At 64.9% G+C, this 114,157-nt stretch carries 103 protein-coding genes, 1 tRNA gene and 1 pseudogene (2 of these 105 only partly in view); 36 read left to right on the top strand and 69 right to left on the bottom strand.

The window, feature by feature from the left end:
• The 6 genes from IVA79_RS20960 to IVA79_RS20935 all read left to right on the top strand — a co-directional run.
• Window positions 1-654 carry the 3' portion of an LptA/OstA family protein gene (locus IVA79_RS20960; protein WP_247556182.1) on the top strand. Its footprint begins 57 nt before the window's first position, so the window shows 654 of its 711 coding nt (coding positions 58-711); its start codon lies beyond the left edge, outside the window; it ends in the stop codon at window positions 652-654.
• Between the two features lie 222 nt (window positions 655-876).
• The gene (gene lptB, locus IVA79_RS20955) at window positions 877-1,896 is read left to right on the top strand and encodes an LPS export ABC transporter ATP-binding protein (RefSeq protein WP_247556181.1); all 1,020 of its coding nucleotides are present in this window, start codon (window positions 877-879) and stop codon (window positions 1,894-1,896) included.
• 91 nt (window positions 1,897-1,987) lie between these two features.
• Complete coding sequence (gene rpoN / locus IVA79_RS20950) at window positions 1,988-3,607, top strand: RNA polymerase factor sigma-54 (RefSeq protein ID WP_247556180.1); 1,620 nt, start codon at window positions 1,988-1,990, stop codon at window positions 3,605-3,607.
• 197 nt (window positions 3,608-3,804) lie between these two features.
• Complete coding sequence (gene raiA / locus IVA79_RS20945; protein ID WP_247556179.1) at window positions 3,805-4,422, top strand: ribosome-associated translation inhibitor RaiA; 618 nt, start codon at window positions 3,805-3,807, stop codon at window positions 4,420-4,422.
• 219 nt (window positions 4,423-4,641) lie between these two features.
• Window positions 4,642-5,103, top strand: a complete 462-nt coding sequence (ptsN, locus tag IVA79_RS20940) for a PTS IIA-like nitrogen regulatory protein PtsN (protein WP_008141251.1) — start codon at window positions 4,642-4,644, stop codon at window positions 5,101-5,103.
• A 195-nt stretch (window positions 5,104-5,298) separates the two neighbouring features.
• Window positions 5,299-6,132, top strand: coding sequence for an outer membrane beta-barrel protein (locus IVA79_RS20935; RefSeq protein WP_247556178.1), 834 nt, complete (start codon window positions 5,299-5,301; stop codon window positions 6,130-6,132).
• Window positions 6,133-6,150: 18 nt separating this feature from the next.
• Here the strand turns inward: IVA79_RS20935 and IVA79_RS20930 are convergent, their stop codons facing one another.
• The 12 genes from IVA79_RS20930 to IVA79_RS20875 all read right to left on the bottom strand — a co-directional run bounded on the left by IVA79_RS20930 (window position 6,151) and on the right by IVA79_RS20875 (window position 18,748).
• Window positions 6,151-6,777, bottom strand: coding sequence for a GNAT family N-acetyltransferase (locus IVA79_RS20930; RefSeq protein ID WP_247556177.1), 627 nt, complete (start codon window positions 6,775-6,777; stop codon window positions 6,151-6,153).
• A 194-nt stretch (window positions 6,778-6,971) separates the two neighbouring features.
• A complete protein-coding gene (locus tag IVA79_RS20925) occupies window positions 6,972-7,922 on the bottom strand; it encodes an FAD binding domain-containing protein (protein WP_247556175.1) in 951 nt (316 codons plus the stop codon).
• A complete protein-coding gene (locus IVA79_RS20920; RefSeq protein ID WP_247556174.1) occupies window positions 7,919-10,606 on the bottom strand; it encodes a molybdopterin-dependent oxidoreductase in 2,688 nt (895 codons plus the stop codon). Before IVA79_RS20920 ends, IVA79_RS20925 begins: the two co-directional genes overlap by 4 nt.
• Entirely contained in the window at window positions 10,603-11,244 is a 642-nt protein-coding gene (locus IVA79_RS20915) for a TetR/AcrR family transcriptional regulator (protein WP_247556173.1), read from the bottom strand. Before IVA79_RS20915 ends, IVA79_RS20920 begins: the two co-directional genes overlap by 4 nt.
• Before the next feature lie 220 nt (window positions 11,245-11,464).
• Complete coding sequence (locus tag IVA79_RS20910; RefSeq protein WP_007598581.1) at window positions 11,465-11,737, bottom strand: DUF1150 domain-containing protein; 273 nt, start codon at window positions 11,735-11,737, stop codon at window positions 11,465-11,467.
• Window positions 11,738-11,787: 50 nt separating this feature from the next.
• A complete protein-coding gene (locus IVA79_RS20905; protein ID WP_011083554.1) occupies window positions 11,788-12,213 on the bottom strand; it encodes an Hsp20 family protein in 426 nt (141 codons plus the stop codon).
• Window positions 12,214-12,539: 326 nt separating this feature from the next.
• A complete protein-coding gene (locus IVA79_RS20900) occupies window positions 12,540-13,625 on the bottom strand; it encodes a sn-glycerol-3-phosphate import ATP-binding protein UgpC (protein ID WP_247556172.1) in 1,086 nt (361 codons plus the stop codon).
• Window positions 13,626-13,631: 6 nt separating this feature from the next.
• Complete coding sequence (ugpE, locus tag IVA79_RS20895; protein ID WP_247556171.1) at window positions 13,632-14,480, bottom strand: sn-glycerol-3-phosphate ABC transporter permease UgpE; 849 nt, start codon at window positions 14,478-14,480, stop codon at window positions 13,632-13,634.
• Window positions 14,480-15,361, bottom strand: a complete 882-nt coding sequence (gene ugpA, locus IVA79_RS20890; RefSeq protein WP_247556169.1) for a sn-glycerol-3-phosphate ABC transporter permease UgpA — start codon at window positions 15,359-15,361, stop codon at window positions 14,480-14,482. The genes ugpE and ugpA overlap by 1 nt, the downstream gene beginning before the upstream one ends.
• Before the next feature lie 48 nt (window positions 15,362-15,409).
• Window positions 15,410-16,726: a sn-glycerol-3-phosphate ABC transporter substrate-binding protein UgpB gene (gene ugpB, locus IVA79_RS20885; protein WP_247556545.1), complete on the bottom strand. Its 1,317-nt coding sequence runs from the start codon at window positions 16,724-16,726 to the stop codon at window positions 15,410-15,412.
• Window positions 16,727-16,948: 222 nt separating this feature from the next.
• On the bottom strand, window positions 16,949-18,154 hold the full coding sequence (locus IVA79_RS20880; RefSeq protein WP_247556167.1) for a CaiB/BaiF CoA-transferase family protein: 1,206 nt from the start codon (window positions 18,152-18,154) through the stop codon (window positions 16,949-16,951).
• A gap of 168 nt (window positions 18,155-18,322) precedes the next feature.
• Window positions 18,323-18,748: an organic hydroperoxide resistance protein gene (locus IVA79_RS20875; protein WP_061023501.1), complete on the bottom strand. Its 426-nt coding sequence runs from the start codon at window positions 18,746-18,748 to the stop codon at window positions 18,323-18,325.
• A gap of 147 nt (window positions 18,749-18,895) precedes the next feature.
• On the opposite strand from IVA79_RS20875, the gene IVA79_RS20870 reads away from it, so the two are divergent.
• Entirely contained in the window at window positions 18,896-19,357 is a 462-nt protein-coding gene (locus tag IVA79_RS20870; RefSeq protein WP_247314548.1) for a MarR family transcriptional regulator, read from the top strand.
• A 29-nt stretch (window positions 19,358-19,386) separates the two neighbouring features.
• Here the strand turns inward: IVA79_RS20870 and IVA79_RS20865 are convergent.
• The 3 genes and pseudogenes from IVA79_RS20865 to IVA79_RS20855 all read right to left on the bottom strand — a co-directional run.
• Window positions 19,387-19,599 (bottom strand): annotated as a pseudogene (locus IVA79_RS20865) (GIY-YIG nuclease family protein); the annotation flags it as partial.
• Window positions 19,600-19,803: 204 nt separating this feature from the next.
• Window positions 19,804-19,879 (bottom strand) — tRNA-Ala (locus IVA79_RS20860).
• A 94-nt stretch (window positions 19,880-19,973) separates the two neighbouring features.
• Complete coding sequence (locus tag IVA79_RS20855; protein WP_126256965.1) at window positions 19,974-20,381, bottom strand: TIGR02300 family protein; 408 nt, start codon at window positions 20,379-20,381, stop codon at window positions 19,974-19,976.
• Between the two features lie 160 nt (window positions 20,382-20,541).
• On the opposite strand from IVA79_RS20855, the gene aroA reads away from it, so the two are divergent.
• The 14 genes from aroA (at window position 20,542) to IVA79_RS20785 (ending at window position 33,678) form a co-directional block, all read left to right on the top strand.
• Window positions 20,542-21,879 (top strand): 3-phosphoshikimate 1-carboxyvinyltransferase, encoded by a 1,338-nt coding sequence (gene aroA / locus IVA79_RS20850; RefSeq protein ID WP_247556165.1) that lies wholly within the window; start codon window positions 20,542-20,544, stop codon window positions 21,877-21,879.
• Window positions 21,880-21,889: 10 nt separating this feature from the next.
• A complete protein-coding gene (locus IVA79_RS20845) occupies window positions 21,890-22,495 on the top strand; it encodes a hypothetical protein (protein ID WP_247556164.1) in 606 nt (201 codons plus the stop codon).
• A complete protein-coding gene (locus IVA79_RS20840) occupies window positions 22,473-22,880 on the top strand; it encodes a hypothetical protein (protein WP_247556161.1) in 408 nt (135 codons plus the stop codon). The genes IVA79_RS20845 and IVA79_RS20840 overlap by 23 nt, the downstream gene beginning before the upstream one ends.
• A 5-nt stretch (window positions 22,881-22,885) precedes the next feature.
• The gene (gene cmk, locus IVA79_RS20835; protein ID WP_247556159.1) at window positions 22,886-23,524 is read left to right on the top strand and encodes a (d)CMP kinase; all 639 of its coding nucleotides are present in this window, start codon (window positions 22,886-22,888) and stop codon (window positions 23,522-23,524) included.
• A 265-nt stretch (window positions 23,525-23,789) separates the two neighbouring features.
• Window positions 23,790-25,496: a 30S ribosomal protein S1 gene (gene rpsA, locus IVA79_RS20830; RefSeq protein ID WP_100178633.1), complete on the top strand. Its 1,707-nt coding sequence runs from the start codon at window positions 23,790-23,792 to the stop codon at window positions 25,494-25,496.
• 205 nt (window positions 25,497-25,701) lie between these two features.
• Window positions 25,702-26,682 carry a signal peptide peptidase SppA gene (gene sppA / locus IVA79_RS20825; RefSeq protein WP_247556157.1) on the top strand — a complete coding sequence of 327 codons (981 nt, stop codon included), beginning with the start codon at window positions 25,702-25,704 and terminating at the stop codon, window positions 26,680-26,682.
• Window positions 26,683-26,853: 171 nt separating this feature from the next.
• Window positions 26,854-27,159 (top strand): integration host factor subunit beta, encoded by a 306-nt coding sequence (locus IVA79_RS20820; RefSeq protein WP_007598410.1) that lies wholly within the window; start codon window positions 26,854-26,856, stop codon window positions 27,157-27,159.
• A gap of 71 nt (window positions 27,160-27,230) precedes the next feature.
• On the top strand, window positions 27,231-27,623 hold the full coding sequence (locus IVA79_RS20815; RefSeq protein ID WP_247556154.1) for a lipopolysaccharide assembly protein LapA domain-containing protein: 393 nt from the start codon (window positions 27,231-27,233) through the stop codon (window positions 27,621-27,623).
• Between the two features lie 65 nt (window positions 27,624-27,688).
• Window positions 27,689-28,360, top strand: coding sequence for a phosphoribosylanthranilate isomerase (locus tag IVA79_RS20810; protein WP_247556151.1), 672 nt, complete (start codon window positions 27,689-27,691; stop codon window positions 28,358-28,360).
• Complete coding sequence (gene trpB / locus IVA79_RS20805) at window positions 28,357-29,574, top strand: tryptophan synthase subunit beta (protein WP_247556148.1); 1,218 nt, start codon at window positions 28,357-28,359, stop codon at window positions 29,572-29,574. The genes IVA79_RS20810 and trpB overlap by 4 nt, the downstream gene beginning before the upstream one ends.
• Complete coding sequence (gene trpA / locus IVA79_RS20800; protein ID WP_247556145.1) at window positions 29,571-30,407, top strand: tryptophan synthase subunit alpha; 837 nt, start codon at window positions 29,571-29,573, stop codon at window positions 30,405-30,407. Before trpB ends, trpA begins: the two co-directional genes overlap by 4 nt.
• A gap of 111 nt (window positions 30,408-30,518) precedes the next feature.
• The gene (gene accD, locus IVA79_RS20795) at window positions 30,519-31,460 is read left to right on the top strand and encodes an acetyl-CoA carboxylase, carboxyltransferase subunit beta (RefSeq protein WP_247556142.1); all 942 of its coding nucleotides are present in this window, start codon (window positions 30,519-30,521) and stop codon (window positions 31,458-31,460) included.
• Window positions 31,457-32,800 carry a folylpolyglutamate synthase/dihydrofolate synthase family protein gene (locus tag IVA79_RS20790; protein WP_247556140.1) on the top strand — a complete coding sequence of 448 codons (1,344 nt, stop codon included), beginning with the start codon at window positions 31,457-31,459 and terminating at the stop codon, window positions 32,798-32,800. Before accD ends, IVA79_RS20790 begins: the two co-directional genes overlap by 4 nt.
• Window positions 32,801-32,937: 137 nt before the next feature.
• The gene (locus tag IVA79_RS20785; protein ID WP_247556138.1) at window positions 32,938-33,678 is read left to right on the top strand and encodes a metallophosphoesterase family protein; all 741 of its coding nucleotides are present in this window, start codon (window positions 32,938-32,940) and stop codon (window positions 33,676-33,678) included.
• A gap of 51 nt (window positions 33,679-33,729) precedes the next feature.
• On the opposite strand, the gene IVA79_RS20780 is transcribed toward IVA79_RS20785, so the two are convergent.
• The 12 genes from IVA79_RS20780 to ubiE form a co-directional block, all read right to left on the bottom strand.
• A complete protein-coding gene (locus tag IVA79_RS20780; RefSeq protein WP_247556543.1) occupies window positions 33,730-34,737 on the bottom strand; it encodes an ATP-dependent DNA ligase in 1,008 nt (335 codons plus the stop codon).
• Between the two features lie 144 nt (window positions 34,738-34,881).
• Window positions 34,882-35,202, bottom strand: a complete 321-nt coding sequence (gene trxA, locus IVA79_RS20775; protein ID WP_008540017.1) for a thioredoxin — start codon at window positions 35,200-35,202, stop codon at window positions 34,882-34,884.
• A gap of 66 nt (window positions 35,203-35,268) precedes the next feature.
• Window positions 35,269-38,778 carry a double-strand break repair helicase AddA gene (addA, locus tag IVA79_RS20770; RefSeq protein ID WP_247556136.1) on the bottom strand — a complete coding sequence of 1,170 codons (3,510 nt, stop codon included), beginning with the start codon at window positions 38,776-38,778 and terminating at the stop codon, window positions 35,269-35,271.
• Window positions 38,772-41,918 (bottom strand): double-strand break repair protein AddB, encoded by a 3,147-nt coding sequence (gene addB, locus IVA79_RS20765; protein ID WP_247556134.1) that lies wholly within the window; start codon window positions 41,916-41,918, stop codon window positions 38,772-38,774. Before addB ends, addA begins: the two co-directional genes overlap by 7 nt.
• A 217-nt stretch (window positions 41,919-42,135) precedes the next feature.
• Window positions 42,136-42,858 carry a nucleotidyltransferase family protein gene (locus IVA79_RS20760; RefSeq protein WP_247556132.1) on the bottom strand — a complete coding sequence of 241 codons (723 nt, stop codon included), beginning with the start codon at window positions 42,856-42,858 and terminating at the stop codon, window positions 42,136-42,138.
• A 124-nt stretch (window positions 42,859-42,982) separates the two neighbouring features.
• The gene (locus tag IVA79_RS20755; RefSeq protein WP_247556130.1) at window positions 42,983-43,300 is read right to left on the bottom strand and encodes a PilZ domain-containing protein; all 318 of its coding nucleotides are present in this window, start codon (window positions 43,298-43,300) and stop codon (window positions 42,983-42,985) included.
• 86 nt (window positions 43,301-43,386) lie between these two features.
• Window positions 43,387-44,907 (bottom strand): tRNA (adenosine(37)-N6)-threonylcarbamoyltransferase complex ATPase subunit type 1 TsaE, encoded by a 1,521-nt coding sequence (tsaE, locus tag IVA79_RS20750; RefSeq protein ID WP_247556128.1) that lies wholly within the window; start codon window positions 44,905-44,907, stop codon window positions 43,387-43,389.
• Window positions 44,904-47,408 (bottom strand): PAS domain-containing sensor histidine kinase, encoded by a 2,505-nt coding sequence (locus IVA79_RS20745; RefSeq protein WP_247556126.1) that lies wholly within the window; start codon window positions 47,406-47,408, stop codon window positions 44,904-44,906. Before IVA79_RS20745 ends, tsaE begins: the two co-directional genes overlap by 4 nt.
• 191 nt (window positions 47,409-47,599) lie before the next feature.
• On the bottom strand, window positions 47,600-48,058 hold the full coding sequence (dut, locus tag IVA79_RS20740) for a dUTP diphosphatase (RefSeq protein WP_247556124.1): 459 nt from the start codon (window positions 48,056-48,058) through the stop codon (window positions 47,600-47,602).
• A complete protein-coding gene (gene coaBC / locus IVA79_RS20735) occupies window positions 48,055-49,506 on the bottom strand; it encodes a bifunctional phosphopantothenoylcysteine decarboxylase/phosphopantothenate--cysteine ligase CoaBC (RefSeq protein ID WP_247556122.1) in 1,452 nt (483 codons plus the stop codon). Before coaBC ends, dut begins: the two co-directional genes overlap by 4 nt.
• Before the next feature lie 56 nt (window positions 49,507-49,562).
• Window positions 49,563-51,137, bottom strand: a complete 1,575-nt coding sequence (gene ubiB, locus IVA79_RS20730) for a 2-polyprenylphenol 6-hydroxylase (RefSeq protein WP_247556119.1) — start codon at window positions 51,135-51,137, stop codon at window positions 49,563-49,565.
• Window positions 51,134-51,895 (bottom strand): bifunctional demethylmenaquinone methyltransferase/2-methoxy-6-polyprenyl-1,4-benzoquinol methylase UbiE, encoded by a 762-nt coding sequence (gene ubiE, locus IVA79_RS20725; protein WP_247556116.1) that lies wholly within the window; start codon window positions 51,893-51,895, stop codon window positions 51,134-51,136. The genes ubiB and ubiE overlap by 4 nt, the downstream gene beginning before the upstream one ends.
• 81 nt (window positions 51,896-51,976) lie before the next feature.
• Between ubiE and mutM the strand changes: the two genes are divergently transcribed.
• Window positions 51,977-52,882: a bifunctional DNA-formamidopyrimidine glycosylase/DNA-(apurinic or apyrimidinic site) lyase gene (mutM, locus tag IVA79_RS20720; protein ID WP_247556113.1), complete on the top strand. Its 906-nt coding sequence runs from the start codon at window positions 51,977-51,979 to the stop codon at window positions 52,880-52,882.
• Window positions 52,883-53,145: 263 nt separating this feature from the next.
• Here mutM and IVA79_RS20715 read toward each other — a convergent pair whose 3' ends face one another.
• Both IVA79_RS20715 and IVA79_RS20710 read right to left on the bottom strand, forming a co-directional pair.
• Window positions 53,146-53,889 (bottom strand): ParA family protein, encoded by a 744-nt coding sequence (locus IVA79_RS20715; protein ID WP_247556111.1) that lies wholly within the window; start codon window positions 53,887-53,889, stop codon window positions 53,146-53,148.
• A 305-nt stretch (window positions 53,890-54,194) separates the two neighbouring features.
• Window positions 54,195-55,553 (bottom strand): peptidoglycan-binding protein, encoded by a 1,359-nt coding sequence (locus IVA79_RS20710; RefSeq protein WP_247556109.1) that lies wholly within the window; start codon window positions 55,551-55,553, stop codon window positions 54,195-54,197.
• A 247-nt stretch (window positions 55,554-55,800) separates the two neighbouring features.
• Here IVA79_RS20710 and moeB point away from each other — a divergent pair, with 247 nt between their 5' ends.
• Entirely contained in the window at window positions 55,801-56,604 is an 804-nt protein-coding gene (gene moeB / locus IVA79_RS20705; protein WP_247556107.1) for a molybdopterin-synthase adenylyltransferase MoeB, read from the top strand.
• A gap of 9 nt (window positions 56,605-56,613) precedes the next feature.
• On the opposite strand, the gene IVA79_RS20700 is transcribed toward moeB, so the two are convergent.
• Entirely contained in the window at window positions 56,614-57,621 is a 1,008-nt protein-coding gene (locus IVA79_RS20700; protein ID WP_247556105.1) for an aldo/keto reductase, read from the bottom strand.
• A gap of 115 nt (window positions 57,622-57,736) precedes the next feature.
• Between IVA79_RS20700 and IVA79_RS20695 the strand changes: the two genes are divergently transcribed.
• Window positions 57,737-58,648, top strand: a complete 912-nt coding sequence (locus IVA79_RS20695) for a LysR family transcriptional regulator (protein WP_247556103.1) — start codon at window positions 57,737-57,739, stop codon at window positions 58,646-58,648.
• Here IVA79_RS20695 and IVA79_RS20690 read toward each other — a convergent pair.
• Complete coding sequence (locus IVA79_RS20690) at window positions 58,645-59,646, bottom strand: D-glycerate dehydrogenase (RefSeq protein ID WP_247314488.1); 1,002 nt, start codon at window positions 59,644-59,646, stop codon at window positions 58,645-58,647. The genes IVA79_RS20695 and IVA79_RS20690 overlap by 4 nt on opposite strands.
• Window positions 59,647-59,969: 323 nt before the next feature.
• On the opposite strand from IVA79_RS20690, the gene IVA79_RS20685 reads away from it, so the two are divergent.
• Complete coding sequence (locus IVA79_RS20685; RefSeq protein WP_247556100.1) at window positions 59,970-60,500, top strand: SH3 domain-containing protein; 531 nt, start codon at window positions 59,970-59,972, stop codon at window positions 60,498-60,500.
• Between the two features lie 94 nt (window positions 60,501-60,594).
• Here the strand turns inward: IVA79_RS20685 and irrA are convergent, their stop codons facing one another.
• Complete coding sequence (gene irrA / locus IVA79_RS20680; protein ID WP_008131763.1) at window positions 60,595-61,086, bottom strand: iron response transcriptional regulator IrrA; 492 nt, start codon at window positions 61,084-61,086, stop codon at window positions 60,595-60,597.
• Between the two features lie 352 nt (window positions 61,087-61,438).
• On the opposite strand from irrA, the gene fabA reads away from it, so the two are divergent.
• The 3 genes from fabA to fabI all read left to right on the top strand — a co-directional run bounded on the left by fabA (window position 61,439) and on the right by fabI (window position 64,195).
• The gene (gene fabA / locus IVA79_RS20675) at window positions 61,439-61,960 is read left to right on the top strand and encodes a bifunctional 3-hydroxydecanoyl-ACP dehydratase/trans-2-decenoyl-ACP isomerase (RefSeq protein ID WP_247556098.1); all 522 of its coding nucleotides are present in this window, start codon (window positions 61,439-61,441) and stop codon (window positions 61,958-61,960) included.
• 54 nt (window positions 61,961-62,014) lie between these two features.
• On the top strand, window positions 62,015-63,238 hold the full coding sequence (gene fabB / locus IVA79_RS20670) for a beta-ketoacyl-ACP synthase I (protein ID WP_247556096.1): 1,224 nt from the start codon (window positions 62,015-62,017) through the stop codon (window positions 63,236-63,238).
• A 159-nt stretch (window positions 63,239-63,397) separates the two neighbouring features.
• Window positions 63,398-64,195 (top strand): enoyl-ACP reductase FabI, encoded by a 798-nt coding sequence (gene fabI, locus IVA79_RS20665; RefSeq protein WP_247556541.1) that lies wholly within the window; start codon window positions 63,398-63,400, stop codon window positions 64,193-64,195.
• Window positions 64,196-64,303: 108 nt separating this feature from the next.
• On the opposite strand, the gene IVA79_RS20660 is transcribed toward fabI, so the two are convergent.
• The 4 genes from IVA79_RS20660 to IVA79_RS20645 all read right to left on the bottom strand — a co-directional run bounded on the left by IVA79_RS20660 (window position 64,304) and on the right by IVA79_RS20645 (window position 67,233).
• The gene (locus IVA79_RS20660; protein WP_247556094.1) at window positions 64,304-64,900 is read right to left on the bottom strand and encodes a glutathione S-transferase family protein; all 597 of its coding nucleotides are present in this window, start codon (window positions 64,898-64,900) and stop codon (window positions 64,304-64,306) included.
• A gap of 10 nt (window positions 64,901-64,910) precedes the next feature.
• Window positions 64,911-65,750 carry a hypothetical protein gene (locus IVA79_RS20655; protein WP_247556092.1) on the bottom strand — a complete coding sequence of 280 codons (840 nt, stop codon included), beginning with the start codon at window positions 65,748-65,750 and terminating at the stop codon, window positions 64,911-64,913.
• An 84-nt stretch (window positions 65,751-65,834) separates the two neighbouring features.
• Window positions 65,835-66,299, bottom strand: a complete 465-nt coding sequence (locus IVA79_RS20650) for a GNAT family N-acetyltransferase (RefSeq protein WP_247556090.1) — start codon at window positions 66,297-66,299, stop codon at window positions 65,835-65,837.
• Window positions 66,300-66,306: 7 nt separating this feature from the next.
• Window positions 66,307-67,233: a hydrogen peroxide-inducible genes activator gene (locus tag IVA79_RS20645; RefSeq protein WP_247556088.1), complete on the bottom strand. Its 927-nt coding sequence runs from the start codon at window positions 67,231-67,233 to the stop codon at window positions 66,307-66,309.
• A 114-nt stretch (window positions 67,234-67,347) separates the two neighbouring features.
• Here IVA79_RS20645 and katG point away from each other — a divergent pair, with 114 nt between their 5' ends.
• Window positions 67,348-69,513, top strand: coding sequence for a catalase/peroxidase HPI (gene katG / locus IVA79_RS20640; protein WP_247556086.1), 2,166 nt, complete (start codon window positions 67,348-67,350; stop codon window positions 69,511-69,513).
• A gap of 76 nt (window positions 69,514-69,589) precedes the next feature.
• On the opposite strand, the gene pnp is transcribed toward katG, so the two are convergent.
• The 8 genes from pnp to rimP all read right to left on the bottom strand — a co-directional run bounded on the left by pnp (window position 69,590) and on the right by rimP (window position 80,013).
• Window positions 69,590-71,752 (bottom strand): polyribonucleotide nucleotidyltransferase, encoded by a 2,163-nt coding sequence (pnp, locus tag IVA79_RS20635; RefSeq protein WP_247556085.1) that lies wholly within the window; start codon window positions 71,750-71,752, stop codon window positions 69,590-69,592.
• A 377-nt stretch (window positions 71,753-72,129) separates the two neighbouring features.
• Entirely contained in the window at window positions 72,130-72,399 is a 270-nt protein-coding gene (rpsO, locus tag IVA79_RS20630) for a 30S ribosomal protein S15 (protein ID WP_008131787.1), read from the bottom strand.
• A gap of 2 nt (window positions 72,400-72,401) precedes the next feature.
• Window positions 72,402-73,517 carry a tRNA pseudouridine(55) synthase TruB gene (truB, locus tag IVA79_RS20625; protein ID WP_247556082.1) on the bottom strand — a complete coding sequence of 372 codons (1,116 nt, stop codon included), beginning with the start codon at window positions 73,515-73,517 and terminating at the stop codon, window positions 72,402-72,404.
• A complete protein-coding gene (gene rbfA, locus IVA79_RS20620) occupies window positions 73,514-73,960 on the bottom strand; it encodes a 30S ribosome-binding factor RbfA (RefSeq protein ID WP_247556079.1) in 447 nt (148 codons plus the stop codon). Before rbfA ends, truB begins: the two co-directional genes overlap by 4 nt.
• Window positions 73,961-74,113: 153 nt before the next feature.
• A complete protein-coding gene (gene infB / locus IVA79_RS20615; RefSeq protein ID WP_247556076.1) occupies window positions 74,114-76,813 on the bottom strand; it encodes a translation initiation factor IF-2 in 2,700 nt (899 codons plus the stop codon).
• Window positions 76,814-76,883: 70 nt separating this feature from the next.
• A complete protein-coding gene (locus tag IVA79_RS20610; RefSeq protein ID WP_247556073.1) occupies window positions 76,884-77,567 on the bottom strand; it encodes an RNA-binding protein in 684 nt (227 codons plus the stop codon).
• Window positions 77,568-77,644: 77 nt separating this feature from the next.
• The gene (gene nusA / locus IVA79_RS20605) at window positions 77,645-79,255 is read right to left on the bottom strand and encodes a transcription termination factor NusA (RefSeq protein ID WP_247556070.1); all 1,611 of its coding nucleotides are present in this window, start codon (window positions 79,253-79,255) and stop codon (window positions 77,645-77,647) included.
• 2 nt (window positions 79,256-79,257) lie between these two features.
• Entirely contained in the window at window positions 79,258-80,013 is a 756-nt protein-coding gene (rimP, locus tag IVA79_RS20600; protein WP_247556068.1) for a ribosome maturation factor RimP, read from the bottom strand.
• Between the two features lie 371 nt (window positions 80,014-80,384).
• Here rimP and IVA79_RS20595 point away from each other — a divergent pair, with 371 nt between their 5' ends.
• Window positions 80,385-81,467, top strand: a complete 1,083-nt coding sequence (locus IVA79_RS20595) for a DUF2336 domain-containing protein (protein WP_247556066.1) — start codon at window positions 80,385-80,387, stop codon at window positions 81,465-81,467.
• A 127-nt stretch (window positions 81,468-81,594) separates the two neighbouring features.
• On the opposite strand, the gene trmB is transcribed toward IVA79_RS20595, so the two are convergent.
• From trmB to murJ, 17 genes are all read right to left on the bottom strand, one after another.
• Window positions 81,595-82,305, bottom strand: a complete 711-nt coding sequence (gene trmB / locus IVA79_RS20590; protein ID WP_247556064.1) for a tRNA (guanosine(46)-N7)-methyltransferase TrmB — start codon at window positions 82,303-82,305, stop codon at window positions 81,595-81,597.
• Window positions 82,302-83,429 (bottom strand): M20 family metallopeptidase, encoded by a 1,128-nt coding sequence (locus IVA79_RS20585; RefSeq protein ID WP_247556062.1) that lies wholly within the window; start codon window positions 83,427-83,429, stop codon window positions 82,302-82,304. Before IVA79_RS20585 ends, trmB begins: the two co-directional genes overlap by 4 nt.
• A 116-nt stretch (window positions 83,430-83,545) precedes the next feature.
• Window positions 83,546-83,959 carry a helix-turn-helix transcriptional regulator gene (locus IVA79_RS20580; protein ID WP_028139513.1) on the bottom strand — a complete coding sequence of 138 codons (414 nt, stop codon included), beginning with the start codon at window positions 83,957-83,959 and terminating at the stop codon, window positions 83,546-83,548.
• A 220-nt stretch (window positions 83,960-84,179) separates the two neighbouring features.
• Window positions 84,180-85,793 (bottom strand): apolipoprotein N-acyltransferase, encoded by a 1,614-nt coding sequence (gene lnt / locus IVA79_RS20575; RefSeq protein ID WP_247556060.1) that lies wholly within the window; start codon window positions 85,791-85,793, stop codon window positions 84,180-84,182.
• Complete coding sequence (locus IVA79_RS20570; protein ID WP_247556058.1) at window positions 85,790-86,935, bottom strand: hemolysin family protein; 1,146 nt, start codon at window positions 86,933-86,935, stop codon at window positions 85,790-85,792. Before IVA79_RS20570 ends, lnt begins: the two co-directional genes overlap by 4 nt.
• Window positions 86,910-87,419, bottom strand: a complete 510-nt coding sequence (gene ybeY, locus IVA79_RS20565) for an rRNA maturation RNase YbeY (RefSeq protein WP_247556056.1) — start codon at window positions 87,417-87,419, stop codon at window positions 86,910-86,912. Before ybeY ends, IVA79_RS20570 begins: the two co-directional genes overlap by 26 nt.
• 61 nt (window positions 87,420-87,480) lie before the next feature.
• Complete coding sequence (locus IVA79_RS20560; RefSeq protein WP_247556054.1) at window positions 87,481-88,476, bottom strand: PhoH family protein; 996 nt, start codon at window positions 88,474-88,476, stop codon at window positions 87,481-87,483.
• 64 nt (window positions 88,477-88,540) lie between these two features.
• Entirely contained in the window at window positions 88,541-89,935 is a 1,395-nt protein-coding gene (miaB, locus tag IVA79_RS20555) for a tRNA (N6-isopentenyl adenosine(37)-C2)-methylthiotransferase MiaB (RefSeq protein ID WP_247556051.1), read from the bottom strand.
• A 164-nt stretch (window positions 89,936-90,099) separates the two neighbouring features.
• Complete coding sequence (locus IVA79_RS20550; RefSeq protein WP_247556049.1) at window positions 90,100-90,504, bottom strand: hypothetical protein; 405 nt, start codon at window positions 90,502-90,504, stop codon at window positions 90,100-90,102.
• 15 nt (window positions 90,505-90,519) lie between these two features.
• Complete coding sequence (locus tag IVA79_RS20545; protein WP_247556048.1) at window positions 90,520-91,203, bottom strand: HAD family hydrolase; 684 nt, start codon at window positions 91,201-91,203, stop codon at window positions 90,520-90,522.
• Window positions 91,204-91,659: a Fur family transcriptional regulator gene (locus IVA79_RS20540; protein WP_247556046.1), complete on the bottom strand. Its 456-nt coding sequence runs from the start codon at window positions 91,657-91,659 to the stop codon at window positions 91,204-91,206.
• 38 nt (window positions 91,660-91,697) lie between these two features.
• The gene (gene rimI / locus IVA79_RS20535; protein WP_247556044.1) at window positions 91,698-92,183 is read right to left on the bottom strand and encodes a ribosomal protein S18-alanine N-acetyltransferase; all 486 of its coding nucleotides are present in this window, start codon (window positions 92,181-92,183) and stop codon (window positions 91,698-91,700) included.
• A complete protein-coding gene (tsaB, locus tag IVA79_RS20530) occupies window positions 92,180-92,875 on the bottom strand; it encodes a tRNA (adenosine(37)-N6)-threonylcarbamoyltransferase complex dimerization subunit type 1 TsaB (RefSeq protein ID WP_247556042.1) in 696 nt (231 codons plus the stop codon). Before tsaB ends, rimI begins: the two co-directional genes overlap by 4 nt.
• A gap of 199 nt (window positions 92,876-93,074) precedes the next feature.
• Window positions 93,075-93,644, bottom strand: a complete 570-nt coding sequence (locus tag IVA79_RS20525; protein ID WP_247556039.1) for a NifU family protein — start codon at window positions 93,642-93,644, stop codon at window positions 93,075-93,077.
• Window positions 93,645-93,806: 162 nt separating this feature from the next.
• Window positions 93,807-94,301, bottom strand: a complete 495-nt coding sequence (locus IVA79_RS20520; RefSeq protein WP_247556037.1) for a universal stress protein — start codon at window positions 94,299-94,301, stop codon at window positions 93,807-93,809.
• 82 nt (window positions 94,302-94,383) lie between these two features.
• Window positions 94,384-95,436, bottom strand: coding sequence for a tryptophan--tRNA ligase (gene trpS, locus IVA79_RS20515; RefSeq protein ID WP_247556035.1), 1,053 nt, complete (start codon window positions 95,434-95,436; stop codon window positions 94,384-94,386).
• Between the two features lie 110 nt (window positions 95,437-95,546).
• Window positions 95,547-97,082 (bottom strand): murein biosynthesis integral membrane protein MurJ, encoded by a 1,536-nt coding sequence (gene murJ, locus IVA79_RS20510; RefSeq protein WP_247556031.1) that lies wholly within the window; start codon window positions 97,080-97,082, stop codon window positions 95,547-95,549.
• Between the two features lie 125 nt (window positions 97,083-97,207).
• Between murJ and IVA79_RS20505 the strand changes: the two genes are divergently transcribed.
• Window positions 97,208-98,209, top strand: a complete 1,002-nt coding sequence (locus tag IVA79_RS20505; protein ID WP_247556028.1) for an adenosine kinase — start codon at window positions 97,208-97,210, stop codon at window positions 98,207-98,209.
• Window positions 98,210-98,279: 70 nt separating this feature from the next.
• On the opposite strand, the gene IVA79_RS20500 is transcribed toward IVA79_RS20505, so the two are convergent.
• A complete protein-coding gene (locus IVA79_RS20500; RefSeq protein ID WP_247556539.1) occupies window positions 98,280-99,974 on the bottom strand; it encodes an AMP-binding protein in 1,695 nt (564 codons plus the stop codon).
• 118 nt (window positions 99,975-100,092) lie between these two features.
• A complete protein-coding gene (locus IVA79_RS20495; RefSeq protein WP_247556026.1) occupies window positions 100,093-101,286 on the bottom strand; it encodes a serine hydrolase domain-containing protein in 1,194 nt (397 codons plus the stop codon).
• 348 nt (window positions 101,287-101,634) lie between these two features.
• Here IVA79_RS20495 and IVA79_RS20490 point away from each other — a divergent pair, with 348 nt between their 5' ends.
• Together IVA79_RS20490 and IVA79_RS20485 are read left to right on the top strand one after the other, a co-directional pair.
• Window positions 101,635-101,955 carry a hypothetical protein gene (locus tag IVA79_RS20490; RefSeq protein ID WP_094894365.1) on the top strand — a complete coding sequence of 107 codons (321 nt, stop codon included), beginning with the start codon at window positions 101,635-101,637 and terminating at the stop codon, window positions 101,953-101,955.
• A 272-nt stretch (window positions 101,956-102,227) separates the two neighbouring features.
• Window positions 102,228-103,721, top strand: a complete 1,494-nt coding sequence (locus IVA79_RS20485) for an NAD-dependent succinate-semialdehyde dehydrogenase (protein WP_247556024.1) — start codon at window positions 102,228-102,230, stop codon at window positions 103,719-103,721.
• A 180-nt stretch (window positions 103,722-103,901) separates the two neighbouring features.
• Here the strand turns inward: IVA79_RS20485 and IVA79_RS20480 are convergent, their stop codons facing one another.
• Complete coding sequence (locus tag IVA79_RS20480; protein ID WP_247556022.1) at window positions 103,902-104,816, bottom strand: phosphoribosylaminoimidazolesuccinocarboxamide synthase; 915 nt, start codon at window positions 104,814-104,816, stop codon at window positions 103,902-103,904.
• A gap of 78 nt (window positions 104,817-104,894) precedes the next feature.
• Window positions 104,895-105,812, bottom strand: a complete 918-nt coding sequence (locus IVA79_RS20475) for a pirin family protein (protein ID WP_247556020.1) — start codon at window positions 105,810-105,812, stop codon at window positions 104,895-104,897.
• A gap of 150 nt (window positions 105,813-105,962) precedes the next feature.
• Between IVA79_RS20475 and IVA79_RS20470 the strand changes: the two genes are divergently transcribed.
• Complete coding sequence (locus IVA79_RS20470) at window positions 105,963-107,021, top strand: helix-turn-helix domain-containing protein (RefSeq protein WP_247556017.1); 1,059 nt, start codon at window positions 105,963-105,965, stop codon at window positions 107,019-107,021.
• Window positions 107,022-107,164: 143 nt separating this feature from the next.
• The gene (locus IVA79_RS20465; RefSeq protein ID WP_247556016.1) at window positions 107,165-108,589 is read left to right on the top strand and encodes a serine hydrolase; all 1,425 of its coding nucleotides are present in this window, start codon (window positions 107,165-107,167) and stop codon (window positions 108,587-108,589) included.
• Window positions 108,590-108,634: 45 nt separating this feature from the next.
• Here IVA79_RS20465 and IVA79_RS20460 read toward each other — a convergent pair whose 3' ends face one another.
• Window positions 108,635-110,002, bottom strand: a complete 1,368-nt coding sequence (locus IVA79_RS20460) for an MmgE/PrpD family protein (RefSeq protein WP_247556014.1) — start codon at window positions 110,000-110,002, stop codon at window positions 108,635-108,637.
• A 117-nt stretch (window positions 110,003-110,119) separates the two neighbouring features.
• Here IVA79_RS20460 and IVA79_RS20455 point away from each other — a divergent pair, with 117 nt between their 5' ends.
• Entirely contained in the window at window positions 110,120-111,235 is a 1,116-nt protein-coding gene (locus IVA79_RS20455; protein ID WP_247556012.1) for an FUSC family protein, read from the top strand.
• Between the two features lies 1 nt (window position 111,236).
• On the opposite strand, the gene IVA79_RS20450 is transcribed toward IVA79_RS20455, so the two are convergent.
• The 3 genes from IVA79_RS20450 to murA all read right to left on the bottom strand — a co-directional run.
• Window positions 111,237-111,725, bottom strand: a complete 489-nt coding sequence (locus tag IVA79_RS20450; RefSeq protein ID WP_247556010.1) for a DUF2867 domain-containing protein — start codon at window positions 111,723-111,725, stop codon at window positions 111,237-111,239.
• A complete protein-coding gene (locus IVA79_RS20445) occupies window positions 111,722-113,116 on the bottom strand; it encodes an MATE family efflux transporter (RefSeq protein ID WP_247556008.1) in 1,395 nt (464 codons plus the stop codon). Before IVA79_RS20445 ends, IVA79_RS20450 begins: the two co-directional genes overlap by 4 nt.
• Window positions 113,117-113,315: 199 nt before the next feature.
• A protein-coding gene (gene murA / locus IVA79_RS20440) for a UDP-N-acetylglucosamine 1-carboxyvinyltransferase (RefSeq protein ID WP_247556006.1) crosses the window boundary here: on the bottom strand, window positions 113,316-114,157 show its 3' portion. Its footprint extends 454 nt past the window's final position; 842 of the gene's 1,296 nt are visible here — the last part of the coding sequence; its start codon lies off the right edge, out of view; it ends in the stop codon at window positions 113,316-113,318.

Genomic DNA, 114,157 nt, shown 5'->3' with positions numbered 1-114,157 from the left:
CTCTTGCTGCTCGCGTCCGGCTCGGCGCGCGCGCAAGGCTCCATGCAGGCCCCGCCCAACGCGCTGCAGGGCTTCTCGCAGAACCGCGACCAGCCGATCCAGATCGAGGCCGCCTCGCTCGAGATGCGCGACAAGAAGAAGGAGGCGACCTTCGCCGGCAATGTGAAGGTCGTGCAGGGCGACACCACCATGACCTCGAAGACGCTGGTGGTGTTTTACGAATCGGGCGGCGACAAGCCCGCGACGCCGCAGCCGGCAGCGAAGGGTGCGAAGGCGGCGCCGATGCAATCGGCGCAGCCGGGCCCGGGCGGCAGCTCCTCGATCAAGCGGCTGGAGGCGCGCGGCAATGTCGTGGTCACCCAGAAGGACCAAGTGGTGACAGGCGAGACCGCCGTGTTCGATACCAGGACCAATCTCATCACCATGCTCGGCGGTGGCGGCCAGGTGGTTCTGACGCAATGCAAGAACGTGCTGCGCGGCGACCGTTTGATGGTCGACATGACGACGGGCGTGTCGCGGGTGGAATCCGACAACGGGCGGGTTCAGGCCCTGCTGCCGCAGGGGGGCGGCAACGATTGCGGCCAGGGGGGGCAGGGTGGCAAGCCCGGCGGAGCGCCGCCTCTACAATTGCCCGGCGCAAGTAAACCGAAATGAACTCAACGGCTTGGTTCGGATATGGCCGAACCGAGGTTGAAGCTTGGACGGCGAGACTGTATCTAGCGCGCAGGGCTTTCGAAGCGGGGTTCGCCGCTTTTCGGGCGTGTTTCACTGGGCATGAGACATCCCTTCACTCATGCTGCATCGGCGAATCAAAAGGCCGGTGCGGCAGATCGCGCGAATTCGCGCAGGATCGTCGCGAAAGGCTGGAAGGCGGGGATGGTCGATCTCTTCAGCATGTTCCGTCGGCGCCCCGCCAAGCGCGGCCGGCCAGGATTTGCGCGACAGGACATCACCGCGCTCGGTGACGACGTCGGCGGGCTCGTGACCAGCCCGATCCGGGATGCGCCGCCGATGGCCCGTGACCAGGCGATCCATGCGCCCGACCAGTACCAGGGTGACTACCAGGACGACTATCGAGCCGACTATCAAGCCGAGCCGCCTCCGCAGGCGGTTCACCCCGTCAGGGCGGCTGGCAGGTCCAATGGCGCGGGCGGACCGCAGCTCCTGAAGCGGCCGGGTTTCCTGGCTGTGCATAGCGTGGAAAAGGCCTTCGGTAGCCGTCAGGTGGTGCGCGGCGTCAGCATCTATGTGCGCCGCGGTGAGGCGGTCGGCCTGCTCGGTCCCAACGGCGCCGGCAAGACCACCGTGTTCTACATGATCACCGGCCTGATCAAGGCCGATCGCGGCGCGATCGAGCTCGACGGCCACGATGTCACGAATCTCCCGATGTATCAGCGCGCGCGGCTCGGGATCGGCTATCTGCCGCAGGAAGCCTCGATCTTCCGCGGCCTCACCGTCGAGCAGAACATCCGTGCCGTGCTCGAAGTGGTCGAGCCCTCGCGCAAGAAGCGCGAGCAGCAGCTCGACTCGCTGCTCGACGAATTCAACATCACGCGGCTGCGCAAATCGCCGTCGATCGCGCTGTCCGGCGGCGAGCGGCGCCGCGTCGAGATCGCGCGTGCGCTGGCGACGCGTCCAAACTACATGCTGCTCGACGAGCCCTTCGCCGGCATCGACCCGATCGCGGTCGGCGACATCCAGGACCTCGTCCGCCATCTCACCAACCGCGGCATCGGCGTGCTCATCACCGACCACAATGTCCGCGAGACGCTCGGCCTCACCGATCGCGCCTACATCGTCTATGCCGGGGAAATCCTGACCGAGGGGAGCCCGGATGAGATCGTCGCCGATCCGGACGTGCGCCGCCTTTACCTTGGCGAGGAATTCCGCCTCTAGCCCGTTTTTGCGTTTCGTCAAGACGTGTACATCGGGCCCGGACTAGGATAAGCAAAAATCGGACCAATTTTTTGGGAACGGTTCTTGCTTCATGGCGCTTACGCAGAGACTAGAGTTCCGGCAATCGCAGTCGCTGGTCATGACGCCGCAGTTGATGCAGGCGATCAAGCTGCTGCAATTGTCCAATCTCGATCTCACGACGTTTGTGGAAGAGGAGCTCGAGCGTAACCCCTTGCTGGAACGGGCCAATGACGAGGCCCCCGCCGGCGAGACCCCCACTGATGCCGGCCAATACGGCGATGGCGACGAGGCCGGCGGCCAAGGTGACGACGGCTTCGGCGGCAGTGCGGAAGGCTTCGAGCCGGGCCAGGAAGAATGGATGAGCAAGGATCTCGGCACCCGCGCCGAGATCGAGCAGACCCTGGACACGGGCCTGGACAACGTCTTCTCCGAGGAGCCGGCCGAGGCCGCGGCGCGCAACGCCCAGGACGCTGCGCCGACCACCTATACCGAATGGGGCGGCGGCGCCTCCGGCGAGGAGGACTACAATCTCGAAGCCTTCGTCGCCGCTGAGCTGACGCTGTCGGACCATCTCGCCGAGCAGCTCTCGGTGGCGTTCACCGCCCCTGCGCAGCGCATGATCGGTCAGTATCTGATCGACCTCGTCGACGAGGCCGGCTATCTGCCGGGTGATCTCGGCCAGGCCGCCGAGCGTCTTGGCGCATCGCAAGCCGACGTCGAAGGCGTCCTTGCCGTGCTGCAAAAATTCGATCCGCCCGGCGTCTGCGCGCGATCCCTCAGCGAATGCCTGGCGATCCAGCTCCGCGAGCTCGACCGCTATGACCCCGCAATGCAGGCCCTGGTCGAGCATCTCGATCTCCTCGCCAAGCGCGACATCGTGGCCTTGCGCAAGATCTGCGGCGTCGACGACGAGGACATCGCCGACATGATCGGCGAGATCCGCCGCCTCAATCCCAAGCCCGGCATGAAGTTCGGCTCGGCGCGGCTGCAGACCATGGTGCCTGACGTCTATGTCCGCCCGGGCCCCGACGGCGGCTGGCATGTCGAGCTCAACAGCGACACCCTGCCGCGTGTGCTGGTCAACCAGACCTACTATTCCGAGCTGTCGAAGAAGATCGGCAAGGACGGCGACAAGTCCTATTTCACCGACGCGCTCCAGAACGCGACCTGGCTGGTGCGCGCGCTCGACCAGCGCGCCCGCACCATCCTGAAGGTTGCAACCGAGATCGTGCGCCAGCAGGATGGCTTCTTCACCTACGGCGTGGCGCATTTGCGGCCGCTCAATCTGAAGGCCGTCGCCGACGCCATCCAGATGCATGAATCCACGGTGTCGCGCGTCACCGCCAACAAATATATGGCGACCAATCGCGGCACGTTCGAGCTGAAATATTTCTTCACGGCCTCGATCGCCTCGGCCGACGGCGGCGAGGCTCATTCCGCCGAAGCCGTGCGCCACCACATCAAGCAGCTGATCGATTCGGAAGCGCCCGCGGCGATCCTGTCGGACGACACCATCGTGGAACGCTTGCGCGCCTCGGGCATTGATATTGCCCGCCGCACGGTCGCGAAGTACCGCGAAGCCATGCGCATTCCTTCTTCGGTGCAACGCCGCCGCGACAAGCAGAGCGCTCTTGGAAACGTCCTCTCCACCGCCTTGTCCGATCGTTCCCGCAACCCCGAACCGGCGTGATTGCGCTGGCGCGAAATCGCGCTACTCTCGGCCCCCCTTTGCAACCGATCCAGGCATGCGCATGATCCGGACAAGTGCACAGCGGTCCTCTCGCCCGACAAACGCGGAAAGGGTTCGTGGGGAGATCATGCGCAGGGAACGACTTCAGCCGCGATGATTCGTCGTCGCAGCTGAGGAGCAAACCAAGCGAGGCATCCATGACTCTTCGGATTTCGGGCAAGAGCATCAGCGTCGGTGAGGCCCTGCGCGGCCGCGTTGCCGACCGCACCGACGAGGTGCTGCGCAAATATTTCGACGGCAATTATTCCGGCCACATCACGCTCAGCAAGGACGGCTTCGGCTTCCGCACCGATTGCGCCCTGCACCTCGATTCGGGAATCACGCTGGAGGCCGATTCGAACGCGCCGGATGCCTATGCCAGCGCCGACCAGGCGCTGCTGATGATCGAGAAGCGGCTGCGCCGCTACAAGAACCGGCTCAAGGACCGCTCCGCCCGCAAGGCCCACGTCGCCTCCGAGGCGATGGCTGCGCTCGATGCGACGGCTTACGTGCTGGAGGGGCCCGGAGAGGGCGAAGAGGAAGTCACCGGCTACAGCCCCGTGATCATCGCGGAGCAAACCACCTCGTTGAGGCAGCTCTCGGTCAGCGAGGCGGTCATGGAACTCGATCTCAGCGGCGCCCCTTGCCTGGTATTCCAGCATGGCTCTTCGGGCCGGGTGAACATCATTTACCGCCGGCCGGATGGCAATGTGGGCTGGATCGATCCGCCGGGGGCCAAGGTGAACGGCAAGGTCGATGACAAGGCGGGCGGATAGGCCGAGGCGGGGTCCGTACGATCCCGGGCCTTAACAATGACCGTGGCAAAGCCGCACGCGGGAGTTGGCACCGGGATTGCGTTGGAGTAGAAGCGCCCCACATCAGGACCGGGGCTAAGTCCGCCTCGTGCTTCACCTTCTTGACGCCGGCCCGGCGTGGTTTCTCTCCAAGCTGGCCAATTCGGAACCTGACGGTCTAATTCACCTCGGAAACCCTCCATGCCGATTACCGATCTGGTCGCACCCGAGGCGATTCTCCCGGCATTGAAGGTCAACAGCAAGAAGCAGGCCCTGCAGGAGCTCGCGGCCAAGGCCGCCGAGCTGACCGGCCAGAACGAGCGCTCCGTATTCGAGGTGCTGCTGCAGCGTGAGAAGCTCGGCACCACCGCGGTCGGCTACGGCGTCGCCATTCCGCACGGCAAGCTGCCCAAGCTCGAAAAGATTTTTGGCCTGTTCGCGCGGCTCGATCGTCCGATCGATTTCGAGGCCATGGACGGCCAGCCGGTCGATCTCGTCTTCCTGTTGCTGGCCCCCGAAGGCGCCGGCGCCGATCACCTCAAGGCGCTCGCCCGCATCGCCCGCCTCCTCCGCGACCAGGACATCGCCAAGAAACTCCGCGCCTCGCGCGATGCCCAGGCGATCTATTCGGTGCTGGCCCTGCCGCCGGCGACGGCGGCGTAGCAAGCCGGCTCTCCAATTGTTCAGATGAATCTCCAGCCGGCCTTGCTCAGTGCAAGCGCCAGCTTGATAACCCCCGCTTCTGCACGGAAGACGGGCATTTCGAATGTGTCGGAGTGTTGCAGGCCGAATACAGCGCGTGACGGCTGACCGGTGTACCCTAAGAGATATTTCTATTTTCGATTGTAGGGGATGGTCATGGAACGATTGCTGCTGGCGATGTCGGCCCTGATTGTCGCGGGCTCTGCTCAAGCTGCAGATTTGGCAGCCCGACCCTACACGAAGGCCCCGGTCGCGGCGGCCGTGCCCTTCAGCTGGACCGGCTGCTATGTCGGGGGCCATATCGGCGGTGGCGCGAGCAAGACGGGCTTCACAGATCCAGGCATTACGACGGGGGCACCGGGCCTTGGGTTTATGACGACCGGCCTGGTGCCCGGTGACCGGATCGGCGTGAATAGCGACGTCGGCGTCGTCGGTGGCGCGCAGGCGGGCTGCGACTACCAGTTTTCCAGCAATTGGCTGATCGGTGTCGCAGGCGATTTCACGGCGACGGATATTCGTGGCATCGCGAACGATCCGTTCTTCGGGGGCAAGGCCGGAAATCCGGCAACGCTCTCGACCCGAACGGATTGGGTTGCGAGCGTCACGGGCCGCGTCGGCTACACATGGGATCGGTTTCTTGTTTACGGCAAAGGCGGCGTCGGCTTTGCGCATGATCGCTACAGCCTGGACAATTTTGCCTTCATTGGCGGCGTCCCTTGTGGAGTATTTCCGGCCTTCACCGCCTGTAGCGCAAGCACCAGCACCGACAGGATTGGATGGACTGCAGGCGTCGGCTTCGAGTGGGCGTTTGCTCCGAACTGGTCGGCCCTGGTTGAGTACGATCACTATGGCTTCGACAGCAAGCGCGTGGGTTTCTTCAATCCGAGCGGCCCAACGACCGCTTTTATCGATATCCGTCAGGACATCGACATCGTGAAGGTCGGGATCAACTATCGCTTTGGTGGATCGCCGGTGGTCGCGAAATACTGATCTGGACAGGACACCGCATCAGCCCTGAGCCGCCTCCAGACGCTTCATGATGCGCTGCCCGATCCGGGTGTTCTGATACGCTTGGAAACCTGGCCGGTCCCACGTCATCCGGCGCAGGACCAGCAGGGATCCGTCGGTATGTGATCGCACCGGCTTTTCAAGTCCAGGATCGAGCGTCCAGCCGAGCTTCAATAAATACCCAATCGTCGTTTGATTCCGCTCCAGCACGAAGGCGTGGATGCGGCTCAGCTCGAGACCGTCGAACACGAACCGGAGCAACGGCACGAAAGCGTTCGCCGTTGCTCCGCGGTTACGGTGCTCCTTTTCGCCGATGACGGCGCTGACGAGTGCCTCGCCGGCTGAGGTATTGATGTCGACGCGAATGAAGCCGACGTGCATGCGGCTGCCGCGTTCGAATATCCCGAGCAGCAGCCGTTCGCGCTGATCGAAGGATTTGATGTAGTCGCCGATGTCAGCCTTGGTCATCACGCGCGGTGACGTGTTGAGGACATGCACTGTCCAGGGGTCGGACAACCAGTCCGCCCAGCGCTGCGAGGCGTCATCGCGCTTGATGGTGCGCAGGAAATAGCGCCCGGCCGGAAACCACAATTGCTGCTTGGGCAGACGTTCGACTTTCGGCGACATGGCGCATCTAAGCAGCTTCGGGTCGGACGATCAATTTGGATACGGCGCCAACCGATCGAAGCTGGAAAGCGCTACCCTTATCAAATGAAAACGGGCACACCTTCCTGCGAAGTCATGCCCGATTGAAATGCTTCCTGCGAAGCGCGTGTGCTCAGTGCACGCTTACCGCTTGCAGCTCGTTGTCCAGGCGTTGGCTACAGCGGCTTCGTGGCGTGCGCTACCAGCTCATCCGAAAGCCGCTCCAGCACGTCGCGCATCAGCCCTTGCAGAAGATCGAGCTTGTAGGCCGTCATCGGCAATGGTTGGGCGCCCGAGGTCGCCGCTTTCGCCGCTTCTGCGATCGATGCCGCATTGGCAATCTTGCCACTGAGCGCGACTTCCGCGGCGGTGAGGCGAAGCGGCACGGGCGCGACGCCGCCTGCAGCGAGACGCACGAGCTGGAACTTGCCGCCGGCGATCACGACGCGGGCGCAGAGTTCCACCAGCGGCCATTCCGCATAGGTCCGGCTGATCGCGCGCTTGTAGGAAGCGCGCTCGCCCTCAAGCGGAGCAGGAAGCGCAATGCTCTTGATCATCTCGCCTGCTGCGAGTGTATGATCGGCGTGCGAGACCGAGCCGTCGCCGAGCAGGCCGGCAATCGTCAATCCGCTGCGCCGGTCCGTGGTGATGGTCGCATCATAAGCGAGCAGAGCTGCGGCCATGGTCGAGGGATGCGGCGCGACGCAGTCGCCGAGATCGAAGGCAACGCCATAGAGATGATTGCCTGACCGGGCAGGGCAGGTGCTACCGCTTTTCTTCAGGCAATCGATGTCGGCCCGGCGGAAATACCAGCAGCGCGAACGTTGCGCGAGATTGCCGCCGAGCGTTGCAACCTGGCGCACCTGTGGTGTCGCGAGGCCATGCGCGCTCGCCGCAATACCGGGATAGGCAGCGGCGATGCGAGCGTCCGTCGCGATCGTGGCGATGGTGGTAAGCGCGCCGATCTGGGCTGCTCCGTCGGCGTCCCAGGTGATCGTCTTGTCGCCGGTGGCCGAGATATCGATCAGCATTCCCTGCGACACGCCGCTGCGGCGGCGTTCGCTGAAGTCGGTGCCTCCGGCGCGGAATTCAGGCGTGGGTTTGGCGGTCACGACGGCGACACTCATGCTGCATCCCTCCCTTTCAGCGCGGCCACCAGACGATCGGGCCGGAACGGAATTTCGGTCAGTCTCACGCCGATCGCATCGCGGATGGCGTTGGCGATCGCGGGCGAGGTAGGCACGGTGGCGACTTCGCCGATGCCGACGCTGCCGCCCGGTACATGCTCGAAACCGGCCTCGTCGAAATGCACTTCCAGTTTCGGCATGTCGCCAATCCCCGGAATGCGGTAATCCTCCATGCTGCCGCTCAGGACGTGGCCGCTTAAAGGATCGGTCTCCCGCGACTCATAGAGTGCGTAGCCGATGCCCTGGATCACCGCGCCCGCGGCCTGGCTTCGCGCCAGCGTCGGCGCGGCGAGCTTGCCGACCGCGAGGCCCGTATAGGCGTTGAGCACGCGCACATGGCCGAGCCAGGTATCGACCTCGACTTCCATCACCTGCACCGAGCTCGGCACGCCGGCGCCGACCACCATGTGGTTCATCAGACGCAGCACCCAACCGAACACCCGGCCCATGATGCCCGCCTCGTGCAGCGCGGGCCTGACGCCGGGCGGCGGCTTGCCGTCCTCCTGACGTCTCGCCGACACGGCGATGTCGGGAGAAGCCGCGATCATCTCGCGCCACGGCGCGTTCGAGCCCGGAGCAGGTGTGCGTGACGCGGTGCGCTTGATTTCCGCTTTCAGCTTATCAATGGCGAGCAAGGTCGGCGGCACCACCGAGGCGGTGACGCGGCTGCCGCCGGAGCCCGGTCCGGGGGGCAGGTTGGAGCGGCCGATGCGAACCTCCACATCCTGCGGCTCGAGATCGAACGCCTTCGCGACGGTGTTGGCGATCACGCTCCGCGTGCCCGTGCCGATATCCTGTACCGCGCAGCTTGCGACGATGCGGCCGCCCTTGGTGGCGAGTTCGATCGAGGAGCCGGTCTGCCAGAGATAGAGCCAGTAGCCGGTGGCGACGCCGACGCCGCGCCGGTAGCGGCCAGTTTGCGAGGCGGCCGGCTTGCGGTTCTTCCAGACGTCGAGGCCGGCAGCCCAGTCGTACAATCGCTGGCGGTTGGGATCTGGGTCCCAGAGCCTGCGCAGGTGAATCGGATCGACCTTCATGCGCAGCGCCGCTTCATCGACCGCCTGCTCCAGCGCAAACGACATCGGCGGACCGCCGGGGCCGCGGAACGGCGCGCCGGGCGGCAAATTGCTGAGCACGTCGAAGTCGACGAGCTCTTTTGCTTCGGCCGGATAGATCAGCCGCGCCAGGCCCGCGATCAGCGAGTTCACGGCGGCGCCGGTGTCGGCATGTGCGGTGAGCGACAGCGCCTTGAGGCGGCCTTCCGTCGAAGGCAGCAAGGATAGCTTCAGCTCGGCGGCCGGACGATAGCCGGTGACGGAAAGCTCCTCTTCACGATCGAAGGCGACGCGGACCGGCGCCTTCGCGGCGCGCGCAAGCTCGATCGCGGCGATGGTCTCCAGCCCAAGGCTGCCCTTGGAGCCGAAGCCGCCGCCGACGTGATCGGCGATCACACGTACCTTGTCGTGCGGAAGGCCATAACGCTTGGCGATCTTCTCCATGCTCTCGTGGATGGCCTGGGTCGAGATGTGCACTGTGAGCTGATCGCCATCGAACCTGGCCACGGCGGCATGTGGTTCGAGGCTTGCGTGCTGTTGCGTCGAGACGCGGAAGGTTTCCTCGACCAGCAGCGGATTGCCTTGCTGGCGCGCCTCGTCAAGCCAGCTCTTGGCCTGCCTGGCTTTTTGCGAGAACGGCGCCGAAGGCCCGCGCACATTGCCCTTCCACGACACCGGAGCGCCGCCGGCGCCCTCGGACACGTTGCCGGCACGCTTGCGGTCCTTCTTCTCGAACACGACGGGCGCATCGTCGCGCCGCGCTGCATCGAGCCCGATCACTGCGGGTAAAGGCTCGGGCTTGAAGCTGATCGCGGCGATTGCCTTCAGTGCGGTGCGGCGATCCTTGGCCGCGACGGCTGCAATCGGCGCGCCGACGAAGCGGACCATGTTGTCATCGTCGAGCAGCGGAACGACAGCGGTAACACCGGCAATGGCGCGCGCCGGCGCCAGATCGAGCCCGGTGATCCTCGCATGCGCGACGTGCGCGCGCAGGATGACGCCTTCGAGTTGGCCGTCATGGTGGATGTCGACGGTGTAGCGGGCCAGTCCCGTCACCTTGTCGCGGGCTTCCAGCCGCGGCGCGATGGGATCGTTGCCGTCGAAGCGGCCCGAGCATGCCTCGGCGACGGCGCGATAGATGCCTTCATAGGCGCCGCAGCGGCAGAGATGTCCCGATAGCGCGGCGGCGATCTCCTCGCGCGAAGGTGTCGCCGCGCCCTTGGTCGCACGCCAGCTGTCATGGAAGGCGGCGGCTTCGACCACGAAGCCGGGCGTGCAGAAGCCGCATTGCAGGGCGTCGTGCGCCATGAACGCCTTCTGCACCGGATGCAATCCGGCTGCTCCGACGCCCTCGATGGTCGTCAGCGATTTGTCGGCGGCCGCCTGCGCCGGCAACAGGCAGCTCACGACGGGCGTGCCGTCGAGCAGCACGGTGCAGGCGCCGCAGACGCCGGAGCCGCAGACGAGCTTGGTGCCGGTGAGGCCGCCATCGCGGATCACGTCGATCAAGAGCGCATCCGGATCGTCGGGTAGCACCAGAGGCCGTCCATTGATGGTCGTGGTGGTCATTTTCGAACTCCCGTTTTGCGGTGGGACTTCTTTGCGGACGGCGCCATCGCGCCGGCGATCAGCATGCGCAGCATGGTCTCGAGCTGTTTCAGGAACGCGTCGACCGGCTGCATGGAAGGGAAAGCGGATTTGGTGCCGTGGATCGCCATCTCGACGCAGCGCGCGAGCTCGCGCACGCTGACGCCGCTTTCGAGGTTAAGCTTTCGCTTGCGGCACACCCGCGCGATCGTGGTTGCGATCTCGTCGGCGAAACGATTGGAATAGCTCTGGTAGAGGTCGCGCGCCTGCGCGAGGTGCTCGGAAAACAGCTCCTCGGTATGGGGCGAGTCCTTGAGCGAAGCGAGCAGCGACTGCATTCGCGCGCCGATCTCGGCGACCAGGATGTCGGCAAGCTCGAGGCCCGCTTCTTCCGCCGCTTTCGCGGCCGCGATTTCGGCAGCGAGCCCCTGCTCGTAGATCCGCTCGAGCACGGCGCGGAACAGCGCCTCCTTGGAGGCGAAGTGATGATAGAGCGCCTGCCGTGTCAGTCCGGCTTCTTCCGCCGCCTGCTCGATCGAGGAGCGGCGGAAGCCGTGGCGCCGGAACACGCGCAAGGCGGCGTCGAGGATTCGGTCCTGGGGAGGGGCCTTGGCCTGCATTTTGTCAGATTTGACAAACGCGAACGAAATGTCAAATCACGGATTGATGACGGTCTCCTGCGCAAGAGCCAAGGCCGCCCCCGCACGCGGGCGGGGACATCGCCGAATTCCCGTTGGCTGGCGATGGCGACGCGAAAACATCACCCCAAACGAAAACGGGCACGCCTTCGCGTGAAGGCATGCCCGCTTGAAACTCTATTCGTTCGGAAAGTGCGCGTGCTCAGTGCACGCTCACCGCTTGCAGCTCGTTGCTCCAGGCATTGGCGATCGCGGCCTCGCGGCTGTCGGTCAGCATGATCGGCGTGCCGTCGGCGGCGTGGAGCGCGAAGAGCTTGAGGCCCGGTGCGATTTTCGGCGCTTCGGGAAACAGGCCCGGCACGTCCTCGGAACGGATCTGCTTCACATAGGCGATATGACCTTCGCCAAGGGTTGCCAGCGTCTCGGGCGAGACATTTTTGGCTTCGTATTCGAACGCAACGTGACCTTCACTCATGGTCTCGACTCCTCTGGAACACTAAGCGGTCGAGTCCGCTACTCGTTCCATTATTCGTGCTCATTGATAGCGATTGTCTTAACGATCCTCTCCGGTTCAGGCCGGGCAAGATCAATCGACAACAGCCCGTTCTTCAGATCCGCACCCAGCACCAGCATCCCCTCCGCCAGCACGAAGGTGCGCTGGAAGTGGCGCGCGGCGATGCCGCGATGGATGTATTGCCGGGTCTTGTCGTCCTGCTGCCGCCCGCGGATCACGAGCTGGTTTTCCTCAATGGTTACATCGAGTTGGTCGCGGGTGAATCCGGCGACCGCCAGCGTGATGCGCAAACGCTCGGGCTGGCCGTCCGATCGGTCGCACCTCTCGATATTGTAGGGAGGGTAACCGTCGGCGCCTTTGACGACCCGATCGAGCACACGCTCGATCTCGTCGAAGCCCAGAAGGAACGGACTGGAGAGCGTTGGAACACGAGACATAGTTTACAAAGTCCTCGCAGAAGCGACTTTGGTGCATCAGGGCCCGCACGCGGCGCCCCTTGATCAGCAATATGGGCATGTTCCCATGTCGGTTCAAGCAGGTAGCCGGGAGGCTGTGGATGGGCCCGTGCCGGCCGCACGCGTCCATTTTGCCATGGCATGTGTCAGCCATGTCTCCGAACGCCCGTCAGCAATTTGGTCCGGGCCGGGCCGGCAGCGTTCGGCACGAGGATCTTCTGCGACAAATTTTCTCAACGAAAACAAAGCCCCTTCTACTGTGCATGGGGTTGTTTTCGCGGTTTTGAAGCGGGGGCGGTTCGGGACCCTCAGGCTTCGAGCCGCTTGCGGCCATCGGCGCTGAACAGATGCAGCTTGTTGCGCACCGCCGCGACCCGGATTTTTGCGCCGATGGCGGGGGCCTCGGTGCCGGGAATGCGGACGATGATCTCGCCGGGCGGCAGCTCGCCGGGCGTGGCGGCGACGCGCTGCTCTTCCTGCTCGCGCGAGCCATAGACGAAGGTTTCTGCGCCGACACGCTCGATCGCCTCGACCGTCAGCGGCAGTGCGACGCCGCCGGCCGGGGTCTGGTCGGTGATGACGAAATCCTCAGGGCGGATGCCGAGGATGCCGACGTCGGACGCACTGCCCCCGAGCTGCGATTTGATCTCCTCGGGGCGCGTCGACATCAAATTCATCGGCGGTGCGCCGATGAAGGACGCGACGAAGGTGGTCGCCGGCTTCTCGTAGATCGCAAGGGGATTGCCGACCTGCTCGACCTGGCCGCCGTTCATCACGACGAGAATGTCGGCGAGCGTCATCGCCTCCAGCTGATCGTGGGTGACGTAGATCGACGTGGTGTTGAGCCGGCGCTGCAATTTGCGGATCTCGACCCGCATCGCGATGCGCAGCTTGGCGTCGAGGTTGGAGAGCGGCTCGTCGAACAGGAACACCTTCGGCTGACGCACGATGGCACGGCCCATCGCGACGCGCTGGCGCTGGCCGCCGGAGAGCTGGCGCGGCTTGCGCTCCAGCATCGGCGACAATTCGAGCACGCGCGCGGCTTCTTCGACGCGGGACTTGATCTCGGCCTCCGCCATGCCGCGATTGCGCAGGCCGTAGGCCATGTTGTTGTAGACGCTCATATGCGGATAGAGCGCGTAGTTCTGGAACACCATCGCGATGTCGCGATCGGCGGGCTCGACCTGGTTGACGATGCGGCCGCCGATGTCGATCTCGCCGCCGGTGACCGTTTCGAGCCCCGCGACCATGCGCAGCAGCGTGGACTTGCCGCAGCCGGAGGGGCCGACCAGCACGCAGAACTGTCCGTCGCCGACATCGACGTCGACGCCCTTGATGGCCTCGAAGCCGCCGGGATAGGTCTTGCGGACGCTGCGCAGGGTGACGTTGGCCATAACTCTCTACTTCTCCGTCTCGACCAGACCGCGCACGAACAATTTCTGCATGACGACGACGACAAAGACTGGCGGCAGCATCGCGAGCACGGCGGTTGCCATCACGGTTGGCCATTCGGTGAGCGCGTCGCTGGTGGTGATCATCTTGCGGATGCCGATCTGGATGGTCTGCATGTCGTCGCGTGTGGTGATCAGAAGCGGCCAGAGATATTGATTCCAGCCGAGGATGAACAGGATCACGAACAGCGCGGCCATGTTGGTGCGTGACAGCGGCAACAGCGTATCCCAGAAGAAGCGGAAGGGACCGGCGCCGTCGATGCGCGAGGCCTCCAGCAATTCGTCCGGCACGGTCATGAAGAACTGGCGGAACAAGAGCGTCGCGGTGGCCGAGGCGATCAGCGGCAGCGACAGGCCGGCATAGCTGTCGAGCATGTGCAGATCGGCGACGATCTTGTAGGTCGGATAGATGCGGACCTCGACCGGCAGCATCAGGGTGATGAAGATGATCCAGAAGATCGGCATCCGGAACGGAAAGCGGAAATACACGATCGCATAGGCCGAGATGATCGAGATCGCGATCTTGCCGACCGCGATCAGCAGCGCCGTGATCAGCGAGTTCAGCATCATGTTGCCGACCGGCTCGCGGGTCGAGCCGGTCGTGCCGACGAAGATGGTCTGGTAGTAGGTTTGGAAGAAATGCCCGCCGGGCAGCAGCGACATCTGCCCGTTCGCGATCAGCGCGTTGTCCTGGGTCGAGGCGACGATCGCGATGTAGACGGGGAAGGCGACGATCGCGATCCCGATCCAGAGGATGATGTGGGCGACGTAGCGCCGGAAGCCCTCTTCCTCGACCATCAGTAGGTCACCTTGCGTTCGACGAAGCGGAACTGGATTCCCGTCAGCACGATGACCATGATCATCAGGATCACCGATTGCGCCGCCGAGCTGCCGAGATTGCCGCCGAGCAGGCCGTCGGAATAGACCTTGTAGACCAGCGTCTCCGTCGACTTGCCGGGACCGCCGCGGGTCATGGTGTCGATGATGCCGAAGGTGTCGAAGAAGGCGTAGACGATGTTGACGACGAGCAGGAAGAAGATGGTCGGCGACAGCAGCGGGAAGGTCACGGTCCAGAACCGGCGCATCGGGCGGGCGCCGTCGATCGCGGCGGCTTCGAGCACGCTTCGCGGAATGCTCTGCAGGCCGGCGAGGAAGAACAGGAAATTGTAGGAGATCTGCTTCCAGGCGGCGGCGAGGATGATCAGCGCGGCGGCCTGGTCACCGTCGAGCAGCGGATTCCAGTCGACGCCGAGGCCGCGCAAGTAGCGCGAGAGCACGCCCAGCGAGGGATGCAGCATGAAGATCCAGAGCACGCCGACGACCGGCGGCGCCACCGCATAGGGCCAGATCAGCAGCGTCCGGTAGAGCATCACACCGCGTAGCGGCTTGTCCGCCATCACGGCAAGCAGCAGCGCAAACGACAGCGACGACACGGCGATGGCGAACGAGAAGAAGAAGGTCCGCACGATCGCCTCGAAATAGGCGCGGTCCTTCATGAGCTCGAGATAATTCTCGAACCAGACGAAGCTGGTCGAAAGGCCAAACGCATCCTGGAGCAGGAAGGACTGGATCACCGCCTGCAGGGCCGGCCAGTAGAAGAAAATCAGGACGATCGCGAGCTGCGGCGCAACCAGCGCGTAAGGCAACAGCTTCGATTGGAAAATGGCTTGCTTTTGCATGATGCCCCAGAGCGGCAGGCCGGGGTCACCGGCCTGCCGCTGATCGTCTCACTTGACGGCGGTCTTTTCGAACTGGCGCAGCATGGTGTTGCCGCGCTCGACGGCAGCATCGAGCGCCTGCTTGGCGGTCTTCTTGCCGGCGAGTGCCTGCTCGATCTCTTCGGCCCAGACGTCGCGGAGCTGAACCATGTTGCCGAGGCGCAAGCCCCGGGAGTTCTCGGTCGGCTCCTTGTTGGTCAGCTCGAGCAGCGGGGTCTCCAGATAGGGCTGATCCTTGTAGAAGCCTTCCGCCTTGGCCTTCTCATAGGCGGCCTTGGTGATCGGCAGGTAGCCCGAGGCCTTGTGGATGTAGACCTGGCGATCGGTATCCGAGAGGAAGCTCAGGAATTTTGCGACGCCCTTGTATTCCGCGTCCGGCTTGCCGCCCATGACCCAGAGCGATGCGCCGCCGATGATCGAGTTCTGCGGCGCGCCCTTTGCGTCGGGATAATAGGGCATCGGCACGGCGGTGAAGCTGAACTTGGCCTGCGCCTTGACGTTGCCGAAGAAGGCCGACGAGGTCAGGTAGAGCGGGCATTCGCCCGACGTGAAGCGGCCTTCGCCGGTGTTGGTGCGGCCGGCATAATCGTAGGTCTTGTCCTTCTGGAGCTCGACCAGCTTCTCGAGGTGCTTGACCTGGAGCGGTCCATTGAACTCCAGCGCAGTGTCGAACCCGTCGAGGCCGTTGGCCTTGCTGGCGAGCGGCACGTTGTGCCAGGCGGAGAGCTGCTCGAGATTGACCCAGGTTACCCAGGAGTTGGAGAAGCCGCAGGTCGCATGACCGTTGTCATGGAGCTTCTTGGCCGCCTCGAACGTTTCGGGCCAGGTCTTCGGGATCGCGACATTGGCTTTCTTCAGCTCGTCGAGATTGACCCACATGACGGTGGACGACGAGTTGAAGGGGAACGACAGCATCTCGCCCTTGGAGGTCGAGTAGTAGCCGGTGATGGCGGGGAGGTAGATCTTGGGATCGAACTTTTCGCCCGCATCGGCCATGAGCTTGTAAACGGGCTTCACGGCGCCGGTCGCAGCCATCATGGTGGCGGTGCCGACTTCGAACACCTGCATGATGTGCGGCGCGTTGCCGGCACGGAACGCAGCGATGCCCGCGTTCATCGTGTCGGCATAATTGCCCTTGTAGGTCGGGATCACCTTGTAGTCGCTCTGCGACGCGTTGAAGTCGTTGGCAAGCTTGACGATGACGTCGTTGTTTGCCCCGGTCATCGCATGCCACCACTGGATTTCCGTCACAGCGAGGGCCGGCGAGGCCGTCAGGCCAAGCGTGACCGCAACAGCGGCAGCCGCACCAAAATGTCGAAGAACCATCAAGAAAACCTCCCTTGCCCGTCACTAAAGAAGCGCTTGCGCTAGCAGTGCCATATGACGTTCACATGACTGTGTAAGCGGCCGAAACGAAAGCGGCAAGCGCTGGAAAAGGGAAGCCGGAAAATAGGCGAAGACCGACGGGCGACCTCCTCCGTTCGCAGTGCACCTACACGCACGCGCCGCAGTGCGGTATTGGATGTCGGATGGAGAAGGCCGGCGATCCTAGCGCTTGCGCTCGGGGCCGCAGACCGTGCCCTGTTCGACCATCGCGTCGATCTCGGACTTGGAGTAGCCGAACTCGCCCAGCACCTCCGCCGAATGCTCGCTGAATTTCGGCGGTAGCCGGCGCAGGCTCGGCTTGCTGCGGTCGAGCCGGATCGGCGAAGCGACGCCCTTGTACCAGTCCTTCTCGATGATATCCCCGCGCGCGATCGTGTGCGGGTTGGTCAATGCCTGATCGATCTTCTGCACGGGCCCTGCGGGCAGGCCCGCGGCCAGCAGGCGGTTGCACAGCGGCTCGGCCTCGTGCTGGCTGAAGACAGCGGCGAGCTCGGCGCGCAGCGCCTCGCGATTGGCGATGCGGTCCTTGTTGCGGGCAAAGCGCGGATCGGTGCCGAGCTCGGGCTTGCCGATCTCCTTGGCGAGCTTGCGGAAGGTGCCGTCATTGCCGACGCCGATGAAGATGTCGTCGGTCTTGGTCGGGAAGATCGCGTAAGGCACGAGGTTCGGGTGCTCGTTGCCCGTGAGCGAGGGCGGCTTGCCATGCATGAAATAATTCGCGGTGTGCGGATGCATGATGGCAAGGCCGGTTTCGTACAGCGTCGTCTCCAGGAACTGGCCCTTGCCGGAGCGCTGCCGCTCCGACAGCGCCATCAGGATGCCGATCGCCGCGTAAAGCCCGGTGGTGATGTCGACCAGCGGCACGCCGATCCGCATCGGCCCGCTCTCGGGCGAGCCGGTCGCGGCGATCATGCCGGTCATGGCCTGGATGATGGCGTCATAGCCTGGATTGCCGCCGCGCGGACCGTCGGCGCCGAAGCCGCAGATCCGGCAATGCACGAGGCGCGGGAATTTCCCGCGCAGCACCTCGTTGCCGATGCCCCATTTCTCCAGCGTGCCCGGCTTGAAATTCTCGATCAGGACGTCGGCGCTCTCCAACATCTTGAGCAGCACGGCCCGGCCACCTTCGGAGGCGAGGTCGAGGCCGATCGAGCGCTTGTTGCGGTTGATGCCGATGAAATAGGCCGCGTCCTCCTCGTGGAAGGGAGGGCCCCATTCGCGCACCTCGTCGCCGGCGGGCGGCTCGACCTTGATCACGTCGGCGCCGTGGTCGGCGAGGATCTGCGTGCAGTAGGGTCCGCCGAGCACGCGCGTGAGATCGATGACGCGCAGTCCGCTCATGGCACCTGTAGCGGCTTCCGAACTCATGCTTTCGCTTCCCTGTGTCGACGTTTGATCACAGGCCTAGCGAGGTTCGTGCACGCCAGCAATGGCCCCGCGCGTAGGGGCGTATGCGCCGCCGCTCAATCCCGCGGCGTGGCAAACGGAAGCGGCCGACCCGAGGGGGATCCCGGGCCAGCCAATCCGCACTTTCGATCAGACGACCGTCAGGCGAACGTCGACATTGCCGCGCGTGGCGTTGGAATAGGGACACACCTGGTGCGCCTTCTCGACCAGCGCCTCGGCCTCCGCGCGGGCAAGGCCCGGCAGCGAGACGGCGAGGTCGATGTCGAGACCGAAGCCGCCCTCGGAGCGCGGGCCGATGCCGACGGTCGAGGTGACGGAGGCATCAGCGGGAACCTTGGGGCCGCCCTGCGAGGCCACGAACTTCATGGCGCCGATGAAGCAGGCGGCGTAGCCTGCCGCGAACAGCTGCTCGGGATTGTTGCCGGCGCCGCCGCCGCCGCCGAGCTCCTTCGGCGTGGTCAGCTTGACGTCGAGCGCGCCGTCGAGGGTTGCAGCATGGCCGTCGCGGCCGCCGGTGGCCTTGGCGCTGGTCTTGTAAAGGACGTTCACGGACATTGTCGTCTCCCTGTGTTTCGGTGGGCGTCTGTATCGCAGACAATTAGATTGTGCGCAATTGAAATTGCGCAGCCTCACATTTAATTGTTCGCAATTGAATATGGCGGCGAGCGGCGCCACAATGAGACAAATCCTAAGAGATTCTCCATGCCTCGAAAATCATCGGCAGCGGACGCGCCGCTGCGGCTCGACAACCAGATCTGCTTTGCGGTCTATTCGGCCGCGCATGCCTTCAACCGCGTCTACAAGCCGCTTCTGGACCGGCTCGGCCTGACCTACCCGCAATATCTCGTCATGCTGGTGCTGTGGGAGCGCGACGACGTCCCGGTCAAGGACATCGGCGAAAGATTGTTTCTGGATTCAGGCACGCTGACGCCGCTGCTCAAGCGGCTGGAGGCCGCCCATCTCGTGAGGCGCACCCGCTCCAGCGAGGACGAGCGTCAGGTCCTGATCGCGCTGACGGCGCAGGGACACGCTCTGAAGGAAAAGGCCCGCAATGTGCCGCAGTCGATCCTGGCGGCCTCGGACTGCTCGGTGCCGGAACTGGTTGCGATGAAGGACGAGATCGTCGCGCTGAGGGACAGGCTGAATGCGGTGATCGGGGAGTAGGGGACGGTTAGAGGCGCTTCTTGGCAAACGCGGCCGGACGCTGACTTCAGGTATCTCTCAAACGCGACCGCTTGCTTCGCATTGCTGAACGCGACGTAAGTCTTGAGGCGCCAAGGCCCGAATTTTGAAGTGTGAGGTACCTCTCCGGCATTGTGCTTCGCCAATCGGGCGCGCAGGTCGTCGGTAATCCCCACATAAAAGTGGAGGGCATCGAGGCTTTCAAGAATGTAGACATACCTCACGGCACGCTCCCCAGTTGTCGAGGAGAGCTTATACCCGCTTCCGTCTGCTGAAGTCCGGCTTCGCTACGAAGGGCTTGCCGAGCCGAAACTGGCGGCGAACTGGAGGTTTGCGGATGAAGCCCGGCTTCGCCCTGCGGGCTACGCCGCGGCGGCCTTCGCTACGAGAGGGCTTGCCCAGCCGAAGCTCGCGAAGCGAGCGAAGGCTGGTGGAGCCAGGCGGGATCGAACCGCCGACCTCTTGCATGCCATGCAAGCGCTCTCCCAGCTGAGCTATGGCCCCTTAACCTTGGACGGAGTGAATCTCGTGGATCACCCCAACCGGCGAGCCCTGGTGACTCGCGCGGTGCACCCTTTTTCACAGATCAGGGCTGATCTCAAGTCTCTTCATCACCTCCGACATCACCAATGATGTCGGTCACGTCCTCATCGCCCTCTTCTTCGTCGGCAATGAAGGTCGAATCATCGTCATCGTCGTCATCGAGGGTCTCGTCGACCTCGATATCGTCCTCCGATTCGGGCACGACAGCCTTGACCTTGCCGGTGTTCTCCTCGGCATCGGCCTCCTCGAGCGAGACCTCTTCGACCTCGGCCGGCTCGGGCGTGGCATCCGCTGTCGCCGCGTGCCGGGCTTCGGCGCCGCGGGGCATGCGCGCGGGCGCCACCGGGGCGATCGGCACGACTTCGCCGGTATAGGGCGAGATCACCGGATTCTTGTTGAGGTCATAGAACTTCTTGCCCGTGGTCGGGCAAATACGTTTGGTTCCGAGTTCGGACTTGGCCACGGCAGGAATCCTGGGAATGTCTGAAAAGCGGTGCTTCACTTGGCTAGTTGGCGGCCCGCTGTCAATAGCGCATTACGAGAGAACGACATGCCCGTGACGGGGCGCGGACCATGTGGTACCTGCGCCGCAGTCCCCTCAGGGCTCATCCAAGGACACAATCTTGACCCATTCCGACCAACCGAGGCCGCTTCAGTCTCGCGCCAGCGGTCCCCTGACCGGGAAAGTACGGGTGCCCGGGGACAAGTCGATCTCCCACCGGGCCCTCATTCTGGGTGCGCTCGCGGTCGGCGAGACCAGGATTTCGGGCCTGCTGGAGGGCGAGGACGTCCTCAACACCGCCAAATCCATGCAGGCGCTGGGTGCCAGGGTCGAGCGCACCGGTGATTTCGCCTGGAAGGTCAACGGCGTCGGCGTCGCCGGATTCGCCCAGCCCAAGGCCGCGTTGGATTTCGGTAACTCCGGCACCGGCTGCCGGCTGGTCATGGGTGCCGTCGCGGGCTGCCCGATCTCGGCGGTGTTCGACGGCGACGCCTCGCTGCGCAGCCGCCCGATGCGCCGGATCCTCGATCCCTTGGAAAGGATGGGCGCGAAGGTCGTTTCTGGTGGTGAGGGCGGTCGTCTGCCGCTGACCCTTCAGGGCGCGCGCGATCCGTTGCCGATCACCTACACGACCCCGGTCGCCTCGGCCCAGATCAAGTCGGCGGTGCTGCTGGCGGGCCTCGCCGCACCCGGCACCACGACCGTCATCGAGACCGAAGCCAGCCGCGACCACACCGAACTGATGCTGAAGCATTTTGGGGCCGACATTTCCTCGGCGCGAGAGGGCGCGCATGGCCGCCGCATCACGCTCAAGGGCCAGCCCGAGCTGCACGGCGCCACCGTGGTGGTGCCTGCCGATCCTTCCTCGGCCGCGTTCCCAGTGGTCGCAGCGCTGATCGTCGAGGGCTCCGATGTCGTCCTGTCCGACGTCATGACCAATCCGCTGCGCACCGGCCTGTTCAGCACGCTGCGCGAAATGGGCGCCTCGATCGAGGAAAGCGAGGTCCGCGGCGACGCCGGCGAGCCGATGGCGCAATTGCGCGTGCGCGCGTCGAAACTGCGCGGGGTCGAGGTGCCGGTGGAGCGCGCGCCCTCGATGATCGACGAATATCTGGTGCTGGCGGTGGCCGCCGCCTTCGCCGAGGGCACGACGATCATGCGCGGCCTGCACGAGCTGCGCGTCAAGGAATCCGACCGGCTCGAAGCCACAGCCGACATGCTGCGCGTCAACGGTGTCAAGGTCGAGGTCTCCGGCGACGATCTGATCGTCGAAGGCCGGGGTCATGTTCCCGGCGGCGGCCTCGTCGCCACCCACATGGACCATCGCATCGCGATGTCCGCGCTGGTGATGGGATGCGCGTCCGACCAGCCCGTGAGCGTCGACGACACCGCCTTCATCGCCACCAGCTTTCCGGACTTCATTCCGATGATGCGTTCGCTAGGGGCCGAGTTTTCATGAGGCCGCGGCCATGAGTGCAGCCTTCGACCGCGATGCCTTGCTGGATGCTTTCGATTCGATCGGCCGTGCCGCGGCCGATGCTGGAACCAAGCTTCAGATCGCGGTCTATGGCGGCTCAGCGCTCATGCTCGCCAGCAACTTCCGCTTTGCAACGGAAGATGTCGACGTGTCGAAGCTTGAGCATCCACTGCCAGGCTGGCTGGAAAGAGTGACGGCCGAAATCGCCGCTAAGAATGGATGGGACGCTGACTGGTTCAATGACCAGGTCGCATTCCATCTCAGCCCGCTGGCGGATCTCGCCGCTGATCATCTCGAATTTGGTACTTTTCCGCGCGATGGCTCACCGCCCGGGCTTGAGGTCTCGGTGCCCTCCGCGGCATATCTTCTGGCGCTGAAATTGAAGGCGTTCCGGGTCACGGATCCCGTTCGTGGAGAGACCGAGCGGCTGGACATCTTGAATTTGATGAAAGTGGTTGGAATCTCGACCGCGGAGGAGGCTATGGCGCTGCTTGGCCGGTACTTTCCGGTGAGCGCGGCATCCTCGGAGAAGCAGCGTTTCCTGCTGAAGCATATGGACCTCGGGGGAGGAGCGGATGCGCCCAAATACCCTCGCTGAAGCCGTCGAGCGCATCCGCAACGGCGCGCCTCAGGACGCTACGCTCGCCGAATTCCTCGACACGTTCGATTTGGCCGAGACGAGCCGGGCCCAGTACGAGACGATCGAGGACGAGCCCGCCTTGACGCGAAACGACCGGCTCGATGCCTTGGTCGGTGCGATCGCCGAATATCTGGCAAAGCAACGTCGTCTTGGCCGCGTACCTGCGTGGGTTTGCGACCCGGCGCGGCGACTTGCCGAGCCATGGTTCACCACGTCCTCGCCATCCGACGCGATGCGTGAATATCTCACCTTTGCGAGTCCCGCTGAATTCGCGTCTCGCAATATTTTTACCGAAGAGCGGCCATTGCGACGCGCCCGCGGGCCGCAGACAGTCAAGGTTTGAGTGACATGATCATCGCCATCGACGGGCCCGCGGCCTCGGGCAAGGGGACGCTCGGCAAGCGTCTTGCGCACCATTACGGCTATCGTCACCTCGATACCGGCGTGATCTATCGGGCGGTGGCCTACGCCCTGATGCAGTCGGGCCATGATCTCCGGGACGAGGCGGCCGCGGTGCAGGCCGCGCTGGAGCTCGATCCCGAAAAATTCGGCAATCCCGCCCTGAAGACCCAGAAGGCCGGTGAGGGGGCCTCGATCGTCTCGGCGATCCCCCGGGTTCGCGAGGTCCTGGTCAATTTCCAGCGGCAATTCGCCGCCGATCCACCCGGCGCCGTGCTGGATGGCCGGGATATTGGAACCGTGATCTGCCCGGACGCCGACGTGAAGATCTTCGTCGTCGCCGACCCCAAGGTCCGTGCCCGCCGCCGGACCATGGAGGCCAGGGCAAGGGGGGAAGAGGCGGACGAGGCCGCCGTGCTCGCCGACATCATCCAGCGCGACGAGCGCGACAAGAACCGCCCGATTGCGCCCTTGAAACCGGCCCCGGATGCTTACTTGCTAGATAACTCCCAACTGGATATAGAAGGCGGCGTCCGGGCCGCCATCGACATTATCGAGGCCGTCCGAGCGGGCCGGTCGCGGGGTTAAGCCGCAGCCGTCATTGGAGGAAGCGCCCGCTCCCGCTCTTTGAGGTCGATACGTCAGGTCCCTGTTTGGGGTCGGCGCGATCCAGGCTCCGGACATTAGATTTCCACGTATCGAATGCGCGGGCCTCAGCCGGCCCGCTTCCGCTATTTCGGCGCCAGCCGGAGCAGCGAGCGGTCGCTCGAAGGTTTTGCGGACCTTCCGACACTGCGTGTGCGATGCGCCCATGAACCCAACGGCCGGCACGACATCCGCAACTGGAGAACAAATGGCTTCGACTTCTGCTGATACCTACAGCCCGTCGCGCGACGATTTCGCCGCGATGCTCGACGAGTCCTTCGCAGGCGGCAACCTGCAGGAAAGCTCCGTCGTCAAGGGCAAGGTGGTTGCAATTGAAAAGGACATGGCCGTCATCGACGTCGGCCTGAAGACCGAGGGCCGCGTCGCCCTGCGCGAATTTTCCGGCCCCGGCCGTGACAGTGAACTGAAGGTCGGCGACGAGGTTGAAGTGTTCCTCGATCGCATCGAGAACGCGCTCGGCGAAGCCGTGCTGTCGCGCGACAAGGCGCGCCGCGAAGAGAGCTGGGGCAAGCTCGAGAAGGCGTTCCAGAACAACGAGAAGGTCAACGGCGTCATCTTCAACCAGGTCAAGGGCGGCTTCACTGTCGATCTCGACGGTGCCGTGGCCTTCCTGCCGCGCTCGCAGGTCGACATCCGTCCGATCCGCGACGTTGCGCCGCTGATGAACAACTCGCAGCCGTTCCAGATCCTCAAGATGGACCGCCGCCGCGGCAACATCGTGGTGTCGCGCCGCACCGTGCTGGAAGAGACCCGCGCCGAGCAGCGTCAGGAGCTGGTGCAGAACCTCGAAGAGGGTCAGGTCATCGACGGCGTGGTCAAGAACATCACCGATTACGGTGCGTTCGTTGATCTCGGCGGCATCGACGGTCTGCTCCACGTCACCGATATCGCGTGGCGCCGCGTCAACCATCCGACCGAGGTGCTCTCGATCGGCCAGACCGTGAAGGTCAAGATCATCAAGATCAACCACGAGACGCACCGCATCTCGCTGGGCATGAAGCAGCTGCTGGACGATCCGTGGCAGGGCATCGAAGCCAAGTACCCGCTGGGTGCCCGCTTCACCGGCCGCGTCACCAACATCACCGACTACGGTGCGTTCGTCGAGCTCGAGCCGGGCATCGAAGGCCTGATCCACGTCTCCGAGATGTCGTGGACCAAGAAGAACATGCACCCCGGCAAGATCGTCTCGACCTCGCAGGAAGTCGACGTGCAGGTGCTGGAAGTCGATTCCGTCAAGCGCCGCATCTCGCTCGGCCTCAAGCAGACCATGCGCAATCCCTGGGAGGTCTTCGTCGAAGGTCACCCGACTGGTTCGGTGGTCGAGGGCGAGGTCAAGAACAAGACCGAGTTCGGCCTGTTCCTGGGCCTCGAGGGCGACGTCGACGGCATGGTCCACCTCTCCGACCTCGACTGGAAGCTTCCGGGCGAGCAGGTGATCGACAACTACAAGAAGGGCGACATGGTGAAGGCCGTGGTGCTCGATGTGGACGTCGAGAAGGAGCGTATCTCGCTCGGCATCAAGCAGCTCGAAGGCGACCCCTTCGCCGAGCCGGGCGATGTCAAGAAGGGCGCGGTCGTGACCTGCGAAGTGCTCGAAGTGAAGGAGAGCGGTATCGAGGTGAAGATCACCGGTACCGACTTCTCGACCTTCATCAAGCGCTCCGAGCTCGCCCGTGACCGCAACGACCAGCGCGCCGAACGCTTTGCCGTCGGCGAGAAGGTCGATGCCCGCGTGATCCAGTTCGACAAGAAGGCCCGCAAGGTCCAGGTGTCGATCAAGGCGCTCGAAGTCGCCGAGGAGAAGGAAGCCATCGCGCAGTACGGCTCCTCCGATTCGGGTGCGACGCTCGGCGACATCCTGGGCACCGCGCTCAAGAACCGCGACAGCAAGTAAGCGAAACGTACGTTTCGCTGACATCAAGGCCCCGGCGCGAGCCGGGGCCTTTTTGTTGCTTCTTCACGAACCGCTGTCGTCCCGGCTCTCACGCGCGCACAAGCCTTGTTTTCTTCAAATTGCGCCGCAATTGATGTATCCAGATAAGCCGTTGGTCACGCCGTGACGGCACAACGCGCCCGGCCTTTCATTTGGAGATATCTCGATGTCGCTCGATTCGGACATCATCGTCGATCGCCGCCGGATCCGTCGCAAGCTGACGTTCTGGCGCGTCATGGCCGCACTGATCGCGATCGCGGCGATCGCAAGCTTTGCGCTGGTTGCAACACCCGGCGCGCGCGGCACCTTTGCATCCGCCGGCTCGATCGCGCGGGTCCACATCGATGGGTTGATCCGCAGCGATTCCGATCGCACGCAGGCGCTGGAGCGGCTCGAGAATTCGCAGGCCGCCGCCGTCATCGTTCACATCAACTCGCCGGGCGGCACCACAGCCGGCTCGGAGCAGCTCTACGATTCGCTGGTCCGGCTGAAGGCGAAGAAGCCGCTCGTCGTGGTGGTCGAGGGCCTGGCTGCCTCCGGCGGTTACATCACGGCGATTGCAAGCGACCACATCGTCGCCCAGCAGAGTTCGCTGGTCGGGTCGATCGGTGTGCTGTTCCAATATCCCAACGTCTCGGAGCTCCTGAAGACCATCGGCGTCAAGGTCGAGGAGGTGAAGTCGTCGCCGCTGAAGGCCGCGCCCAACGGATTCGAGCCGACCAGTCCCGAAGCACGAGCCGCCCTCGATGCGCTGGTGAAGGATTCCTACGCCTGGTTCAGGGGGCTGGTGAAGGATCGGCGTGGCATGGATGACACGCAGATCGAGAAAGTGGCCGACGGCCGCGTCTTCACCGGGCGCCAGGCGATCGATCTCAAGCTGATCGATCAGATCGGCGACGAGAAGACCGCGGTGACCTGGCTGGTCGAGCAGAAGGGCGTCAAGAAGGGGCTCTCCGTGCGCGATTACAAGCTCGAGCCGCGCTTTGGCGATCTGCCATTCCTCAAGACCGCCGCCGCCATCACGCTGGAAGCGCTCGGTTTGGGCTCGATTGCGCATCAAATCGGGCAAACCGGGGTTGCGCAGGCCGTCGATCGGTTCGGAATGGATGGAATGCTGGCCCTGTGGCAGCCAGCCGCCTCAAACTGAGGGAACTGGGCGAGCGCCGGAGGGTTTTCCCGTCTGACGGGCATCGGGCCAGCCCGCTTTTTCGGCATTTGTCACGCATTTTCACGACGCTCAACCTTGATTTAGCGTCTTGACAGATCAAGGTATTTTCACGGAAATGGTTGTCCGCACGCTCCCGGGTCCTATCTCTCGATGATCAAATCCGAACTTGTTCAGCGTATCGCCGAGCACAACCCGCATCTGTACCAGCGGGATGTCGAGAACATTGTGAATGCGATTCTCGAAGAGATCGTAGCGGCCCTCGCGCGCGGTGATCGCGTCGAGCTGCGCGGCTTCGGTGCCTTCTCGGTCAAGCATCGCCCTGCACGCGCCGGGCGCAATCCACGCACCGGCGCCCATGTGCCCGTCGATCAGAAGAGCGTTCCGTTCTTCAAGACCGGCAAGGAAATGCGCGAACGGCTGAATCGCGACCATCCGGATCCCGGCGCGCCAGACTGAGGCCGAGGTCAGGATTTCCAGCGGTCGCGCAAGATGCGGCCGCAAGCTTGATTCAAGGCGAGCGAAGCGAGATGCGAAAGTTCCTGACCGCGCTGATCGTGATTCCGCTGGGCGTGATCCTGGTGGCGTTCGCGGTCGCCAACCGGCACCTCATCACGGTCTCGTTCGATCCCTTCATTGCGAACGACCCGTCATTGTCGGTCACGATGCCGCTGTTCCTGCTTCTGATCCTGGTCGCCGCCCTCGGGGTCTTCGCGGGCGGCTCTGCCGTCTGGCTCGACCAGCGGCGCTGGCGGCGCGCGGCGCGCCGGCATGAGGCGGAGGCACGGGCGGCCAGGGGTGAATTGGCCGACCTGCGGGTCCAGATGGCCGCGGCAAGGCCCGAGTCCCAGCGCCTCCCGGTCCCCTCGGGGGTCGGCCTTTACGGGCCCGTCGGGCGAGACAAGCAGCGCGCGACGTTGTAGAAGCGGCCGCAACCGAAAGCCCCGTTTTCCGGCCGCGCCTCGCGGCCTCCATTTGCTTTGAGACCATGTCCCTGCTCGTCAAGATCTGCGGCCTGTCCACGCGCGAGACGCTTGAAATCGCGCTCGACGCCGGCGCTGACATGGTGGGGTTCGTGTTCTTTCCGCCGTCGCCGCGGCACCTGTCCCTGGAACTCGGCCGTGACCTCGGCCGCCAGGTGAAGGGGCGCGCGCTCAAGGTCGCGCTCACCGTCGATGCCGACGATGCGACGCTCGACAACATCATGGCTGCGCTGTCGCCGGACATTTTCCAGCTCCATGGCAAGGAAAGCGTTGCGCGGCTGCGCGATATCAAGCAGCGGTTTGGCCGCCCGGTGATGAAGGCGGTCCCGGTCGCAACGTCTGCCGATCTCGCCGTGCTGCCTGGCTATGCCGCGGTCGCCGATCGCATCCTGTTCGATGCGCGCGCGCCGAAGGATGCGACGCGGCCCGGCGGCCTCGGGGAGCCCTTCGACTGGCACCTGCTCGAAAACCTCGATCTGAAGCTGCCCTACATGGTCTCGGGCGGACTTCATGCCGACAACCTCGCCGAGGCGCTTCGTGTCACCCGCGCCGGCGGCGTCGACGTGTCCTCCGGTGTCGAGAGCGCTCCCGGCGTCAAGGACCCTGAGATGATCGAGGCCTTCATCCGCGCCGCGCGCGCCACCCGAGATGCAAGTCAAGAGTTGAGCGTCAGATGAACATCGCCAAGCCAAACTCCTACCGCAGCGGCCCCGACGACCGCGGCCATTTCGGCAATTTCGGCGGCCGCTTCGTCGCCGAAACGCTGATGCCGCTGATCCTCGATCTCGAGAAGGCCTACACCGCGGCCAAAGCCGATCCGGCGTTCCAGGCCGAAATGAACGGCTATCTTAAGAACTATGTCGGCCGGCCCTCGCCGCTCTACTTTGCCGAGCGCCTGACCGAGCATCTCGGCGGCGCCAAGATTTATCTCAAGCGCGAAGAGCTCAACCACACCGGCTCGCACAAGGTGAACAACGTGCTCGGCCAGATCATGCTGGCGCGGCGCATGGGCAAGAAGCGCATCATCGCCGAGACCGGCGCGGGCCAGCACGGCGTCGCCACCGCGACGCTGTGCGCGCGTTTCGGCCTGGAATGCGTGGTCTATATGGGCGCCGTCGACGTCGAGCGGCAGCAGCCCAACGTCATCCGCATGGAGATGCTGGGCGCCAAGGTGATGCCGGTGCAATCGGGCACGCGCACGCTGAAGGACGCCATGAACGAGGCGCTGCGCGATTGGGTCACCAACGTGCACAACACGTTCTATTGCATCGGCACGGTGGCAGGACCGCACCCGTATCCAACGCTGGTGCGCGACTTCCAGTCGATCATCGGCAACGAGACCAAGACGCAGATGCAGGAGATCGAAGGCCGGCTGCCGGACTCGCTGGTCGCCTGCATCGGCGGCGGCTCGAACGCGATGGGCCTGTTCCATCCGTTCCTCGATGATCCCTCGGTCGAAATTTTTGGCGTCGAAGCCGCGGGCCACGGCCTGACGCAGCTGCATGCGGCATCGATCGCAGGCGGCCGTCCCGGCGTGCTCCACGGCAACCGCACCTATCTCTTGATGGACGCCGACGGCCAGATCCAGGACGCGCATTCGATCTCGGCCGGTCTCGATTATCCCGGCATCGGCCCGGAGCATTCGTGGCTGCACGAGGTCGGCCGCGTGAACTATCTCTCCGCGACCGATGACGAGGCGCTCGCCGCGTTCCAGCTCTTGTCGCGGCTTGAAGGCATCATTCCCGCGCTGGAGCCGGCGCATGCCATCGCCAAGGTGATGGAGCTCGCACCGAAGCGCGCAAAAGATCACCTGATGGTCGTCAATCTCTCCGGCCGCGGCGACAAGGACGTCCCGCAAGTCGGCGACATCCTGAGGGGCAAGAGCAAGTGACCACGCGTATCGACATCCGTTTTGCCGAGCTTGCGAAGCAGGGCCGCTCGGCCTTCGTGACCTATGTGATGGCCGGCGATCCCGATCTCACGACGTCGCTCGACATCGTCAAGGCGTTGCCGAAGGCCGGCGCCGACGTCATCGAACTCGGCATTCCCTTCACCGATCCGATGGCGGACGGTCCCTCGATCCAGGCTGCAGGCCTGCGCGCGCTCAAGGCCGGCATGACCTTGAAGAAGACGCTGGAACTGGTGCGCGACTTCCGCAAGGACGACAACGTCACGCCCCTGGTGCTGATGGGCTATTACAATCCGATCTACATTTACGGCGTCGACAAGTTCTTGACTGATGCCAAGACGGCCGGCGTTGACGGCCTCATCATCGTCGATTTGCCCCCGGAGGAAGACGACGAGCTCTGCATTCCCGCGCTGAAGGCGGGCCTGAACTTCATTCGCCTCGCGACCCCGACCACCGACGACAAGCGCCTTCCCGCGGTGCTCGCGAACACATCAGGCTTTGTCTACTACGTCTCTATCGCCGGCATCACCGGTGCAGCGGCGGCGGACGCGAATGTCGTCGGTGAAGCTGTCGCGCGCATCAAGCGGCATACCAGGCTGCCTATATGCGTCGGTTTCGGCATCCGCACGCCGGAGGCGGCGCGCGCCATTGCCGAGAAGGCCGATGGTTCGGTGGTCGGCACCGCGCTGGTCGATGCGCTCAAGAACAGCCTCGATGCGGAGGGACGCGCGACCGCCAAAACCGTTAACGCCGTCGCCGAGCTGACGGCGGCCCTGGCCCAGGGCGTCAAGGGCGCGCAACAGGCGGCCGAATAGACCATAATTCCGCTTCTGGGCGGGCGACACGGCGGCTTGCCGGGCGAAGGTCCGGCCGCCATATATCTCTTCAGGCGATCCGCGAGGCGGCATCGCACATCGGAGCAAACCATGAACTGGCTTACCAATGTGGTCCGGCCGAAGATCCGCAACATGCTGCGGCGGGAGACGCCGGAGAATCTGTGGATCAAGTGCCCGGATTCCGGGCAGCTGGTGTTCTACAAGGACGTCGAGGCCAACCAGTTCGTCATCCCCGGCTCGAACTACCACATGCGCATGGGCGCGGTGGCGCGTCTGAAGTCGATCTTCGACAACGAGACCTGGTTCGACGTCGCGCTGCCCGAGGTCACGCCCGACCCGCTCAAGTTCCGCGATGAGAAGAAATACGTCGACCGCGTCAAGGACGCGCGGGCGCGGACCAATCTCAACGACGCGATCAAGGTCGGCTACGGCAGGCTCGAAGGCTCCGCCGTCGTCGTTGCCGTGCAGGATTTCGATTTCATGGGTGGCTCGCTCGGCATGGCGGCCGGCGAAGCCATCGTGCGCGGGATGGAGCTTGCGGTCGAGAAGAACTCGCCGTTCATCGTGTTCGCCGCGTCGGGCGGCGCACGCATGCAGGAAGGCATCCTGTCGCTGATGCAGATGCCGCGCACGACGGTCGCGGTGCAGATGTTGCGCGAGGCAAAACTGCCCTACATCGTCGTGCTGACCAACCCCACCACCGGCGGCGTCACCGCGTCCTACGCGATGCTGGGCGACGTGCAGATCGCCGAGCCGGGCGCGCTGATCGGTTTTGCCGGCGCGCGCGTCATCGAGCAGACCATCCGCGAGAAGCTTCCGGAAGGCTTCCAGCGTGCCGAGTATCTTAAGGAGCATGGCATGGTCGACATGGTCGTGCATCGCCACGAGTTGCGCCCCACGCTGGCGCGGCTCTGCCGCCTGCTGACCAAGGCGCCGGCGCAGGAAGGCGCATCGAAGCCGACGCAGGCCGTCACGAGCCCGGCACAGATCGTATCGGCCGCTGAGACGGCGCCGGCTGCGCCCCACGCGTGAACGCGTCCCCCGACAGCAAGAAGACGCCGCTCGGCGAGCTGATCGGGCGGCTGTCGGTCCTGCATCAGAAACGCATCGATCTCGGGCTGGAGCGAATGCACCGGCTGCTCGAGCGGCTCAGCCACCCCGAGCGCAAGCTTCCGCCGGTGATCCACATCGCCGGCACCAATGGCAAGGGCTCGACGCTCGCCTATCTGCGTGCAACGCTGGAGGCTTCAGGCCTGCGCGTCCACGCCTATACCTCGCCTTATCTGGTTCGCATCAACGAGTGCTTCCGGCTCGGCCGCGTCGGTGGCGGCGTGCTGGTCGGCGATGACGAATTGCGCGCGGCGCTGGAAGAGGTCGAGCGCGTCAATGCCGGCGAGGCCGCGACATTGTTCGAGCTGAAGACGGCGGCTGCGTTCGTTCTCTTCGCACAGAATCCGGCGGATGTGGTGTTGCTCGAAGTCGGTCTCGGCGGCCGCCTCGATTCGACCAATGTGGTCGACGCGCCAGCGGCCTGCGTGATCACGCCCGTCAGCATGGACCACGTGGACTTTCTCGGCGATACCCTGGCAGCGATCGCCGGCGAGAAGGCCGCGATCATCAAGCGCGGCGTGCCCGTGATTTGCGCCGAGCAATCGCCGGAAGCGATGACGGTGATCGAAGCACAGGCGAGGCGTATGCGCGCGCCGCTGCTTGCCGCGAACGAGAATTGGCACGTCAATGTCGAACGTGGCCGTCTGGTCTATTCCGACGATCGCGGCTTGATGGATCTGCCGGCGCCGCGTCTGTTCGGCCGCCACCAGTTCGACAATGCCGGCCTTGCGATCGCGACGCTGCGCGCGGTCCCGGCGCTCAAGATCAATCAGGCGGCGTTCGAGGCCGGCATCGTCGGCGCGGAATGGCCGGCGCGGATGCAGCGCATCAGCTCGGGTGAGCTGCTGTCCTGGGGACCGCAGGGCTCGGAGATCTGGCTCGACGGCGGGCACAATGCCGAAGGTGGCCGCGTCGCAGCCGCAGCACTGGGCGACCTCGAAGAGCGGGTGTCGCGGCCGCTGGTCGTCATCGCGGGCATGATGGCCAACAAGGATGCGCAGGGGTTTCTCGCCAATTTCGCCGGCCTCACCCGTCACATCATCGCGGTGCAGATCCCTGATACCGAGAACGCGATGCCGGTCGACCGTCTGGCAGATGCCGCACGCAGCCTCGGCATGCGCGTCGAGCCCGCGCCCGGGATCGAGGCCGCGCTACGCGCCTTGGCGACGCTCGCCTACGAGGCGCCGCCGCGCATCCTGATCACCGGCTCGCTGTATCTGGCCGGCCACGTGCTGGCGATCAACGGCACGCCTCCTGCATGAGGTTGCATGTCCCGGACAAGCGCAGCGAAGCGGAGCGCTGATCCGGGACCCAGAGCGCTGCAATATGGGCCCCGGCTCTGCAGCGCATCGCGGAAGACGCGCTGCGCTGCGTCCGGGGCACGAAAGAGAGACTGGCCATGCGTTTCGCCGCCATCGCCGACATCCACGGAAACTACCTCGCGCTAGAAGCTGTCCTCGCCGACATCCGCGCTCTTGGGATTACCGACATCGTCAATCTCGGCGACATGCTGAGCGGTCCGCTCGATGCGCGACGCACCATCGAGATCCTGATGCCGGTCGACGCCGTGCACGTGCTCGGCAATCACGACCGCTATCTGCTCGATCGTCCGCCGGAGAAGATGGGCTCGTGGGATCGTCCCGCCCATGCCGCGCTCAACGTCGCCCAGCTCGACTGGTTGAGGGCACAGCCGATGACGCGGGTGTTCCGCGAGCAGGTATTTCTCTGCCATGCGACGCCCGGCAATGACGAGGTGTATTGGCTCGACACAGTGCACCCCGACGGCACGGTGGCGCGGTCGCCGCTGGACAGGATCGAGCAATTCGCGCAAGGCGTCAGCCAGTCCCTGATCCTCTGCGCCCATACTCATCTCGCCCGCGCCGTGCGACTTCGCGACGGCCGGCTGATCGTCAATCCCGGCAGCGTCGGCAGCCCCGGCTTTCGCGACAAACATCCCTACCCGCATGTGGTGGAGGCGGGCACGCCGCACGCGCGTTACGCGATTCTCGAACTGGCGAACGGAGCCTGGGAGGTGACGTTCCGCCACGTCACGTATGATTACGAAACGATGGCGGCACTGGCGCGCCGCAACGGACAGCCTGAATTGGCGCAGGCAATTGCGACAGGATGGCTCGGGTAAATCCTGTCGTGTCCCGGACGGGATGCAGCGCTTCGCGCAGCGTCCGGGGCGTCACTTCAACAGCTTCATCGGATCGGCCGCCTTCTGCTTCAGCTGCTCGAAGCTGCATTGCCGCGGCGCCTTGTCGGGGCGCCAGCGCAGGATCGAGGTGCCGTGACGAAAACGCTCGCCGCTGAAATGGTCGTAGCAAACCTCAATCACGAGCTTCGGCTTCAGCGGGCACCATTTCGCCGAGCGCTCTGTCGACCAGCGGCTCGGGCCGCCCGGTGCATTGCCGGTGAAGCCGGGCTCGCCGATCAATGCTTCGAGCCGATCAGTCAAGGCCGGCTTCGCCTCCACCTTGATCGCCGAGGTGAAGCCGACGTGGTGCAGCAGGCCATCATCGTCGTAGAGCCCGAGCAGCAGCGAGCCGACCACTTTGCGCCCCGCGAGCTTGTTGGTGGCATAGCGGAAGCCGCCGACGACGCAATCGGCGCTGCGGAATTTCTTGATCTTCTGCATGCCGTCGCGATTTCCGGCCTGATAGGGCAGGTCGATGCGCTTGGCGATCACGCCGTCCGACCCGCCGCCGGACTGCGCCAGCCATTTTTTGGCCGTGGCGTAGCTTGTCGTCGCCGGCGATAGACGGAAGAGACTGCCTTTGAGATTGGCCTTCGCAAAAGCTTCCAGTGCCGGCCGTCGCTCGCGCAGCGTCTTGTCGATCAGACGTTTCTCTCGGGTCGTCGCGAGGAGATCGAACACGAGGTAGAGCGCCGACGTTTCCTGCGAGAGTTTCGTTACGCGGCTGGCAGCGGGATGTATCCGTTGCAGCAGCGCGTCGAAGGAAAAGCTCTTGCCTTGCGGCACGACGATCTCGCCGTCGAGCGTGAAACGATCCGCTTTGAGCTTCAGGGCCGCGGAAACGATCTCGGGAAAATAGCGCGCGAGGTCCTCGCCGGATTTCGAGCGGAGATCTATGTGGCTGCCGGAGCGCGATAGCAGGCAGCGAAAGCCGTCCCATTTCGGCTCGTACTGCCAATCCTTGCCGCGCGGGATCTCGTCGACCGAACGCGCCTCCATCGCGACGAGCGAGGTCGGTCTTCGGGCGCGCTTTGCGGGAGGAGCAGGCAAGGGCGGGACTCGTCATACGCTGAACACGTCCCATCAACGCAGAACGGCCGGCATTTCGCCGGCCGCTGTCGAAAATAATCTTACGCGAGGGGATCAGACCGCGGAGGTGATCCACTGCTGCAGCTTCGCCTTCGGCGCGGCGCCGACCTGGCGGGACGCCATCTCGCCGCCCTTGAAGATCATCAGGGTCGGGATCGACATCACGCCGTACTTGGACGCGGTCTTGGGGCTCTCGTCGACATTGAGCTTGACGATCTTGACCTTGTCGCCCATTGCACCGGCGATCTCGTCGAGGGCGGGCGCAATCATGCGGCAGGGGCCGCACCACTCGGCCCAGAAATCGACGACCACGGGGCCGTTCGCCTTGAGCACTTCTGCTTCGAAATCGGCGTCGGAAACCTTGCTAACGGCCATTGCAGTACCTCACTCGTTGAAAGAATCGGCGCGACCTGGAATCGCGCCCGGGATCATGAGGTCAACCTATGAACGGCTCCTTGCCGGGTCAAGGACGCTCACACCGAGATGAAGGGATGCCAGCGCCGCGTCCAGCGCGGGGGCTGAAATCTCCATATATTCAAGGGCCTCGGTCCAGAGCAGGACGGCCCTGACCGGCTTTTGGGGATAAAGCCGCGAGAGCACCGCCCGGTACAGCGCGAGTTGCCGGACATAGGCAGCAGGCGCCTCAGCCGCGCTTTTGGGCGCGGTCTGGTTGGTCTTGAAATCCACGATCAAAACCTCCTCGGGGCGAACGACCAGCCGGTCGATCTGCCCCGACACCAGCGCCGGCGTGCGGCCCGGCCGCTCCAATTTGCCGACAATGGCGACCTCCGCCCGGCTCCCGGCAGCGAAGACCGGCGCGAAACGCGGTTCGGTGATCAAGGCGAGCACTTTATCGGCCAGCGCGGTGCGGTCGGCCTCCGGCCAGTCCGCAGCGTTGCGGACCATGAAGCCGAGCGCCGCCTCGCGACGCCGCTCAACGGCGATGTCGGGCAGGGATTGCAGCAGCCGATGCACCAGCGTGCCGCGTTGCAGCGCGAGGGCGCGCGATTGGACCGATTCGCCCGATCGCACCGCGCGCCCCCCCTCGGCCGGCTGGCCGGACGGGCGCACTGGATCATCGTCGACGGTCTCGCGTGGTGCCGGCGCCCGCAGCCAATCGGGCAGGGCGACGGTCTGGTCTACGGTCGTTGCCGGCGTGCCGAGCGCTGCGACATCCTCCGGCCGCGCGAATCGCGTCACCTTGCCGAGCGGCGTCTCGATGACCTGCTTGTCCAGGCCCGAGCCAGCAAGCCCGGTGTCGACCAAATCGTACCAGCTCAGCTTGCGGACCGTCTTCACGTTGCCCGGCATGCAGCCGCCGACGACCAGCCGGTCGGCCGCGCGCGTCATCGCGACATAGAGCAGGCGGCGGTACTCGTCCTCGGTCTCTTCTAACATCGCCTTGCGTGCGTCCGCGACCGGCTTGGGATCATCCGCCTTGCGCCCGGCCCAGACCACGACCTCGCCGCCATTGCCGCGGGGCACGTGGATCAGCCGCACCCGCTGCGAGTCCGCGGGCGAGGACGTGGTGTCGACCATGAACACGACGGAAGCTTCGAGACCCTTGGCGCCATGCACGGTCATCACCCGCACCTCATCGCGCGAGATCTCCATGTCGCGCTTCACCTCGGTGTCGGCGGAGCGCAGCCAGGCCATGAAGCCCTGCAGCGAGGCCGGCGCCTTGCGCTCGTAGTTCAGCGCCAGCTCCAGAAACTCGTCGAGCGCGTCATTGGCCTCGTGGCCGAGCCGGCGCAGGATGCGCGCGCGTCCGCCATCACCGCCGAGCAGCCAGGCGTAAAACGCGAACGGCGTCTCGTCGCGTGCGCGCGTCTCGCAGGCCTCGAGTCGGCGTAACGCCGTGGCGAACTTCTCACTCCCGGCCGCATGTTCGCCCAGCGCGCGGCGCAGTGATCCCTTGCGGCCATAGGCAAGCTGGAACAGATCGTCGTCGTCGAGCCCGAATAGCGGGCTTTTCAGCGCCACCGCGAGCGCGAGATCGTCCTGCGGCAGCAGCAGCGCGTCGGCGAGGTTCATCAGGTCGATGATGGCGATGTGCTCGGTCAGCTTGAGCCGGTCGGCGCCGGCCACCGGGACGCCAGCGTGCTTCAGCGCCTGGATCACGGCGTCGAACGCATTGCCGCGCCGGCGCACCAGGATCAGCATGTCGCCATAACGCAGCGGGCGCCTCTCGCCCTCGTGGCCGGTCAGCGTGCCGCTTTCGACCAGCCGCTTGATCTCGGCCTGGATGCGACGGGCGAGCTTGACCTCGGGGCTGGTGGCGGCGACGCCGTCGAACGGCGCGCGCCAGCCCTCGATGTCCTGCCTGTCGTCGGCGACTGCCAGATCCCATAGCTCGATCACGCTCGGGCCGGCATCGGCGAGCGCATTGTGCAGGGGTTGGCCGATGTCGATCGAATGGATGCTCTTGTAGATCTCGGGTTCGCGGAACACGTGGTCCACGGAATGCAGGATCGCGGAGCCCGAGCGGAACGAATAGGTGAAGGCAACTGGATCGAACTTCAGCCCGGCAGCGGTGAATTTGCGGCCTAGCTCCCGCTTGCGCGTATCGAATTCATGCGGGTCGGCGCCCTGGAATGAGAAGATCGACTGTTTCTCATCGCCGACGGCGAAGACCGTGCGGTTCAGCCCCTCGCGCGCGCCTTCGCCAGCGGTGAATTCCGAGATGATGTGCGCGACGATGTCCCATTGCCGCGGACTGGTGTCCTGGGCCTCGTCGATCAGGACGTGATCGACGCCGCGGTCGAGCTTGTAATGCACCCAGCCCGAGGCGACGCGATTCAGCATCGCCAGCGTCTTGTCGATGAGATCATCGTAGTCGAGCAGCCCGCGCTCCTGCTTCTCGCGGCGGTAGTTCGCGGCGGCCGCGGTCGCGATGTGTAGCAGCGCCGCGGTGCGGTCGCGCATGGTCACGGCGCGGCGCTTCTCGATCAATCCACCGATCCGCTGCGCCTCGGCCTCGAACAGGCGGGCGACGGACGGATTGTGATCGCAAAATTTCTTGGTGAGCAGCGTCTTGCGCGGCAGCTTCTCGTCGGTGAGGAAGATGCAGAGATAGGCATCGACCTGCGCGCTGCCGGAAAAGACTTTTGCTTCGCGCAGCCGGCCGGCCTGGTCGTTGTCCGATTTGCTGCCATCCTCCAGCGCAAAGGCGATATCGTCCCAGCGCGATCGCGGCAGGAACGGGCCGTCGAGAATCTCGGTCTCGACCTCCTCGATGCGGTCGCCCGCGTCGACGCCGAGCACAGCTGACATCTGCTCGACCGCCGCCCCGGCGTTGCCGGCCTCGTCGGTCCAGGCCATGAAATGATCGCGACTCAGACAGGCCTCACGCACCACCTCCTTGAAGGTGACGTCGGCGGCGCTCGCCATCGCCGTCAACAGCGCGCGGCCGGTGATGCTGTCCGGGTCACGCGCGGCCTCCAGCAAGACCTTCAGATTGGCGCGCTCCATCATGTCGGTCTGGTCGCGCTCGTCGATGACGGCGAAGCGCGCGGGAACGTTGGCCTCGAACGGAAACTGCTGGAGCAGGCGGGTGCACAGCGCGTGGATGGTCTGCACCTTCAAGCCACCCGGCGTCTCCAGCGCGCAGGCGAACAGTTTTCGCGCGTCACGGCGCAGCTTTGCGCTGGGATGCGGGATACCGACCGCGCGGATTGCGGCATCGAGCGCGGTGTCGTCGAGGGTCACCCAATGACCGAGCGTGGTGAACACGCGCTCAGCCATGTTGGCGGCGGCGGCCTTGGTGAAGGTGATGCAGAGGATCTTTTCCGGCGGTACGCCCGATAGCAGCAGGCGGATCACGCGCTGCACCAGCACATGGGTCTTGCCTGAGCCGGCATTGGCTGACACGAAGGCCGACGCGGTCGGATCCGACGCGCGGGCCTGCCTCGCACGCACCTCGTCAGGGATGGGACGCGGCGCCTTCACCATTCCTCGATCCCCAATCCGCCGGCCGCGGACCATTCCTTGATCCGGGCGAGATCGTCATAGGTGCCGTAGCGGTTCGCCCACATCGGCAGGTTCAGCGAGGTGTAGGGTTGATTCTCATCTTCAAAGGCGCGGATCAGCGCTTCGAGCTTGGCCCGCGCTTCTGCGGCCGCCGTATCCGGCGGCTGCGGTTCGTCGCCTGGCTTGAATTTGAGCTCGAGGATGCGTTCTTCGCCCGGCGGATTGTTGCCGCTGAGGCGGACATAGACGAGCTGGCTCACGGACGAACCGGCATCGATATCGGGAAAGCCGCCCTCGCGCAGGATCGCGGCCTCCAGCGTCAGCTGCGGCGACAGGCCCATGCGGACCTGCTTGCCGGTCGGAGGCTGTCCGGTCTTGTAGTCGAGAATGGCATAGCTGCCGCCCTGGCGGCGCTCGATGCGGTCGGCGCGCGCGGAGAGATAGAATGTGCGCGCATTGTCGAGCGGGATCGAGATCTCGCCGCGGGTCTCGGCGGTGATTGCCTCGATCGCCTCGCGCCGCGCGGTCTCCCATTCGCCGAACCAGCGGGCGACGCGCTGGAAGCGCGGCCACCATAGCGCCCGCGCTTCGGGCCGCTCCATCAGCGGAGCAAAATACTTTTCGCCGATCGCGCGCAGAACGCGCGCGGGATCATCCGGCAGACGCGCGGCGTAGGTTTCGGTGAACTCGCCGATCGCATCGTGGATCGCCGAGCCGCGATCGGCGGCCGACAACGGCATGTCGACGGGATCGAGCGCATCGAGCCGCAAGATGTGCCTGGCGTAGATCGTATAGGGATCGCGCAGCCAATCCTCGATCGCGGTGACCGACATTTTGAGTGGCCGCACGGCGCGCGGCGGCCGCGGCTCCGGCTGCTTGATCGGCCTGACTTCGGCGGGCTGGTCCAGCGCGCCGGCGAATCGCACGTATTTCTCGCCGGCGCGAACGGCCGCGTTCCAGAGATCGTCGCCCGTAACAGCCTCCAACCGGTGCAGGAAGCGCGAGGCCACCGCCGGCGCGCCGCCGGCCTTGGCGGAATGGGTGAGGATCACCTCGTCGCCGCCGAGCAGTTGGGCAAAATCGTGCGCGGAAAGGCCGATACGGCGCTCCGGCAGATCGAGACCGAGCTCATGCCGCATCGGCCGGCTCAGCCAGGGATCGATCCGCGGCGCCGGCGGCCAGACGCCTTCGATCAGACCGCCGACGATGATGCGGTCGGCCTGCATCAGGCGCGATTCCAGCGGGCCGTAGATCTGCAGCCGCGCGCCCGGCCTGTCCGGCCGCCGTACCGCACGATCACTGAACGCAGTCTGGAAGACGTCGGGATAATCGGGCAGCGGCACCATCAATCCGCTGGTCGTGCCGCCGCGCAGGAGATCATCGAAGGCGCTCGCGAGCGCGAGGCCTTCGCGCTCCTCGAAGGCGAGCGGAACGCCCTGCTCGTCGCGCGACAGCTCGATCATGATCTCGCGGTGGCGGTGCGCAAGCTCGGCGAAGTCGTATGGCTTTGAAGAGGCTAGGCTCTCGATCGGCGCCAAGGCCTTTTGCAGGACATCGATCAGCGCCTGGATGCGATCGAGATCTTCAGCCTTGAGACGCGCGCGCGGCTCGGCGCGATGGAGCGCGGAGACCTCGCTGCGCCACAGTTTTGCAAGCTCCTCGCGGAAGCGGTTGAATTCGCGCAGCAGGCCCGCCGTGCCGGCAGGCGGACGCGTGCCGCGCAAGACCGCAAGCTCGAGGCCCTCGATCGCCGCTGTCCATGCGCCGGGCACCCGGCCCAGCCGGCACTGCGGATGTTTCAGCATTGCGAGGAGCGTCGGCGGCTCCAGGCCCTTGGTCGCGGCTTCCGCGGTGAGTCGGGCAAAAACGCCGGCGGAGGTTTCCATCAGCACGTCGCCGCCGGAATCATCGAAGGCGAGATCCCATCGGGTCAGCGCGGCCATCACCCGCCGCGCCAGCGCACGATCGGGCGTCACCAACGCCGCCGATTTGTCGAGATGCCGCGCCTCGCGCATGGCGATGGCGATGGCGAGGGCTTCCATCTCGGGGTTGGGCGCTTCGACGACGGCGAGGTTGGTCATGCCGCCGGCGATCTTTGCCGCGACATCCGGCTGCTTCAACCGGTCGTGCCAGACTTCCGTCTTGGCCGATGGCCGCATCGATTCCGAGGCGAGCAGATCGCGACCGCCTTCTGCCGGCGGCTGGAGAATCTCGACGTCGCTGCGCTTGATGCCAAAACGATCCAGCAGCGCACTCATGGCATATTGCGGATGGTTCGAGGCCGGATGCTCCGCGAACTTGCCGAGCGCATCGCGCACGCCGCCGATGCTCCGCCAGGCGTCGTCGTCGAGGTCGGTGTCGAGGCCCGGCAGCACCACGGCACCATGCGGCAGCGATGCGACTGCGTGGAGGAATTTCGCGGTGGCCGGCATCGAGCCGGTCGAACCCGCCGCGATCACGGGGCCATTGGGGTGCGCAGTCAGGCGTTTGGCCTCCGCCGCGATCAGGAGATCGCGCCGCGCCGCGGGCTCGATCCGTTTGATCTCGGCGAGATGGCTGGGCCAGGCGATGCGCGCGATGCGCAAAAATTCGAGCGAGTGCTGCCAGTAGCGATCGAGGTTATCCGGCACGAGGCCATCGAGCACATTCCAGGCGACGCCGCGCGTGACCATGTCATCGATCAGGCGCGCGAGGTCGCCGGCGAGGGCAAGCGTGGAAGCGGGCCCGCCGACCACCAGCGGCGCCAATACCGGGCCCTTGGCCCAGGCGGCGACGAGCTGCGCCAGCGTCAAGCGACGTTCAAGCTCGCCAAGCCGTGGCGGAATGTCGAGCGGCGTCGCGCCGGAAAACTGCTCGCCTTCGTCGGCGAAAGCGAGCTCGTCCTCGTCGATGTCGCCGAGTGCGACGATCCGCGGCAGCACCACCGCGCCCGCCTTCATCTCGTCGAGGAAGATCTCGCGGACGACGCGCATCGCGCGGCGGGTCGGCAGGTACAGCGTGGCGTCCGCCAGCCGCGCCGGTTCCTTGCGCGCCTCGAATCCCTCGACCAGCCGTCCCTCGAGCAGGGCCGTAACGACCGTGCGCAGGAACGGAACCGAGATGGGGACGCTGAAAACGCGCATGAGCTGCCTGATTCGATGGATCAGGCAATATAAGGAGGCGAGGTCGAATGGTCATGGGCTTGGAAGAAGTCGTCCCCGCTGTTCGCCGATTGGGGACGGTCCCGTAGGGTGGGCAAAGGCGCGACAGCGCCGTGCCCACGCATTTTTGCGATCGAGAGAGATGGTGGGCACGGCGCAAGTGCGCCTTTGCCCACCCTACGGCACCGTTTGCGTGGCTTTACGCCACGCTCTCCAGAAACGCCTCTTCGGCCGCATGCACGGCATCGGGCGTGCCGACATGCATCCAGACGCCATCGAGGCGCAGGCCGAACAGCCGCTCCTGCTCATTGGCGCGGTCGAACATTTTTGTCAGCGAGAACTCACCCTTCGGCGCGCCTTCGAAGATCGACGGCGACAGGATCGCCGCGCCGGCATAGACGAACGGAACGACCTCTTTTTCCTTGCGCTTGCGTAAGGCCCCGTCGGGCAGCATGCCGTAGTCGCCGCGGCCGCTATAACCGATGCTGGTCGCGGTCGGCGCCATCAGCAGCAGGATGTCCATGCGCTCAGGGTCGAAATTCTCAGCGAGCCGCGTCAGGTTCGAGCGCACGCCGTCGATCCAGAGCGTGTCGGAATTGACGTGGAAGAACGGCGCATCGCCGAGCAGCGGCAGCGCCTTGACCACGCCGCCGCCGGTGCCGAGCACCTGGTCGCGTTCGTCGGAGATGGTCACGCGCGGATGCTGGCGCGATGCGGTGTGATCGATGATCTGGTCCGGCAGGTAGTGCACGTTGACCACGGCCTCGCTCACGCCGGCCTGGCCGAGCTTGTCGAGCACGTGGTCGAGCAGGGGCTGGCCAGCCACGGGCACCATCGGCTTCGGCATCTTGTCCGTCAGCGGACGCATGCGCAGGCCGAACCCTGCGGCGAGCACCATGGCTTTGGTCGGCTTGACGGACATCCTTCGCTTTCTCAGATCCCTTGATTTCGCTTTCGCGGCAATCCTAGCATGAGCCACGACCAGCCGCACCGCATCGCAACCGCCTTAATCGCCCGCCGTGACGGTTGTACGACGGGTGTTGCCATCATGCCCCGACGGCTGTGGAGCGCGCCTTTTTCTTCTTGTCGCCCACTTTGAGGAAATTGACGCCGATCTGATCGCCATTGACCCAGGCAAGCTCGCAGCGCCGGTAAGCCAAGCCGGTGGACGACAGCAGCAGGAAGAACTCCTTCAGATGCAGGCCTTCGACCGAGCCGTCGATGGTCAGCTTGGCGCCGCTGTCGGAGACGTCCTCCATGGTGCACTCGCGCCGCCAGGTGCCGTCGATCCCCATCATCTGGGCCGAAATCCCGCGCTCGAAGACAACCCGGCTGTTGCCGCGCTGGTCCGTCTTTACCGCCATGTGCCCGCTCCAGCCCCGTCATGATCCGGCTGCCTCGCCGGAAGAATACCGGCGTCTTGGCTAACAGCCGGTAAATCGAGCCCAAATCAGGCCTGCGGTGGCGGGACGTTGGCGAGATACCAGTCGCGCAACGCGCTCAGCGCCGGATGCGCCAGCGAGCGCTGCAGATAGGTCCAGATCCGCGGCTGGTGACGCAGGTAGTGCGGCTTGCCGTCGCGGCGGTTGAGGCGGGCGAAGGTGCCGAGCAGGCGCGTGTTCCGCTGCGCCGACATGATGGCGTAGAGCTCGGCAAAGCCGGCGGCGTCGAAGCTCGCATCGTTCGCGCGGCGTGCCTTGATGTAGCGCGACAGCAGCGTCAGCTCGATATTCTCCGGCACGTCGATACGGGCGTCCTGGAGCAGCGAGACGACATCGTAGGATTGCGGTCCGAGCACGGTGTCCTGGAAATCGATCACACCGACGCGCGCGATGCCGCTGCGATTGCCAAGCCAGATCAGATTGGGCGAGTGGTAGTCGCGGATGACCCATGTCTTCGGTGCCGCCAGCGGCTTTCTGAGCAGCTCGCGCCACATCGCGAAAAACTCGGCGCGGGCCGCTTCGCTCAGCGGCGCGTTGCGGTCGGGCAGATACCATTCCGGCATCAGACCGATCTCGATCAGCAGCGCCTCGGTGTCGAAGACCGGGATGTCGTAGCTCTGACCTGCCAGCGGCAGGCTTTCCGGCAGCGTCTTGGCGTGCAGCGTGGCCAGCACGTCGGTCGCGGCCTCGTAGCGCTCGCCAATCGGGCGCGGCGGATCGCCTTCGATCACGCCTTCGCTACCGAAGTCCTCGGTGATCAGGAAGCCTTGGTCGAGATCGGAATGATGGATTGCGGGCGCCGAGATGCCTTGGGCGCGCAGGCCTTCGTCGATGGCGACGAAGGGTTTGACGTTCTCGGCGAGATGCACCGCGGCGCTGTAGGACTTGCCGTTATAGAGCGCCGCGCCATCGGGGCGCGGTGGCGAGTTCATCAGGATGACGATCTCGTCGTCGCGCAGCAACCGTGCATAAGAGCGGATCGAGGCATCGCCGGCCATGCGCTTGCGCGTCGCATCCATGTAGCCGGAGGCGTCGAGGAATTCGCGCAGTGCCTTCAGTCGTGCAACGATGGCGGCGGCCTTGCCGTAGCCGGTGATGTCGGCGGCGCGCGCGTTCGATCCCAGCGCCGGCCGATGCGTCAGCGCGATGTCGATGCGGTCTTGCGGCATCGACATCGGCGCACGCTCAGGCCATTCGATCAGGACCAGCGTCGCATCCGGCAGTGGTGACAGCCCGATCTCCTCGAGCTCGCTCTCGTCCTCGACGCGGTAGAGATCGGCGTGCAGCACCGGGAAGGGCGGCAGCTCGTAGCCCTGCACCAAAGTGAAGGTCGGGCTTGGCACCTCCAGCTCCTCGTCGCCGGCGAGGTAGCGGATCAGGCTGCGCGCCGCCGCGGTCTTGCCGGCGCCGAGATCGCCGGTGAGGGTGATGACATCGCCGGGGCCTATCAGCAGCGCGAGGTCGGCCATCAATTGTGCGGTGGCCGTCTCGTTGTGGAGCGCGACGGAGAATGTGACGGGTTCGGTCATTCGGCGGCGTCGCGATGCGCCGCCTGGTCGGTCGGAAAATCGCAGATCACGACCGTGCCGCGCCCGACGATCGAATCCACCCGCACCTTGCCGCCATGCAGCTCGACGAAGGAGCGCACCAGCGACAGGCCGAGGCCGGCGCCGCGGTGACGCGAGCCCTGCGAGCGGCTTTCGAACCAGTTGAACACCTTGTCCTTCATGTCGGCAGGTATTCCAGGCCCGGAATCTGTCACGGTGAAGACCACGCTGCGCTCGGTGCGCCGCGCGCTGATCCCGACGGTGGAATCCTGTGGAGAAAACCCGACGGCGTTGGCGAGGAGGTTATAGAGCACCTGCACCACGCGCTTCTCGTCGCCGATGAAGCTGCCGATATCGGGCGCGATCTCGACCTTGAGGCGGATGCGGTCGGTGGCGAGGCGGTCCTGGATGCCTTCGGCGGCGAGCTCGATGGTCTTGCTGACATCGACCGGGCCGAGTTCCAGCTTCATCGCGCCGGCGTCGATGGTGGCGAGATCGAGGATGTTGTTGGTCAGCGCCAGCAGCGCGTTGGTCGATTTGGTGACGTAGTCGAGATATTCGGCCTGTTTCGGCGTCAGCGGCCCGGTCGAGGGATCGCTGAGGAAATGCGCGAATCCGATGATGGTCGTGAGCGGCGAGCGCAGCTCGTAGGAGACGTGGTGGACGAAATCCACCTTCATCTGGTCCGCGGCCTCCAGCGCCTCGTTGCGTTCGCGCAGCGCACGCTCGACGTTCTCGGTGTCGGTGATGTCCTGGAACGTCAGCATGGTCGCGCCGTCATGCAACGGCCGGATCATGCCGTCGAGCACGCTGCCGTCCTTGCGCTCCAGCTTGAGCGGCACGTCGGCGCGGCTCTCGATCGAGGTGACGGCCTCGCGGATCTGGCGCCAGACCGCGGGGTCGTCGAACAGCTGCTGGCACCAGCCTTCGACGGTCTGGATATGCGGCTCGTCGCGCATGGCATCGCTCGAGAGCTTCCACATCCGGACGAAAGCCGGGTTGAACAGCTGGGCCTTGCCGTTGCTGCCGAACACCGCGACGCCCTCGGCGAGGCTGTCCAGCGTCTCGCGCTGGACGCGGATCATGCCGTCGAAGCGGCGGGCGAGCTCGAGGCTCTCGGTGACGTCGTCGAACAGATAGGTGACGCCGCCTTCGGGATTTGGCGTGGTGACAACCGAGAGCGCGCGGCCGTCGGGCAGGTACCAGGTGTCCTTGGTGGTCTCGACCGCGCGATAGGCTTCGTGAAGTTTTGCTTTCCAGGCGCGGAAATCAGGCTGCTCCGGCAGCTTGCGCGCGGCGCGGAGCTGGTCGAGCACGCTGGAATCATCAGGATTGGCGTCGAGGAAGCTGCGGTCGAGGTCCCACAGCCGGCGGTAGGAATCGTTGTAGAAGGCGAGCCGCCGCTGGCCATCGAACACGGCGACGCCGGAGGAGAGCTGGTCGAGCGTGCGGCGATGGGCCTCCGCCATCCGCACCAGCGCCGAGCTGAGGCCATCGGCCTCGCTGGCATCGATGGCGACGCCGACGCTGCCGCTGCCGACATTGACGGCGCGCACGTCGTAGATGCGCCGCTCGCCGCCGATCACGATCGGCAGCCGCGCGTTGAAATTGGCGGCGTCCTTCAGGCCGCGCTCCATCGCATTGCGATCGGCGCTGTCGAGCAGCTCGAGCTTGCGCTCGTGGGCGTCGGTGACGCTGTTCGCCTCGGTGGCACGGACATAGGCCGGGTTGGCGTAGGTCAGCGCGCCGTTCTCGCCCTTGGCCCAGATCGGCCAGGGCGCGGCGGCGGCGAAGCCGCGCAGCATCTCGGTCTCGTCGGAGAGCGCGTTGTAGCGCAGATTGGTCTCGGCCAGATCGCGGCGGAGTCCCGAGAGTTCGCGAATCCGGACAATGGCCTGGCCGCCGATGGCGCGGCCGATGGCCTCCAGCGTGTGGCCATGCGCGGTTGTCAGCGTCAGCTGGAACCCGTCGCCGCGGTCGCGCAGCGCGTCGACCGCATGATCCATCTGCAGCGCGGGCTCCGGCGGCAGCCAGGTCCCGAATGCGAGCACGCGCTGCGGGGAGGAGTCGCGCGGCAGCACCATGGAGATGTCGCCGGAGATTTGCGCGCGGTTGTCGCCGGCCGGCCAGGAGATCAGGATCTGCGGCTCGGCGAACAGCAGCGCACCAAAGCGGTCGGCCTGGAGCTGGAGTTCCCCGATTCGGGCGCGCAGCCGCGCCTCGTTGTTGGCCGTGCGCACGCGCGTGCGCATCAACAGGATCGCGGCCATCACCGAGAAGCCGAGCAGGGCCAGCGCGGTGGCAAGCACCGCGAGTTCCTGCCGGTTGAAATCCAGCATGATGGAGAGGGTGTCGACAAGGCCGGCGGCTTCAGCCGGCGCAGCCGGCAGCAGCGCTGCAAGAGCGCCTCCCAACAAGCCGTTGCGCACGAGCGATGTGCACGACAGCAGCGTCCGACGCATCGACACGATCACGCCTGACATAGTTGCCCCAAGATCGCACGGATTTGCACGCGGCGACCCCCGTCGCGCGCGAATCAAAAGACAATACCCTCACCGTGACTCCGCCGGTAAGAGTCCAGATCGTGAACGCAAACGCGGCCCCCCAAAAATGCGGGCCGCGATGTTCCATTTCACGTAGTTCTTCGGGCTGATTCGGTTGGGATTGCCGGGTGTTAGCGGCCGGTCGAGCCGAATCCGCCAGCGCCGCGATCGGTGTCCGACAAGGTCACCACCGGAACCAGCTCGGCCTGCACGACAGGAGCGATCACCATCTGCGCGATGCGCTCGCCGCGCTTGATCACGAAGGCGGCCTTGCCGTGATTGATCAGGATCACCTTGATCTCGCCGCGGTAGTCCGCGTCGATCGTGCCCGGCGCATTCAGCACGGTGACGCCGTGCTTGGCCGCAAGCCCCGAGCGCGGCCGCACCTGGGCCTCGTGTCCAGGCGGCAAGGCGATCGCGAGCCCCGTCGGCACCAGCGCATATTGGCCGGGCGCTAGCATGACGGGCTCGTTGTCAGGAACCGCCGCCATAAGGTCGAGGCCCGCGGCCTCCGCGGTCTGGTAGGCCGGGATCGGCAGGCCCTCGGCATGGGCGAGGCGTTGCAGTTCGACAGTGACCTTGGTGCTCAAGATGCCGGCTCCCGGGATTTGTCGCTCACGCTTTTCGCGACATGCGCGACCAGTTCGATGGCGACCTGTTCCTTGGTCATCACCGGCCAGGAATCAACTGCAATCTCGCCGTCCGTCTCCCCGTTCTTGCGGCTGATCAAATGCACCGTGTTGCGGTCGCCGCCCATCACGCCAGTCGCCGGCGAGACGTCGTTGGCGACGATCCAGTCGCAGCCCTTGCGCGCGAGTTTTGATTTGGCGTTGTCGATGAGGTGCTCGGTCTCGGCGGCGAAGCCGATCACCAGCGGCGGACGCTTGTCGGCCAGTTTTGAAATCGTGGCGAGAATGTCGGGGTTCTCCACGAGCTGAAGCGGCGGCATGCCGGCGGAGGTCTTCTTCAGCTTCTGCTCGCCTTCATTGGCAACACGCCAGTCGGCGACCGCGGCGGCGAAGATCGCGATGTCGGCGGGAAGCGAGGCCTGCACCTGCTCCAGCATCTGCCGCGCCGATTCCACATGCTTCACCGTCACGCCCTGGGGATCGCTGAGATCGACCGGGCCGCTGACCAGGATCACCTCGGCGCCCGCGGCCTGCGCGGCGGCGGCAATGGCAAAGCCCTGCTTGCCGGAGGAGCGGTTGGCGATGTAGCGCACCGGATCGATCGGCTCGTGCGTGGGACCTGCGGTGATCAGCACGCGCTTGCCGGCAAGCGGCTTCGGCACCGGCGGCCTCAGCAGCCGCTCGGCGGCGCTCGCGATCTCGATGGCTTCGGACATGCGGCCGGTTCCGGCTTCGCCGGCTTCCGCCATCTCGCCGGAATTGGGCCCGACCAGCACGACGCCGTCGCGCTGGAGCAAGCCGACGTTGCGGCGCGTCGCCGCGTTGTTCCACATCAGCGGGTTCATCGCCGGCGCCAGCAGCACCTTGCGGTTGGTCGCGAGCAGGATGGCGCTGGCGAGATCGTCGGCATGGCCGTTCGCCATCTTCGCCATCAGGTCGGCGGTGGCCGGCGCCACCACGATCAGGTCGCAGTCGCGCGCGAGCCTGATATGGCCGGCGTCGAACTCGCTCTGGGGGTCGAACAGGTCGGTATAGACGCGCTCATGCGAGAGCGCGCTCGCCGCCAGCGGCGTCACGAATTGCTGCGCCGCCTTGGTCAACACGCAGCGGACCTCGATGCGGCGTTCCTTCAGCCGGCGGATCAGGTCGAGCGATTTGTAGGCGGCGATGCCGCCGCCGATGATCAGGGTGACACTGGCCTCAGGAAGGGCTCCGGTGCGTTGGGGCGTGGGGGCGGAGGATGCCACCGGCGGCGCCGAAAACGGCGTCAGCGGCCCCTCGCGGCCCTCGATCAGCTCCCGCAGGATGACCCGGACCTCTTCCTCGACCGACCTGCGGTTCTTGGCCGAGCGCAGCCGCAGATAGGTTTTGACGTGATCGTCGAGCTTGCGGATGGTCAGGCTTGCCATGGCGCCCTCCAGCACGGAATGATAGCGATGCTATCATTCACATGATTGCAGTGCAATCATAGATTCCGGACGGCGATCAGGATTCCAATGAAGGTCGCGGCAATGATCCAGAGCGCGACGGTGCGCCAGCGGTTCTTGCGGCCCTCGCTGCGGCCCATCGCGGCGATGCTCTCCGGCGACAGCCCGATGCCCTCCCGCGTCATGGTCTCGAGCTGCTCCAGAACCTTCACCGACCGTTCGGCGATCTCGGGCAGGCGCATCAGCACCCGCGCGATGTCTCCGGTCCCGGCGAGCGCGCCCTGCACCCGGCCGATCGGTCCGAGATTGCGCTCGATCCATTCGCGCACCACGGGGTCGGCGATCTTCCAGATGTCGAGCTTGGGATCGAAGCCGCGCGCTACGCCTTCGACCACCACCATGGTCTTCTGCAGCAGGATCAGCTCTGGCCGCGTCGTCATGTCGAACAGGCCGGTGACCTCGAGCAGCAGCGTCAGCAGCCGTGCCATCGAGATCTCTTCCGCCGTGCGGTTGTGAATCGGCTCGCCGATGGCGCGGATCGCTTGCGCGAAATTCTCGACCGAGTGGTGCGCGGGCACGTAGCCCGCCTCGAAGTGTACCTCGGCGACGCGGCGATAATCCCGGGTGATGAAGCCGAGCAGGATTTCGGCGAGGAAGCGCCGCTCCTTCATGCCGAGCCGGCCCATGATGCCAAAATCGACCGCGACGAGACGACCGGCGTCGTCGAGGAACAGATTGCCCGGATGCATGTCGGCGTGGAAGAAGCCGTCGCGGAGCGCGTGCCGCAGGAAGCTCTGGATCACCTTGCGGCCGAGATCGGGCAAATCGACCCGCGCCTCTGCCAGGCGCTTGTGATCGTTCAGCGCGATGCCATCGATCCACTCCATCGTCAGCACGTTGTGCGTGGTGCGGTCCCAGTCGACCGCAGGCACGCAGAAGTCGGGGTCGTCGCGCGTGTTCTCCGCCATCTCGGACAGCGCAGCCGCCTCCAGCCGCAGGTCCATCTCCATGGCGACCGAGCGCGACATGGTGTTGATGACCTCGATCAGGCGCAGCCGCCGCGCTTCCGCCGAGTAGGCCTCGGCCTTGTGTGCGACGAAGAAGAAGTCGGAGAGATCGCGGCGGAAGCGCGCGGCCACGTTCGGCCTGAGCACCTTGACCGCGACCGAGGTGCGGATCCCGTTGCGCAAGACTTCACCGCGATGCACCTGCGCGATCGAGGCGGCTGCGACGGGGGGCCCGAAGCTGACGAACACGTCCTTCAGCGGCCGCTCCAGCGACGTCGCGATGGCGGCCTCGGCTTCGTCCTGCGAAAACGGCGGCAGGCGGTCCTGCAGGCTTTCGAGGTCGCGCGCCATGATGACGCCGACCACGTCGGGGCGCGTCGCCAGGAACTGTCCGAGCTTGAGATAGGCTGGGCCCATCCGCGTCAGCGCGCGTGAGATCCGCGGGCCGTGCTTGGTGCCGCGGCGTTCGATGAGGCGCGCCAGCTTCAGCGCGAGCTGTCCTGGCGGCGGCACCAGGCTCGGATCGACCGAGCCGAACACGCCCTCGCGGGCAAACACGAACCCGGCGCGGATCAGGCGCGCAATGTGGTTAAAGGCAGAGATCACAAACGCCAGCCCGAATGCAGTGCGACGATGCCGCCGGACAATGTCTGCCAGCTGACGCGGGCAAAGCCGGCGTCGCGGATCATGTCGGCGAAGGCGGCAGGCTTTGGAAACTTGCGGATCGATTCGACGAGATATTGATAGGACTCGGCATCGCCCGTAATCATGCGGCCGAGCGGCGGGATCACCTTGAACGAGAACAGGTCATAGAGGCGATCGAGGCCCGGCATCTCGACGCTGGAGAATTCCAGGCAGAGGAAGCGGCTGCCGGGCTTCAGCACGCGATAGGCTTCGCGTAGCGCCAGATCGATCCGGGGCACGTTGCGAATGCCGAAAGCGATCGTATAGGCGTCGAAGCTGCGATCGGCGAAGGCGAGCGCCTCGGCATTGCCTTCGACGAAATCGACCCGGGTTTCGTGATGCCGCTTGATGGCCCGCTCGCGGCCGACGGCGAGCATGTCGGTGTTGATGTCGCAGACGGTGGCATGGAAGCCAGTGCCGGCCGCCTTGGCGGCGCGGAACGAGATGTCGCCGGTGCCGCCGGCAACGTCGAGCAGGGCGAACGGCCGGTTGCTTCTGGGCGGATCCAGCGCCGTGATCATGATGTCCTTCCAGACCCGGTGCAGGCCGCCGGACATCAAATCGTTCATCAGATCATAGCGCGACGCCACGCTGTGAAACACGTCGTTCACCAGCGTCTGCTTGTCCCCGAGGGGGACGTCCCTGAAGCCAAAATGCGTGGTTTCGCCCGGCCGATCCATTACTCTACTCCACTGGGCGGACCATAGCGCGCCCGCCGCAATGGCGCTATCACACCGCCCTCATAAGGTGAATGCCTGACCATGCCCGAATTGCCCGAAGTCGAGACCGTCCGCCGCGGCCTTCAGCCCGTCATGGAGGGCGCGAAAATCCTGGTCGCGGAGGCCCGCCGGCCGGATTTGCGCTTTCCGTTCCAGCCGGATTTCGTGGCGCGGCTCAAGGGCCAGGTCGTCACCGGTCTCGGCCGCCGTGCAAAATATCTCATGGCCGATCTCGCCTCCGGCGATGTGCTCTTGATGCATCTGGGCATGTCGGGCTCGTTCCGCGTCATCAAGCCGGACAACGACGCGCAGCCTGGCGAGTTTCATTATCCGAAGGCCAAGGATTCTGCGCACGACCACGTGCTGTTTCGGATGTCCTCCGGCGCCGACATCGTCTTTAACGATCCGCGCCGTTTCGGTTACATGAAAGTGATTGCGCGCAACGCGCTTGATGAAGAACCGCTGCTGCGCGGGCTCGGCCCCGAGCCGCTCGGCAACGAGTTCGATGCCGCGATGCTGGCGCGCTCCTGCGCGGGTAAGACCACGAGCCTGAAGGCGGCGCTGCTCGACCAGCGCGTGGTCGCCGGCCTCGGCAACATCTATGTCTGCGAAGCGCTGCACCGCTCGCATCTGTCGCCGAGCCGGATCGCCGCGACGCTCGCGACCAAGGCCGGACAACGCAAGGGCGTTGCCGGAGGCGAGCCGACTGATCACGCCAAGCGGTTGGTCAGCGCGATCCACACCGTGCTGAACGACGCCATCAAGGCCGGCGGTTCGTCACTGCGCGACCATCGCCAGACCTCTGGCGAGCTCGGCTATTTCCAGCACTCGTTTAGGGTTTATGACCGCGAGGGCGAGAAATGCACGACGCCGCGCTGCGGCGGCACGATCAAGCGGTTTACGCAGAATGGTCGCTCGACCTTCTGGTGCTCGAAATGTCAGAAGTGACTGGGGATCTCAGCCGGAAGGCTGCGAGTTCGTGCAAGACGACAATCCCACTACGCCGTCATTGCGAGGAGCTCTTGCGACGAAGCAATCCAGAATCCCTCCGCGGTGACAGTCTGGATTGCTTCGCTGCGCTCGCAATGACGGTGGATAGAGCGTCTCCAAAAAAATGCGAAGCAATCCGGCCGGGCTGGTGGCCGGATTGCTTCGTCGCTGGACCCTTCCGGATGGTGGAGGGCCAACTGCCGTCCGAGCGATCGCCCCGCTCAGGACGCCAGGGTCGTGGTCTCGTCGGCCGAAAGCTCGGCGGTGGCATGCAGCATGCCGTCCGTAGCCGACATCACTTGGTCGATCAGGACACCGGTCGTCGCAGTGAGCTCGAGCCGGGCTTCAATCCAGCGCCAGAGGCCGCGGATCTCGTCCGCCGACTTGCCGTTCGGCGCGAATTCGCTCACGCCAAGGCCGCTCGCGAGCGAATCCTGGTGATCGTTGCGCATCACGATCAGCGGACGCGCCAGCACCTCCGCAAGATCGAGCGCGGCTTCCTCGGCGAGGGTGTTGGCGGCGTTGTCGATGCGCTGGCCGCGGATCGGCGTCTGGTTGAGCACGAAGCTGTAGGGCCGCTTCCAGGCCCGCGCGACGCTGAGCGTGGAGGCGGTCGCCTCGATGTCGGCGACGCTCGGGCGGGCCGGGATCAGGCAGAGATCGGAATGGCGGATCGCCGCGGTGGTCGCGGCGCTAAGGCCGGCGGCAGTGTCGACGATCGCGAGCTGAAGGCCGCTGTCGGCCAGCATCTTCAGGCGCGGTGCGATGTCGGCGGCATGGTAGATCGGCTCGACGACAAGGTCGTCGGCGGTGCGGCGGCGCTGCCAGTTGGACAGGGTGCCCTGCGGGTCGGTCTCGATCAGGCGGACGGTGAAGCCGGCCTGCTTGGCCGCGAGCGCGAGGCCGATGGCGAGCGTGCTCTTCCCGCTGCCACCCTTTTGGGTGGCCAGTACGATCGTGTGCATTTGAAGATCAATCCTTTGGAGTGCTTGGGGTCAGGAATACGCCACGCGAACGTGCATCGATTTCGATGCTGAGCTCTTCTCGCTCAGGACGTGCCGGCCCGATCCAATGGGGATCGCGGAGTCCGAATCAGCAGCAACGATGATGGCGGAATAGGGAATGCCAGCGAATCCGTACCATTACTGGACCCGTAGTGGTACGTGTGATGATGCTCGCGGCTTGGTTGATCTCGTGCCTCGGACGCAGCGGAGCGGCACTTCGTGCCGCACCGCGTCCGGGACACTGGAGAGAGTGATTGTCGCGCAGATTACTTCCGCACGCAGATCACGCGGACGACGGCGGCCCTTGCGTCCGTCGACGTGCCGTTCGCCGCGACACTGTTCGCCTTCAGGAAATCGCGCACCGCATCCGCGGACACCATCACGGCCTGCGACGCCGGCACTGATGTCGCAGGTCCCGCCACCATCGTCGGCTTCAACAGCGCAATGCCGGCGAACTTGCCGTCGTCATCGATCGCCGGACCACCGGAAAACCCGACCGCCGGCGGCGGGGACAGCGTGGACTCGCTGCTCGGGGCCGGCGCCAGTGCAGCCTTGACGACCGATACGCTGCCGGCGCCGCCCTGGCTCTGCGGATCGGCGATGCCGACGACGTCCACGTTCGTCTTTGCCGCGCCGCCAGCAAGGCTGAACGGCTTCAGGCCGCGTGCGCCGTAGATGTGCAACAGCGCAAGACCGCGCTCCTTGTCATCAGTGAGGCGGTCGGCACTGCCATGGCCGGCGATCGTGATCGCGAGGCAGCCGTCGGTGACGAGGCGGTCGGCAACGATTGCGCCATCGTCGCTGACGACTAGGCCGGTCCCGTATTCGACGGTCTTGCGCGGCGGCGGCCCGGGTTGCGGGCCCGACGGAAATGCATTGAAGGCGCTCGACATCGCGATCACGACCGGCTCGACCGTGTTCTCGGTCGCCTGGTCGTAGAGGATCGTCATGGTGCGGACCTCATCGCCTTTGAAGCTGCCGCGCACGTAAAACTTCTTCAGGCCCTGCAAGCCCGACAGCACGAAGAAGTCGGGCTTCACCACGGTGTAGTCGACCTTGCGTCCCGACGGCTCCTTCTCCAGGTCGGCGAGCTTTGCGGAGGTCGGGTTCACCTCCTTGCGGCGGCTGAGCAGCACCTGCACCGTGCCGGTCGGCGAGGTCCATTTCGAGCCGTTGGCGTCGCTCGCCTGCTGCGGCACCAGTTTCGAGGGGATGCCGAGCCGGGCGCCGCTGGTCGGCTCCGTCACGATCTTCCAGCCGACGCTGTCCTGCTTCTTTCGCGCCGTCTCGGCGAGCGCGGCGCGCTCCTGCGGATTGAGCACGCCGGTCGGCTTGCCGCCCTTGGCCTTCTGGTACTCCTTGATGGCGTTGACCATGCGCTCGCTGACGTCGCCGGTGATGGCGCCGTTATACTGGCCGACCCAGGCGAGGTCCGACTGCAGCGACAGCCGTTCCGCTTTTGCCATGGCGTCGGCCGTCGCCGACGGCGTCTGCATGGCCGGAGGCTTGACCGGAACGGTCTGGACCGTTTTCGGGGCGGAGCCGGGGATTTGTGGCGTCGTCATCTGGGCCTGCGCGCCTGTGGCAGACGCAAACATCAGTGTTGCCGCAAGCATCGATCTCATGACAAATCCAGCCAGCCCATTGAACGCAATGCCATTGAAGCACATCTCGTTGGTCGCGAACAATGTAGCGGTGGTTCAGGTGCCGTAGAGGCCGCGGACTCAGGCCCTCATCCTGAGGAGCGGCCGAAGGTCGCGTCTCGAAGGATGGCCCCGGGCGAGATCGGGGCCTGCATGGTTCGAGACGGCGCTTTGCGCCTCCTCACCATGAGGAGTGACAGCGACGGCTTGGTAGGAGAGACGTACGACGATGCTGAGTCCGGACGAACTCGAACGCTACGCCCGCCATATCGTGCTGCGCGATGTCGGCGGTCCCGGCCAGGCCGCGCTGAAGCGGGCTTCCGTGCTGGTGATCGGCGCCGGCGGGCTCGGCGCGCCCGCTCTGATGTATCTGGCTGCTGCCGGCGTCGGGACGCTCGGCGTGGTCGACGACGACGTGGTGTCGCTGTCCAACCTGCAACGCCAGGTGATCCATACGACGCCCGATATCGGCCGGCACAAGGTCGAGAGCGCGGCGGAACGGATTGCGGCGCTCAATCCGCATGTCCGTTTCGTCGGTCACGCCACCTGGCTGAATGCCGACAATGCGCTGAGCCTGATTGGCGACTACGATCTCGTGCTCGACGGCTCCGACAATTTCTCGACGCGCTATCTGGTCTCGGACGCCTGCTTCTTCGCGAAGCGGCCGCTGATTACCGCCGCGCTCGGCACCTTCGACGGCTCGCTCACCACCATCCGCGCGCATGAGACGAACGAGCAGGGCGAATTCAACCCGACCTATCGCTGCCTGTTTCCGGAGGCACCGCCGCCCGGCACCGTGCCGGCCTGCGCGGAAGCCGGCGTCATGGGTGCGCTGGCGGGTGTGCTCGGCTCGATGATGGCGCTGGAGGCCATCCGCGAGATCGTCGGTTTCGGCGACGGCCTCATCGGCCGCCTCCTGATGATCGATGCGCGCGCAATGCGCTTCGAGACGCTGCGCTATTCGCGCGATCCCGCCAATCCGCTCAACGGCGATGGGCCCGTCGTCACCGACCTCAGCGCCCACCGCAGTTGATTGCCGCGGTTACGCCGTGGCCGGTTTCTCGCTGTCGAGATGCGCCATCTGCTCGGCGGCGTAGCGCGTGCCGGAAGCGACATCCGGCGGGAAGGCTTTTGCCAGCGCAGCGAGATGAGCCGGTGTCAGCGTGAACCTGGTCGCGCCGAGCGATTCGGTGAGACGATTGCGAGTTCTCGCGCCGACCAGCGGCACGATCTCCTTGCCCTGCGCCGCCACCCAGGCGATCGCAACTTGCGCCGGCGTCGCGCCGACATCGTTTGCAATCGTGCGCAGCGATTCGACGAGCGCGAGATTGGCATCGAGGTTCGCGCCCTGGAAACGCGGCGTCATCAGCCGGTAATCCTTGCCGGCCTTGCCGCTGTCCCTGGTCCAATGGCCGCTGATCAAGCCGCGCGCGAGCACGCCATAAGCCGTGATGCCGATGCCGAGCTCGCGGCAGGTCTTGAGGATATCGCGTTCGATGCCGCGCTCGATCAGCGAATATTCGATCTGGAGATCGGCGATCGGATGCACGGCGTGTGCGCGGCGGATGGTGTCGGAGCCGACCTCGGACAGGCCGATATGCCTGATGTAGCCGGCCTTCACGAGATCGGCGAGGCCGCCGATGGTCTCCTCGATGGGAACGTTGGGGTCGAGCCGCGCGGGGCGATAGATGTCGACATAGTCGGTGCCAAGGCGTTGCAATGAATAGGCGAGGAAGTTTTTGGTCGCGGCCGGCCTCGTGTCCATCCCAGCGAACTCGCCGGCGGGACCACGCAGCGCGCCGTACTTGACGCTGATCTGCACCTTGTCGCGCGAGATATCCTTCAGCGCCTCGCAAACCAGCATCTCGTTGTGACCCATCGCGTAGAAGTCGCCGGTGTCGAGCAAGGTAATGCCGGCATCGATCGCCGCCTGCACGGTGGCGATGGCCTCGCCGCGATCGGCGGAGCCATAGATATCCGACATGCCCATGCAGCCGAGCCCGAGGGCCGAGACGGTGGGACCGGTTGAACCAAGTTTGCGCTGTTCCATGATGGCTCTCCTCGAAAGGCGGCTGACTGCGCCGCGTGATGAGGCCAGATATGCGCCCGCTTGATTGCGCCGATAAGCTGGACAATATGGAATAGCTTGTTCACATTAGAGGACAATGGCCGAGCCCGATTTGCGCGATCTCGATGTCTTCGTGGCAATTGCCCGCAACCGCAATTTCCGGCGTGCCGCGATTGAAATTCGTGTGTCCGTGTCGAGCCTTAGCCAACGGCTGCGGGACCTGGAGGAGCGCCTCGGCGTCCGCCTGATGAACCGCACCACCCGCAGCGTCGCCCTGACCGAGGCGGGCGAACTGCTGCTGTCGCGGGTGGCGCCGGCGCTGCGCGATGTCGGCGATGCGCTCGATCAGGTCCGGGGCCTGCGCGAGGTCGCCTCGGGCCGCCTGCGCATCAATGCGCCGCCGCCGGCAGTCGATCTCGTGCTGGCGCCGATGGTCGGGCCGTTTCTTAACGCCTATCCGCAGGTCGATCTCGACATCGTCTCGGAAAGCGGCTTCGTCGACATCGTCAGCGCCGGTTACGATGCCGGTGTGCGCTACGGCGAGCATCTCGCGCAGGACATGGTGGCGATCCCGCTGAGCGGCCCGCAGAGCTACGTCGTCGTCGCATCGCCTGCCTACCTTGCGCGCCGCGGCAGGCCGAAACATCCGAAGGATCTGCTCGAGCACGATTGCATCCGCGCGCGGTATTCCAGCGGCGTCATGCACGATCTGGAGTTCGAGAAAGCCGGCCAGGTCGTGAAGGTCGATCCACCCGCAAAACTGATCTCGACCAACATGAACCTTGCGATGCGCGCCGCGCTCGACGGCGCCGGCATCTGGACGACGCTCGATGGCTATGTCGGCGATGCCCTGAACTCCGGCGCGCTGGTCAGCTTGATGGCGGATTGGTGCGAGCCGTTTCCCGGCCCGTTCCTGTACTACCCGAGCCGGCGGCAAACGCCGCCCGCGCTGCGTGCCTTCGTCGATTTCGCAGCAGACTGGCGCAGGCGCGGAACGGACAAATCCTAGAGCATGCTCGGCAGCACGCGGTCCGGCGGCTTGTGGGCGTCGAGGAAGGTGCGGATGTTGATGATCACCTTCTCGCCCATCTCGACGCGGCCTTCGATCGTGGCCGAGCCCATATGCGGCAGCAGCGTCACCTTGCCGGCCTTGGCGAGCCGCACCAGCTTTGGATTGACCGCGGGCTCGTGCTCGTAGACGTCGAGCCCGGCGCCGCCGATCTCGCCGCCTTCGATCAGCTTGATCAACGTGTCCTCGTCGGTGACCTCGCCGCGCGCGGTGTTGACGATATAGGCGTCTTTCCGGATCAGCTTCAGCCGCCGCGCCGAGAGCAAATGATAGGTCGCCGGCGTATGCGGACAATTCACCGAGATGATGTCCATTCGCGCCAGCATCTGGTCGAGGCTTTCCCAATAGGTCGCGCCAAGCTCTTCGGCGATCTTCGGGGCTACGGGACGGCGGTTGTGATAGTGGATCTGCAGGCCGAAGGCGCGGGCGCGGCGCGCGACCGCCTGACCGATGCGGCCCATGCCGATGATACCGAGCCGTTTTCCCCCGATGCGATGGCCGAGCATCCAGGTCGGCGACCAGCCAGGCCAGGGTTTTCCTTCGGTCAGGATCGAGGCGCCTTCGATCATTCGCCTGGGCACGGCGAGGATCAGCGCCATGGTCATGTCGGCGGTATCCTCGGTCAGAACTTTCGGCGTGTTGGTGACGGTGATGCCGCGGGCGTGCGCGGCTTCGACATCGATATTGTCGACGCCATTGCCGAAATTGGCGATCAGGCGCAGCTTGCAGTCGGGCTGGTTGACGATGTCGGCGCTGATGTGGTCGGTGACGGTCGGAACCAGCACGTCGGCGGTGCGCGCGGCTTCCGCGATCTGTTCGGCGGACATCGGGGTGTCCTCGAGATTGATCCGCGCGTCGAACAATTCGCGCATCCGCGTCTCGATCGAATCCGGCAGCTTGCGCGTCACCACGACGAGGGGCTTTTTCTTCACCGACATGTCCTGCTCTCATGAGGCGTCGCAGGCCGCCTCTGTCGCCAAAGGCTGGTCGTTGAGGCCTCATTAACCCGGTTGTTCGACACTGCCCTTGCCGTGTCCGTCCCCGGCGTTTCCTCCAAGCTCTCCCGAGATTTCCGGCCGGATAATCGGGGCAAACTGGTTGTTCAAGTGCCCGTCCTCTCTAGCAGAAGGCCGGGCCAAGACAAGAACCACGGGCCGGCTTGGGGAACCCCGCGTGGGGCGGGTCGGGATCGATGCGGCAGGGTTTTGGAATTTTGGGGTGAGGGTCCGGCAAGGCCGGGTCCTCGACAGGAGACGGGTTGATGGCGTTGGGGCGTTTTTGTTCGGTGATGGCGCTCGTTTGCACCTGGTTGAGCGCTTCGGTCGGCCCCTCGCACTCGGCCAAGGAGACCACGCCCCAGACCGCCAGCGGCCTGCCGGTGCCGCGTTACGTCAGCCTCAAATCGGATCACGTCAATGTTCGCGCCGGCCCGACCAAGGACAATGACGTGGCCTGGGTCTATACCCGTGCCGGCCTGCCGGTCGAAATCACCGCCGAGTTCGAGAATTGGCGCCGGGTGCGCGATTCCGAGGGCGCCGAGGGCTGGGTCTATCACTCGCTGCTGTCGGGCCGCCGCACTGCGGTGGTGACCATGAAGCACAAGGACGATCTTGCCCCGATCTACGATCGTGCCGATCTCGACAGCGCGGTTGCAGCAAAGCTCCAGGCGGGCGTCGTCACGCAGGTGAAGAAGTGCACTGCAAACTGGTGCCGCGTCACCGGCAATGGCTTTGACGGCTGGATCCAGCAGGAGCGCCTCTGGGGCGTGTACTCGGACGAGCAGGTCAACTGACGCCGACAGGCGTCATCCCGGAATGACAGCGTAAAAACGATAATGGCCGGGACAAGCCCGGCCATGACGACGAATTCAGTAGTTTAGATCGATCTCAGCGCTTCTTGCGCAGGCGCACCACCATGTCGATGCGCGCGATCTCGTAACCCTCCGGCACCTCCGGCATCTTGGACAGCGCCAGATGCGGATCCTCGATGTCGACCAGCTCATGGCTGTTCTCGAGATAGTAGTGATGGTGGGTGGTGACGTTGGTGTCGAAATAGGTCTTGGTGCCGTCGACGCTGACCTGGCGGAGCAGGCCCGCATCGGTGAGCTGGTTCAGCGTGTTGTAGACGGTCGCCAACGACACCGGGACCTTGGCCAGTGTCGCTTCCTCGTAGAGCATTTCAGCCGTGAGGTGGCGAGCACCCTTGCCGAACAACAGCCAGCCGAGCGCCATGCGCTGGCGCGTCGGGCGAAGCCCGGCGGATTGGAGCATTTCGTTGACGTCGTGCCAGGGGCAGCCGGTCAAAGCCGGCTGGCGGCCGGACAAGAGGGCCGCGGCGTGAACGTCGTCATCGTGATGGGGCGCGGTATTCTCGCTCATTTCCACATTTCGGCACGCGTGAACAATATCTCTTTGCAATATAAGGAGCGAAAGATGCAGATGCAAGTTTCTCGCAACTAGAGAGGTTCTAATCAGACTTGGAACCGGGCTCGGATCGCGTCATTTTACCTTCATGGATGCGCTTTGCCACCCGAAATGGCCTGTGTTAGAGAGCGCGCGGTTCCGCTTAGCCGATTTTGGCGCAGCCGGGCATGGAGGCCCGGCCGGCAGTCCATCCGGGGCATGCGGGAGCCGCGCCTGACGGTGGCAATTGGCGTTGCTCTCCGACCGAGACGGGGCCCATTTTCGCCAAAAAACGCCGCTCAACCGGAATTCAAACAGAGGCTCGTGCATGCTGAACAGGCGCAACGGTTACGAATACGAAGATCTGCTGGCCTGTGCCCGCGGCGAGATGTTCGGTCCGGGCAATGCCCAGTTGCCGTTGCCGCCGATGCTGATGTTCGATCGCATCACGGAGATCAACGACAATGGCGGGGAGTTCGGCAAGGGCGTGGTGCGCGCCGAACTCGACGTCAAGCCCGACCTCTGGTTCTTCGGCTGCCACTTCAAGAACGATCCGGTGATGCCCGGCTGCCTCGGCCTCGACGCGCTGTGGCAAATGGTCGGGTTTTATCTGGGCTGGACCGGGGGCGAAGGTCGTGGTCGCGCGCTGGGCCTGAACGAGCTGAAGTTCAGCGGCCAGGTGCTGCCCGAGGCGCGCAAGGTTGTGTACAACGTCGACATCAAACGCGTGATGCGTTCAAAGCTGGTGCTCGGGATCGCCGACGGGTGGCTTTCGGTCGACGAGCAGATTATTTATCGCGCCAAGGACCTGAAGGTCGGCCTGTTCAAGCAGGGCACGAGCCTGGGCTGAGCGCATCATCACGAAGAGAACGAGCAAGAAGACAACGAGCAGGGCGAGGCTGTCATGAGGCGGGTTGTGGTCACCGGGATGGGCATCGTCTCGTCGATCGGAAACAACACCCAGGAAGTGCTTGCGAGCCTTCACGAGGCGAAGTCGGGCATTTCTCGGGCGGAGAAATATGCCGAGCTCGGCTTTCGTTCGCAGGTCGCCGGCGCGCCGACGCTCGATCCTGCGACGGTGGTCGACCGTCGCGCCATGCGCTTCCTCGGTCAGGGCGCGGCGTGGAATCATATCGCGATGGAGCAGGCGATTCAGGACTCCGGTCTGTCGCCTGATGAAGTCTCCAATATCCGCACCGGCATCATCATGGGCTCAGGCGGCCCGTCCGCCCGCACCATCGTCGAAGCCGCCGACATCACCCGCACCAAGGGTCCGAAGCGCGTCGGACCGTTTGCTGTGCCGAAGGCGATGTCGTCCACGGCCTCCGCGACGCTTGCGACCTGGTTCAAGATCAAGGGCGTGAACTACTCGATCTCCTCGGCTTGCGCGACGTCGAACCATTGCGTCGGCAATGCCTATGAGACGATTCAGATCGGCAAGCAGGACGTCATCTTCGCCGGTGGCTGCGAAGAATTGGACTGGTCGCTGTCGGTGCTGTTCGACGCCATGGGCGCGATGTCCTCGAAGTACAATGACACGCCTGCCACGGCCTCGCGTCCCTACGACCTCAACCGCGACGGCTTCGTCATCGCCGGCGGCGCCGGCGTGCTGGTGCTGGAAGAGCTCGAGCATGCCAAGGCGCGCGGCGCCCGCATTTACGGCGAGATCGTCGGCTACGGCGCGACTTCGGACGGCTACGACATGGTCGCGCCATCGGGGGAAGGCGCCGAGCGCTGCATGCGCATGGCGATGTCGACGGTGAAGACCAAGGTGGACTACATCAATCCCCACGCGACCTCGACGCCGGCCGGCGATCCCCCGGAGATCGAGGCGCTGCGAAGGGTGTTCGGAAGTGGCGAGAAGTGTCCGCCGATCTCGGCGACCAAGGCGCTGACCGGCCACTCGCTGGGCGCCACCGGCGTGCAGGAGGCGATCTACTCGCTGCTGATGATGAACAACGGCTTCATCTGCGAGAGCGCGCACATCCAGGAGCTCGATCCCGTGTTCGCCGACATGCCGATCGTGCGCAAGCGCATCGACAACATCAAGATCGGCACCGTGCTGTCGAACTCCTTCGGCTTCGGCGGCACGAATGCCACGCTGGTGTTCAGCCGGCTGGATGCGTAACGCCATTGGCGGACTGTTGATTTTCTCGTCATGACCGGGCGAAAGCGCGAAGCGCGTCTTCGCGCTAGACGTCCCGGCCATCCACGTATTGGCCCCGGGGTTGGAAGTGCTGATGCCCGGGACAAACCGGGCGTGACGAAAACGGAAGGTAGTGGCGAGATGGAAGGTTTGATGAAAGGGAAGCGCGGTCTGATCATGGGCATCGCCAATGATCATTCGATCGCCTGGGGCATGGCGAAGACGCTGCATGCCCACGGTGCGGAGCTTGCCTTCACCTTCCAGGGCGAGGCTCTCGGCAAGCGCGTCAAGCCGCTGGCCGAGCAACTCGGGGTCGATCTGGTGCTGCCTTGCGATGTCGAGGACATCGCCAGCGTCGATGCGACCTTCGATGTGCTGCGCGAAAAGTGGGGCAAGCTCGACTTCGTGATCCACGCCATCGGCTTTGCCGACAAGAACGAGCTGAAGGGCCGCTACGCCGACACCAGCCGCGAGAACTTTTCGCGCACCATGGTGATCTCCTGCTTCTCGTTCACGGAAATCGCAAAGCGCGCCGCCGAGCTGATGACGGAGGGCGGCAGCATGATCACGCTGACCTTCGGCGCCTCGGAACGCGCGATGCCGAACTACAATGTGATGGGGGTGGCCAAGGCGGCGCTGGAAGCCTCGGTGCGCTATCTCGCCTCCGATTTCGGACCGCGCGGCATCCGCGTCAACGCGATCTCCGCAGGGCCCATCCGCACGCTCGCCGGCTCCGGCATCGGCGAGGCGCGCGCGATGTTCGCCTTCATGCAAAAACATGCGCCGCTCCGCCGCGGCGTCACGCTCGATGAGCTCGGCGGCTCGGCGCTGTATCTGCTGTCGGATCTCTCCGGCGGCGTGACCGGCGAGATCCACTATGTCGATTCCGGCTACAACATCGTCCTGATGCCGAAGCCTGATGATTTGAAGACGGAATAGACCGGGATTCCGTAGGGTGGTTAGCCGAAGGCGTAACCCACCTCTTGTGCTTCAGCGGAGACGAACAGCGGTGGGTTACGCTTCGCTAACACACCCTACGATCTTGCCTCACCCCGCCGCGATCTTCTCCGCACGCTGGAATGCCGGCCGCGCCATGCAGCGCGCGAGATAGGCGTCGAAGGCGGGGCGCGACGGCACCATCTTGAACAGACGCACCGCGAAATTCAGGCCCGAGCCGATCGTGACGTCGGCGGCCGAAAATTCCTCGCCGAGAATCCACGGCCCCTTGGCGAGCGCAGCTTCCAGCACGTCGAACACCTGCGTCGCGCTGCCCCAGGCGGCGGTCGAGGTCGGGATCTCGATCTTGGTGAAGATCTGGATGATGGCGGGCTCGATGCAGCCCGGCGAAAAGAACAGCCATTGCAGATAGCGCCCGCGGCGCGGATCGGTGATCCCCGGCGCAAGCTTGGTCTCGGGATAGCGGTCGGCAATGTAGGCACAGATCGCGGCGGCTTCGCCGAGCGCAACATCGCCGTCGGCGAGCGCCGGCACCTTGCCCATCGGATTGACCTTGAGGAAATCCGGCGCCTTCTGCGCGCCGGTCGAGATGTCGGTCAGCACACGCTCATAGGCAAGGCCGCTCTCCTCCATCAGCCAGAGTGTCGTGAACGAGCGCGAGCGGGGCGACCAATAGAGCTTGATCATGGGGAATCCCTTATTGCTGGAGCAGCCGGGGCAATGTCCGGTCGAGACTTGTCGTCAGCAGCGCACGAACACCGTCGCGCAGCTTCGGGTTGGCTGCCGCCTCGGCTGGCGCGGCCGGGAAAGCGGACTCGTCCAGCTCTCGGTTGGGCCCGCTGATTGGATTGATCCCCAACACGCGTGACACCATCGGTTCGTCATCCAGGCTAGCGGCGCCCTTCTTGATGACCTCGAACGACTGCCCATCGTACACGGTGACGTAGGTCAATGCGAACAGGAACGTACGCCGCTTGATGGGATTGCCCCACTTCACGATACCAAAACCTTCGACGGATTGGTTGGTATTGCTGAAGCCGTTCTGGAATCGCTCCACCAGGACATAGCGCTGACACCGGGAGCTCGCGGCGCTCTGTTGCACGAATTCCTGCCGCTCCGGGTTCCGTCTTAGCATGGGCGATCCCGACTCGGCGGCACGTGTCCAGGCACCGGGCGAATACGCGATGCGCCTGACCGACTTCCCGGACGCGGCGGCACGAACCCGCGATATGATGAGATCGTCAAGCCCCCAACTGTCGACAGGGACGGGCGTGTACTCATTCCCGAACATGGTGAAGCCGACCTGCTGGACGCCAAATCGATTGGCGATCACGGAAAGGAGGCCGATTTCGCATGCTCCCGCATCTGCGGGACTGATCCGCTTCGAATCCGGCGTGGCTTTCGGCACTTGCTTCTTTGCTGGGGACTTTGCAGGAGCCGACGGCGCGGTGGTCGCAGGAGGCGTCTGCGCCGCTGCTGGAGCCAGAAAGGACAGCAGGACGAGCACCGAGGCAGCAGATCGAAACATGGATTCCAAGAGGGATCAGAGGCGAGGGGGCACGGGACGCGCCACACTAGGGTGGGAGTGTGACAACCGCAAGCTGCATCCGGCGTACATCGTCTATCCGGTCGGCCGCTGCTGCTTCCATCGATAATACTTCATCGTGAACCCGTTCGACGGCTCGATCTCTTCCTTCTCGAACACAAAACCTTCGCGCTCGTACCAGAGCCAGGCTTTTTCGTTCTCGCGGACACAACGCAGGGACATCTCGTCAGGCATTTGCGTACGGGTGAAGGCGAGCAATTGCCGGCCGAGCGATTGGCCCTGATAGGCGGGCGCGACGAACAGCATGTCAAGATAGAGTTTTGGCAGATGTAGCGCCAGCATCGCGGCGATGGTGCCGTGATCGTCGGCGACGAACAGGCTCCAGCCGTCCTCGATCTCGCGCCGGATGCGCGCGCGCAGGTTTGCCAGCAGAAAGTCGCTGGCTTCGGCGAGGCCGGTCGAGACCCAGCTCTCCATCCAGACGCGGCCGACCTCGTCGTATTCGTCTGCACGGGCGGGACGGATGACCGGATGCGGCATCGAAAAGCTAAGCTCTTTGGCTGCGCACGGCTTGCCGCGCCCGCACCTTGCCGGCCGACAGGCACACCACCTCGGAGATCTGCAGCAGCTGCCGGGCCAGCGGGCTGGTCTTGCGCCAGACCATGCCGATGGTGCGGGACGGCTGCGGATCGCGGAAGCGCGCGAGCGAGACCGAGGCCGATCGTGTCTCCACCGGAACCGCCATCTCCGGGATCAACGTCACGCCGATGCCGGCGCTGACCATCTGGACCAGCGTCGACAGCGAGTTGGCGTCCAGCATCTCGCGCGGTGGCGCCGACTGCATGTTGCAGAACGACAGCGCCTGGTCGCGGAAGCAGTGGCCCTCCTCGAGCAGCAACAGCCGCATCTCGCGCATCATCTCCCGCGACGGTGCCGGTGTGCCCTCATCCGCGCCCGGCCGGACCAGCAGGAATTTTTCCTCGAACAGGGCGACCTCAGTGAGCGAGGGCTCCGACACCGGCAGCGCGACGATGGCGGTATCGAGCCGTCCCTCCACCAACTCCTGGATCAGCCGCGGCGTCATGGTCTCGCGCACGCGGATATCGAGCTCCGGATGCGTGCGCGTGAGATTCTTGGTGATCGTGGGCAGGAGATAAGGCGCGATCGTCGGGATCATGCCGATGCGTAAGCGGCCGGCGAAGCGATCCTGCGAGGCGCGGGCGAAATCGCCGAGCTCATCGACCGAGCGTAATATGTCGCGGACGCGCTGGGAGAGCTCCTCGCCGAACCGGGTCAGCGCCACCTGCCGCGCGTTGCGCTCTAACAGCAGGCCGCCCAGCGCTTGCTCCAACTCCTTGATCTGCATCGACAAGGCTGGTTGCGAGATGGAGCAGGACTCGGCCGCGCGGCCGAAATGACCATGGCGCGCCAGCGCATCGAAGTACCGGAGCTGGCGCAGGGTCACGTTGATCATCAGAAAATCCTATCGCAGCGATCATTAAAGTCAACTTCCCCTGATCGAACGCGACGCTTAGAGTGGTTCTACCTGGTCAAAGGCGCGAGTTCGACGCCACCAGAGGAGGTATTCATGGACGACACTTCGAAGTGCCCGTTTTCGGGCGGAAAACCCACGCGGGTGAACCGCGACTGGTGGCCGACGCAGCTCAGCATCGAGATGCTGCACAAGAATTCCAGCCTGTCCGATCCGATGGGCAAGGACTTCGACTATGCCAAGGAATTCAAGACGCTCGACCTGAACGCGGTCATCAAGGACCTGACCGCACTGATGACCGACTCGCAGGAATGGTGGCCCGCCGATTTCGGTCACTATGGCGGCCTGATGATCCGCATGGCCTGGCACAGCGCCGGCACTTATCGCATCACCGACGGCCGTGGTGGCGCCGGCGCCGGACAGCAGCGCTTCGCGCCGCTCAACAGCTGGCCCGACAACGCCAATCTCGACAAGGCGCGCCGTCTGCTCTGGCCGATCAAGCAGAAGTATGGCCGCAAGATCTCCTGGGCCGATCTGATGGTGCTCGCCGGCAACGTCGCGCTGGAATCGATGGGCTTCAAGACGTTTGGTTTTGCGGGTGGCCGCGCCGACGTCTGGGAGCCGGAAGAGCTCTATTGGGGTCCCGAGGGCACGTGGCTGGGCGACGAACGCTACAGCGGCGAACGCCAGCTCGCCGAGCCGCTCGGCGCGGTGCAGATGGGTCTCATCTACGTCAATCCGGAAGGCCCGAACGGCAAGCCGGATCCGGTTGCTGCGGCCAAGGACATCCGCGAGACCTTCGCCCGCATGGCGATGAACGACGAGGAAACCGTTGCGCTGATCGCCGGTGGCCATAGCTTCGGCAAGACCCATGGCGCGGGTGATCCCTCGCTGGTCGGACCGGAGCCGGAAGCGGGTGCGCTGGAAGATCAGGGCCTCGGCTGGAAGAGCAAGCACGCGTCGGGCCTGGCGGGCGATTCCATCACCAGCGGCCTCGAGGTGACCTGGACGACGACGCCGACGAAGTGGAGCAACAACTTCTTCGAGAACCTGTTCAAATACGAATGGGAGCTGACCAAGAGCCCGGGCGGTGCGAACCAGTGGACGGCCAAGGGCGCCGACGCGATCATTCCCGACGCCTTCGACAAGTCGAAGAAGCATCGGCCGACCATGCTGACCACCGACCTCTCGCTGCGCTTCGATCCCGCCTATGAAAAGATCTCGCGCCGCTTCCTGGAGAACCCGGCTCTGTTCGCGGACGCCTTTGCCCGCGCCTGGTTCAAGCTCACCCATCGCGACATGGGTCCGATCCAGCGCTATCTCGGCCCGCTGGTGCCGAAGGAGACGTTGATCTGGCAGGATCCGATTCCGGCCGTGAACCACGAGCTGGTCAGCGACCAGGACATCGCTGCGCTGAAGAGCAAGATCATGGCTTCGGGCCTTTCGGTGTCCGAGCTGGTCTCGACCGCCTGGGCGTCGGCCTCGACGTTCCGCGGCTCGGACAAGCGCGGCGGCGCCAACGGCGCGCGCATCCGTCTTGCCCCGCAGAAGGACTGGGAGGTGAACCAGCCGGCTCAGCTCTCCAAGGTGCTCGGCAAGCTCGAAGCGATCCAGAAGGACTTCAACGCGTCGTCAGGCGCGAAGAAGGTCTCGCTGGCCGACCTCATCGTCCTCGGCGGCACCGCTGCGGTCGAGAAGGCCGCCAAGGATGCCGGCGTCGACGTCAAGGTCGGCTTCACGCCGGGCCGCATGGATGCCTCGCAGGAGCAGACCGACGCGGAGTCCTTCGCGCCGCTCGAGCCGCGCGCCGATGGCTTCCGCAACTATGTCGGCAAGAAGCATCAGTTCCTGCAGCAGGAGGAAGCCCTCGTCGATCGCGCGCAGCTTCTGAAGCTCTCGGGACCCGAGCTGACGGTGCTGGTCGGCGGCCTGCGCGTGCTCGGCGCCAACGCGAACGGTTCGAAGCACGGTGTTCTCACCGCGAAGGTGGGCACGCTGAGCAACGACTACTTCGTCAATCTGCTCGACATGAGCACGCAGTGGACGCCTGCGGCTGACGGTACCTACGAGGCCCGCGACCGCAAGACCAACGCGGTGAAGTGGACCGGCACGCGCGCCGATCTGATCTTCGGCGCGCACTCGCAGCTCCGCGCCTTCGCCGAGGTCTATGCGACCTCGGATTCGAAGGAGAAGTTCGTGCAGGACTTCGCCAAGGCCTGGACCAAGGTGATGAACCTGGACCGGTACGACATCGCGGCCTGATCCCTCTCGGCTCAGCAAGCGCCAAACAAAAAGGGCGGCCGAAAGGCCGCCCTTCGTTTTTCTGATGCCGCGAGATTTACTCGCCGGCGGCTTCGCGCGGAGCCTTTTCGCCCTCGCCGCCCTTGTCCTTGCCTTCGAGGTCTTCGCCGGTGGTCTGGTCGACCACCTTCATCGACAGGCGGGTCTTGCCGCGGTCGTCGAAGCCGAGCAGCTTGACCTTGACCTTGTCGCCTTCCTTGACGACGTCGGAGGTCTTCTGCACGCGCGCCGAAGCGAGCTGGCTGATGTGGACGAGCCCGTCCTTGGAGCCGAAGAAGTTCACGAAGGCGCCGAACTCCATCACCTTGACGACGGTGCCGTCATAGATCTGGCCGACTTCCGGATCGGACGCGATCGACTTGATCCACTTGATCGCGGCCTTCATCGCCTCGCCATCGCTGGAGGCGACCTTCACGGTGCCGTCGTCCTCGATGTTGACCTTGGCGCCGGTCTTCTCGACGATCTCGCGGATCACCTTGCCGCCGGTGCCGATCACTTCGCGGATCTTGTCGGTAGCGATCTTGAAGGTCTCGATGCGCGGCGCGTATTCGCCGAGCTCGGCGCGGGCGTTGGTGAGCGCCTTGGCCATCTCGCCGAGGATGTGGATACGTCCATCCTTGGCCTGGGCGAGCGCGACCTTCATGATCTCTTCGGTGATGCCCTCGATCTTGATGTCCATCTGGAGCGAGGTGATGCCCACTTCCGTACCGGCGACCTTGAAGTCCATGTCGCCGAGATGGTCCTCGTCGCCGAGGATGTCCGAGAGAACCGCATAGCGCTTGTCTTCGAGGATCAGGCCCATCGCGATGCCCGCGGTCGGCCGCTTCAGCGGCACGCCGGCATCCATCAGCGCGAGCGAAGCGCCGCAGACCGAAGCCATCGAGGACGAACCATTCGACTCGGTGATCTCCGACACCACGCGCGTGGTGTAGGGGAATTCGTGATGCGGCGGCAGCACCGGGTGGATCGCGCGCCAGGCCAGCTTGCCATGGCCGATCTCGCGGCGCTTGGTGCCGCCGAGGCGACCGGTCTCACCGACCGAGTAGGGAGGGAAGTTGTAGTGCAACAGGAACGTCTCTTTGTACGTTCCCGACAGCGCGTCGATGTACTGCTCGTCCTCGCCGGTGCCGAGCGTGGTCACGACCATCGCCTGGGTCTCGCCGCGGGTGAACAGCGCCGAGCCGTGGGCGCGGGGCAGCACGCCGACTTCGGCGACGATGTTGCGCACCGTCTTGCTGTCGCGGCCGTCGATGCGCTTGCCGGTGTCGAGGATGTTCCAGCGAACGATCTTGGCTTCCAGCTCCTTGAACACGCCGGCGACGCGGAGCTTGTCGTATTTCGGCTCCTCGCCCTCCGGGAAGTAGTGGGCCAGCATCTTCTCCTTGACCTTGCCGACCGCGGCGTAGCGATCCTGCTTGACCGGAATGGCGTAGGCGGCGCGCAGCTCCTGCTCGACGAGGCCGAGCATTTCCATCTCGAGCGCGGAATTGTCGATCACGGTGACTTCGCGCGGCTCCTTGGCGGCCTTCTCGGCGAGCTCGATGATCGCGTTGATCACCGGCTGGAAGTGGCGGTGACCGAACATCACCGCGCCGAGCATGATGTCTTCGTTCAGCTCCTTGGCTTCCGATTCCACCATCAGGACGGCGTCGGCCGTGCCGGCGACGACGAGGTCGAGCTGGGTGTCGACCATTTCGTCGAGCGTCGGGTTGAGGATGAACTCGTCATTGGCGAAGCCGACGCGGGCCGCGCCGATCGGGCCCTTGAACGGTGCGCCGGATAGCGTCAGCGCCGCCGACGAGGCCACCAACGCGACGATGTCAGGGTCGTTTTCCATGTCATGCGAGAGCACGGTGACGATCACCTGGGTCTCGTTGCGCCAGCCGTCGACGAACAGCGGACGGATCGGACGGTCGATCAGGCGGGAGACCAGCGTCTCCTTCTCGGTCGGACGTCCCTCGCGCTTGAAATAGCCGCCGGGAATGCGGCCCGCAGCGTAGGTCTTTTCCTGATAGTCGACGGTCAGCGGCAGGAAGTCGACGCCTTCACGCGGCGCCTTCGCCGCGACGACGGTGGCAAGCACCACGGTCTCGCCATAGGTGGCGACGACGGCGCCGTCGGCCTGGCGGGCGATCTTGCCGGTTTCCAGCTTGAGAGGGCGTCCACCCCAGTCGATCTCGACTGAATGCTTATTGAACATAGAGGTCTTCTTTCATGGTTCTCGAAAGAAGGACGGCTCGCGAAAAACAAAAACCATGCGCAAGATTGCGGGGCGCTGATCAAAGCGGGTGATCAGCGTCCTGCGATCCTGCCATGGTTTCTGGATTTCGGATGGCGTCCATCCTTTCGGGTCATACGGGCGCCTTGCCCGTTGTGCCCAGCCGCCGGATTGCTGCTGGACTTTCAGTCAGCACGAATGCGAACACCGAACCGCGGTCTTTCGCCGATCGTGCCCGGATGCCAGCCGTCAACGGCTCGCATCCGACGTGCGCGCAGCCTCGATCAAAAAGCTTAAAATAGGCGCTCTGGTTCGAAGCCACGTGCGAAAACGCGCGCCGTTGGCGCGCGCAAGAACTGTTAGCGACGAATGTTGTGCTTCTCGAGCAGCGCCTTGTACCGCGCTTCGTCCCGCTTCTTGAGGTAGTCGAGCAGCGAGCGGCGGGTCGAGACCAGCTTCAAGAGGCCGCGACGCGAATGGTTGTCCTTCACGTGGGTCTTGAAATGGTTGGTGAGGTTGTTGATGCGTTCCGACAGGATCGCGACCTGGACCTCGGGCGAGCCGGTGTCGCCGGCCTTGTTGGCATTCGTCTTGATGACTTCCGCTTTGCGTTCTGCGGCAATCGACATCGTCAATTTCTCTCGTTGCGACCGGTTGAGGCAGTCAAGCCGGTCAGGTTGAACACACGCTTGGGGATGATTTCGCCATTGCCGACTTCAGCAAGCGCGAGAAGCCGGCCTGCCACCGTGACATAGACTGTGCCGCTACAAGTGGGCGCATCCCGTCCGCGCAACAAAACGGCCTGGCCCCGATGGAGCCTTGCCGCATCAGCCCGAGTGACGGCCAGTGCCGGGATGTCGTCCAGCGCGGTCTCAACGGGCATAAGCGCGTCGGCGAGGCTACCCTCGCCGGACGCGGCTCTATCGCACAAAGCCTCCAGCTGATCCAGTGGAATCATGTCGTTTTCGCCAAATGGGCCGACCAGGGTCCGCCTGAGTGCGCAGATATGGCCATAAGTGCCGAGAATCCGGCCCATATCGCGGGCCAGCGCGCGGACATAGGTGCCCTTGCCGCACTCGGCCTCGAACACGGCCCGGTCGTTATCCGGTTGATCTAAAAGGGTTAAATGGTGGATCTCGACGGGTCGGGGCGCCAGCTCGACGACCTCGCCGTCGCGGGCGAGGTCGTAGGCGCGCTCGCCCTGGACCTTGATCGCGGAATAGCGCGGCGGGATCTGCTCGATCACCCCGGTGAAGCGGGGCAGGAGGGCCAGGATGGCCTCACGGGTCGGACGCTGGTCCGAGGTCGCGGTCACCCGACCCTCGATGTCGTCGGTATCGCGCTCCTCGCCCCAGCACACCGTGAACTGGTAGCGCTTGCGGCCGTCCATGACGAAGGGAACCGTCTTGGTCGCCTCCCCAAGCGCGATCGGCAGCCCGCCCGAGGCGAGGGGATCGAGCGTGCCGGCGTGTCCGGCGCGCTTGGCGTTGAACAGCCGCTTGAGCACCGCAACCGCCTGCGTCGAGGTCATGCCGATCGGCTTGTCGAGCACGACCCAGCCATGGACGTCGCGCCGGTCGCGGCGAACCTGGTTGCCCTTCTGCTTGGCGCGCGGATCGTTGTTGACGCGGCGCGGCTCCTGATGCGGCTGCGAATCGCCGCCCATGTCCGCAAAATTATTCTTCTGCACCTCGCGCTGATCGGCCTGTTCGCCGCTGATCGTGTCGTGAGCCGGGTCCATCGTCATCGTTCTTCTTCCCGATCCGAATCCGGATCCTGTTCCAAGTCCTGTTCGAGGTCCTTTTGCACCGCAGGTGTTCGCAAAAGCTTCTCGATCCGTTCCGCTTCGTCGAATCGTTCGTCGACGCGGAAGCGAATGTCAGGTGCAAATTTCAGGTTAACGCGCCGGGCGACTTCGCCGCGCAAGAACTTCTTGTTGCGCTCGAGCGCAGCGATGACGATCTCGGTGTCGCGGCCACCGAGCGGCATCACGTAGACTGTGGCGAGCTTCAGGTCGGGCGACATCCGCACCTCCGGCACGGTGATGATGTGACCTTCGAGGTCCGCATCATGCACATTGCCTTGCGCCAGAATATCGGCCATCGCGTGGCGAACCTGCTCGCCGACGCGCAACTGACGTTGCGAGCCTCCGCCTGGTGCGGAACTCTTCTTCTGATGATGGCGTGGCATTCTCGAAAATCACCTCGTCATGCCCGTGTCTGGGACACGGGCATTGTCATTTGTCCTGTTGAAACGAAGAGGGGTGGATGGCCGGAAAAAGCGGCCATCGCACTCCCGCAATTTCAGCTCAAAAAGATCCGGGCGCTTCGGTAAGATTTGGACTTACAGGGAGCGCTGGATCGTCTCCACGCGGTAACACTCGATCACGTCACCAGCGCGCATGTCGTGGTAGTTCTCGAAGGCCATGCCGCATTCCTGACCGGACTGGACTTCCTTCACTTCGTCCTTGAAGCGCTTCAGCGTCGACAGCTTGCCCTCGTGCACGACGACGTTGTCGCGGATCAGGCGCACATTGGCGCCGCGTTCCACGGTGCCGTCGGTGACGCGGCAGCCGGCGACCTTGCCGACCTTGGAGATGTTGAAGATCTCCAGGATCGAGGCGTTGCCCAGCATGGTTTCGCGCAAGGTCGGCGCGAGCAGGCCGCTCATCGCCTTCTTCACGTCGTCCACGAGATCATAGATGATGTTGTAGTAGCGGATCTCGATGCCGTTGCGCTTGGCGGCCGCAGCGGCCTCCTTGTTGGCACGAACCGAGAAGCCGATGATCGCGGCGTTGAAGCCTTCGGCCAGCGTCACGTCCGATTCCGAGATGCCGCCGACGCCGGCATGCAGGATGCGGGCTGCGACTTCGTCGGTGCCGAGCTTCTCCAGCGAGCCGAGGATCGCTTCCAGCGAGCCCTGCACGTCGGCCTTGATGATCAGCGGGAATTCCTTGCGGCCCGCGGTCTTCAATTGCGACATCATCTGCTCGAGCGAGCCGCGCATGCCGGAGATCGAGGCAGCCGCGTTCTCGCGCTTCTGGTGCGCACGATAGCTGGTGACCTGGCGGGCACGGGCTTCGTTCTCGACCACTGCGAGACGATCGCCGGCTTCCGGCGGACCGTTGAAGCCAAGCACTTCGACCGGCACCGAGGGGCCTGCTTCCTGCACCGTCTCGCCCTGATCCGAGATCAGCGCGCGGACGCGGCCCATCTCGGCGCCTGCGACGATGATGTCGCCGACCCGGAGCGTGCCGCGCTGGACCAGAACGGTCGCGACCGGGCCGCGGCCGCGGTCGAGCTTGGCCTCGATCACCGTGCCCTCGGCCGGCCGTTCCGAATTGGTCTTGAGGTCGAGGATATCGGCCTGGAGCGCGATCATCTCGAGCAGCTTGTCGAGATTGGTCTTGTTCTTGGCGGACACTTCGACGTCGACGACATCGCCGCCGAACGATTCGACCTGCACCTCGTGCTGGAGCAGCTCGGTGCGGACGCGCTCGGGCTTGGCGTCGGGCTTGTCGATCTTGTTGATGGCAACGATGATCGGCACCCGCGCAGCCTTGGCGTGGTTGATGGCTTCGACCGTCTGCGGCATCACGCCGTCATCGGCCGCGACCACCAGCACGACGATGTCGGTGACCTTGGCGCCGCGGGCACGCATCGCGGTGAACGCGGCGTGGCCGGGCGTGTCGATGAAGGTGATCTTCTTGCCGCTTTCGGGCGAGACGACCTGATAGGCGCCGATATGCTGCGTGATGCCGCCGGCTTCGCCGGACACCACGTTGGCGTGACGGAGCGCGTCGAGCAGCGAGGTCTTGCCGTGGTCGACGTGGCCCATCACTGTCACGACAGGCGAGCGTGTCTCGGTGTCGGTCGAATCGTCGATGGCGTCGAACAGGCCTTCCTCAACGTCGGACGCGGCAACCCGCTTGACGGTGTGGCCGAGCTCTTCGGCGATCAGCTGGGCGGTGTCGGCGTCGATCACGTCGGTGATCTTGTGCATCGCGCCCTGCTTCATCAGCATGCGGATGACGTCGACCGCGCGCTCGGCCATGCGGTTGGCGAGTTCCTGGATCGTGATCGCTTCCGGAATCACCACCTCGCGAATGAGCTTTTCCTTCGGCTCATTCGAGGCATGGCCCTTCAAGCGCTGGGTGCGGCGGCGGAACGAGGCGATCGAACGCTCGCGCACTTCGTCAGCATTGAGTGCGGTCACGACGGTCAGGCGGCCGCGCTCTTTCTGCGGGCCGGGCTTGTGGGTGGGCTTGGGGGCGACCACGGGACGCGCGGCGCCGCCGGGACCACGACGGATCTGGCGCGGACCATCGTCCTCGTCGGGACCCGCTGCCACTGCGGGCGCGCGACCCAAAGGTCCGCCGCCCGGCCGCTGCGTGCTGGTCCCAGGACGCGTCGTCGTCGTTCCCGGGCGGGCCGTCGAAGTTCCAGGTCGCGCGGCGGGCGCTCCCGGCCGCGGCGCAGGAGCGGACGGGGCTGCTGCCGCGGGACGCGGCGCGGATTGCGGCTGCTCGCCTTCGCCAAAGCGCTTCTTGGCCTCGGTCTCGGCCTTGCGCTTGGCCTCGTCCTCGTGACGGTGGCGCTCTTCCTCGGCCTTGCGGCGAGATTCGGCGGCTTCGCGCTCGGCGCGTTCGGCGGCCTCGCGGACAGCGCGACGCTGGGCCTCTTCCTCGGCCTGGCGGCGCTCTTCGACTTCGCGCACCTTGGCATCGGCCAGCGCGCTGGCACGGGCGGAGCGTTCGTCCTCGGTCAGCGTGCGCAGCACCACGCCGGAGCCGGCGTTGCGCGGCGGCGCAGGGCGCGAAGGGGCGGGCGCGGGCGCGACCGGAGCGGGCTTCACCACCTCGGCAGCCTGCGGCTCAGGCGTGCCGTCGATGCGGCGCTTGCCGCGCTTCTCGACCACGACCGACTTGCTGCGGCCATGGCTGAAGCTCTGGCGCACAGTGCCCGTTTCGACGCGCGGCTTGAGCGATAGCGTTTTGCTCGGAACGCTCAGCTTCTTGTCGCCAGGGGTCTTGGTATCAACCATTCAGCAGTCCTAATCCTGATTTATCAGTGTTGTGCGTTGCCGCACCGTCCAATTGGGTCGTCGTTGTCTCTCAGAAATCCTGGCCGTGCTTTTCGGCAGTCTTGTCATCGTCCGCCATCCGGTATCGGACCAGCATCTGGCTACGTGACAGGAATGACTTGCTCGCCGGGCCCGCGAGCACGGCAGCATGTATCACATTTGACCGGGTCAGTGCCAAATCCAATTCTACCGATTTCAGTGCGGTAACGACGGGAATCTGCGGCTTGGCGCCGCGATTCCCGGCATTTTGACGCGCCAGCATGTCCAATTTGCGGATTCCGTCCGCGGCCCCGTCGCTGGCGTGGATCAGGACCTCGACCGTGCCTTCCCCTAGGGCGCTTTCGACCTTGCCGAAACCGGCCACGACCTGGCCGGCCTTGGCGGCGATCCCAAGGGCTTCCGTCACGCTCCGAACCAGGAGCGCCTCGATGTCGGCAGGAAGCGTCTGAGGGATGCGCAGCTCGCGCTTGAAGGCCTTGCTAAATTGGTGACGCCGTACGGCTTCCGCAACCACCCCGCGGGAGGCTGTGAGCCACATGCCCCGTCCGGGCAATTTGCGCTTGAGATCTGGAACCACGTCGCCTTGCGGCGAAATGACGAAGCGGATCAGCTCGTCGATCGGCCGGACCTGCCGACTGACCGCGCACATCCGCATGGTCGCGGACCTTTCGGTCCGCGGTCCATGGTCAAGTTCGCTGTCAATACTGGCGAGCATCCGGGCGACATCCTCCTTCGCCTTCTAAGTCGCGTGTTCTTTACGCAAAACCGGTCTCCACTTTTGCGGAACGCGCGTTAAGCCGGCTGATCTTCGGTCGCTTCAGCCTCTTCGGCCGGCTTGGCGAGATCGGCCTCGGTGATCCAGCCGGCCTTGACGCGGGCCTGCATGATCATCGCTTCGGCGTCGTCACGGGAGATATCGATGCCGTCGAGGGCGCCCGGGAATTTGGTCTGCTCGCCGCCTTCCTTGCGCTCGGTCCAGCCGACCAGATCGTCGGTGGCGCAGCCTGCGAGGTCCTCGACCGTCTTGATGTCGTTCTCGCCGAACTTCACCAGCATCTTGGAGGTGACGCCGGGCACGTCCTTGACGGCGTCCTCGACACCCAGTTCCTTGCGCCTGGCCTCGATCTCGGCTTCCTGCTGCTCGAGATATTCGCGGGCGCGGCTCTGGAGCTCCTGCGCGGTCTCCTCGTCGAAGCCCTCGATGCCGGCGAGTTCCTTGAGGTCCACCATGGCGAGTTCCTCGACCGAGGTGAAGCCTTCGGACGCCAAGAGCTGGCCGACCACTTCGTCGACGTTGAGCGATTCCATGAAGACGCGGGTGGAGTTCTCGAAGTCGGCCTGGCGGCGCTCCGATTCCTCCTGCTCGGTCAGGATGTCGATGTCCCAGCCGGTGAGCTGCGAGGCCAGACGCACGTTCTGGCCACGGCGGCCGATCGCCAACGAGAGCTGGTTGTTGGTATCGGGCACGACGACCTCGATGCGCTCGCGGTCTTCGTCGATGACGACCTTGGACACTTCGGCCGGCGCCAGCGCGTTGACCACGAAGGTCGCGATGTCGGGCGACCAGGGAATGATGTCGATCTTCTCGCCTTGCAATTCGTTCACCACCGCCTGCACGCGCGAGCCGCGCATGCCGACGCAGGCGCCGACCGGATCGACCGAGGAATCGCGGGAAATCACGCCGATTTTCGCGCGCGAGCCCGGATCGCGGGCGACCGCCTTGATCTCGACGATGCCGTCATAGATTTCCGGCACTTCCTGCGCGAACAGCTTCGCCATGAATTGCGGATGGGTGCGGGAGAGGAAGATCTGCGGGCCTCTCGTCTCGCGGCGGACGTCGAAGATGTAGGCGCGGACACGATCGCCGTTGCGGAACACTTCACGGGGCAGCATCTCGTCGCGGCGGATGATGGCTTCGCCGCGGCCGAGATCGACGATCACGCTGCCATATTCGACGCGCTTGACGACGCCGTTGACGATGTCGCCGATGCGATCCTTGAATTCCTGATATTGCCGGTCGCGCTCGGCCTCGCGCACCTTCTGCACGATGACCTGCTTGGCCGACTGCGCGGCGATACGGCCATATTCCAGCGGCGGCAGGGTGTCGGCGATGGTGTCGCCGACCTGGGCGCCGGGATTGGCGCGCTGCGCGTCGACCAGCGAGATCTGGTTGGAATGGTTTTCGACCTTCTCGACCACCAGCATGTGGCGCGACAGCCGCAGCTCACCCTTCTTCGGGTCGATCTCGGCGTGAACGTCAGTCTCGCTGCCGTAACGTGCGCGCGCGGCCTTGGCGATAGCATCCTCCATCGCCGCGATGACGATGCCGCGGTCGATCGATTTCTCGCGCGCAACTGCGTCGGCGATCTGGAGCAATTCAAGTCGATTGGCACTGACTGCCATGGCTAGTCTCCTTCGTCAGGCTCGATCTCGCCCCGTCGCGTGCGTTCGGCGGCCAGGCGATGCTTCTTCGTATTGGTCGGGGCCGGCTTCTTCTTCGGCCTGGTGTTCTTGGTGGTCTTTTCGCTGATCTTGGCGTGCGGCGCCTGCGGCGGCTCCAGGCCGAGATCCCTGCGCATCTGGCGCTCCTCGGCCTTGCCGCGGCGCATCGATTCCGCAATCAGCTCGTCGGTCAGCACCAGCCGGGCCTCGCCGATATCCTCCATCGTCAGGAGCACATCAATATCATCGCCCGCCTTGACGTCGTCGCGATGCAGATGCACGCGATCGCCTTCGACCGGACCGAGCGTGCCACGGAACCGCTTGCGGCCCTCATGAGCAACCGCCATCTCGATCTTCACCAGATGGCCGGAATAGCGCTCGAAATCGGAACGGCGGACCAGCGGCCGGTCGATCCCCGGCGAGGAGATTTCCAGCCGATAGGCGCGATCGATGGGGTCGGCGACATCGAGCACGGGCGAGAGCGCTCGTGAGATCGCCTCGCAATCTTCGAGCTGCATCGAGCCGTCCGGCCGCTCGGCCATGATCTGCACGGTGCAGCCGGCCTCTCCGGATATGCGGATCCGCACCAGGCGATAGCCCATGCCCTCGAGCACCGGCGCTGCGACCGCGGACACCCGTGCCGCCACGCCCGGCTCGACCACGAGCCTCGGCTCGGCCAGCAATTCGGCATCGGTGGAACCAGGGTTCGGTTCGGTCATATCAGAGGTCAAAGCGCTCGTTGGATAAAGCTTGGGTTAAGGCTTGGTTAAGACTTCAAAGCCCGCTTCGGAACTCTCCCGACACGCGTCGGGCCACATCTTCCGCCAAGCCGCGTTCAGGTAATAAAAAAGAGCGGGTCCTTTCGGGCCCACTCTCACTACGCGGATCGTATGAGAAGATGAATTGGCGCTGATATAGCGCTTTCCATCTCCGCGGACAAGGCCCATCGCGGGTCAAACGAGGCTTTTTGCGCCTGATTCACGGTCCCGGGCCTAACGCTTCTTTCACCTCGGGAGGCTAAATTCCCCGATTGTGGGGCGGCTTGGACCAAGGGCGCACCCGCGGCGTGCCCTCATCGAGTTGCGTTTTCATGACCGTTGCCACGTCGCTCATTCCCGGACTGGACGATATCGTCAAACGCGGCGATCCGCGGCGACGCGGCGAGATCGCGCGTGCCATCTCCGAGCTGTTCTTCCAGGATTCCGCCAATCTTCGTCCCGAGCTCATCGATCTCTTCGACAATCTGCTGATCGATCTCGTGCCGCATGCCGAGCTCGCCTCGCGCGTCGACCTGGCCGAGCGCTTCTCGCATCTGAACAACGCGCCGCCGCATCTGGTCAATCAACTCGCGCGCGAAAACGAGATCATGGTGGCGGCCCCCGTGCTGCGACGCTCACCCGTGCTCGACGATGGCGCTCTGGTCGAGATCGCGCGGCTGAAGGGCCAGGGCCATCTGCTGGCGATGACGGAGCGCCCCGTATTGTCGGCCGAGATCACCGACGTGCTGGTCGAGCGCGGCGATCGCGATGTGGTCCGCCGCGCTGCGGGCAATGCCGGCGCGGTGTTCTCACCGAGCAGCTATTCCGAGATGATCAAGCGCGCCGCGCAGGACGGGGTGCTGACCCTCAAGATCGGACAACGCACCGATCTGTCGGGCGAGCACCTGAAGGAGCTTCTCGACGGGACGCTCGACGTCATCCGCCGGCGCCTCTCCAGCGTGGTCAACCCCGCGCGCCAGGTCGAGATCAAGCGCACGATGGCGGCGATCGAGGAAGCCGCGCTGCCGCCGGGGCCGCGGCGCGATTTCTCCGGTGCACAGCGGACGGTGCTCACCTTGCATCGCGAGGGCCATCTCGGCGAGAGCGCGCTGCTGGGCTTCGCCAAGGCGCACAAATACGAGGAATCGATCGCTTCGCTCTCGGCGATGTCCGGCGTCCGTCTCTCGGTCCTCGACCGCCTGATCGCGGGCGACCGCTACGATCCGATCCTCATTGTCGGCCGCGTGCTGAATCTGGGCTGGCCCACGGTGCGCGCGCTCATTCTGCTCTGGTACGGTCCGCACCGCACGCCTGCTGATGCCGACATCGAGGCCGCGCGCGTGAACTTCACGCGCCTGATGCCGACGACCGCCGAGCGCGTCGTGAATTTCTGGCGCAACCGGGCGACGATCTAGCGTTACTCTCCGTCATTGCGAGCGAAGCGAAGCAATCCAGAAATCTCTCCGCGGAGCCGCTCTGGATTGCTTCGTCGCCAGCGCAAAATTGCTTCGCAATTTTGTCGCGGGCTCCTCGCAATGACGGCTACAATCGCCTGAACCGCAAATACGTCGCCTTGCGTCCTTCGCGCGCGGCTTTCCGGCCGTAGCGCGTCATGGTGTAGCCAGCCCATGGCTGCCTGAAATCGTCGGCGCGGTCGGCAAGCCAGACGAAATCCTGCGAACGCGCAAGATGCGACAGCGTCCAGGCGCAGTAATCGTCGATGTCGCAGACGAAACGGAATTCGCCGTCTCGCTTCAGCACGCGCGCCATCGCAGCGATGGTCCTGTCCTGGACGAAGCGCCGTTTCCAGTGCCGCCGCTTCGGCCAGGGATCGGGATGGATCAGGTCGATCCGCGATAATGATGCCTTCGGCAGCCAGGCCAGCAGTTCGGCGGCATCGCCCGCGAACAGGCGGATGTTGCCGATGTTGGCGGCCTCGATCCGCGCGAGGATCTTTGCCATGCCGTTGACATAAGGCTCGCAGCCGATGAAGCCCGTCGTGGCGAAGTTCTGGGCCTCGGCCGCGAGATGCTCGCCGCCGCCGAAACCGATCTCGAGCCGGACATCTTCGGTCGCGGGGCCAAAGATCTCGCGGGCGTCCGCCGGCGTCTCACCGTCAATGTCGAGCGCAAGATGCGGCAGCAGATGATCGACCAGCTCGGCCTGGTGCTGCCTGAGCTTGTGGCCCTTGCGGCGCCCGAAGAAGGCGCGCTCGCTGTCTTCGCGATCGGGGTCTGATTTGCGCTCGCTCATCGCAGCGTCTGATACAGGCGATGGAGCAGCCGCGCGCGCGGTGCGAGCGACGAGATATAGAGCTGCTCATAATGGGTGTGCGCACCTTTGCCGTCGACGCCGAGCCCGTCGAGCGTCGCGGTGTGCGCGGCGGTGAAATTGCCGTCCGAGCCGCCGCCGGTGTGGGTGTCGATCAGCTCAAAGCCGATCTCGCTCGCGAGCGACTTCGCATGCTCGTACAGCGAAGCGCCTGCATTGCTCTTCTCGTAAGGCGGCCGATTGAGCCCGCCCGTGACCTTGACGGTGACGCCGTCGGTCTTCGACGTCAGGCCGAGAATCTTGCCGACGAACTCGTCCGCGTCCTTGAGGCTCAGCACGCGCAGATCGACTTCGGCATAGGCCTCTTCCGGCGTGACGTTGGGGCGCGTGCCGCCGCGCACCACACCGACATTGACGGTAACGCCGCGCGCGAGGTCGTTCATCCCTTCCAGCGCCAGGATGACGTTGGCGAGCTCGCGGACGGCGCTGCGGCCGTCTTCGGGCCGGGTGCCGGCATGCGCCGGCACGCCCTTGACGAGCACGCGGAAGCGTCCGACGCCCTTGCGTCCCGTGACGATCTTGCCACCGTCACGCGCCGGCTCCGTCACCAGCACATATTTGGCCTTGCGCCCTTCCTGCTCGATCAGTGCGCGCGAGGTGGGGCTGCCGATCTCCTCGTCAGAGGTGAACAGATGCGTGATGCCGAGCGGCGGGCGTTCGGCCGTCGCGCACAGCGCGCGAAAGGCGTGATAGGCGATGTAGGCACCGCCCTTCATGTCGTAGATGCCGGGACCGAACGCGACGTCGCCTTCGACCTTGAACGGCAGGCGCTCGATGAATCCGAGGGGATGAACGGTATCGAGGTGGCTCAGCACCAGGATGCCCGGCCGGTCCTGGCCCCAATTCGACCGCGCGATGAGATGATCGCCGCAGCCGCCGACGCCGGCGACGCGCTCGAGCGTGACGGGCAGATCGTGGTATTGGTCCGCGACCATAGAGATCAGCTTGTTGACCTGTTCAGGCGCTTCCGTCGGCGTCTCGATCTCCACCCAGCGGCGGATGCCATCGAGAATAGTTTGGGAATCGAACCAATTGGAGCTGGCCATGGACGCATCTGTGCCTTTGAATCACATCATCGAGGTGGACGCGCGTGGAAGCGCGGCCATAAATGACGACATAGGCCAGATTTGACGCGGTCTCAAATCGCCATTGAGAGGGCGCCTCAGCGCTTGTCGGGCCCTTCGCGAGCCGCGATCTGCTCGACGAGATCGACAATCGAGCGGCGCATCTTGGAGTCGGTGATTCGCGTGAACGCCTTGGTCAAGGCAAGTCCTTCGGAGGTCGCGAGAAAGTCCGACACATAGGAGGGCGAGGCGCCTTCGGCGAAGCCATCCGGACCAGGCACGCCGCTCGGACCGCCTTCGAACAGGAACGACACCGGCACCTGCAGAATCTCGGCGATCTGCTGGATTCGGCTGGCGCCGACCCGGTTGGTGCCCTTCTCGTATTTCTGGATCTGCTGGAAAGTCAGGCCCAAAGCTTCACCGAGCTTCTCCTGGCTCATGCCCAACATGATGCGGCGCATACGCACGCGACTGCCGACATATTTGTCAACAGGGTTGGGCGCTTTCGACATTTCCTCAGCCCTCCAAACACCACCTTAAGCGCAATCAATCGGAGTGCCTCAGGTGCAAGCAACATCAAATCACACCCTGTTATTGGGAAACATTGCGGAGAAATTTAGCAATGCACCACTGTCTTTTGCAGCCGATGCAGAATGGGGAGCCCGCGTGCAGTCTGTCAACCGTGGGACTACGGTTGTCAAAAGCTTCCGGCCGCGGGTGGTGAAGCTGCGATCAGGGCTGCCGTTTGGCAACGCGTCGGCGGAGGGCCACAATCACGGCCAGCGCGACGAGCATGGCTGCGGGCGCATCGCCCACCCGCGCATAGACGGTCGGCGGGATCGCGGCGGGCAGGTTTGCGTCCAAAATGCCTTCGATTCCGAGGCCAAGGCTGGCGACGGTGCGGCCCACCGGATCGATCACCGCGGAGATGCCCGTATTGGCCGAGCGAACCAGCGGCAATCCGAGCTCGATCGCGCGCATCCGCGACTGCTCCAGATGCTGATAGGGGCCGGTCGAGATGCCGAACCAGCCATCATTGGTGAGGTTCACGATCCAGCCTGGACGCTCGTTGCGTCCTGCCACTTCGCCGGGAAAGATGGCTTCGTAACAGATCAGCGGCAGTGCGGGCGGTGCACCGGCTACCGGCAGCGCATGCCGCACCGTGCCGGCAATGAAGCCGCCGCGCACACGCGTCAGTTGCTCGAAGCCGAGCTTTTCCATCAGCGCCTGGTAAGGGAGAAATTCTCCGAACGGTACCAGGTGCAGCTTGTCGTACACCGCAAGCACGCTGCCGTCGTGATCGATCACGTAGATCGAATTATAGGCACGTGTGATCGGCGTGCCACGCGGCAGGTCGGGTGCGCGGACCGAACCCGTGATCAGCACCGTGCCCTTCGGCAGAAGGTCGGCAATCTGAGCCATCGCGTCGGCTTCGCGGGTCAGGAAGAACGGAAAGGCGGATTCCGGCCAGATCAGGATGGTGGCGTCGCGCACGCCGGTCGATTGCGGGCCGGAGGCGCGGTCCGACAGCGCCAGGTATTTTTTCATCACCTCCGCCTTGGCGGCGTAGTTGAATTTTGCGTCCTGCTGGAGGTTCGGCTGCATCAGGCGCAGCTTGGCGCCTGCGACCATCGTGGTCGGATGCAGCGACAGGCGGATCGCGCCGAAGATGCTCATGACTATCAAGAGCGCAATCGCCGCCGCCGGTACGCGCCACGGCAAGCGACGATCAGGCGTGCGGTCGATCAGGATCGCGGGGCTCGCGAAGATCGCAACCGTCAGGAAGGTCATGCCCCACAGGCCGATCAACGACGCCGTCTGCGCCAGCGGCAGCGGCTCGGATAGCGCATAGCCGAACGTGTTCCAGGGAAAGCCTGTCAGTGCGTGACCGCGCAGCCATTCGCTCAATGTGAGGCTTGCTGCGAGCGCAAGCACGCGCGTGGCGTTTTTGGTCCAGAGCAGGCGTGCCAGCGCAAAGCCAATGGCCGTGAAGATGGACAGATAGGCCGGCAGGCCGAGCACGGCGAACGGCGTCAGCCAGGCGAACACATCGGCTTCGACGAAGAAGGCGTAGCCGATCCAGTAGAGCCCGGGCACGAAATAGCCGAGCCCGAACCAGTAGCCGGTCAGTGCCGCGGCCGGGACGCCGCCGTATCGTCCGGCCCCAGTGCCGTCGATCAGCCAGACCAGCACCGGGAAGGTGATGAACAGCACCGGGAAGATGTTGAACGGCGCCAGTGCCAGCACCGACAGTGCTCCGCACCCCATGGCGATGACCGCGCGCTTCCATCCCCAGGTGAGGATGACGGCAAGCGCGATCTGCCGAACTCGCTGGAACGGGCTCACTGTTGGCCGGCCCCGTCGCTTGGCGGCGGGGTGGGTGTGTCATTGGCCGGCGATTGACCACTGTCCGGCGTGGCCTCGCGGCGGCTTCTCTCGCGCTGGGTGCGCGGGCTGGGACGCTCTTTCCGCGTCGAGATGCGCAGCCGCTTGACGCGGCGCGGATCGGCATCGAGCACCTCGACCTCGTAATTGCCGGGTCCGGAGATCAACTCGCCGCGCACCGGCAGACGCCCGACGAAGCTGACGAGATAGCCGCCCAGCGTCTCCACCTCCTCGCCGGCTTCGCCGGTGACGAAATCCTCGCCGATCACCGAGCGGACGTCGTCGAGGCTGGCGCGGGCGTCGGCGATGAAGGCGTTGTCGGGCAGGCGCACGATCGAAGGCGGCTCGTCGCTGTCGTGCTCGTCGTCGATCTCGCCGACGATTTGCTCGACGATGTCCTCGAGCGAAACCAGTCCGTCGCTGCCGCCATATTCGTCGACCACCAGCGCCAGATGAATGCGCGTGGCCTGCATCTGCGCGAGCAGGTCGATCGCCCGCATCGACGGCGGCACGTAGAGCAGCTTGCGGATGATGCGCGCATCCTCGAGCGGCAGCGCGAGATCGACGGCGCGGAGGTCGAGCCCAGCCGGCAGCGGCTTCTTGCGCTTGGTCTTGGTGGCTTCCGGCACGCGGGCGCGCGCGGTCATGAAGGCGAGCAGGTCGCGGATGTGGACGATGCCGACGGGATCGTCGAGCGTCTCGTTATAGACCACGAGCCGCGAATGGCCGGCGCTTTCGAAGCGGTCCATCAACTCGCCGAGCGGGATGTCGCGCTTCACCGCGATGATGTCGGCGCGATGCACCATGACGTCGGCGATGCGGCGCTCATGCAGTCCGAGGATGTTGCGCAGCATCGTGCGCTCGACCGCGGAGAAGCCGGAGTCGCCAGGCGTCGTCGCATCGAGCACGACCTGGAGGTCGTCGCGAACCGATCCCGCCTTCCAGCCGAACAGCGTCCGGATGGCGCGCAGCAGCCATCCTTCCGCGGTCGGGCGCATCACCTCGCCTTGGGTCACCACCGCCGGCAGATTGGCGGTGTTGCGCGGGTTGTCCTGAATTGGGTCGGAATCCGGCATCTCAGTGCGTCCCTGCGCGATCTGCATAGGGATCGGGAATTCCAAGGTGAGCCAGGATCTGCGTCTCCAGCGCTTCCATCTCCTCGGCGTCGCTCTCGTTCTCGTGGTCGTAGCCAATCAGGTGCAGGAAGCCGTGCACGGCGAGATGGCTCAAATGGTGGTCGAACGGTTTTTGTTCCTCGTCGGCCTCGCGCCGCATGGTCTCGTAGGCGATCGCGATATCGCCGAGCATGCGCGGCGCATCACCCGGCTTCCATTCGCCCTCGGGCTGGAGTGCGGGAAACGACAGCACGTTGGTCGGCTTGTCGATGCCGCGCCAGTTGCTGTTGAGGGTGCGGATGCCGGCATCATCGGTCAGCATCACGGCTACTTCCGCGTCGGCCACGTCTTCATCGACGCTCTCGGCGGCGGCCGCAACCGCGCGCTGGATCACGGCTTCGGAATCGGGCTCGCGCTGCCAGCAATCGGCGACGACGAGGACCTCGGTGATGGGAAGGTTCTGATGTGACATTGTCTTTGTTCGGAACGGTGAGGCGCCCTGTCCGCGCCCTCTGAGTCCGGCTGTTGCCTCGTCAGGATTGGCCGGCGGCCGGCCGCTGCGGCGAACCTTCGTAGGCGGCGACGATCCGCGCCACGAGTTCGTGGCGGATCACGTCCTCGGCTTTGAAATGAACTTGGGCGATGCCCTCGACGCCGCCCAGCAGACGGGTCGCTTCGGCCAGGCCCGAGGTCTGGCCGTTCGGCAAGTCGATCTGCGAGGGGTCGCCGGTCACGATCATGCGGCTGTTCTCGCCGAGGCGCGTCAGGAACATCTTCATCTGCATCGACGTGGTGTTCTGCGCCTCGTCCAGGATGATGGCCGCGTTGGTGAGGGTGCGGCCGCGCATGAAGGCGAGCGGCGCGATCTCGATCTCGCCGGTCTGCAGCGCACGCTCGACGATGCGCGCATCCATGAGGTCGTAGAGCGCGTCGTAGATCGGACGAAGATAAGGGTCGACCTTCTCGCGGAGATCGCCGGGCAAAAAGCCGAGCCGCTCGCCGGCTTCCACCGCCGGACGCGACAGGATGATCTTGTCGACCTCCTTGCGCTCGAACAGCTGCGCGGCATGCGCAACCGCGAGCCAGGTCTTGCCGGTTCCGGCCGGGCCGATGCCGAACACCAGCTCGTGGCGCTTCAGCGCGCGGATATAGGAGTCCTGCGCGGCGGTGCGTGCCCGCACCGGTCGCTTGCGCAGATTGATGCTGTCGAAGGCCGATTTGGCCGTTTTGGCGTCGAACTCGAATAGGGACCCTTGCGCGATCACGGCACGGATCGCGCCTTCGACCTCGCCCTGGTCGAGGTCGTGCCCCTTCACCGCCTGTGCGTAGAGCATCTCCAGCACGCGGCGCGCGGCGTCGCAGCCGTCGCGCGTGCCGCCGATCGTGATGTGGTTGCCCTTGGAATCGACGACGACGCCAAGCCGCCGCTCGATCTGCGCCAGATGCTGGCCGTAGGGGCCAACCAGCGCGGATGCGGCACGGTTGTCGTCGAAATCGATGACGACCTGGGTCTCGGGCGGAACTTGCATGTCGCGGTCAAATTTGCGGCTGGGAGCGATAGAAGACGAATCCGATGCGCTTTTTGGCAAGGGTTCAGGCTCCACTGGCTTGCGATAAAGCGGGCTCGCGCGCGGTGCGCGGTGTGGCGAGCTCGCCGAGAAAGCTGTAGCGTTCGAGGCTGTCGATCCTGACAGGCAGGATGTGTCCGATGATATCGGGCGAGGCCATCACGTGGGCGGGCTGGAGGAATGCGGTGCGGCCGACGATCTGGCCGTCCTTGCGCGCCGGACGTTCAAACAGCACGTCGACCGTTGAGCCAATCGCAGCCTTGTTGAAGGCCGATTGCTGGCTGTCGATCAGTTCCTGGAGCCGCTCCAATCGCTGGTCCATCTCGGCGGGGGACACCGTCTCCTGCATATCCGCGGCCGGCGTTCCCGGCCGGGCGGAGTATTTGAACGAATAAGCCGCAGCGTAGCCGATTTGCGTGACAAGCGCGAGGGTGGCGAGAAAATCTTGCTCGCTTTCGCCGGGGAAGCCGACGATAAAATCTGATGAAAAAGCAATGTCTTGGCGCGCGGTACGGAAACGGTCGATGACCCGCCGGTAATCATCGGCGGTATGTTTCCGGTTCATGGCCGCCAGAATCCGGTCCGAACCCGACTGCACCGGCAGGTGCACGAACGGCATCAGGGCACCGAGATCGCGATGGGCGGCAATCAGGCTGTCATCGACGTCGCGCGGATGGCTGGTCGAATAGCGCAGTCGCGCGATCCCGGGAATTTTGGCCAGATGCTCGAGCAGCCGGCCGAGCGGCCAGGTTTTTCCGTCCGGCCCCTCGCCATGATAGGCGTTGACGTTCTGCCCGATCAGCGTCAGTTCGCGCACGCCGTTGTCGGCGAGCCGCTTCACGTCATCGACGATCTTGGCGACCGGGCGCGAGACTTCCGAGCCGCGCGTGTAGGGCACGACGCAGAAGGTGCAGAACTTGTCGCAGCCTTCCTGCACCGTGACGAAAGCGGAAATACCGCGCGCGCGGATCGCTGCGGGCTTGGGCTGGGCCAGGAAGCCGAACTTGTCCTCGGCCGGAAACTCGGTCTCGATGGCGCGGCCTTCGTTGCCGGCGCGCTTCAACAGCTCCGGCAGATGATGATAGCTCTGCGGTCCCACCACGACGTCCACGACAGGCGCGCGGCGCACGATTTCCTCGCCTTCGGCCTGCGCCACGCAGCCCGCAACGGCGATCTGCATGGTGCGACCATCGCGCGCGGCCTCGTCCTTGGCGACGCGCAGGCGGCCGAGTTCGGAATAGACCTTTTCCGAAGCTTTCTCGCGGATGTGGCAGGTGTTGAGGATGACGAGGTCGGCCTCCTCGGCACTCGCCGTCTCCACGAATCCTTCCGGAGCCAGCGTATCCACCATGCGCTGGGCATCGTAGACGTTCATCTGGCAGCCATATGATTTGATGTGCAGCTTGCGCGGCGGCGTCATGGAACCCGAAATGGAGGTGGAGGACGGCCCTCAGATATAGGCTGGAGGCGCGAAAATCCAGCGATGGCAGCCCCTTCGGTCGTCATTCCGGAGTACCTCAGAGGGAGCAAAGCCGGAATCAGCCCCAAAACCACCGGAATGGGCCCCTTTGCGTGGAGTCAGCCCTACGTCCGAGGGGTTGCGAGCCATTCCCGCCAAAACTCTTCCTGCACGTCAACTGAGGCAGGGATCACATCAGGCCCGGCGTCAAAAATTTCGACGAGGTCGGTCATGCGCGTATGGGCACCCTTCGTCAGCCGATACGCCTTCAGACCCGCCCCCATGTCTCTCGCCATTCCCGACGGATAAACATTGAGGCTCGCTCCGTAGCAGAAAGGGATAAGTCCCTCAGGCTCGAGCTGACGCCGGATCAAGCATAGTGCTTCGAAAAAATCTCTCGCCTCGGCCTCGATTGTCTTGCCGCGATAAGCGCAGGTCAGCTTGCACGCGTTTTCAATTTCGTGCTCGGTGATGACAGCCGTTTCGTCATCGCTCGCGCCGATCAGATCGATTTCGTGTTGTGTGCCCATCGTCTCGATACACCGTCACGACCGAAGAGCGGCCATGCCAACGTTCCGCCGGACCAGCTCCGGCAGCTGATGCATGTCGGCAAAGAGCAGATCCGCGCCGGCCTCGCGTAGCGTCTCGGCATAGCCGTCGCGGCAATGGCTGCCCCCGTAAAAGCCGAATACGGTCATTCCCGCCGCCCGCGCGCCGACAATCCCGGCCAGGCTGTCCTCGATCACGACGCAGCGCTGGGCCGGCACGCCCATTTCCTTCGCCGCGAACAGGAACAGGTCCGGCGCCGGCTTGCCGTTGGTCACCTGCGAAGCCGAGAAGATATTTGGCGCGAGGCGCTCATAGAGCCCCGTGCTCCCCAGGCTGACGCGCATGCGCTGATGCGAGCCGCTCGAGGCGACGCAGACGCGTTGAGGCACCACATCGAGCACGTCATGGATGCCGCGGATCGCTTCGAGGTCGGCCTCGAACGCGCGGAACAGCTCGTCCTGCAGATCGCCGTGATAGGCCTCGGGCAACTTGCGGCCGAGCTCGGATTCGATCTCGAGATTGGCCTGCCGCGTCGAACGGCCGAGAAAGCGTTCGAACACCTGCTCCGAGGTGATGGGATAACCGTGCCTCGTCAGCACATCCGCATGCGCGCGACAGGAGATCACCTCGCTGTCCACGAGCACGCCGTCGCAATCGAAGATGATGAGATCGATGGGCACTTAGCTGGTGGGCTTGTCGTCGTCGAGCGGGACGCAATAGAGCTCGAGCCGGTGGTCGACCAGCCGGTAGCCGAGCTTGCGGGCGATTTCTGCCTGAAGCTTCTCGATCTCTTCGGAGGTGAACTCGATCACCTTGCCGTCGCGCAGGTTGATGAGATGGTCGTGATGGCTGTCGCGCATCTGCTCATAGCGCGCGCGGCCTTCGCGGAAATCATGGCGCTCGATGATGCCGGCGTCCTCGAACAGCTTGACGGTACGATACACGGTCGAGATCGAGATCTTGTCGTCGACGGCGACGCAGCGCCGGTACAGTTCCTCGACATCGGGGTGATCGATCGCTTCCGCGAGCACGCGGGCGATGACGCGGCGCTGCTCGGTCATGCGCATGCCCGTGGCGGCACAGCGCGCCTCGATGCCGGACGCCTTGGATGCGGAGGAAGGTTTCAGTACGGTCATGGTTTGTCTGCCTGGCGGGGCGCTTTCTGCCACCAATGTTACGACAAGTCACGTCGCATCAGAAGGGCGTTCAAATGTTCCCCGTCCGGCTGCTTATAGTAGCGTTCGCGGCGCCCGACCACCATGAATCCGCATCCGACGTAGAGCCGCCGCGCCGGCTGGTTGTTTTCCTCGACTTCGAGAAATATTGTGCGCACGCCGCGCCCCGCGAGATGGCCGAGATGGGTCATCAGCAGCGTGCGGGAGAGGCCGCGCCCGCGATAGGCCTCGTCCACCGCGATCGAGAGGATTTCCGCTTCGTCCGCCCCGATCCGCGACACCGCGAATCCGATGGTTCTGTGGCCGAGCCGCAACCGATGCACCAGCGTGTTGCGCTCGCTGAGCATGCCCTCGAATTCGCCTTCGCCCCAGCCCCGCGCGAACGAGGCGCCGTGAAGCTGCGCCAGCCGCGCGGCATCGCGCGCGGACGCAGGCTCGACGGCGGCGGTGCCGCCGCGCCACCATTCCGACAGCCATCTCATCATGAGGTTGCGGCTTGTGCTGCAAATGGCGGCTGCGCCGGCAGCTTGGCGTCGGGCGCCTTCAAATAGAACGGCCGTGCCGGCGTAGTATCGGGATTGGCGGCAGCACCGAGCCATGCGACCCAGCTGATGTCAGGCGCGACCTGCGCCTCGACCGCGACCGGCTGCGGAATATCCTTCAGCCAGCGCTCGGCGAGGATCCCTGCGGCATTGCCGACCAGGTGCGGCGCGCCGAATTGCGAAGCTGCGATCGCCTCGTCGATGGAAGCGACGCGCGGTCGCACCAGCTGGCTGCCGTCGCCGGCGACGATCTGGAAATAGACATGGTCGTGCCGCGCGTCGATCGCCGAGATCACAGGCGCCGATTTGCTCTGGCCAACGATGGCGGCTGCATAGGCGGACAAGGTGGTCAGGCCGACGGCGGGCTTGCCGGCGGCGAGCGCAAGGCCGCGCGCCGCCGAAATGCCGACGCGCAGGCCGGTGAAACTTCCGGGGCCGACGGTGACCGCGATGCGGTCGAGCGCGGTAAAGGCGAGATTGGCCGTTTGCATGACGCGCGCGATCATCGGCATCAGGGCTTCGGCGTGGCCGCGCTTCATGAGCAGCTGCTCCTGCGCAAGGAGCTCGGCCGTTTCGGTGTCGAGCACGGCGACGGAGCAGGCGTCGAGCGCAGTATCGATGGCGAGGATCAACATGGAAAAGCGAATGGCGAGTGGCGAATGGGGAGCAGTCTAGCGAACCAAACGTCTATCCGCCATTCGTCATTCACTATTCGTAGTCCCCGATAGCGCCGCATTTCGTAGGGTGGGCAAAGGCGCTCTTGCGCCGTGCCCACCACTTTGTCGCCGAAAGAAAAGGTGGGCACGCTTCGCTTTGCCCACCCTACGGCACCTCCTACATCGGCCGGACTTCGACCACGTCGGGCACGAAGTGCTTGAGCAGGTTCTGGATGCCGTGCTGCAGCGTCGCGGTCGATGACGGGCAGCCGGAGCAGGCGCCCTTCATGTTGAGATAGACGATGCCGTCCTTGAAGCCGCGGAAGGTGATGTCGCCGCCGTCATTGGCGACCGCCGGCCGCACCCGGGTCTCGATCAGGTCCTTGATCATGTCGACCGTTTCGGCATCGGCCTCGTCGAAGAACTCGTCCTCGTCGTCGAGATCGGCATCGTCGGCAGCCGCGCCGCCGGCGAGCAGCGGTGCGCCGGACATGTAGTGCTCCATGATGGCACCGAGGATCGCGGGCTTGAGCTGCTGCCATTCACCGCTCGCCTTGGTCACGGTGATGAAGTCCGATCCGTAGAACACGCCGGTGACGCCGGGTACCTCGAACAGCTTTTCGGCCAGCGGCGAGCGGCCTGCGGCTTCGCGGCTCGCAAATTCCATCGGGCTGCCGTCGACCACGACACGGCCGGGAATGAACTTCAGCGTGGCGGGATTGGGGGTGGCTTCGGTTTGAATGAACATGGTTTTCTCCAGACGTCACCGGTTCAAGGCCGGCGCGTGCTCTATCCACTAGCAGATGGCGACGGCGAACGCACGATCAAGGGGCGAGAACGGCGTTCTGTTGTTATATCAGCGAGTTAAGTGCATTCTTATCTTCCCTGGAGGGGGAGGGTAAGCGGCGTCCTACGACAGCGAATCCACGCTTTGATCGCTCAGCGCGCCGGAAATGATGGTCACCGGGATCGGGAACGTCCCTACCGCGTGCGCGAGCAGTGCCACCAGGGGGCCCGGCCCTTCCGCGCCGGGATTCGCGGCGAGCACCAGCATGGCGATATCAGGGTCCTCGTCGATCACGGCGAGCAACTGTTCCATCGGTGCGCCCTCGCGGATCACCCGCTCCGGCGTGATCGCGGCGATGCCGTTGGCGCGGCCGGCGGCGCGGTCGAGCGCGGCTTCCGCCGCCTCCTGCGCCTCGGCGCGCATGATGTCGGCGACCCCCAGCCATTCCTGGCTCTGCTGATTGGGCTCGATGATACGCAGCATCACCACGCCGCCGCCGGCGCGGATCGCCCAGCGGCTGGCATAGTAGACCGCGCGATCCCATTCGGCGGTGTCATCGACGATGACGAGGCATTTGGGCTTGTGGCCCGGCTCGTAGCAAAGTCGCTTGCTGGTCATGCATGTCCCGGAATGTGCAGGGACGGCATGCTGCCACACTCCCGCAGCATTGGGGAGAGGGGAGGGCCGGCGCCGACCGTTTCTAGCGCCGGTAGATGAAGCCGACGATGTCCTTGGAGAGCTTCATCGTCTCCTCGGCGATGGCGCGGGCCCGGTCCGATCCGTCGTTCAGGATCGCATCGATATGGCCGGGGTCGGCGACGAGGCGCTTCATCTCGCCCGCGATCGGCGCGAGCTTGGTGACGCACAGCTCGGCCAGCGCGTTCTTGAAGCTGGAGAACTGGCCGCCACCGAATTCCCTGAGCACGTCGGCCTTGGCGCGGCCGGAGAGCGCGGCGAAGATGCCGACGAGATTGTCGGCCTCGGGACGGGCTTCGAGGCCCTTTTCCTCTGATGGCAGCGGCTCCGGATCGGTCTTCGCCTTGCGGATCTTCTGCGCGATGGTGTCGGCATCGTCGGTCAGATTGATGCGCGAATTGTCCGACGCATCCGACTTCGACATCTTCTTAGTGCCGTCGCGCAGGCTCATGACGCGCGTCGCCGGTCCCGTGATCAGGGGTTCCGGCAGCGGGAAGAACAGGCCGTCATTGGCGCCCTGGGCGCGAATGGAATCGCCGAAATCATTGTTGAACTTCTGCGCGATGTCGCGCGAGAGCTCGAGATGCTGCTTCTGGTCCTCGCCGACCGGCACGTGGGTTGCGCGGTAAAGCAGGATGTCGGCCGCCATCAGCACGGGATAGTCGAACAGCCCGACCGAGGCGTTCTCGCGGTCCTTGCCGGCCTTCTCCTTGAACTGGGTCATGCGGCCGAGCCAGCCCATGCGCGCGACGCAGTTGAAGATCCAGGCGAGCTCGGCATGGCCCGAGACCTGGCTCTGGTTGAACACGATGTGCTTCTTCGGATCGATGCCGGCAGCGATGAACGCCGCGGTGACCTCGCGGGTGTTGCGCGTGAGCTCGGCCGGGCCGCCCCAGACGTCGAGGCCTTGCGTGATCGCGTGCATGTCGACGACGCAATAGATGCAGTTGTGGGTTTCCTGCATCTTCACGAAGTTGACGATCGCGCCGAGGTAATTGCCGAGGTGCAGATTGCCCGTCGGCTGGACGCCCGAAAAGACCCGTTCAACGAATGGCATTGTCAGCTTTCCCATAGGTAGTCGGCCGTCGTTTCCAACAGCTGCGCTGCTCCGTCAAGGGTATTTCCACCTCTCCCGATGGGAGAGGTGAAGAGCCGTCGGCGCGCACGCTAATGAGTGGGCCGTTTCAACGCGTTAACCGTCTCGCGCCAGGAGGCTGCGCCGAGGATTTGCAGAAGCAGGCCGTAGACGGCGATTCCGGCTCCGATCTGCACGCCCAGCACGATGAACTTGATGAAGCCATGGGTCTCGGAAGGCACGAGGCCCACGGTGAGCCAGAGCAGGGCGCCCATGGCGGTTGCGGCGAGGACGATCCGCGGCAGCCGCTGGCGGGCGGTGGCATCGACCGAGAAGCCGAACTCGGCCGTGCCTTTGCGGAGCAACGAGAGCGCGCTGCTCCAGGCACCAAGCGCGATGCTCGCCGCGATCCCGCTCGCGCCGAAGAGATGGCCGAGCAGAACCGCAAGCACGACCGCAACCACGAAGCCTTTGGCCGTGGCTGAGAGCGGCGTCAGTGTGTCGCTGCGGGCATAGAAGGCCGGGGCCAGCGCCTTGATCAACACGTGGGCGGGCAGGCCAAGCGCCAGCCACATCAGCGCGTGCGCGGTCGCCGCGCTGTCCTGCGCACCGAAGGCGCCATGCTCGAACAGCAGCCGCACGATCGGCTCGGCCAGCACGATCAGACCGAGCGTGGCGGGCAGCGCCAGCCCCGTCGCAAGCTCCAGCGCGCGGGACTCTGCATGCGCCACCGCCTCGCGGTCGGAGCTGGCGACCACGCGCGTTAGCTCCGGCACCAGCACGGTGCCCATGGCGACGCCGACGATGCCGAGCGGCAGCTCGATCAGCCGGTTGGCGAAATAGAGCCAGGACACCGCGGACGGCGTCGCGGATGCGATGATCGCACCGGCCACCATCAGCCATTGCGGGCCGGAGCTTGCGATCATGCCGGGAATGGCCTTGGCGAAGAAGCCGCGCATCTCCTTGTCGAAACTCACGCGCAGCGGAGTGGCGAGGCGCCCGCTCCGCTGCGAGAGCAACATCAGGAGTTGCAGCAGGCCGGCGAGGCCGACGGTTGCCGCCAGCATCCACGCCGCGAAAGCCGCATCGGTGTGCCAGACCAGGAGCACAGCGATGGCGGCGATCAAGGCGATATTGAACAGCAGCGGCGAGAATGCGGTGAGGGCAAAGCGTCCTTGCGCATTCAGCAGTCCCATTAGCACCGTGACGGGGCCGGCGAAGGCAAGATAAGGCAGCATCAGCCGTGCGTTCTGAACGGCAAGATCGAGCGTGCCGCTGCCGAGGAATCCCGGCGCGATGATCGTGATGATCAGCGGCATCACCAGCGCGATGACGGCCGAGATCGCGATCAGGGCCACGCTGACCGTGCCGAGCACGCGTCCCGCGAACGCCACTGCGGCCGCCGCGCCATCGCGGTCCCTGACGCGCAGCCATGCCGGGATCAGCGCCGCGTTGAGGGCCCCCTCGCTGAGCAGGCGGCGCACCACGTTGACGAGCTGGAAGGCCGCCAGAAACGCGTCCGCCACCGCGCCGGTGCCGAGCAGCGCCGCGATCAGGGAATCGCGGGCAAAGCCCAAGAGGCGCGAGGCCAGCGTTCCCGTCGAGACGGTCAGGAAGGAGCGGATCATCGGATTTGTATAATACCGTTGCTTGCCCGTGCAGGCCCGGTCGTGATAGGCCGCGAGCCGGATTTCAGGCTGACAGGAAGCGGATTTCCGCTGGGATCGCAATCCGCCAAACAGGATCAAGGTGAATGGCTGACGTGAAATATGACGTTCTCGGCATCGGCAACGCGCTGTTCGACGTGCTGGTCAGGACCGACGAGGCCTTTTTGGCCAAGCATGGCATGACCAAGGGCAGCATGTCCCTGATCGACGAGGCGCGGGCAGCGGCCATTTACAAGGACATGGGGCCGGCGACGGAGGTCTCGGGGGGATCTGCCGCCAACACCATCGTTGGCATCGGCAGCCTGGGGGCCCGCGCCGCCTATGTCGGCAAGGTCAAGGACGACCAGATCGGCAAGCTCTACGTCCATGATATCCGCGCTGCCGGGGTCGCCTTCAACACGCCCGCGGCGACGGACGGTCCCGCCACCGGTTGCTCCTACATCCTGGTCACGGATGACGGCGAGCGCACCATGAACACCTATCTCGGCGCGGCGCAGGATCTGTCGCCCGCCGATATCGATCCGGCCGAAATCGCCGGCGCTGCAATCGTCTATCTCGAAGGCTATCTCTGGGACCCCAAGAACGCCAAGGACGCCTTCGTCAAGGCGGCCAAGATCGCCCATGATGCCAAGCGCAAGGTGGCGCTGACGCTCTCGGATTCCTTCTGCGTCGACCGCTATCGCGACGAGTTCCTGTCCTTGATGCGAAACGGCACCGTCGACATCGTGTTCGCCAACGAGTCCGAGCTGCACTCGCTCTACATGACCTCGGACTTCGACACCGCGCTGAAGCAGCTGCGCAACGACGTCAATCTCGGCATCGTCACCCGCAGCGAGAAGGGCTGCATGGTGGTGTCGGCCGAAGACGCCGTCGCTGCGCCGGCCTTCCCGGTCAACAAGGTGGTCGACACCACTGGCGCCGGCGACCTCTTCGCCGCAGGCTTCCTGTACGGCCTGGCGCGCAATCTTGCGTACAAGCAGTGCGGTGAGCTCGGCGCGCTCGCGGCCGCCGAAGTGATTCAGCACATCGGCGCCCGGCCGCTGGTGTCGCTGAAGGAGCTGGCGCAGCAGCGCGGGCTGACGGCGTAGGACACGTCTCTCTCGTCCGTCATTGCTTCGCTGCGCTCGCAATGACGGTGTGGCGGCAATGGAGGCTCCCTCACGCCGTCTTCGCCGCCTTCAGCCCCAGCCGCTGCTCCACGGCATCGCGCATCAAGAACTTCTGGATCTTTCCCGTCACCGTCATCGGGAATTCGTCGACGAACTCCACGTAGCGCGGAATCTTGTTGTGGGCGATCTGGCCCTCGCAGAAGGCGCGGACCTCCTCTGCGGTCAGCGTCTCGCCCGATCTGACGCGGACCCAGGCGCAGAGCTCCTCGCCATAGCGGCTATCCGCCACGCCGAAGATCTGCACATCCTGGATCTTGGGGTGACGATAGAGAAACTCCTCGATCTCGCGCGGATAGAGATTTTCGCCGCCGCGGATCACCATGTCCTTGATGCGGCCGACGATGTTGCAATAGCCCTCGTCGTCGATGGTGGCGAGGTCGCCGGTGTGCATCCAGCCGTTGGCATCGAGCACGTCGGCGGTCTTCTCGCTCTCCTCCCAATAGCCCAGCATGACGCTGTAGCCGCGGGTGCACAGCTCGCCCCGTTCGCCGCGCTTGACGATCCTGCCCTCGAGATCGACGACCTTGACCTCGACATGCGGATGGATCCGTCCGACCGTGGAGACGCGGCGCTCGAGCGGATCGTCCGTCGCGCTCTGGAAGCTGACGGGACTGGTCTCGGTCATGCCGTAGGCAATCGTGACCTCGCGCATGTTCATCTCGGTGTTGACGCGCTTCATCACCTCGACCGGGCAGGGCGCGCCGGCCATGATGCCGGTGCGGAGCGATTTCAGGTTGAAAGTCGCGAATTCGGGATGATCGAGCTCGGCGATGAACATGGTCGGTACGCCATAAAGCGCCGTGCATTTCTCCTGTTCGATCGTACGCAGCGTCGTGAGCGGATCGAAACCCTCGCCGGGATAAACCATGGTCGTGCCGAGTGTGACCGATGCGAGATTCCCCATTACCATGCCGAAGCAGTGATAGAGCGGCACCGGAATGCAGATGCGGTCCTGCTCGGTGAGGCGCATCGCGCGTCCCGTGAAATAGCCATTGTTGAGGATGTTGTGATGGGTCAGCGTCACGCCCTTTGGCGATCCCGTGGTGCCACTGGTGAACTGGATGTTGACGGGATCGTCGAATTGCAGGGCGGCGCCGAGCGCAGCGAGTTGCTGGTGATGCTCCGCTCGGCCCATCCCGGCGACCTCCTCGAACGGGATCGTGCCTGGTGCTGCAGGGCCGCCGATCTGGATCACGATCCGCAAGGCGGGCAGCCGCTCGGCCTGCAACTGTCCGGGCCCGGCGCTGGCGAGCTCGGGCAGCAGCGTGTTGAGCATCTCCATGTAGTTGCTGGTCTTGAACGCCGTCGCGGTGACGATCGCCGCGCAGCCGACCTTCTTCAGCGCAAATTCCAGCTCGCTGAGCCGATAAGCAGGATTGATCGTCACGAGGATGAGGCCGGCCTTGGCGGCGGCGAACTGGGTCAGCGTCCATTCCGGTCGGTTCAGCGACCAGATACCGATCCGTCCTCCCCGCTCGAGTCCGAGTGCGAGAAAGCCGGCGGCGAGCGCATCGACCCGCTCGGCGAATTCTCGCCAGGTCCACCTGACGCCATGGCTGGGCGAGATCAGGGCCTCGCGATCGCCCCAACGCTGCGCGGCCTGGTCGAGGCTGCGCCCGATGGTGTCGCCGAGCAGCGGCGCGTCCGAGATGCCGCAAACGTAGCTGTCCGCTTTGTCCGCCAGATCGCTCGCCAAGTTCGTCTCCTCGAAATTATTGTCTCGTGCCCGAAGCTGAGCTTTCGAGCACGAGGTTATCCATTGCCGCGAAGGCGCGCGACGCTGCGCGCCTCATACTAAGGGGTTAGGCCGCCTTCTTCCCGCTGCCCGCGTCGAGCCCGGCATAGATGCCACGCTCGAAGCCCGCGAATGCCTGTAGGCACTTGGCGTCGATGAACGGCAACACCTGCATCAGGATGACGCCGGAAACATCGCGTGCCGGGTCGATCCAGAAATAGGTGTTGGCAAGACCGGCCCAGGCGAGGCTGCCGGCGCTGCGGCCTTCTGGCGTCTTGGCGGTGTTGATCAGGAAGGAGAGCCCCCACTTCTTCACGATGTCGGGGAAGAGATCGACGTCGTTGGTGTACATGGGCGCCACCGTCGTCATCTTGCCAATCGTGAGATCACCGATGTGGTTCTGGCCCATCAGCGCGACGGTCTCGGGCTTCAGCATCTGGTTGCCGTTGCCGCGGCCCTTGTTGAGAATCATCTGGGTGAACTTGATGTAGTCGCCGGCCGTGCTGTAGAGGCCGCCGCCGCCCATGTGGAATTCCGGATTCTGTTCGATCTCGAATGGAATCGGCGCCAGCGATCCATCCTCGCCGCGTGCGTGCGTGGCGACCAGGCGCTGGCGCATGCCGTCGGTGATCTTGAAGGCGGTGTCGTTCATGCCGAGCGGTGTGAACATGTGATCGCGCAAGTAAGCATCGAGACGCTTGCCGCTCACGGCTTCCACCGCCTTACCGACGAAGTCGATGTTGATGCCATATTCCCAGCGCGTGCCGGGATCGGACATGATCGGCGTCTTCAACGCAACGTTCTGGCAGGAGAAGATGTTCGGCGTTCCGGTCTTCTCCAGATAATGCGCGCAATCTCCGTTCCACACGTTGTAGGCAAACCCGGCAGTGTGGGTCATGAGATGGCGCAGCGTGATCGCGCCCTTCGCCGGCCGCAGTTTTGGTTCGCCATTGGCATCAAAACCTTCGAGCACCTGCGGATTGGCGAGATCGGGCAGCACGTCACCGATCGGCGCATCCAGCGATAGCTTGCCCTGCTCGACCAGCTGCATCGCGCCCGCCGTTGTCACCGCCTTCGTCATCGAAGCGATCCAGAACACGCTGTCCGCGGTCATCGCGTCGGGCTTCGACAGGTCGCGCTTGCCGAACGCGCCCTGATACAGCACGTCGCTACCGCTGGCGGCGATCGCGACGACGCCGGGAATCTCCTTGGCGTCGCTCTTCTGGCGCAGGATCTCGTCGATCTCGGCTTGGCTTTGCATGGGGTTTCCTCCGGTTTGATTATTGTTGGAAGTAATCAATTGTCCTCCCGCACGCTCCGCGCGGCAAGCGCGTCCAGATACCCTCGGTGGTCGCGATGTCGTGACTTGACGGTCCGTGCTCCACGCAGGACGACAGGGCGGCTGAACTGCAACACTCCGTCACAATCTGCGGTGGATGACCGTAGCCCGCCGTGACCGTGGATGGGCATCGGCGGTATGCTTCACGTGCTTGAATCAGTTGAAACATTTTGTTGCATTGCGGCGTTTCAGCACGCCGGCCAATCGGGCAGTGACGCTAAGACTTGATGCAAATTTGGCGGTCGCTGAGCGGCCGCGAGGGGGCCTCAGATGATTTCGACCTGGAGCGAATGGAAGCGCTATCCCCGTCCCGGACGGGGCGAGAATTTGGAGGCGCCGATTTCGCCCGGCATCTACGAAGTGCGCATCGCCGGGACAGGCGCGCTCTATTCCTTCGGTGCGGTCGACAATCTGGCGCAATCCCTGGCGTTGCTGCCGGTCGGCTCAAAAAACTGGTTCGGCCGCCGCAACCCGTCCGACGTTCCCGATCTCGAATACCGGACGTGCGCAACGTCATCGAAGGCCGACGCCAAGGCCGCGGCCGAGCGCATGATCGGTCGCCGCGAGACCTATATGAGCGGCGCGGCGTAACTGCACCGGGATGAACTAATCCTTATCCGCGCGCGACTCCACACCTCTCCCGTAGGGAGAGGTCGCGCCGCAGGCGCGGGTGAGGGGTTAAGCTCTCTCCTACGATCCGCGCCCCCTCACCCGATTTGCTGCGCAAATCGACCTCTCCCCGCTGGGGAGAGGTGCAGGGGCAGCCCTTCCAGCTCCCATCAGATGTGCGTTGCGGGGCGGTGCATTGCGCACCGCTTGCTCCTATATTCCGGGCCAATCCGATCGCCCCCAGGGAGTACGCCATGACACCGACCGCCGCCGCACGCACTACGCAAGCCGCTGCCACCCTGCGCGACCGGTTGAAAGACCCCTCGCTGCTGAAAGAGGCTTGCTACATCGACGGCGCCTGGGTCGGCACCCCGGTCTTCTCCGTCAACAATCCTGCGACCGGCGTCGAGCTCGCAAAAGTTCCCCAGCTTGGTGCTGATGACACGACCAAGGCAGTCGAAGCCGCCGAGCGCGCTTTCCCGGCCTGGGCCAAGCACACCGCCAAGCAGCGGTCGAACATCCTGCGCAAATGGTTCGAGCTGATCACAGCCAATCGCGAGGATCTCGCGCTGATCCTCACCTCCGAACAGGGCAAGCCGCTTTCGGAAGCGCTAGGCGAGGTCGACATCGGTGCCGCCTATATCGAGTTTTTCGCGGAGGAAGCCCGCCGCGTCTATGGCGAGACCATTCCGACGCAGCGGCCCGACGCGCGGCTGCTCGCCATCAAGCAGCCGATCGGCGTCTGCGGCGCGATCACGCCGTGGAACTTCCCGAACTCCATGATCACGCGCAAGGTGTCTCCGGCACTCGCCGCCGGCTGCACCGTGGTGCTGAAGCCCGCCAATGAAACGCCGCTGTCGGCGCTCGCGCTGGCGGTGCTCGCCGAGAAGGCCGGCATCCCCAAGGGCGTGCTCAACATCATCACGGGTGATGCGCCGCCGATCGGCAAGGTGCTGTGCGAGCATCCGGCGGTGCGCTTCGTCGGCTTCACCGGCTCGACCGCGGTTGGCAAGATCCTCTACCAGCAGGCCTCCGTCGGCGTGAAGCGGCTTGGCCTCGAGCTCGGCGGCAACGCGCCGTTCATCGTGTTCGACGACGCCGACATCGACGCCGCGGTCGAAGGCGCCATCGTCTCGAAATACCGCAACATGGGCCAGACCTGCGTCTGCGCCAACCGCCTCTACGCCCAGGACAAGATCTACGACGAATTCGTGCAGAAGCTGTCGAAGAAGGTCGCCGCGATGAAGCTCGGCGACGGCACCGAGAGCGGCGTCACGCAAGGGCCCCTGATCAACATGAAGGCGGTCGACAAGGTCGAACGCCACATTGCGGATGCCGTCAAGCGCGGCGCCAAGGTCGTCACCGGTGGCAAGCGCAGCGAGCTCGGACGCTCCTTCTTCGAGCCCACGGTGCTCGCCGACGTCAAGTCGGACTCGCTGGTATCGCAGGAGGAGACCTTTGGTCCGCTCGCGCCGGTGATCCGCTTCAAGGACGAAGCGGACGTCATTGCGATGTGCAACGCCTCGCCGTTCGGCCTCGCCTCGTATTTCTACTCCCGCGATCTCGGCCGCGTCTGGCGCGTCGCCGAAGCGCTGGAATCAGGCATGGTCGGCGTCAACACCGGCCTCATCACCACCGAAGTCGCCCCCTTCGGCGGCGTCAAGGAAAGCGGCCTCGGGCGCGAAGGCTCGCGTCACGGCATGGAAGAATATGTCGAGATCAAATACGTGATGATGGCGGGGGTTTAAGGGGCCGCCCGTTTCACCGCGAATCTGAGCTAGCTAGGCAGGCGACGTTAGAGAGGCACACCGGCCTCTCAACGTCATTGCGAGCAGAGCGAAGCAATCCAGGAATGTATCGGCGGAGGCAGTCTGGATTGCTTCGTCGCTTCGCTCCTCGCAATGACGGGGTGAGCGGCAAGAGCTAGGCTAAATCTTCAGCTCTTTCCCCGTCACGCGACGATACGCTTCCAGGTACCGCTTGCTGGTTGCGTCCACCACACTCGGCGGTAGCGGGGGCGGCGGGGCGTCGCCGTTCCAGCGGCCGGCACGGCGCTCGACGTCGAGATAGTCGCGCAGCGGTTGTTTGTCGAAGCTCGCCTGCGGCTGGCCCGGCTTGTAGGCACTGGCCGCCCAGAAGCGCGACGAGTCCGGCGTCATGACCTCGTCGATCAGGATGATGCGGCCGTCCTTGTCACGGCCGAACTCGAACTTGGTGTCGGCGATGATGATGCCCTGCTCGCGGGCCAGCTCCTCGCCGAGCGTGTAGATCGCGCGCGTCATGCTCTCCAGCGTGTAGGCGACCTCGTCACCGACCACTTCGCGCATCTTCGCGATGGTGATGTTCTCGTCATGGCCGCTCTCGGCCTTGGTCGCCGGGCTGAAGATGGACGGCTCCAGCTTCGCGCTCTCGACCAGCCCCGCCTTCAGCTTTTCGCCGGCCAGCGTGCCGGAAGCTGCGTACTCCTTCCAGGCCGAGCCCGAGAGATAGCCGCGGATCACGCATTCGATCGGGAAGACCGTGGTGCGCTTGCACAGCATGGCGCGGCCGAGAATCTCGGCGCGGTGAGGCTTCAAGGCCGGCACGGCGGCTAGAATCGCGTCACTGTCGGCGCTGATCATGTGATGCGGCACCACGCCTTCGAGCTCGTTGAACCACCACGCGCTGATTTGCGTCAGCACCGCGCCCTTCATCGGGATGGTCTCGCCCATCACGACGTCGAAGGCGCTGATGCGGTCGGTGGTGACCAGCAGCAGGCGGTCGTCGTCGACGGCGTAGATGTCGCGCACCTTGCCGCGTCCGATCTTTGGGAGCGGCAGGTCGCTGGAGAGCATGGTGGTCATCGGCAAATCTTTCGCAGGCAAGGCCTTCAGGTAGAAATCCGGCCGCGCCTGATGGCGCCAGCCGGAGACCGGATTAACCTATTCCGGCAGCGGAATGAACTCATGTTCCTGCGGAACTGCGGCGAAGCGGCCGGTTTTCCAGTCCTGCTTGGCCTGCTCGATCCGCTCCTTGCTGGAGGAGACGAAATTCCACCAGATGTGGCGCGGCCCCTCCAGCGCATCGCCGCCGAGAAACATCATCCGCGTCGCCTTCAGCGCCTTCACGGTGATGCGGTCGCCTGGGCGGAAGATCAGGAGCCGCGGCCCCTCGTAGCGTTCGTTCGCGATCTCGACCTCGCCCTCCACCACGTAGATCGCGCGCTCCTCGTGATCAGGATCGAGCGGCACGCTCGCGCCCGCGACCGCCGTGACCTCGGTGTAGAACCAGGGCGACACCATCGTCACAGGCGAGGCGATGCCGAAGGACGAGCCCGCGATCACGCGTGCGGTAAAATCGCGCTCGGAGATCATCGGCAAGTCGCCCGCCGCGTAGTGCTGGAACGACGGTGCGATCTCCTCCGATCCCGCCGGCAGCGCGATCCAGCTCTGCAGACCCAGCATCTTCTGCCCCGAGACGCGCTGCGCATCAGGCGTGCGCTCGGAATGGGCGATGCCGCGTCCGGCGGTCATCAAATTCATCGCGCCCGGCGCGATCTCCTGGACATTGCCCTCGCTGTCGCGATGCATGATCGCGCCGTCGAACAGATAGGTGACGGTGGCGAGCCCGATATGCGGATGCGGCCGCACGTCCATGCCCTTGCCTGAGACGAACTGCACCGGTCCGAAATGGTCGAAGAAGATGAACGGCCCGACCATCTGCCGCTTGCCATGCGGCAGCGCGCGCCGCACCGCGAATCCGTCGCCGAGATCACGCGTGCGCGGCACGATGACGAGATCCAGCGCATCGCAGGACATGGGATCGCCGAGCACGGGATCGTTCGAGGGTTGCCAGCTCATGGGGGACTCCTTTTTGGCTTTGTTGGCCGCGAACCTAGCAGGAATTTGCAGCGCCGTCGCGACAAAGCCGGAGGGGGAGGATGGTCCTTGAAAAATCTGACGCAACGAACGATGTTCGGCTGCTTTCAATTGCGATCATTGCACCAGCCGATGACTCTTGCCGCAACCGAGTTCGCCTTCCGCGCCGCCAGCGTCGCGCTGCTGCTGGTGCTGGCGGCGTCATTGCTCTCGGACTTCCGCAACGTGCTCGCGGCCCGGCTCGGCGCGGCCTTCGCGCTCGGCTCGGCCGCGCATGCGGCGAGCTATTCGGTCGGCGTCACGTTCCTGATTCCGTTATGGCATGCGCCTCTGATTGCGCTCTCGACCGGGAACATCGTGGTGTTCTGGTTGTTCACGCGCGCGCTGTTCGACGATGAGTTTCGCCTGCGCGGGTGGCATGGACTGGTCTGGGCACTGGTGACCGCGTTCAGTTTCGCAGGCTGCGTCTGGATCGCACCGGGCGGTCATGTGCGCCTCTCGGTCACCGCGGTCAATCTCATCGTGCTCGGTTTCATCGCGCTTGCGATCGGGCAGACGATCGCCTCGTGGCCGGCCGATCTGGTCGAGCGTCGCCGCCGCGTTCGCGTCTTCATTGTCTGCGCAGCCGCGCTCTATGGTGGGTTGAATGCGCTGCTCCAGATTGCTGTTGTCGGCGACGACGTCGGCGACGTCGCCAACACGATCAACAGCGGTGTGCTTGCCTGCGTCGTTGCCGGCATCGCGTGGACGATGATGCGCGTCGATGGTGCCGATCTGTTTCCGGCATCCGTGGCCACGCCGACAATTCTGGCCCAGACCGCGCCGGTCGATGAACCCGGCGACCAGAAGCTCATCGACGCCCTGATGCGTCTGATGGCGGACGAGCGGATCTATCGCCAGGAGAACATCACTATCGGCGTCCTGGCGAGCCGGCTGAAAATTCCCGAATACCGCCTGCGCCGGCTGGTCAACCAGCGCCTCGGCTATCGCAACTTCAATGTGTTCCTGAACAGTCACCGGATCGAAGAGGCCAAGGCGGCGCTGGCCGATCCCGCCCAGGCCGAGGTCCCCGTCATCACCATCGCCATGGACGCCGGCTTCCAGTCGCTCGGTCCCTTCAACCGCGCCTTCAAGGCGGTCACGGGCGTGACACCGACGGAATATCGCCGGCTCAAGGTGAATGCGGTCTAACTTCTAAACCATTGCAATCACGGTAAAATTTCAGAATCGGCGAGCTTTGCTCGGTTTTCAGCAAGGTTATTTCCAAATCCGGCGAGCGCTCTTCCGCCGGCTCCCGCTTCCTCCCCGGCCTATGCCCCAGCCGGAGATAGCCCGTGACCCGCCGCCGCAAGATCATCCTCCTCACCACCGCCATCGCCTGTGCCGGCCTTGTGCTCGGCGCCGCACGGGCCCGCGACGTGCCCGAGGTGGCCACCGGCTTCGTCGCCGATATCCTGTGCTCGGAGACGTTCGTCTCCGGCCTCGATCCGCAGCGCACCTTCACCGAGACCAATGACGCCATGCCCGGGACCGGCCTGATCAGCTGGGCCATGGACTACCGGGTCGATCGCGTCCGCAAGGACGTCACGGTGACGCTGTTCGGCATCGGACGCAGCCATGCCGTCTATCGCGAGGGCCTCGGCTGCACGCTCGAGCATGGCGTCGGAATTGCCGCCGTCGAACCGCCCGCGGACGACAAACAGCCCGCGCTGCTGCCCGAGATTGCCGGCCCCGGAATCGTGCCGCCGCAAAGCCCCTCACTTGCCGCCGCGCTCGACCGTGCCTTCGCCGAGCTCGCGCAGCCGCCTTACCGGCGCACCCGCGCGGTGGTCGTGCTGAAGTCGGGCCGCGTCATCGCGGAGCGCTATGCCGATGGCATTGGACCAGAGACGCCGCTGCTCGGCTTCTCCATGACGAAATCGGTGGTTTCCGCGCTGATCGGCGTGCTGGTACGCCAGGGCAAGCTGAAGCTCGACGGGCCCGCGCCGGTCGCAGCCTGGAAAGATCCTGATGATCCACGCCATGCCATCACGGTCGATCAGTTGCTGCGCCACACCGCAGGGCTGGCGCTCGGCAGCTCGCTGCAGGCTTCGCTGGGCTCCGCCTTCGAGCCGGTCAACCGGATGAAGTTCGTGGAGACCGACATGGCGGCCTATGCGGAGAGCGTCCCGCTCGCAACAGCGCCTGGTACGGCGTGGAATTATCACGACGGCAACATGCTCATCCTCTCGCATTTGATCCGTGAGGCCGTCGGCGGAAATCCCGCAGATGCGCTCCGTTTCGCGCGCCGCGAATTGTTCGCCCCGCTCGACATGCGCCATGTCACGCTCCAGCTCGATGGCTCGGGCACGATCGAGGGCTCGAGCGAGATGCTGGCATCGGCTCGCGACTGGGCGCGCTTCGGCCAGCTCTATCTCAATGACGGCGTCGCCGGCAGCAAGCGGATCCTGCCCGAGGGATGGGTGAACTACACGGCTTCGCCGACAGCGAACGCGTGGGTCGGTATCGGCGCCGGCTTCTGGACCAACCAGGGCGACAGTTTTGGCGCGTCATTTCGCGTCGAGCACGGCTGGCCACGCGATGCGTTCTTCGCCAAGGGCACCATCGGGCAGTACACCATCGTGATTCCGTCGGAGAAGCTGGTGATCGTGCGGATGGGGCGCTCGCCGAACGGACCGCCGCAGGCAGACGGTGTGTTCGATCTGGTGCGCGACGTAGTGGCCGCAACGCGCGAGATGGGGAAACTGGCGGGGAATTGAGGTCTTTTCACCCTCCAGGGGAAGGGGAACAGAATACTGCTAGCCTTATCTCCCCAGCTCCGTCGCCTGCGCCACGCGATCGAACCGCTCCAGCGTCATGATCGCATCAGCGAATTTTTCCGCGCGCGCATTCAGCACCGGCCGCGCCAAGGTCAGAAACTTCTGCTGCATCGCCTGCGTATCCGGGAATGAGGTCGGCTCGCCTGAGGGATCGGCATAGAGCCGCTCATGCACGCCATCGTCTGTGGTGATGCTGACGCGGGCGCCAAAGGGGTGGGTGCGGCCGATCTCGAGCCGGTCGTCCTGCACCACGTCGAACTTGTTAGCGAGCGCGTCGATCGCGGCATCGCCTAGGCGGTTATAGTCGTCCCAGCCGAACGAGCCCTGGTCGAGCGCGAGCGCGCCGGTGAAGAACATCGAGAACTGGCCGCCGACGATCGAGGTCGGATGCCGCTTGGTGGCGGCATCGCCGGTCAGCGTGATGCCGTTGCGGTGCAGCCCGATCTCGACCCGCTTGACCTGGTCGGGCGTCAGATTGTGCTCGCGCCGCATCGCGATCAGCGCGTCGATCGCGGCGTGGGTGTAGCGGCAGCTTGGATAAGGCTTTACGCCGATCTTCATGGTCTCGTAGCTCTTGCCGAGCTCGGCGACCGCCTTGTCCGGATGCGCATCGTCGGTGTAGCCGGCGAGCAGGCCGTGCTTGCCCTCGACCGATTCCGCGGAGCCGACGAAATCGTTACGCGCCAGCGTCGCAGCGATCACGCCGTTCATCGCGGCGGCGCCGACCTGGTAGCGCTTGTTCCAGGCACCGTTGACCAGAAATTGCAGCGAGCCGGCGGCCTGGCTGCCGGAGACGCCGAAGGCGGCGATGAGTTGCTGCTCGGAGAGGCCGAACAGCTTTCCGGCCGCCGCGGCCGCGCCATAAGTGCCGGCGGTCGCGGTCGGGTGGAAGCCGCGCGCGTAATGCGAGGTCGGATCGAGCGCATTGCCAAGCCGGCAGCAGATCTCGTAACCCGCCACGATCGCAGTCAAGACGTCGCGGCCCGACGCGCCGACCATCTCGCCGACGGCGAAGGCGGCCGGAACCACCGGCGCGCTCGGATGCAGCGAGGAATCGGCGTGGGTGTCGTCGAAATCGAGGGAATGACCGAGCGCGCCATTGAGCAGCGCCGCCACCGCCGGCGTCCAGGTCTTGGCATCGCCGAACACGGTGGATTCGCCCTTGGTGTCGAGCGCCAGCGCTTCCAGCATCTTCAACATCGAAGGGGTCGATTCCGCCTCGCGCCTCGCCCGGATCGCGCTGCCGAGGAAGTCCAGCGTCAGCACTTTTGCGCGATCCAGCACCTCTGCCGGAATATCCTGGTACTTCAGATTGAAGACATAGGCGGCAAGCGTTGCGGTTTCGTGGGCCATCGTGTTTCCTCGTTTTGGCGCGCAAGTTAGGCGGGCTGATTTGGCCTTTCAAGCGGCCTTGCAGCCGCGGGCATCAGCCATGCTTTGGCTTGGCTTAAGAGGATCGGGATATTCCGTATGACGCGCGCAACGCAGCTGTTCGACCGGATCAGGTCGCGGCGGACGCAATTGGGATTGGCGATCCGGGTCACGGTCGCCGCGACCGCGGCCTACGCGCTCGCCACCGCGCTGCATCTGCTGCTGCCGCTCTGGGCGGTCCTGACCTCGCTGATCGTGACCCAGATGAGCGTCGGCCGCTCGCTGAAGGCGACGCGCGACTACATGCTCGGCACCATCGGCGGCGCGATCTATGGCGGTGCCATCGCGATCCTGATCCCCTATTCCAGCGAAGCCGGGCTGCTGGGATTGCTGGTGCTGTCGGTCGCCCCGCTCGCTTTCATCGCCGCGATCAATCCGAGCCTCAGCGCAGCCACGGTGACGGCCGTGATCGTGCTGCTGGTTCCGACCATGCATCATTCCGATCCCCTGACCTCGGCGATCGACCGCGTCAGCGAGGTCGCGGTCGGCGCCATCACCGGCCTCGTCGTCTCCTTCCTGGTGCTGCCGTCACGCGCGGTGCGGCAGATCCGCGCCAGCGCGGCGAAGTTGCTCGAGCTGATCGCGGATGCCTTCACCGAGCTGCTCGCGGGCCTCACCCGCGGCCGCGACAACGACGCGCTGCACCGGATCCAGGACGGCATCGGCACCGCGATGGTCAACCTCAACGCAATCGGCTCCGAAGCCGAGCGTGAGCGCGCCGCACGGCTGTCGAGCGGCCCGGACACTGGCCCGTTGTTGCGAACGATCCTGCGGCTGCGCCATGACGTCGTGATGATTGGCCGGGCGACGGTCGTGCCATTGCCGATCGAGGTGCAGACGCGACTATCGGGCCCGCTGACGGAGGTCTCCACCGTGATCGCGCGCTTCCTCCGCTCCGCCGCCTCCGCCTTGCGCGAAGGCGCCGGTGCACCCCCGATCCATCCCGTCCACGTCGCGCTCCAGCACTATGCCGAGGCTGTCGCCGCCGTCCGTCACGACGGCCTGATCCGCGGCCAGCCCAGCGACACCGCCGAACGCTTTTTCGCGCTCGGCTTCTCCTTGGAACAGATGCACCAGAATCTCTGCGATCTCGACCGCGTTGTCGGCGAATGGTCGGAAGCAGCGGCCGACAAGTCGGCGCGGGTTGCGGAGTAGTCTATCGGGCCGGCTCCACGATCCCTCTCAGCATGCTGCGGGCCACGAGCTTGTGGAAGGGCATGATGAGGGTGAGGTAGGTCCGGCCGAGGAGATTATGCGTCCGCACCAGCGTGGTCGAGGTCACCCGTCGGCTGGCCGCAGCGCCCGTCACGTCGACCACGATGCGGAAATCGAGGTGAGAATCGTCGAAGCCGGCCACCAGCCGCTCGGGCGTTTCGCTCAGCACCGGAAACAGGCCGATTAATCCGCCCGGCGCCGGCTCACCTTCACCCGATGTCTTCAGCCCGAACGGTGTCACCAGAACATTGCGCAGGCGCAGCAGCGTATCGATCCAGCGCGGCCCGTGCAGCACCATCCGGGTGCAGGCCTCGCGGGCATTCACTTGCGCTGTGCCGATCTCGACGCGAAACGCGTCGACGAACTGCGCGCCTGATAGCAGCGCATTGGCATCGACCTCGGGTGCGACTTCGCGGATGGTCCCGTTCATCCTGCCAATCTGCGCGTTAGCATCCGGAAGCGCAAGATCAGCAGTCCGGCATAGACGAACGAGCCGACCGAAAACCCGACCCAGACGCCGATCGCGCCGAGCCCGGCGTTGAAGGCCAGCACCCAGGCGATCGGAAAGGCGACGCCCCAATAGCCGATGGCCGCGAACAGCAGCGTCATCCTGGTGTCGTTGAGGCCGCGCAGTGCGCCGCCCATGATGGTCTGCAGGCCGTCGGCGATGAAGAAGGTGGCGCCGACCAGCAGCAGCGTTGCCGTCAGCTCGACGGTGGCCGCGTTCTCGGCGCCACGGCCGAAGAACAGCTGGCCCAGCTGGGTGCGGCCGAGGACGATGGCGACCGTCAGGGCCGAGACCAATGCGACGCCGAGCACGGCCGCGGCGAGCCCTGCGCGCTTCACCGCCGCCGGCTCGCCGCGGCCGAAGGCGTGGCCGACCCGCACGGTGGCCGCCATGCCGATGCCAAGCGGCACCATGAACAGCACGGCGGTGATCTGCAGCGCGATCTGATGCGCGGCGATCGCGGCGGTCGAGATCAATCCCATCAGCAGCGCGGCCGAGGAGAACAGGCCATATTCCAGCAGCAGCGAAAACGAGATCGGCGCGCCGATCGCGATCAGCTGGCGCATCAGAGGCCAGTCGATCCGCCACAGACGGGCGAGCGGGCGGTAATCCGCGAACGGTTTCCGCCATGCGGCAATGGCGAGCACCGCGACGAACGTGCCGAGATTGACCAGCGTGGTCGCAAGTCCCGCGCCGAACAGACCGAGCTCCGGCAGGCCGAACAGACCGTGGATCAGGGCATAGACCAGCGCGGCATTGACCGGGATCGCCGCGACCGTGATCCACAGCGGCGGCTGTGGCCGGTTCACCGCGCTCATCATGCTGCGCACCGCGATGAAGCCGAGTGCCGGCGCGATGCCCCAGGCGAGGCCATTGAGGTAGTGCTGCGCCAGGGCGGCCGGCTGCGGCGACTGTCCGAGCGCGAGCAGGATCTGCTCGCCATAGAGCGGCGAGGCCATCATCGGCAGCGAGATCAGCAGCGCGACCCACAGCCCGACGCGCAAGGAGCGGCGGATCAGCCTGACGTCGCCGGCGCCGAACGCCTGCGCGGCCAGCGGCGACACCGCAGCCATCAATCCGAGCCCGAAGGTGAAGCTGACGAAATAGACCGTATGCGCCAGCGCCGCCGCGGCGACCGAATCCTCGCCGAGCCGGCCGATCAGCGCGAGATCGGTCGTGATCATCGCGATCTGCCCGAGCTGCGTCAGCATCAGCGGCACGGCCAGCCGCAGCGTCTCGACGAATTCTTGCGCGAGATGGTTCTGCGGCACGCCGGCTTGCGGCTGCGAATGATGTTGGACGGTGTCGAGCATGGCGGGCTGAATAGCACAGCGCCGCGACGAAAACATGGCCTCGAGGAAGACGGTGAGGGACCTATCCGCTAGCTCGGTACCGTAGGGTGGGCAAAGGCGCACTTGCGCCGTGCCCACCATCTCTCGCGATACGGCGACAGACGCGTGGGCACGCTTCGCTTTGCCCACCCTACGGTACTGTGATTGGGGTGAGAGCGCCTCAGCCCTTCCGCTCCGGCACGCGCTTGATCTTCGCGCCCAGCGCGTTGAGCCGCTCCTCGATGCGCTCGTAGCCGCGCTCGATCTGGTCGGCGTTGTTGATGGTGGAGGTGCCCTGGGCGCACACGGCCGCCAGCAGCATGGCCATGCCGGCGCGGATGTCGGGCGAGGTCATGGTCGCGCCGTGCAGGCGGCTGGGCCCTGCGATGATCGCGCGGTGCGGGTCGCACAACACGATCCGCGCACCCATCGCGATCAGCTTGTCGACGAAGAACATCCGCGATTCGAACATCTTCTCGAACATCAGGATCACGCCCTCGCATTGCGTGGCGGTGACGATCGCGATCGACATCAGGTCGGCCGGGAAGGCCGGCCAGGGCTGGTCTTCCAGCTTCGGCACGTGGCCGCCGAAATCGTCCTGGATCTTCAGCGTCTGGTTCGACGGCACGATGAGGTCGTCGCCCTCGACGCGGCAGACGATGCCGAGCCGCTCGAACCCCATGCGGATCGAGCGCAGATGCTCGACGCCGGCGCGCGTGATGCGTAAGGGAGAGCGCGTCACGGCGGCAAGCCCGATCAGCGAGCCGACCTCGATGTGGTCGGGTTGGATCCGATAGGTCGCCTCCCCCAGCGTTGCCGGCCCTTGCACGATCATGGTGTTGGTGCCGATGCCCTCGATTCTAGCACCGAGCGCGACCAGGAAATTGGCGAGGTCCTGCACGTGCGGCTCGGACGCCGCGTTGCGCAAGTACGTGACGCCGTCGGCGGCGACCGCCGCCACCAGCGCGTTCTCGGTCGCGGTGACGCTCGGCTCATCCAGGAACACGTCGGCACCCGCGAGCT

Source organism: Bradyrhizobium sp. 138, assembly GCF_023074075.1.
Lineage (GTDB): Bacteria > Pseudomonadota > Alphaproteobacteria > Rhizobiales > Xanthobacteraceae > Bradyrhizobium.
The sequence above is the reverse complement of the archived record's forward strand: the minus strand, read 5'-3'. Positions and strand labels throughout refer to the sequence as shown.

Bases quoted from the DNA above. Each gene is read 5' to 3' on its own strand.
- IVA79_RS20700 (WP_247556105.1), bottom strand. From the start codon at position 57,621: ATGGAACAGCGCAAACTTGGTTCAACCGGTCCCACCGTCTCGGCCCTC.
- moeB (WP_247556107.1), top strand. From the start codon at position 55,801: ATGCTGAGTCCGGACGAACTCGAACGCTACGCCCGCCATATCGTGCTG.
- IVA79_RS20875 (WP_061023501.1), bottom strand. From the start codon at position 18,748: ATGTCCGTGAACGTCCTTTACAAGACCAGCGCCAAGGCCACCGGCGGC.
- rpsA (WP_100178633.1), top strand. From the start codon at position 23,790: ATGGCTTCGACTTCTGCTGATACCTACAGCCCGTCGCGCGACGATTTC.
- raiA (WP_247556179.1), top strand. From the start codon at position 3,805: ATGACTCTTCGGATTTCGGGCAAGAGCATCAGCGTCGGTGAGGCCCTG.
- trmB (WP_247556064.1), bottom strand. From the start codon at position 82,305: ATGAGCGAGCGCAAATCAGACCCCGATCGCGAAGACAGCGAGCGCGCC.
- IVA79_RS20810 (WP_247556151.1), top strand. From the start codon at position 27,689: ATGTCCCTGCTCGTCAAGATCTGCGGCCTGTCCACGCGCGAGACGCTT.
- rbfA (WP_247556079.1), bottom strand. From the start codon at position 73,960: ATGCCACGCCATCATCAGAAGAAGAGTTCCGCACCAGGCGGAGGCTCG.
- murJ (WP_247556031.1), bottom strand. From the start codon at position 97,082: ATGATCCGCTCCTTCCTGACCGTCTCGACGGGAACGCTGGCCTCGCGC.
- IVA79_RS20580 (WP_028139513.1), bottom strand. From the start codon at position 83,959: ATGTCGAAAGCGCCCAACCCTGTTGACAAATATGTCGGCAGTCGCGTG.
- IVA79_RS20595 (WP_247556066.1), top strand. From the start codon at position 80,385: ATGACCGTTGCCACGTCGCTCATTCCCGGACTGGACGATATCGTCAAA.
- irrA (WP_008131763.1), bottom strand. From the start codon at position 61,086: ATGAGCGAGAATACCGCGCCCCATCACGATGACGACGTTCACGCCGCG.
- miaB (WP_247556051.1), bottom strand. From the start codon at position 89,935: ATGACGCCGCCGCGCAAGCTGCACATCAAATCATATGGCTGCCAGATG.
- IVA79_RS20925 (WP_247556175.1), bottom strand. From the start codon at position 7,922: ATGAGTGTCGCCGTCGTGACCGCCAAACCCACGCCTGAATTCCGCGCC.
- nusA (WP_247556070.1), bottom strand. From the start codon at position 79,255: ATGGCAGTCAGTGCCAATCGACTTGAATTGCTCCAGATCGCCGACGCA.
- IVA79_RS20520 (WP_247556037.1), bottom strand. From the start codon at position 94,301: ATGACCAGCAAGCGACTTTGCTACGAGCCGGGCCACAAGCCCAAATGC.
- IVA79_RS20645 (WP_247556088.1), bottom strand. From the start codon at position 67,233: ATGATCAACGTGACCCTGCGCCAGCTCCGGTACTTCGATGCGCTGGCG.
- IVA79_RS20880 (WP_247556167.1), bottom strand. From the start codon at position 18,154: ATGAGTTCGGAAGCCGCTACAGGTGCCATGAGCGGACTGCGCGTCATC.
- IVA79_RS20485 (WP_247556024.1), top strand. From the start codon at position 102,228: ATGACACCGACCGCCGCCGCACGCACTACGCAAGCCGCTGCCACCCTG.
- IVA79_RS20780 (WP_247556543.1), bottom strand. From the start codon at position 34,737: ATGGAGGCGCGTTCGGTCGACGAGATCCCGCGCGGCAAGGATTGGCAG.
- IVA79_RS20920 (WP_247556174.1), bottom strand. From the start codon at position 10,606: ATGACCACCACGACCATCAATGGACGGCCTCTGGTGCTACCCGACGAT.
- IVA79_RS20540 (WP_247556046.1), bottom strand. From the start codon at position 91,659: ATGACCGTACTGAAACCTTCCTCCGCATCCAAGGCGTCCGGCATCGAG.
- fabI (WP_247556541.1), top strand. From the start codon at position 63,398: ATGGAAGGTTTGATGAAAGGGAAGCGCGGTCTGATCATGGGCATCGCC.
- IVA79_RS20505 (WP_247556028.1), top strand. From the start codon at position 97,208: ATGGCTGACGTGAAATATGACGTTCTCGGCATCGGCAACGCGCTGTTC.
- trpS (WP_247556035.1), bottom strand. From the start codon at position 95,436: ATGCCATTCGTTGAACGGGTCTTTTCGGGCGTCCAGCCGACGGGCAAT.
- IVA79_RS20450 (WP_247556010.1), bottom strand. From the start codon at position 111,725: ATGAACGGGACCATCCGCGAAGTCGCACCCGAGGTCGATGCCAATGCG.
- mutM (WP_247556113.1), top strand. From the start codon at position 51,977: ATGCCCGAATTGCCCGAAGTCGAGACCGTCCGCCGCGGCCTTCAGCCC.
- IVA79_RS20930 (WP_247556177.1), bottom strand. From the start codon at position 6,777: ATGTCGCCGAAAGTCGAACGTCTGCCCAAGCAGCAATTGTGGTTTCCG.
- IVA79_RS20840 (WP_247556161.1), top strand. From the start codon at position 22,473: ATGCGCCCAAATACCCTCGCTGAAGCCGTCGAGCGCATCCGCAACGGC.
- IVA79_RS20910 (WP_007598581.1), bottom strand. From the start codon at position 11,737: ATGAGTGAAGGTCACGTTGCGTTCGAATACGAAGCCAAAAATGTCTCG.
- rpoN (WP_247556180.1), top strand. From the start codon at position 1,988: ATGGCGCTTACGCAGAGACTAGAGTTCCGGCAATCGCAGTCGCTGGTC.
- IVA79_RS20685 (WP_247556100.1), top strand. From the start codon at position 59,970: ATGGCGTTGGGGCGTTTTTGTTCGGTGATGGCGCTCGTTTGCACCTGG.
- IVA79_RS20820 (WP_007598410.1), top strand. From the start codon at position 26,854: ATGATCAAATCCGAACTTGTTCAGCGTATCGCCGAGCACAACCCGCAT.
- accD (WP_247556142.1), top strand. From the start codon at position 30,519: ATGAACTGGCTTACCAATGTGGTCCGGCCGAAGATCCGCAACATGCTG.
- IVA79_RS20525 (WP_247556039.1), bottom strand. From the start codon at position 93,644: ATGTTCATTCAAACCGAAGCCACCCCCAATCCCGCCACGCTGAAGTTC.
- katG (WP_247556086.1), top strand. From the start codon at position 67,348: ATGGACGACACTTCGAAGTGCCCGTTTTCGGGCGGAAAACCCACGCGG.
- IVA79_RS20745 (WP_247556126.1), bottom strand. From the start codon at position 47,408: ATGTCAGGCGTGATCGTGTCGATGCGTCGGACGCTGCTGTCGTGCACA.
- IVA79_RS20470 (WP_247556017.1), top strand. From the start codon at position 105,963: ATGACTCTTGCCGCAACCGAGTTCGCCTTCCGCGCCGCCAGCGTCGCG.
- IVA79_RS20760 (WP_247556132.1), bottom strand. From the start codon at position 42,858: ATGTCCGTCAAGCCGACCAAAGCCATGGTGCTCGCCGCAGGGTTCGGC.
- IVA79_RS20495 (WP_247556026.1), bottom strand. From the start codon at position 101,286: ATGCAAAGCCAAGCCGAGATCGACGAGATCCTGCGCCAGAAGAGCGAC.
- trpB (WP_247556148.1), top strand. From the start codon at position 28,357: ATGAACATCGCCAAGCCAAACTCCTACCGCAGCGGCCCCGACGACCGC.
- IVA79_RS20560 (WP_247556054.1), bottom strand. From the start codon at position 88,476: ATGCAAGTTCCGCCCGAGACCCAGGTCGTCATCGATTTCGACGACAAC.
- tsaE (WP_247556128.1), bottom strand. From the start codon at position 44,907: ATGACCGAACCCGTCACATTCTCCGTCGCGCTCCACAACGAGACGGCC.
- IVA79_RS20490 (WP_094894365.1), top strand. From the start codon at position 101,635: ATGATTTCGACCTGGAGCGAATGGAAGCGCTATCCCCGTCCCGGACGG.
- IVA79_RS20715 (WP_247556111.1), bottom strand. From the start codon at position 53,889: ATGCACACGATCGTACTGGCCACCCAAAAGGGTGGCAGCGGGAAGAGC.
- addB (WP_247556134.1), bottom strand. From the start codon at position 41,918: ATGCGCGTTTTCAGCGTCCCCATCTCGGTTCCGTTCCTGCGCACGGTC.
- ugpE (WP_247556171.1), bottom strand. From the start codon at position 14,480: ATGGTCGAGGAAGAGGGCTTCCGGCGCTACGTCGCCCACATCATCCTC.
- ptsN (WP_008141251.1), top strand. From the start codon at position 4,642: ATGCCGATTACCGATCTGGTCGCACCCGAGGCGATTCTCCCGGCATTG.
- pnp (WP_247556085.1), bottom strand. From the start codon at position 71,752: ATGTTCAATAAGCATTCAGTCGAGATCGACTGGGGTGGACGCCCTCTC.
- IVA79_RS20845 (WP_247556164.1), top strand. From the start codon at position 21,890: ATGAGTGCAGCCTTCGACCGCGATGCCTTGCTGGATGCTTTCGATTCG.
- coaBC (WP_247556122.1), bottom strand. From the start codon at position 49,506: ATGGCAAGCCTGACCATCCGCAAGCTCGACGATCACGTCAAAACCTAT.
- IVA79_RS20815 (WP_247556154.1), top strand. From the start codon at position 27,231: ATGCGAAAGTTCCTGACCGCGCTGATCGTGATTCCGCTGGGCGTGATC.
- tsaB (WP_247556042.1), bottom strand. From the start codon at position 92,875: ATGTTGATCCTCGCCATCGATACTGCGCTCGACGCCTGCTCCGTCGCC.
- rimP (WP_247556068.1), bottom strand. From the start codon at position 80,013: ATGACCGAACCGAACCCTGGTTCCACCGATGCCGAATTGCTGGCCGAG.
- IVA79_RS20935 (WP_247556178.1), top strand. From the start codon at position 5,299: ATGGAACGATTGCTGCTGGCGATGTCGGCCCTGATTGTCGCGGGCTCT.
- IVA79_RS20900 (WP_247556172.1), bottom strand. From the start codon at position 13,625: ATGGCCAACGTCACCCTGCGCAGCGTCCGCAAGACCTATCCCGGCGGC.
- fabA (WP_247556098.1), top strand. From the start codon at position 61,439: ATGCTGAACAGGCGCAACGGTTACGAATACGAAGATCTGCTGGCCTGT.
- IVA79_RS20915 (WP_247556173.1), bottom strand. From the start codon at position 11,244: ATGCAGGCCAAGGCCCCTCCCCAGGACCGAATCCTCGACGCCGCCTTG.
- IVA79_RS20870 (WP_247314548.1), top strand. From the start codon at position 18,896: ATGCCTCGAAAATCATCGGCAGCGGACGCGCCGCTGCGGCTCGACAAC.
- IVA79_RS20475 (WP_247556020.1), bottom strand. From the start codon at position 105,812: ATGAGCTGGCAACCCTCGAACGATCCCGTGCTCGGCGATCCCATGTCC.
- IVA79_RS20650 (WP_247556090.1), bottom strand. From the start codon at position 66,299: ATGCCGCATCCGGTCATCCGTCCCGCCCGTGCAGACGAATACGACGAG.
- IVA79_RS20585 (WP_247556062.1), bottom strand. From the start codon at position 83,429: ATGGCCAGCTCCAATTGGTTCGATTCCCAAACTATTCTCGATGGCATC.
- IVA79_RS20690 (WP_247314488.1), bottom strand. From the start codon at position 59,646: ATGTCGGTGAAGAAAAAGCCCCTCGTCGTGGTGACGCGCAAGCTGCCG.
- rpsO (WP_008131787.1), bottom strand. From the start codon at position 72,399: ATGTCGATTGCCGCAGAACGCAAAGCGGAAGTCATCAAGACGAATGCC.
- fabB (WP_247556096.1), top strand. From the start codon at position 62,015: ATGAGGCGGGTTGTGGTCACCGGGATGGGCATCGTCTCGTCGATCGGA.
- IVA79_RS20695 (WP_247556103.1), top strand. From the start codon at position 57,737: ATGGCCGAGCCCGATTTGCGCGATCTCGATGTCTTCGTGGCAATTGCC.
- IVA79_RS20660 (WP_247556094.1), bottom strand. From the start codon at position 64,900: ATGATCAAGCTCTATTGGTCGCCCCGCTCGCGCTCGTTCACGACACTC.
- truB (WP_247556082.1), bottom strand. From the start codon at position 73,517: ATGACGATGGACCCGGCTCACGACACGATCAGCGGCGAACAGGCCGAT.
- IVA79_RS20785 (WP_247556138.1), top strand. From the start codon at position 32,938: ATGCGTTTCGCCGCCATCGCCGACATCCACGGAAACTACCTCGCGCTA.
- IVA79_RS20550 (WP_247556049.1), bottom strand. From the start codon at position 90,504: ATGGGCACACAACACGAAATCGATCTGATCGGCGCGAGCGATGACGAA.
- IVA79_RS20710 (WP_247556109.1), bottom strand. From the start codon at position 55,553: ATGAGATCGATGCTTGCGGCAACACTGATGTTTGCGTCTGCCACAGGC.
- IVA79_RS20570 (WP_247556058.1), bottom strand. From the start codon at position 86,935: ATGCAGATCGCGCAGGGACGCACTGAGATGCCGGATTCCGACCCAATT.
- sppA (WP_247556157.1), top strand. From the start codon at position 25,702: ATGTCGCTCGATTCGGACATCATCGTCGATCGCCGCCGGATCCGTCGC.
- IVA79_RS20610 (WP_247556073.1), bottom strand. From the start codon at position 77,567: ATGCTCGCCAGTATTGACAGCGAACTTGACCATGGACCGCGGACCGAA.
- IVA79_RS20445 (WP_247556008.1), bottom strand. From the start codon at position 113,116: ATGCTCGACACCGTCCAACATCATTCGCAGCCGCAAGCCGGCGTGCCG.
- IVA79_RS20480 (WP_247556022.1), bottom strand. From the start codon at position 104,816: ATGACCACCATGCTCTCCAGCGACCTGCCGCTCCCAAAGATCGGACGC.
- IVA79_RS20755 (WP_247556130.1), bottom strand. From the start codon at position 43,300: ATGGCGGTAAAGACGGACCAGCGCGGCAACAGCCGGGTTGTCTTCGAG.
- IVA79_RS20455 (WP_247556012.1), top strand. From the start codon at position 110,120: ATGACGCGCGCAACGCAGCTGTTCGACCGGATCAGGTCGCGGCGGACG.
- addA (WP_247556136.1), bottom strand. From the start codon at position 38,778: ATGGTGAAGGCGCCGCGTCCCATCCCTGACGAGGTGCGTGCGAGGCAG.
- rimI (WP_247556044.1), bottom strand. From the start codon at position 92,183: ATGATGAGATGGCTGTCGGAATGGTGGCGCGGCGGCACCGCCGCCGTC.
- lptB (WP_247556181.1), top strand. From the start codon at position 877: ATGGTCGATCTCTTCAGCATGTTCCGTCGGCGCCCCGCCAAGCGCGGC.
- ubiE (WP_247556116.1), bottom strand. From the start codon at position 51,895: ATGGATCGGCCGGGCGAAACCACGCATTTTGGCTTCAGGGACGTCCCC.
- ybeY (WP_247556056.1), bottom strand. From the start codon at position 87,419: ATGTCACATCAGAACCTTCCCATCACCGAGGTCCTCGTCGTCGCCGAT.
- ugpA (WP_247556169.1), bottom strand. From the start codon at position 15,361: ATGCAAAAGCAAGCCATTTTCCAATCGAAGCTGTTGCCTTACGCGCTG.
- trxA (WP_008540017.1), bottom strand. From the start codon at position 35,202: ATGGCCGTTAGCAAGGTTTCCGACGCCGATTTCGAAGCAGAAGTGCTC.
- ugpB (WP_247556545.1), bottom strand. From the start codon at position 16,726: ATGGTTCTTCGACATTTTGGTGCGGCTGCCGCTGTTGCGGTCACGCTT.
- IVA79_RS20905 (WP_011083554.1), bottom strand. From the start codon at position 12,213: ATGTCTCGTGTTCCAACGCTCTCCAGTCCGTTCCTTCTGGGCTTCGAC.
- infB (WP_247556076.1), bottom strand. From the start codon at position 76,813: ATGGTTGATACCAAGACCCCTGGCGACAAGAAGCTGAGCGTTCCGAGC.
- cmk (WP_247556159.1), top strand. From the start codon at position 22,886: ATGATCATCGCCATCGACGGGCCCGCGGCCTCGGGCAAGGGGACGCTC.
- IVA79_RS20460 (WP_247556014.1), bottom strand. From the start codon at position 110,002: ATGGCCCACGAAACCGCAACGCTTGCCGCCTATGTCTTCAATCTGAAG.